Annotated in this window: 98 protein-coding genes, 3 tRNA genes and 1 pseudogene (2 of these 102 running past the window's edge); 43 read left to right on the forward strand and 59 right to left on the reverse strand. The window is 72.2% G+C overall.

All coding sequences use genetic code 11. The annotated features are described in order from the left end of the window. Both ZF1_RS20835 and ZF1_RS20840 read left to right on the forward strand, forming a co-directional pair. A protein-coding gene (locus tag ZF1_RS20835; protein WP_465878260.1) for a DUF429 domain-containing protein crosses the window boundary here: on the forward strand, positions 1 to 521 show its 3' portion. It extends 154 nt beyond the left edge of the window; 521 of the gene's 675 nt are visible here — the last part of the coding sequence; the start codon falls outside the window, past its left edge; it ends in the stop codon at positions 519 to 521. A 16-nt stretch (positions 522 to 537) separates the two neighbouring features. Further along, on the forward strand, positions 538 to 1,398 hold the full coding sequence (locus tag ZF1_RS20840) for an MBL fold metallo-hydrolase (protein ID WP_482638126.1): 861 nt from the start codon (positions 538 to 540) through the stop codon (positions 1,396 to 1,398). Positions 1,399 to 1,809: 411 nt separating this feature from the next. Here the strand turns inward: ZF1_RS20840 and ZF1_RS20845 are convergent, their stop codons facing one another. Continuing rightward, on the reverse strand, positions 1,810 to 3,327 hold the full coding sequence (locus ZF1_RS20845; RefSeq protein WP_482638127.1) for an MFS transporter: 1,518 nt from the start codon (positions 3,325 to 3,327) through the stop codon (positions 1,810 to 1,812). A 170-nt stretch (positions 3,328 to 3,497) separates the two neighbouring features. Between ZF1_RS20845 and ZF1_RS20850 the strand changes: the two genes are divergently transcribed. Further along, positions 3,498 to 6,083: a glutamate--cysteine ligase gene (locus tag ZF1_RS20850; protein WP_357440562.1), complete on the forward strand. Its 2,586-nt coding sequence runs from the start codon at positions 3,498 to 3,500 to the stop codon at positions 6,081 to 6,083. Positions 6,084 to 6,090: 7 nt separating this feature from the next. On the opposite strand, the gene ZF1_RS20855 is transcribed toward ZF1_RS20850, so the two are convergent. Further along, on the reverse strand, positions 6,091 to 7,260 hold the full coding sequence (locus ZF1_RS20855; protein ID WP_482638128.1) for an ROK family protein: 1,170 nt from the start codon (positions 7,258 to 7,260) through the stop codon (positions 6,091 to 6,093). A gap of 4 nt (positions 7,261 to 7,264) precedes the next feature. Further along, positions 7,265 to 8,434 (reverse strand): xylose isomerase, encoded by a 1,170-nt coding sequence (gene xylA, locus ZF1_RS20860; RefSeq protein ID WP_476652306.1) that lies wholly within the window; start codon positions 8,432 to 8,434, stop codon positions 7,265 to 7,267. Positions 8,435 to 8,692: 258 nt separating this feature from the next. Between xylA and ZF1_RS20865 the strand changes: the two genes are divergently transcribed. Next, entirely contained in the window at positions 8,693 to 10,552 is a 1,860-nt protein-coding gene (locus tag ZF1_RS20865; RefSeq protein ID WP_482638129.1) for a prolyl oligopeptidase family serine peptidase, read from the forward strand. Further along, positions 10,545 to 11,474: an alpha/beta hydrolase gene (locus tag ZF1_RS20870; RefSeq protein ID WP_482638130.1), complete on the forward strand. Its 930-nt coding sequence runs from the start codon at positions 10,545 to 10,547 to the stop codon at positions 11,472 to 11,474. The genes ZF1_RS20865 and ZF1_RS20870 overlap by 8 nt, the downstream gene beginning before the upstream one ends. Before the next feature lie 13 nt (positions 11,475 to 11,487). On the opposite strand, the gene ZF1_RS20875 is transcribed toward ZF1_RS20870, so the two are convergent. The 3 genes from ZF1_RS20875 to ZF1_RS20885 form a co-directional block, all read right to left on the reverse strand. Then, entirely contained in the window at positions 11,488 to 13,038 is a 1,551-nt protein-coding gene (locus ZF1_RS20875; RefSeq protein WP_482638131.1) for a serine/threonine-protein kinase, read from the reverse strand. Between the two features lie 139 nt (positions 13,039 to 13,177). Beyond that, positions 13,178 to 14,638 (reverse strand): transglycosylase family protein, encoded by a 1,461-nt coding sequence (locus ZF1_RS20880; RefSeq protein ID WP_482638132.1) that lies wholly within the window; start codon positions 14,636 to 14,638, stop codon positions 13,178 to 13,180. 157 nt (positions 14,639 to 14,795) lie between these two features. Then, complete coding sequence (locus tag ZF1_RS20885; RefSeq protein ID WP_073575559.1) at positions 14,796 to 15,422, reverse strand: mycothiol-dependent nitroreductase Rv2466c family protein; 627 nt, start codon at positions 15,420 to 15,422, stop codon at positions 14,796 to 14,798. A 104-nt stretch (positions 15,423 to 15,526) separates the two neighbouring features. On the opposite strand from ZF1_RS20885, the gene pepN reads away from it, so the two are divergent. Beyond that, positions 15,527 to 18,133, forward strand: a complete 2,607-nt coding sequence (pepN, locus tag ZF1_RS20890) for an aminopeptidase N (RefSeq protein WP_482638133.1) — start codon at positions 15,527 to 15,529, stop codon at positions 18,131 to 18,133. Positions 18,134 to 18,197: 64 nt separating this feature from the next. Here the strand turns inward: pepN and ZF1_RS20895 are convergent, their stop codons facing one another. The 7 genes from ZF1_RS20895 to ZF1_RS20925 form a co-directional block, all read right to left on the reverse strand. Then, a complete protein-coding gene (locus tag ZF1_RS20895; protein WP_482638134.1) occupies positions 18,198 to 18,572 on the reverse strand; it encodes a hypothetical protein in 375 nt (124 codons plus the stop codon). Between the two features lie 118 nt (positions 18,573 to 18,690). Beyond that, the gene (locus ZF1_RS20900) at positions 18,691 to 20,247 is read right to left on the reverse strand and encodes a sensor histidine kinase (RefSeq protein ID WP_476652314.1); all 1,557 of its coding nucleotides are present in this window, start codon (positions 20,245 to 20,247) and stop codon (positions 18,691 to 18,693) included. Positions 20,248 to 20,346: 99 nt separating this feature from the next. Continuing rightward, positions 20,347 to 21,018, reverse strand: a complete 672-nt coding sequence (locus ZF1_RS20905) for a response regulator transcription factor (protein ID WP_405415678.1) — start codon at positions 21,016 to 21,018, stop codon at positions 20,347 to 20,349. A 153-nt stretch (positions 21,019 to 21,171) separates the two neighbouring features. Further along, the gene (locus ZF1_RS20910; protein ID WP_208819790.1) at positions 21,172 to 21,651 is read right to left on the reverse strand and encodes a DUF5130 family protein; all 480 of its coding nucleotides are present in this window, start codon (positions 21,649 to 21,651) and stop codon (positions 21,172 to 21,174) included. Next, entirely contained in the window at positions 21,638 to 21,892 is a 255-nt protein-coding gene (gene ctaJ, locus ZF1_RS20915; RefSeq protein WP_062397046.1) for an aa3-type cytochrome oxidase subunit CtaJ, read from the reverse strand. Before ctaJ ends, ZF1_RS20910 begins: the two co-directional genes overlap by 14 nt. 11 nt (positions 21,893 to 21,903) lie before the next feature. Next, positions 21,904 to 23,334 (reverse strand): DUF2252 domain-containing protein, encoded by a 1,431-nt coding sequence (locus ZF1_RS20920; protein ID WP_251783882.1) that lies wholly within the window; start codon positions 23,332 to 23,334, stop codon positions 21,904 to 21,906. Positions 23,335 to 23,385: 51 nt separating this feature from the next. Further along, positions 23,386 to 24,735 carry a UDP-glucose dehydrogenase family protein gene (locus ZF1_RS20925; RefSeq protein WP_208622966.1) on the reverse strand — a complete coding sequence of 450 codons (1,350 nt, stop codon included), beginning with the start codon at positions 24,733 to 24,735 and terminating at the stop codon, positions 23,386 to 23,388. A 101-nt stretch (positions 24,736 to 24,836) separates the two neighbouring features. Between ZF1_RS20925 and ZF1_RS20930 the strand changes: the two genes are divergently transcribed. Then, positions 24,837 to 25,505, forward strand: a complete 669-nt coding sequence (locus ZF1_RS20930; protein WP_073575552.1) for a GPP34 family phosphoprotein — start codon at positions 24,837 to 24,839, stop codon at positions 25,503 to 25,505. A 4-nt stretch (positions 25,506 to 25,509) separates the two neighbouring features. Here the strand turns inward: ZF1_RS20930 and ZF1_RS20935 are convergent, their stop codons facing one another. Together ZF1_RS20935 and rfbB are read right to left on the reverse strand one after the other, a co-directional pair. Beyond that, complete coding sequence (locus ZF1_RS20935; protein ID WP_357440809.1) at positions 25,510 to 26,109, reverse strand: dTDP-4-dehydrorhamnose 3,5-epimerase family protein; 600 nt, start codon at positions 26,107 to 26,109, stop codon at positions 25,510 to 25,512. Next, positions 26,106 to 27,068, reverse strand: coding sequence for a dTDP-glucose 4,6-dehydratase (rfbB, locus tag ZF1_RS20940; protein ID WP_482638135.1), 963 nt, complete (start codon positions 27,066 to 27,068; stop codon positions 26,106 to 26,108). Before rfbB ends, ZF1_RS20935 begins: the two co-directional genes overlap by 4 nt. Before the next feature lie 71 nt (positions 27,069 to 27,139). On the opposite strand from rfbB, the gene rfbD reads away from it, so the two are divergent. The 3 genes from rfbD to ZF1_RS20955 all read left to right on the forward strand — a co-directional run bounded on the left by rfbD (position 27,140) and on the right by ZF1_RS20955 (position 30,802). Next, the gene (rfbD, locus tag ZF1_RS20945) at positions 27,140 to 27,982 is read left to right on the forward strand and encodes a dTDP-4-dehydrorhamnose reductase (protein ID WP_357440814.1); all 843 of its coding nucleotides are present in this window, start codon (positions 27,140 to 27,142) and stop codon (positions 27,980 to 27,982) included. Next, positions 27,979 to 28,866, forward strand: a complete 888-nt coding sequence (gene rfbA / locus ZF1_RS20950) for a glucose-1-phosphate thymidylyltransferase RfbA (RefSeq protein WP_208819772.1) — start codon at positions 27,979 to 27,981, stop codon at positions 28,864 to 28,866. The genes rfbD and rfbA overlap by 4 nt, the downstream gene beginning before the upstream one ends. Positions 28,867 to 29,449: 583 nt before the next feature. Then, positions 29,450 to 30,802 (forward strand): exopolysaccharide biosynthesis polyprenyl glycosylphosphotransferase, encoded by a 1,353-nt coding sequence (locus ZF1_RS20955; protein WP_482638136.1) that lies wholly within the window; start codon positions 29,450 to 29,452, stop codon positions 30,800 to 30,802. An 18-nt stretch (positions 30,803 to 30,820) separates the two neighbouring features. Here ZF1_RS20955 and ZF1_RS20960 read toward each other — a convergent pair whose 3' ends face one another. The 4 genes from ZF1_RS20960 to ZF1_RS20975 all read right to left on the reverse strand — a co-directional run bounded on the left by ZF1_RS20960 (position 30,821) and on the right by ZF1_RS20975 (position 36,465). Beyond that, the gene (locus ZF1_RS20960) at positions 30,821 to 31,834 is read right to left on the reverse strand and encodes a glycoside hydrolase family 6 protein (protein WP_482638137.1); all 1,014 of its coding nucleotides are present in this window, start codon (positions 31,832 to 31,834) and stop codon (positions 30,821 to 30,823) included. Between the two features lie 14 nt (positions 31,835 to 31,848). After that, positions 31,849 to 33,798, reverse strand: coding sequence for a radical copper oxidase GlxA (gene glxA, locus ZF1_RS20965; protein WP_482638138.1), 1,950 nt, complete (start codon positions 33,796 to 33,798; stop codon positions 31,849 to 31,851). Next, the gene (locus tag ZF1_RS20970) at positions 33,795 to 35,600 is read right to left on the reverse strand and encodes a glycosyltransferase family 2 protein (RefSeq protein ID WP_482638139.1); all 1,806 of its coding nucleotides are present in this window, start codon (positions 35,598 to 35,600) and stop codon (positions 33,795 to 33,797) included. Before ZF1_RS20970 ends, glxA begins: the two co-directional genes overlap by 4 nt. Positions 35,601 to 35,985: 385 nt before the next feature. Continuing rightward, positions 35,986 to 36,465 carry a hypothetical protein gene (locus ZF1_RS20975; RefSeq protein ID WP_482638140.1) on the reverse strand — a complete coding sequence of 160 codons (480 nt, stop codon included), beginning with the start codon at positions 36,463 to 36,465 and terminating at the stop codon, positions 35,986 to 35,988. 291 nt (positions 36,466 to 36,756) lie between these two features. Between ZF1_RS20975 and ZF1_RS20980 the strand changes: the two genes are divergently transcribed. Beyond that, entirely contained in the window at positions 36,757 to 38,256 is a 1,500-nt protein-coding gene (locus tag ZF1_RS20980; protein WP_482638141.1) for a sugar transferase, read from the forward strand. A gap of 25 nt (positions 38,257 to 38,281) precedes the next feature. Here the strand turns inward: ZF1_RS20980 and ZF1_RS20985 are convergent, their stop codons facing one another. The 4 genes from ZF1_RS20985 to ZF1_RS21000 form a co-directional block, all read right to left on the reverse strand. Next, the gene (locus ZF1_RS20985) at positions 38,282 to 39,565 is read right to left on the reverse strand and encodes an NAD(P)H-dependent oxidoreductase (protein WP_482638142.1); all 1,284 of its coding nucleotides are present in this window, start codon (positions 39,563 to 39,565) and stop codon (positions 38,282 to 38,284) included. Continuing rightward, positions 39,565 to 40,128 carry a dTDP-4-dehydrorhamnose 3,5-epimerase gene (rfbC, locus tag ZF1_RS20990; RefSeq protein ID WP_345644287.1) on the reverse strand — a complete coding sequence of 188 codons (564 nt, stop codon included), beginning with the start codon at positions 40,126 to 40,128 and terminating at the stop codon, positions 39,565 to 39,567. The genes ZF1_RS20985 and rfbC overlap by 1 nt, the downstream gene beginning before the upstream one ends. 120 nt (positions 40,129 to 40,248) lie before the next feature. Continuing rightward, the gene (locus ZF1_RS20995; RefSeq protein WP_482638143.1) at positions 40,249 to 40,833 is read right to left on the reverse strand and encodes a DUF4232 domain-containing protein; all 585 of its coding nucleotides are present in this window, start codon (positions 40,831 to 40,833) and stop codon (positions 40,249 to 40,251) included. Between the two features lie 67 nt (positions 40,834 to 40,900). Further along, positions 40,901 to 42,208: a sugar transferase gene (locus ZF1_RS21000; RefSeq protein ID WP_476652337.1), complete on the reverse strand. Its 1,308-nt coding sequence runs from the start codon at positions 42,206 to 42,208 to the stop codon at positions 40,901 to 40,903. Positions 42,209 to 42,552: 344 nt separating this feature from the next. On the opposite strand from ZF1_RS21000, the gene ZF1_RS21005 reads away from it, so the two are divergent. The 7 genes from ZF1_RS21005 to ZF1_RS21035 all read left to right on the forward strand — a co-directional run bounded on the left by ZF1_RS21005 (position 42,553) and on the right by ZF1_RS21035 (position 51,396). Next, a complete protein-coding gene (locus ZF1_RS21005; protein WP_482638144.1) occupies positions 42,553 to 43,482 on the forward strand; it encodes a hypothetical protein in 930 nt (309 codons plus the stop codon). A 65-nt stretch (positions 43,483 to 43,547) separates the two neighbouring features. Next, a complete protein-coding gene (locus ZF1_RS21010; RefSeq protein ID WP_482638145.1) occupies positions 43,548 to 46,448 on the forward strand; it encodes a lipid II flippase MurJ in 2,901 nt (966 codons plus the stop codon). After that, the gene (locus ZF1_RS21015; protein ID WP_482638146.1) at positions 46,445 to 47,170 is read left to right on the forward strand and encodes a polysaccharide deacetylase family protein; all 726 of its coding nucleotides are present in this window, start codon (positions 46,445 to 46,447) and stop codon (positions 47,168 to 47,170) included. Before ZF1_RS21010 ends, ZF1_RS21015 begins: the two co-directional genes overlap by 4 nt. Further along, positions 47,167 to 48,270, forward strand: coding sequence for a glycosyltransferase (locus ZF1_RS21020; RefSeq protein ID WP_482638147.1), 1,104 nt, complete (start codon positions 47,167 to 47,169; stop codon positions 48,268 to 48,270). The genes ZF1_RS21015 and ZF1_RS21020 overlap by 4 nt, the downstream gene beginning before the upstream one ends. Positions 48,271 to 48,335: 65 nt before the next feature. Then, positions 48,336 to 49,067: a hypothetical protein gene (locus tag ZF1_RS21025; RefSeq protein WP_482638148.1), complete on the forward strand. Its 732-nt coding sequence runs from the start codon at positions 48,336 to 48,338 to the stop codon at positions 49,065 to 49,067. Then, the gene (locus ZF1_RS21030) at positions 49,064 to 50,284 is read left to right on the forward strand and encodes a GNAT family N-acetyltransferase (RefSeq protein ID WP_482638149.1); all 1,221 of its coding nucleotides are present in this window, start codon (positions 49,064 to 49,066) and stop codon (positions 50,282 to 50,284) included. The genes ZF1_RS21025 and ZF1_RS21030 overlap by 4 nt, the downstream gene beginning before the upstream one ends. Then, on the forward strand, positions 50,281 to 51,396 hold the full coding sequence (locus ZF1_RS21035; protein WP_482638150.1) for a glycosyltransferase: 1,116 nt from the start codon (positions 50,281 to 50,283) through the stop codon (positions 51,394 to 51,396). The genes ZF1_RS21030 and ZF1_RS21035 overlap by 4 nt, the downstream gene beginning before the upstream one ends. On the opposite strand, the gene ZF1_RS21040 is transcribed toward ZF1_RS21035, so the two are convergent. The 9 genes from ZF1_RS21040 to ZF1_RS21080 all read right to left on the reverse strand — a co-directional run bounded on the left by ZF1_RS21040 (position 51,374) and on the right by ZF1_RS21080 (position 59,718). Continuing rightward, positions 51,374 to 52,312 (reverse strand): glycoside hydrolase family 26 protein, encoded by a 939-nt coding sequence (locus ZF1_RS21040; RefSeq protein ID WP_482638151.1) that lies wholly within the window; start codon positions 52,310 to 52,312, stop codon positions 51,374 to 51,376. The genes ZF1_RS21035 and ZF1_RS21040 overlap by 23 nt on opposite strands. A gap of 46 nt (positions 52,313 to 52,358) precedes the next feature. Further along, the gene (locus ZF1_RS21045) at positions 52,359 to 53,039 is read right to left on the reverse strand and encodes an arsenate reductase/protein-tyrosine-phosphatase family protein (RefSeq protein ID WP_482638152.1); all 681 of its coding nucleotides are present in this window, start codon (positions 53,037 to 53,039) and stop codon (positions 52,359 to 52,361) included. A 121-nt stretch (positions 53,040 to 53,160) separates the two neighbouring features. After that, positions 53,161 to 54,483, reverse strand: a complete 1,323-nt coding sequence (locus ZF1_RS21050; protein ID WP_482638153.1) for an HNH endonuclease signature motif containing protein — start codon at positions 54,481 to 54,483, stop codon at positions 53,161 to 53,163. 74 nt (positions 54,484 to 54,557) lie between these two features. Beyond that, positions 54,558 to 55,070: a hypothetical protein gene (locus ZF1_RS21055; RefSeq protein ID WP_482638154.1), complete on the reverse strand. Its 513-nt coding sequence runs from the start codon at positions 55,068 to 55,070 to the stop codon at positions 54,558 to 54,560. Between the two features lie 127 nt (positions 55,071 to 55,197). Further along, positions 55,198 to 55,539 (reverse strand): hypothetical protein, encoded by a 342-nt coding sequence (locus ZF1_RS21060; RefSeq protein WP_345644302.1) that lies wholly within the window; start codon positions 55,537 to 55,539, stop codon positions 55,198 to 55,200. After that, positions 55,536 to 57,275 (reverse strand): zinc ribbon domain-containing protein, encoded by a 1,740-nt coding sequence (locus tag ZF1_RS21065; protein ID WP_482638155.1) that lies wholly within the window; start codon positions 57,273 to 57,275, stop codon positions 55,536 to 55,538. Before ZF1_RS21065 ends, ZF1_RS21060 begins: the two co-directional genes overlap by 4 nt. A 42-nt stretch (positions 57,276 to 57,317) precedes the next feature. Then, the gene (locus ZF1_RS21070; RefSeq protein WP_482638156.1) at positions 57,318 to 57,701 is read right to left on the reverse strand and encodes a hypothetical protein; all 384 of its coding nucleotides are present in this window, start codon (positions 57,699 to 57,701) and stop codon (positions 57,318 to 57,320) included. Between the two features lie 604 nt (positions 57,702 to 58,305). Next, a complete protein-coding gene (locus ZF1_RS21075) occupies positions 58,306 to 58,515 on the reverse strand; it encodes a hypothetical protein (protein WP_482638157.1) in 210 nt (69 codons plus the stop codon). A gap of 336 nt (positions 58,516 to 58,851) precedes the next feature. Further along, on the reverse strand, positions 58,852 to 59,718 hold the full coding sequence (locus ZF1_RS21080) for a hypothetical protein (RefSeq protein WP_482638158.1): 867 nt from the start codon (positions 59,716 to 59,718) through the stop codon (positions 58,852 to 58,854). 344 nt (positions 59,719 to 60,062) lie between these two features. Between ZF1_RS21080 and ZF1_RS21085 the strand changes: the two genes are divergently transcribed. From ZF1_RS21085 to gmd, 4 genes are all read left to right on the forward strand, one after another. Next, complete coding sequence (locus tag ZF1_RS21085; RefSeq protein ID WP_482638159.1) at positions 60,063 to 61,013, forward strand: GDP-L-fucose synthase family protein; 951 nt, start codon at positions 60,063 to 60,065, stop codon at positions 61,011 to 61,013. An 80-nt stretch (positions 61,014 to 61,093) separates the two neighbouring features. Beyond that, positions 61,094 to 61,657: an LbetaH domain-containing protein gene (locus tag ZF1_RS21090; RefSeq protein ID WP_482638160.1), complete on the forward strand. Its 564-nt coding sequence runs from the start codon at positions 61,094 to 61,096 to the stop codon at positions 61,655 to 61,657. 116 nt (positions 61,658 to 61,773) lie between these two features. Continuing rightward, positions 61,774 to 63,012: a glycosyltransferase gene (locus tag ZF1_RS21095; protein WP_482638161.1), complete on the forward strand. Its 1,239-nt coding sequence runs from the start codon at positions 61,774 to 61,776 to the stop codon at positions 63,010 to 63,012. A gap of 243 nt (positions 63,013 to 63,255) precedes the next feature. Then, entirely contained in the window at positions 63,256 to 64,296 is a 1,041-nt protein-coding gene (gene gmd, locus ZF1_RS21100) for a GDP-mannose 4,6-dehydratase (protein ID WP_482638162.1), read from the forward strand. A 586-nt stretch (positions 64,297 to 64,882) separates the two neighbouring features. Here gmd and ZF1_RS21105 read toward each other — a convergent pair. The 7 genes and pseudogenes from ZF1_RS21105 to ZF1_RS21135 all read right to left on the reverse strand — a co-directional run. Beyond that, positions 64,883 to 64,970 (reverse strand): annotated as a pseudogene (locus tag ZF1_RS21105) (IS5/IS1182 family transposase); the annotation flags it as partial. A gap of 800 nt (positions 64,971 to 65,770) precedes the next feature. Further along, positions 65,771 to 66,607, reverse strand: a complete 837-nt coding sequence (locus ZF1_RS21110; RefSeq protein WP_482638163.1) for a glycosyltransferase — start codon at positions 66,605 to 66,607, stop codon at positions 65,771 to 65,773. 271 nt (positions 66,608 to 66,878) lie between these two features. Beyond that, complete coding sequence (locus ZF1_RS21115; protein ID WP_482638164.1) at positions 66,879 to 68,354, reverse strand: O-antigen polymerase; 1,476 nt, start codon at positions 68,352 to 68,354, stop codon at positions 66,879 to 66,881. 1,215 nt (positions 68,355 to 69,569) lie between these two features. Beyond that, positions 69,570 to 70,460, reverse strand: a complete 891-nt coding sequence (locus ZF1_RS21120) for a glycosyltransferase family 4 protein (protein WP_482638165.1) — start codon at positions 70,458 to 70,460, stop codon at positions 69,570 to 69,572. A gap of 320 nt (positions 70,461 to 70,780) precedes the next feature. After that, positions 70,781 to 71,905 (reverse strand): glycosyltransferase, encoded by a 1,125-nt coding sequence (locus ZF1_RS21125; RefSeq protein ID WP_482638166.1) that lies wholly within the window; start codon positions 71,903 to 71,905, stop codon positions 70,781 to 70,783. Continuing rightward, a complete protein-coding gene (locus ZF1_RS21130; RefSeq protein ID WP_482638167.1) occupies positions 71,905 to 73,284 on the reverse strand; it encodes a tyrosine-protein kinase domain-containing protein in 1,380 nt (459 codons plus the stop codon). Before ZF1_RS21130 ends, ZF1_RS21125 begins: the two co-directional genes overlap by 1 nt. Before the next feature lie 704 nt (positions 73,285 to 73,988). Continuing rightward, the gene (locus ZF1_RS21135) at positions 73,989 to 74,255 is read right to left on the reverse strand and encodes a hypothetical protein (protein WP_482638168.1); all 267 of its coding nucleotides are present in this window, start codon (positions 74,253 to 74,255) and stop codon (positions 73,989 to 73,991) included. 46 nt (positions 74,256 to 74,301) lie between these two features. On the opposite strand from ZF1_RS21135, the gene ZF1_RS21140 reads away from it, so the two are divergent. The 7 genes from ZF1_RS21140 to ZF1_RS21170 all read left to right on the forward strand — a co-directional run bounded on the left by ZF1_RS21140 (position 74,302) and on the right by ZF1_RS21170 (position 81,123). Next, the gene (locus ZF1_RS21140; protein ID WP_482638169.1) at positions 74,302 to 74,526 is read left to right on the forward strand and encodes a JmjC domain-containing protein; all 225 of its coding nucleotides are present in this window, start codon (positions 74,302 to 74,304) and stop codon (positions 74,524 to 74,526) included. 752 nt (positions 74,527 to 75,278) lie between these two features. Further along, the gene (locus tag ZF1_RS21145; RefSeq protein ID WP_482638170.1) at positions 75,279 to 76,043 is read left to right on the forward strand and encodes a sugar transferase; all 765 of its coding nucleotides are present in this window, start codon (positions 75,279 to 75,281) and stop codon (positions 76,041 to 76,043) included. 154 nt (positions 76,044 to 76,197) lie between these two features. Next, positions 76,198 to 76,503, forward strand: a complete 306-nt coding sequence (locus ZF1_RS21150) for a hypothetical protein (RefSeq protein WP_482638171.1) — start codon at positions 76,198 to 76,200, stop codon at positions 76,501 to 76,503. Next, on the forward strand, positions 76,493 to 77,791 hold the full coding sequence (locus ZF1_RS21155; protein ID WP_482638172.1) for a cupin domain-containing protein: 1,299 nt from the start codon (positions 76,493 to 76,495) through the stop codon (positions 77,789 to 77,791). Before ZF1_RS21150 ends, ZF1_RS21155 begins: the two co-directional genes overlap by 11 nt. After that, positions 77,788 to 78,678, forward strand: coding sequence for a sucrase ferredoxin (locus ZF1_RS21160; RefSeq protein WP_482638173.1), 891 nt, complete (start codon positions 77,788 to 77,790; stop codon positions 78,676 to 78,678). The genes ZF1_RS21155 and ZF1_RS21160 overlap by 4 nt, the downstream gene beginning before the upstream one ends. A 239-nt stretch (positions 78,679 to 78,917) precedes the next feature. Then, positions 78,918 to 79,715 carry a glucose-1-phosphate cytidylyltransferase gene (locus ZF1_RS21165; RefSeq protein WP_482638174.1) on the forward strand — a complete coding sequence of 266 codons (798 nt, stop codon included), beginning with the start codon at positions 78,918 to 78,920 and terminating at the stop codon, positions 79,713 to 79,715. A gap of 187 nt (positions 79,716 to 79,902) precedes the next feature. Next, positions 79,903 to 81,123, forward strand: coding sequence for a GNAT family N-acetyltransferase (locus ZF1_RS21170; RefSeq protein ID WP_482638175.1), 1,221 nt, complete (start codon positions 79,903 to 79,905; stop codon positions 81,121 to 81,123). On the opposite strand, the gene ZF1_RS21175 is transcribed toward ZF1_RS21170, so the two are convergent. Continuing rightward, on the reverse strand, positions 81,086 to 82,150 hold the full coding sequence (locus ZF1_RS21175) for an LCP family protein (RefSeq protein WP_482638176.1): 1,065 nt from the start codon (positions 82,148 to 82,150) through the stop codon (positions 81,086 to 81,088). The two genes, ZF1_RS21170 and ZF1_RS21175, sit on opposite strands and share 38 nt — an antisense overlap. A gap of 272 nt (positions 82,151 to 82,422) precedes the next feature. Here ZF1_RS21175 and ZF1_RS21180 point away from each other — a divergent pair, with 272 nt between their 5' ends. Beyond that, a complete protein-coding gene (locus ZF1_RS21180) occupies positions 82,423 to 82,707 on the forward strand; it encodes a hypothetical protein (RefSeq protein WP_482638177.1) in 285 nt (94 codons plus the stop codon). A 115-nt stretch (positions 82,708 to 82,822) separates the two neighbouring features. On the opposite strand, the gene ZF1_RS21185 is transcribed toward ZF1_RS21180, so the two are convergent. The 6 genes from ZF1_RS21185 to ZF1_RS21210 form a co-directional block, all read right to left on the reverse strand. Further along, positions 82,823 to 83,653 (reverse strand): class F sortase, encoded by an 831-nt coding sequence (locus ZF1_RS21185; protein ID WP_476652378.1) that lies wholly within the window; start codon positions 83,651 to 83,653, stop codon positions 82,823 to 82,825. A 3-nt stretch (positions 83,654 to 83,656) separates the two neighbouring features. Continuing rightward, a complete protein-coding gene (locus tag ZF1_RS21190) occupies positions 83,657 to 84,514 on the reverse strand; it encodes a DUF4397 domain-containing protein (RefSeq protein ID WP_482638178.1) in 858 nt (285 codons plus the stop codon). A 176-nt stretch (positions 84,515 to 84,690) separates the two neighbouring features. Next, positions 84,691 to 85,272 (reverse strand): HNH endonuclease, encoded by a 582-nt coding sequence (locus tag ZF1_RS21195; RefSeq protein ID WP_476652381.1) that lies wholly within the window; start codon positions 85,270 to 85,272, stop codon positions 84,691 to 84,693. 175 nt (positions 85,273 to 85,447) lie between these two features. Then, positions 85,448 to 86,560, reverse strand: coding sequence for a cystathionine gamma-lyase (locus ZF1_RS21200; RefSeq protein WP_482638179.1), 1,113 nt, complete (start codon positions 86,558 to 86,560; stop codon positions 85,448 to 85,450). 5 nt (positions 86,561 to 86,565) lie between these two features. Further along, positions 86,566 to 87,624, reverse strand: a complete 1,059-nt coding sequence (locus tag ZF1_RS21205; RefSeq protein WP_073578417.1) for an NAD(P)H-dependent glycerol-3-phosphate dehydrogenase — start codon at positions 87,622 to 87,624, stop codon at positions 86,566 to 86,568. Beyond that, positions 87,621 to 88,340, reverse strand: coding sequence for a lysophospholipid acyltransferase family protein (locus ZF1_RS21210; RefSeq protein WP_073578418.1), 720 nt, complete (start codon positions 88,338 to 88,340; stop codon positions 87,621 to 87,623). Before ZF1_RS21210 ends, ZF1_RS21205 begins: the two co-directional genes overlap by 4 nt. 135 nt (positions 88,341 to 88,475) lie before the next feature. Here ZF1_RS21210 and cofC point away from each other — a divergent pair, with 135 nt between their 5' ends. The 4 genes from cofC to ZF1_RS21230 all read left to right on the forward strand — a co-directional run bounded on the left by cofC (position 88,476) and on the right by ZF1_RS21230 (position 93,916). Continuing rightward, positions 88,476 to 89,207, forward strand: a complete 732-nt coding sequence (gene cofC / locus ZF1_RS21215) for a 2-phospho-L-lactate guanylyltransferase (protein WP_062403655.1) — start codon at positions 88,476 to 88,478, stop codon at positions 89,205 to 89,207. 61 nt (positions 89,208 to 89,268) lie between these two features. Beyond that, positions 89,269 to 91,650 (forward strand): RNA degradosome polyphosphate kinase, encoded by a 2,382-nt coding sequence (locus tag ZF1_RS21220; protein ID WP_482638180.1) that lies wholly within the window; start codon positions 89,269 to 89,271, stop codon positions 91,648 to 91,650. Next, positions 91,650 to 92,597 carry an NUDIX hydrolase gene (locus tag ZF1_RS21225; RefSeq protein ID WP_482638181.1) on the forward strand — a complete coding sequence of 316 codons (948 nt, stop codon included), beginning with the start codon at positions 91,650 to 91,652 and terminating at the stop codon, positions 92,595 to 92,597. The genes ZF1_RS21220 and ZF1_RS21225 overlap by 1 nt, the downstream gene beginning before the upstream one ends. Before the next feature lie 386 nt (positions 92,598 to 92,983). Continuing rightward, a complete protein-coding gene (locus ZF1_RS21230; RefSeq protein WP_482638182.1) occupies positions 92,984 to 93,916 on the forward strand; it encodes an endonuclease domain-containing protein in 933 nt (310 codons plus the stop codon). Positions 93,917 to 94,102: 186 nt separating this feature from the next. Here the strand turns inward: ZF1_RS21230 and ZF1_RS21235 are convergent, their stop codons facing one another. The 3 genes from ZF1_RS21235 to leuC form a co-directional block, all read right to left on the reverse strand. After that, a complete protein-coding gene (locus ZF1_RS21235; RefSeq protein WP_482638183.1) occupies positions 94,103 to 94,591 on the reverse strand; it encodes an HU family DNA-binding protein in 489 nt (162 codons plus the stop codon). Positions 94,592 to 94,730: 139 nt separating this feature from the next. After that, positions 94,731 to 95,321 (reverse strand): 3-isopropylmalate dehydratase small subunit, encoded by a 591-nt coding sequence (gene leuD, locus ZF1_RS21240; RefSeq protein ID WP_482638184.1) that lies wholly within the window; start codon positions 95,319 to 95,321, stop codon positions 94,731 to 94,733. After that, on the reverse strand, positions 95,321 to 96,748 hold the full coding sequence (leuC, locus tag ZF1_RS21245; RefSeq protein ID WP_482638185.1) for a 3-isopropylmalate dehydratase large subunit: 1,428 nt from the start codon (positions 96,746 to 96,748) through the stop codon (positions 95,321 to 95,323). Before leuC ends, leuD begins: the two co-directional genes overlap by 1 nt. A gap of 64 nt (positions 96,749 to 96,812) precedes the next feature. Here leuC and ZF1_RS21250 point away from each other — a divergent pair, with 64 nt between their 5' ends. The 3 genes from ZF1_RS21250 (at position 96,813) to ZF1_RS21260 (ending at position 99,555) form a co-directional block, all read left to right on the forward strand. Next, on the forward strand, positions 96,813 to 97,517 hold the full coding sequence (locus tag ZF1_RS21250) for an IclR family transcriptional regulator (RefSeq protein WP_062397135.1): 705 nt from the start codon (positions 96,813 to 96,815) through the stop codon (positions 97,515 to 97,517). 116 nt (positions 97,518 to 97,633) lie between these two features. After that, positions 97,634 to 99,409 (forward strand): Hsp70 family protein, encoded by a 1,776-nt coding sequence (locus ZF1_RS21255; protein WP_482638186.1) that lies wholly within the window; start codon positions 97,634 to 97,636, stop codon positions 99,407 to 99,409. A 23-nt stretch (positions 99,410 to 99,432) separates the two neighbouring features. Beyond that, the gene (locus ZF1_RS21260; protein WP_482638187.1) at positions 99,433 to 99,555 is read left to right on the forward strand and encodes a hypothetical protein; all 123 of its coding nucleotides are present in this window, start codon (positions 99,433 to 99,435) and stop codon (positions 99,553 to 99,555) included. A gap of 148 nt (positions 99,556 to 99,703) precedes the next feature. Here the strand turns inward: ZF1_RS21260 and ZF1_RS21265 are convergent. The 4 genes from ZF1_RS21265 to gltX form a co-directional block, all read right to left on the reverse strand. Next, positions 99,704 to 99,776: transfer RNA gene (locus tag ZF1_RS21265), tRNA-Glu, on the reverse strand. A gap of 48 nt (positions 99,777 to 99,824) precedes the next feature. Then, positions 99,825 to 99,900 (reverse strand) — tRNA-Glu (locus ZF1_RS21270). 58 nt (positions 99,901 to 99,958) lie between these two features. After that, positions 99,959 to 100,030, reverse strand: a tRNA-Gln gene (locus ZF1_RS21275). A gap of 55 nt (positions 100,031 to 100,085) precedes the next feature. Further along, the gene (gene gltX / locus ZF1_RS21280; RefSeq protein WP_482638188.1) at positions 100,086 to 101,564 is read right to left on the reverse strand and encodes a glutamate--tRNA ligase; all 1,479 of its coding nucleotides are present in this window, start codon (positions 101,562 to 101,564) and stop codon (positions 100,086 to 100,088) included. A gap of 119 nt (positions 101,565 to 101,683) precedes the next feature. On the opposite strand from gltX, the gene ZF1_RS21285 reads away from it, so the two are divergent. Beyond that, entirely contained in the window at positions 101,684 to 101,992 is a 309-nt protein-coding gene (locus ZF1_RS21285) for an EthD family reductase (protein ID WP_062397145.1), read from the forward strand. 66 nt (positions 101,993 to 102,058) lie between these two features. Here the strand turns inward: ZF1_RS21285 and ZF1_RS21290 are convergent, their stop codons facing one another. After that, complete coding sequence (locus ZF1_RS21290; protein WP_062397147.1) at positions 102,059 to 103,099, reverse strand: 3-isopropylmalate dehydrogenase; 1,041 nt, start codon at positions 103,097 to 103,099, stop codon at positions 102,059 to 102,061. A 245-nt stretch (positions 103,100 to 103,344) separates the two neighbouring features. Between ZF1_RS21290 and ZF1_RS21295 the strand changes: the two genes are divergently transcribed. Next, the gene (locus tag ZF1_RS21295) at positions 103,345 to 104,355 is read left to right on the forward strand and encodes an LLM class flavin-dependent oxidoreductase (protein ID WP_482638736.1); all 1,011 of its coding nucleotides are present in this window, start codon (positions 103,345 to 103,347) and stop codon (positions 104,353 to 104,355) included. Between the two features lie 78 nt (positions 104,356 to 104,433). Here ZF1_RS21295 and ZF1_RS21300 read toward each other — a convergent pair whose 3' ends face one another. From ZF1_RS21300 to ZF1_RS21320, 5 genes are all read right to left on the reverse strand, one after another. Continuing rightward, positions 104,434 to 104,694, reverse strand: a complete 261-nt coding sequence (locus ZF1_RS21300) for a hypothetical protein (RefSeq protein WP_062397151.1) — start codon at positions 104,692 to 104,694, stop codon at positions 104,434 to 104,436. A gap of 93 nt (positions 104,695 to 104,787) precedes the next feature. Next, complete coding sequence (gene serA / locus ZF1_RS21305) at positions 104,788 to 106,398, reverse strand: phosphoglycerate dehydrogenase (RefSeq protein WP_308816744.1); 1,611 nt, start codon at positions 106,396 to 106,398, stop codon at positions 104,788 to 104,790. Positions 106,399 to 106,647: 249 nt separating this feature from the next. Next, positions 106,648 to 107,652 (reverse strand): ketol-acid reductoisomerase, encoded by a 1,005-nt coding sequence (ilvC, locus tag ZF1_RS21310; RefSeq protein WP_062397153.1) that lies wholly within the window; start codon positions 107,650 to 107,652, stop codon positions 106,648 to 106,650. A 44-nt stretch (positions 107,653 to 107,696) separates the two neighbouring features. Beyond that, complete coding sequence (gene ilvN / locus ZF1_RS21315) at positions 107,697 to 108,206, reverse strand: acetolactate synthase small subunit (RefSeq protein ID WP_062397155.1); 510 nt, start codon at positions 108,204 to 108,206, stop codon at positions 107,697 to 107,699. Further along, positions 108,203 to 109,999 (reverse strand): acetolactate synthase large subunit, encoded by a 1,797-nt coding sequence (locus tag ZF1_RS21320; protein WP_482638737.1) that lies wholly within the window; start codon positions 109,997 to 109,999, stop codon positions 108,203 to 108,205. Before ZF1_RS21320 ends, ilvN begins: the two co-directional genes overlap by 4 nt. Positions 110,000 to 110,426: 427 nt before the next feature. On the opposite strand from ZF1_RS21320, the gene ZF1_RS21325 reads away from it, so the two are divergent. The 4 genes from ZF1_RS21325 to ZF1_RS21340 form a co-directional block, all read left to right on the forward strand. Continuing rightward, positions 110,427 to 110,972 (forward strand): PH domain-containing protein, encoded by a 546-nt coding sequence (locus tag ZF1_RS21325; protein WP_062397157.1) that lies wholly within the window; start codon positions 110,427 to 110,429, stop codon positions 110,970 to 110,972. Positions 110,973 to 111,142: 170 nt separating this feature from the next. After that, positions 111,143 to 112,984: a dihydroxy-acid dehydratase gene (gene ilvD / locus ZF1_RS21330; RefSeq protein WP_062397159.1), complete on the forward strand. Its 1,842-nt coding sequence runs from the start codon at positions 111,143 to 111,145 to the stop codon at positions 112,982 to 112,984. Between the two features lie 69 nt (positions 112,985 to 113,053). Further along, entirely contained in the window at positions 113,054 to 114,052 is a 999-nt protein-coding gene (locus ZF1_RS21335; RefSeq protein WP_482638189.1) for an aldo/keto reductase, read from the forward strand. Between the two features lie 161 nt (positions 114,053 to 114,213). Next, positions 114,214 to 115,343: the 5' portion of an NAD-dependent succinate-semialdehyde dehydrogenase gene (locus tag ZF1_RS21340; protein WP_073578435.1), read on the forward strand. It continues 253 nt past the right edge of the window; 1,130 of the gene's 1,383 nt are visible here — the first part of the coding sequence; it begins with the start codon at positions 114,214 to 114,216; the stop codon falls past the right edge of the window.

The raw sequence follows: 115,343 nt of genomic DNA on the forward strand, positions 1-115,343 counted from the left end.
TCCCGCTGTCGGTCCCGGCCGGTGCGCAGCGCCGCGAGGCCGAGATCCTCGCGTCGGCGCGGCTGGGCCGGGCGCGGTCCTCCCTGTTCCCGACCCCGCCCGCCCCGGTGCTCGACGCGGGCTCCTACGACGAGGCCTGCGCCGCCGCCCAGGCCGTCACGGGGAAGAAGATCAGCCTGCAGACCTGGTACATCGTCGGGAAGATCCGCGAGTTCCAGCAGGTGCGGCTGCCGTCGTCGGTGGTCGAGGCGCACCCGGAGCTGACGTTCCGCACCATGGCACCGTCGCGTGCGTTCGCGTCGAAGAAGACCGCGCGCGGGGCGGGCCAGCGGGTCGCGGCGCTGTCGGAGTGGGTCCCCTCCGCCGCGTCGCTCGGTGACCTGCCCACCGCCGCCCGGCTCGACGACGTCCTCGACGCGCTGGCCTGCGCCTGGACCGCGGAGCGCGTGGCCCACGGGACCGCGGAGCTGCTCGGCCCGGGAACCGACGCCCTGGGCCGGTCCACCGCGATCGCGGTCTGAGCGCGAGGATCACCGGATGGACGGGCAGCGGTCGGACGGGCAGCGGCCGGACGGGCAGCGGCCGGACGGGCGCTGGCTCGAGCTCGCCGACGGGGTACTCGCCCGCCGCCACGACGAGCTCGACCTGACCACCGGCCTCGTGCTCGGCACGTCCGCCGCCCTGGTCATCGACACCCGTGGCGACACCGCCCAGGGCGCCGAGCTCGCCGCCGCGGTGCGCGCGGTGACCGCCCTGCCCGTCGTCGTGGCACTCACCCACGCCCACTTCGACCACTGCTTCGGCACCGCCGCGTTCCCGGGCGCCCCGGTGTACGCCCAGGCCGGCTGCGCGGGCGCGCTCCTGGCGACGGCCGCCGCCCAGCGCGCCCACTGGACCCGGCACTACCGCGACGCCGGGAGCGCCGGCAGCTCCGGGGGATCCGGCAGCTCCGCCGCCGCGACGGCCGATGCGCTCGCCGCCACGGTCCCGGTCCTCCCCGACCACCCGGTCTGCGCCCGCCCGGCCTCCGTGCACCCGCTCGACCTGGGCGGACGCGTCGTGCAGCTCGTGCACCCCGGCCCCGGGCACACCGGACACGACCTGGTGGTGCACGTCCCGGACGCGGGCGTGCTCTTCGCCGGGGACCTGCTGGAGAACGGGGCACCGCCGTCGTTCGGGCCGGACTCCTACCGCCGCGACTGGGCGGCCGCCGTGGGGCTGCTGCTCGAGGTCGGCGCAGCACCCGCCGCCATCGGGACACGGGTGTTCGTCCCGGGGCACGGCGATCCCCTGTCGCCCGACGAGGTGGCGGCACAGCACGCGGACCTGCTGCGGATCGCCCGGACCTCCGACGCCGTGGTTCCGAGGGCTCCCTCTGCGAAGTCGCTTACCCGGTGAGTGAATCCACGCACCAAGGGTCTGTCGACCCCCGTGTGTCGACCGCGCAAGCCACGAGTGATGGCGCAGATCGTCGTGCGTCGGTGTCGCAGATGCCAAGCGGCGAGTGCTCTCTCTCTCTCTCTCTGCGAATTCGCTTACCGGGTAAGCGATTCCGTACACAGAGGGTCTGTCGACCACACCGCATCGACCGCGCAAGCCGCGAGCGATGGTGCAGATCGTCCTGCTTCGGTGTCCCCCGATGCCGCGGGGCGACGGTTCCTTCCGGGAATTCGCTTACCCGGTAAGCGAATTCCCGGATCCCCCACCGGCAGCCGCGGTGGTCCGTCGGGAGTGGTCAGGTGCACCGGTCTGCCGCACGGCTTCGTCGACGGTGGTCAACGCGAAGACCGTCCGCGCGTCGCGGCACGGTCATCCGCCCGGTCGAGCCCGCCGCCGCGGAGCCGCGGCAGCGCCGGAGCCCGGTGGGGCGGCTGTCGGCGTGGCGGCGTTCGACAGGGCTGCGGCCGGTGGGGCCGTGGGCGGCGGGGCGGCAGCCCGGGACCGGTCGGACAGCACCCGCGCGAGGCGGTCGGCGAAGCCGGAGGGGTCCGGACCCGCCCCCCGGCGCAGGCGGTACAGCTCCACGGTCGGCGGCCCGTCCACGACGCGGGACAGCGGCGCCGTCGGACGGTCGTCCATCGCGATCCGTGGGAGCTCGACGGTCGGAGCGTCCGCGGGGGCGGCCGAGAGGAACGGGGCCGCGGGGGACGGGGCCGGGAGCGCGGTGGGCAGGTACCGACGCAGTGCGAGCACCGCGGGCAGGCCCAGCGCCGGCCCGACGGCGAGCACGACGAGCGCCGTCTGCCATCCGACCGCCGCCGCGACCACCGGGACCGTCGCGATCCCCGCGACGGTGAGCAGGAAGCCCAGTGCGGTCTGCACGGTCAGGGCGGTGCCGGTGTAGCGGGGGTCGGCGACCTCGATCGTCGCCGTCGTCAGGACCGCGGAGTCGGCGACGGCGGCCGCGCCCCACAGCACGCAGAACGCGCCCACCAGCAGGGGCGCGGCGCCGAGCACGAGTGGGGACACCGCACAGCAGACCCCGCTGACCAGCAACGACGTCGCGATCACCGGGACGCGGCCGTAGCGGTCCGCGGCGCGGCCGCCCAGCACACAGCCGGCGGCGCCGCCCAGCCCGGCCGCCACGAACACCAGCAGGTGCTCCGACGGGCCGGGGTCCCCGCCGGCGAGTGCGGCGCCCAGCCAGGTCCACAGCGCGTACAGCTCCCACATGTGCCCGAGGTAGCCGAGCACGACCAGCCGCGGTCCGGGCTCGCGGAGGAGCCGGAGCGCGTAGCCGGTGTCCGGGGGCGGGGCCGGGGCGAGCGCCGGGCCGGGGCGCAGGCACCAGCGGGCCAGCGCGGCGGCCACGACACCGCACAGCGCGGCGCCGGCGAGCACCCCGCGCCACGGCAGCCCCGGCAGCCCGCCGATCAGGTGCGGCAGCGCTGACCCGACGGTCAGCGCCCCGACCAGCACCCCGAGGTCGCGGGCCCGGCGCGACCGGTCCGACCAGGAGGTCATGATCTTCATGCCGACCGGGTAGACGAGCGCGAGGCACACCCCGGTCAGGGTCCGCAGCACCAGCGCGGCCACCGGACCGTCGACGACGGCGGCGAGCAGCAGCGTGCAGGACGCCGCCGCGGCCGCACCGCCCGCGAGCAGCAGCTGCGGCGGGACCCGGTCGGCGAGGGTCAGGACCGCCGAGACGACCGCGCCGGCCGCGAAGCCGAGCTGCACCGACGTCGTCAGCCACACCCCGGCCGCCGCGGACAGGTCCCACTCGGCGCGCAGCTCGGGCAGTACCGCGGACGCGGAGAACCACACGGCGAGCCCGAGCACCTGGACGAGCGCGACCAGGGCCCGCGCGCGGCGACCGGCGGTCATGGGCGGCTCCGTGGGGTCGGCGGATCCGGACACGCTAGCGAGAACAGCAGGTGGGAACTGGTCCGGACAGACGTCCGGATACCGCCGTACGGACCAGCGGACGGAGTGGCGTCGGGCGAGATCGCCGCGGGACACACGGACGTAACAGCGGACACCTAGCGTCACCGGCCGTGGGGAACGTGCCGCTGGTGGGGGTCGAGGAGGAGTTCCACGTGGTCGGCCTGGCCGACCGCCGGGCCGCGCCCGACGCGGAACGGTTGCTGGAGCACCTGGACGGGGCGGAGTTCTTCCCCGAGCTGCAACGGTCGCTGGTCGAGACCAACTCGCCCGCGACGCCGTCGCTGGACGAGCTGCGCACCCACGTGCGACGCCTGCGTACCCGGCTGCGTGAGGCGGCCGAACCGCTGGGGCTGGGTGTGGTCGCGGCCGGGACGGTGCCGCTGGTGGACCTGTCCGGCGACGACATCTCCGCCGGAGCACGGTACGAGCGGATGCAGCACGAGTACCAGATGCTGGTGCGCGAGCAGCACATCTGCGGGGTGCAGGTGCACGTCGACGTCCCCGACCGCGACACCGCCGTGCAGGTCTCGCGCCGGGTCTCCCCCGCCCTGCCGACCCTGCTCGCCATCACCGCCAGCTCGCCGTACTGGCGCGGCCACGACACCGGTTACGCCAGCTACCGCAGCATGATCTGGCAGCGCTGGCCCACCGCCGGGCCGCCCGGCGACGTCACCACCGCCGCCGAGTACGACACGATGATCGACGAGCTCATCGCGTCCGGGACGATCAGCGACGCCGGGATGCTCTACTTCGACGTCCGCCCCAGCGCGCACCTGCCGACCGTCGAGCTGCGGCTGTGCGACGCCTGCCCCGACGTCGACGACGTCGTGCTGGTGGCGGGGCTGTTCCGCGCCCTGGTCGCTCGTGCCCGCGCCGACACCGAGGCGGGCAGGCCGCTGCCCCGCGCCCGGCACGAGCTGCTGCGTGCGGCCGGGTGGCGGGCCGCGCGGTCCGGGCTGGAGGGCGACCTCGTCGAGATCGGCCGGGCCCCCGGCGGTCCCCCGACGCTGAGCTCCCCGTCGGTACAGCTGCGCGCGCTGGTCGAGGAGCTGCGGCCGTGGCTGGAGGAGGTCGGCGACCACGAGCAGGTCGCCGAGCTGGCCGAGGGCGTCCTGGCCCGCGGGTCGGGCGCGGCGGCGCAGCGGCGCGCGTTCGGGCGTCGCGGGTCGCTGACCGACGTCGTCGACGACCTGCTGGCCCGCACGTACGGCGAGCGGCCGCCGTCCGCGCCCGCGGAGACCGTGCCGTCCGCGCCGGAGCTGCTGCACGGCTACGTCCCACCCCGCTACGACGAGGCCGTCGACGCGTCCGGCGCCGTCCGGCCCGGCTACGGCTGGCTGTTCCGGTCGCTGGAGCGGCTCGGCCCGCGCGGGCTGGCCGCGGCGGAGAACGCCCTGCGCACCGAGCAGCGCGCCCGCGGGGTCACCTTCCCGGTGCCCGGCATCGAGCCCGGCGACGACGGCGAGCGGCTGTTCCCGCTGGACCTGGTGCCGCGGATCATCGAGTCGCAGGACTGGGCGCACCTGGCCTCCGGGCTGGAGCAGCGGATCCGGGCCCTGGAGTGCTTCGTCCGCGACGTCTACGGCCGCCGCGAGATCGTGCGCGACCGGGTCGTCCCGGCGTCGGTGGTCGAGCAGGCGCCCGGCCGCACCCGCGCCGGCGCGCTGGTGCCGCCGGACGCGGTGCGGATCGCCGTGGGCGGCATCGACCTGGTCCGCGACGACGCCGACGGCTGGGTCGTGCTGGAGGACAACCTGCGTGTCCCCTCGGGCATCGGCTTCTCGATGATGAGCCGGCGCCTGATCCGCAGCGTGCTGCCCGACCTGGAGTCGCCCTCGGAGGTGCGCCACCTCGACGACGTGCCGGACCGGCTGCGGGCGGCGCTCGCGGCCGGCGACCCCGACGGACCCGACGGGGAGGCCGCGCTGCTGACCGCGGGCGAGGTGGACCCGGCGTTCTTCGAGCACCGGCTGCTCGCCGAGGCGATGGACGTCCCGCTGGTGACCCCGGCCCGGTTGCAGGTCACCGACGGCGCGCTGTTCCTCGTCGGCGGCGGGCGGCGGCGCCGGATCACCACCCTCTACCGTCGGATGGACGAGAACGAGCTCGCGACCGCCCGCGGAGCCGACCACCGGCCGCTCGGCCGCGCGCTGTGGGCGGCGATGGCCCGCGGGCGGGTCGCGCTGCGCAACGCGCCCGGCAACGGCGTCGCCGACGACAAGCTCGTCTACGCCTACGTGCCGGAGATGATCCGCTACTACCTCGGCGAGAAGCCGGTGCTGGCCTCGGTGCCGACGCTGCCCTGCGTCGACCCGCTCGCCCGTGAGCAGGTCCTGGACCGGCTCGACCGGCTGGTGCTCAAGCCCGTCGACGGCTACGGCGGCGCCGGGATCGTGATCGGCCCGCACGCCGGGCGCGCCGAGCTGGACCGGGTGGCCGCGGCGATCCGGGACACCCCGGCCGGCTGGGTCGCCCAGGACCTCGTCGGGATCTCCACCCATCCCACCTTCACCGACGGCGCCCTCCGGCCCCAGGCCGTCGACCTGCGGGTCTTCGCGGTGCAGTCCCACGGCGCCGGCGGGGTGCCCGAGGTCGACGTGCTGCCCGCGGCGCTGTCGCGGGTCGCCCCGCCCGGCGGGATGATCGTGAACTCCTCGCGCGGCGGCGGGGCGAAGGACACCTGGGTGCTGGCCTGAGGCGGGCTCAGCCGGCGAGCAGCAGGTCCGGCTCGCCCAGCACCCGGTCGGCGACGGCGCGGGCGGTCCCGGTGACGGTGGCCGCCCGGCCGTGCGGGGACACGAGCACGGCGACGTCCGGCCCGGTCGCGACCCCGCGGCGCACCAGCTCCGCGTGCACCGCGGGGACCAGCCAGCTGCCCAGCTCGGCGTAGCTGCCACCGAGGACGACGGTGCCGACGTCGACGACGTGGAGCACCGACGTCAGCGCCGTCCCGAGCGCGGCGCCGGCCCGGGCCAGCGCCCCCGTCGCGGCCGGGTCCCCCGCGCGGGCGGCGGTCCGCAGCGCCGCGACGTCGGCGGCGCCCGCGTCGCCGAGCAGGGCGGGCAGGCCCGCGTAGACCTCGACGCAGCCGGTGCCGCCGCAGCCGCAGCGCCGCCCGTCGCGCTCGATCACGACGTGTCCGATCTCCCCGGCGACGCCGCGGGCGCCGGGCAGCACCCGCCCATCGACGACGATCCCGCCACCGATCCCCACGTCGGCGGAGACGTAGACGAAGTCGTCGGCCTGCCCCAGGTGCGCGAGCGCCCCGAGCGAGGCCTCGTTGCCGACGAGCAGCGGCACCTCACCGAGCGCACCGGCGTGCTCGGCGGGGCGGCAGCCGTCGAGCCGGGGCAGGTTCGGGGCCCGCAGCAGCACCGCCGCGTGGTCCGAGCCGCGCACCGGTCCGGGGACGGCGATCCCGGCCCCGGCGACCGTGCGGCCGGTGCGCGCGGCAAGGTTCGCCGCGGTCCGCGCGGCCCGCCCGAACACCGCATCCGGGTCGAGGCCGCGGTGGTCGCGGCGCCGGCGCGACCGGTGCACCACCTGCCCGTCCAGACCGGTGACCAGCGCGTCGACGCCGTCGACCTCGACCGACACGGCCAGTACGACGGGCCCGGTACCGGCGAACGCCAGCGGCGTCCCGGGCCGCCCGACCCCGCTGCGGTCCGGCTCCCCCTCCGCGAGCACGCCCGCGGCGACCAGCGGGTCCAGCAGCCCCGCGACGGTGCCGCGGGTCAGCCCGGTCGCCGCGGCGAGCGACGCCCGCGACGACGGCGCCGCCCGCAGCGCCCCCAGCAGCAGGCCGAGGTTGTGCCGGCGCACCGCCGGTGGACGCGCGGGTGGGGCCTGCGGGCGGGGAGATCGGTCGTGCACGGGGTCAGCGTGCCCCGGTGAGGTGCTCGCACGCGAGCTGGTGGAGCCGGACGAAGCCGTAGCCGCGACGGCCCAGCGCGTCCGGGTCGGCGGCGTCCAGCGCCGGGTCGGCCAGCAGGTCGGCCACGGTCTCCCCGGCCCCCAGCGTCGGCTCGGACAGTGCGGGCACCCCGGCCTCGGCGAGCGCGGCGACGACCTCGGGGTCGGCCCGGAACGCGGCCGCCCGCTCGCGCAGCAGCAGGTAGGTGCGCATGTTCGCCGCGGCGCTGTCCCACACCCCGCGCCGGTCCTCGGTGCGCGAGGGCTTGTAGTCGAAGTGCCGCGGCCCGTCGTAGCCCGCGGACTCGAGCAGGTCGACCAGCGAGAACGCGTTCAGCAGGTCACCGTGGCCGAACACCAGGTCCTGGTCGTACTTGATGCCGCGCTGTCCGTTCAGGTCGATGTGGAACAGCTTCCCGGCCCACAGCGCCTGGGCGACGCCGTGGGTCATGTTCAGCCCGGCCATCTGCTCGTGCCCGACCTCGGGGTTGACGCCCACGAGCTCGGGGTGGGCGAGGCGCTCGACGAAGGCCAGCGCGTGCCCGACGGTGGGCAGCAGGATGTCCCCGCGGGGCTCGTTGGGCTTGGGCTCGATCGCGAACCGGATGTCGTACCCCTGCTCCAGGACGTGCCCGCAGAGCAGGTCCATGGCCTCGCGGTAGCGGTCCAGGGCGGCACGGACGTCCTTGGCGGAGTCGTACTCCGAGCCCTCCCGTCCGCCCCACAGCACGAAGGTGCGGGCACCGAGTTCGGCGGCCAGCTCGACGTTGTGCAGCACCTTGCGCAGCGCGAGGCGCCGCACGGTCCGGTCGTTGGAGGTGAACCCGCCGTCCTTGAACACCGGGTGCGAGAACAGGTTCGTCGTGATCATCGGAACGGTCATCCCGGTCGCCTCGCAGGCCGTGCGCAGGCGTGCGATCTGCCGGTCCCGGTGGGCCGGGTCCGGCGCGAAGCCGAACAGGTCGTCGTCGTGGAAGGTGAGGCCCCACGCGCCGCGCTCGGCGAGCTCCTCGACGGCCTCGACGACGTCGAGCTCGGGGCGGGTGGGCGAGCCGAACGGGTCGGCCGCGGTCCAGCCGACGGTCCACAGTCCGAAGGAGAACTTGTCGGCGGGGGTCGGGGCGGGGACGGCCATCGTCTGCTCCTGGAGGTGTGGGGGCGGCTCCGGCGAGCATGCTCCCGGCAGCGATCCAGGTCCAGGATTTGTTCGTGTTCCGCACGAACAAATCCCTCGTTCGCCGTAGCGCTTGTCACCACCGGCGAAACGCAGTGGGTCTTGCGGGCGGGGCCCCGGCGCACGTGAGGTGGAACCCGGTGCGGACCCACCGGGTAGTTTCGGCGTCCGGCCGCGCGGAACCGCAGGACACGACAGCAGGAACGGGGGATGTGATCGGTGGAGGCCGGGCAGACCGTGCAGATCACCCAGACCGCCCCCGACCGTGCCGTCGCCGGGGCCGAACCCGGGCACCACTCGCCCGCGGTGTCCCCCGACGGCACCCGCATCGCCTGGATCTCCGACCGCACGGGGCGCCCGCGGGTGCACGTCGCGGCGCTGCCGGCGGACGGACCGGTCGACCCGGACGGGGCGCGGGTACTGGAGGCCCCCGGACCGCACGCCGACGTGACCGCGCTGTCCTGGTCCCCCGACGGCAGCCGGATCGCGGTGCAGGTCGCCCCGTGCGGCGGCGACCGCACCCGGGTGGCGCTGCTGGACCCCGACGGCGGGCCCGCCGTCGGGATCGCGACCCATGCCACCGCCGTCGTGCTGGGCGCGTGGGCGCCGAGCGGACGGTCGCTGGGCGTCACCGTGCTGTCCGACGCGACCCCGCGCGGCGCCCGACCGGGCGACGGCACCGCCTGCCTGGTCGACGTGCGCGACGGCTCCTCCACCGTGCTCGGGTCCGGGCAGGCTGCCGTCGTCCAGGCGGTGTCGGCCGACGGACGACGGGTCGTGCTGCGCACCGGCCGCCGCGGGGAGCGCGCCCTGGAGCTGGTCGACCTGCACCGCGGCACGCGGGACCGGGTGATCGGCGGGCCCGGCGGGGCGCTCACCGCGGCCGCCCGCTTCGGCAGCGCCCCCGGCACGCTCTGGGTGCACACCGACGCCGACCGCGAGCACACCGCGCTGCTCGCCGTCGCGCTCGGCCCCGCGGGCGAGCACCGCCTGTCCCCCGCCCGCCCGGTCGCCGTCCGGCCCGGCGCCGACCTGGAGGTCGTGGCACTGGACCCGGGTGGTCCGCGGGCCGCGCTGGTGTGGAACGTCGGGGGGCGCAGCCAGATCGAGATCGCCGACCTGCGTGGCGGCAGGCCGGAGCGGCTGCCCGCGCCGTGCGACGTCGTCACCGGGGTGGCCTTCGCCCGCGACGGCGTGTCGCTGCTGGTGGCGGGGCACGCGCCGGGGGTGGCGCCGTACGTGGTGCGGATGCCGCTGGACGCGAGCCCGGCCACACCGCTGCTCGGCGGCACCCCGGTGACGCCGCGGCCCCCGCGCCCGGAGGCGGTCGGCTTCCCGGCCGAGGACGGGCTGCGGCTGGCCGGATGGCTGCACCGGCCGTCGTCGCCGACGGGGGTGGGGTTCGTGTGGCTGCACGGCGGGCCCGAGTCCGAGGAGCGGCCCGGCTGGGCGCCGCTGCTGCACGGTCTGGTCGCCGCCGGGGTCACCGTGCTCACGCCGAACGTGCGCGGGTCCTCCGGGCGCGGGCGGTCCTTCGCCCGGCTCGACGACGGCCCGCTGCGGCCGGGCTCGATCGCCGACGTGCGGGCCGCGACCCGGCTGCTGGCGGGGGTGCCCGACGTCGACCCGCGCCGGATCGTCGTCGGCGGCCGGTCCTACGGCGGGTTCCTCACCCTGGCCGCGCTGACCCGGTTCCCGGAGTTGTTCGCGGCCGGCGTCGACGTGTGCGGCATGTCCGACATGACCGCCTTCTACGCCGACTCCGAGCCGTGGATCAGCGGGCCGGCGACCACCGAGTACGGGCACCCGCACCGTGACCGCGCGCTGCTGGAGGAGCTGTCCCCGCTGCGCGCCGCGGACCGCATCGCCGCACCGCTGCTGGTCGTGCACGGCGAGCACGACACGAACGTCCCGCTGGCGCAGGCACTCGCGATCCACGCGGCACTGGCCGCGCGCGGTGCGCCGGTCGAGCTGCTGCGCATCCCCGACGAGGGCCACGAGGTGCACGACCGGCACACCCGGGCCGCGGCGAACGCCCGCATCGTGGAGTTCGTGACCGCGACGGTGGCCCGTGGCTGACCGGGCGCCCCGGCCCGGGTGGGCGGTCGCGGTGCGGGCGCTGGTCGGGATCGTGGCCGTGGTCGTCGTGATGGGGATCGTCGTCGTCGCGGGCCCGGTGCTGCTCGCCGGGCACCCGGCCTACCCGGTGCTGCTCGCCGTCGTCGCCCTGGTGGGGCTGGTCCTGGTGGCGCGTTCGGGGCGCCCGGCGCGGCCCGGACGGCTGCGGACGGCCGGGCGGGCCGCCGGTGCGGTGCTGCTGGTCGCGCTGGTCGCCGCCGTGCTGTGGCTGCGTCCCTACGCGGCCGACGAGACCGCGCTCGCCGCGACCACGCCGTCGGACCGGGTCGCGGTGGTGCACACCGCGACGACGTGGGAGCTGCGCCCGACCGCGCCGTCCGGCCGGGGCCTGGTGTTCGTCCCCGGGGCGCTGGTCGACCCGCGGGCCTACCTGGCGCTGCTGCGCCCGCTGGCCGAGCAGGGGGTGCGCGTGATCGTGACCACACCGCCGCTGGGCGTCGCACTGACCGATCCGGGGGCCGTCGGCCGGGCGGTCGATTCGGCGCCCGAGGTCCGTACCTGGGCGGTCGGCGGGCACTCCCTGGGCGGCGTGGCGGCCGCGCGGGCACTGGACGTGCCCGGGGTGCGTGGGCTGGTGCTGTGGGCGTCCTACCCGGCCGCCGACGTGTCGGGGGCGCCGGTCGCGGCCCTGTCGGTGTCCGGCTCCCGCGACACGCTGGCCACCCCGGACGCGATCGCGGACTCCTGGACGCAGCTGCCCGCGGGGACCCGTTTCGTCGTCGTCGACGGAGGGGTGCACGCCTACTTCGGGGACTACGGCCCACAGACCGGCGACGGCGAGCCGGGCGTGGACCGGGCGACCGCACAACGGCAGATCGTCGCCGCGACCACGGACGTCGTGACGTCGCTGCGCCCCGGCTGACCGGTCGGGACGGTCAGGCCGTGCTGAACGACTGCAGGATCTCCTGGCCCTCGCTGTCGGTGCCGACGACGAACCGGTAGTTCTCCCGGGTCGTCGTGCCGTCGTTGCGCATGAACACGACGGTCGCGGTGACCGTGTTCGGGCCGGCGTTGCGCAGGTTCTCGGCGTAGACGTTCCGCACGGTGCTGTAGAAGGTCCGGAAACCCTGGATGCCCTGGCTCTGGGCCTGCGCCTGCGGGCTGAGCATCGCGAACGCGCCGTCGATGTCGCCGGGCAGCATCCGGTAGTAGTTCTGCACGAACGACACCGGATCCTGGACCTCGCCGGTCGCGGTGGTCGGTGTCGGCGTGGTCGTCGGCGCGGGCGTGGTCGTCGGGGCCGCGCTCGGGGTCGGCGACCCGCTCGTCGGCGGGGCGGCGATCACCGGCGGAGCGTCCTGCTGCCGGCTGGTCGAGTAGACGCCGAACGCGACACCGCCACCGACGACGAGCAGCACGGCCACCGCGCCCAGCACGACCGGGGTGCGACGACCCCGCCCGTCCCGGGAGCGGGTGGCACCGCCTCGTCGGCCGCCACGGCCGCCGGGACCGGGGATGACCTGCGGTGCGGGCACGGCCGGCGCGTCGATCACGGTCCCGCCGCCCTGCGCCTCGAGCCCGTCGGGCGCGCCCGCACCGTCGCCGGTGTCCATCACCGCGGTCGCCGTCGACGGCGTCGCGAGACCGGCGACGGACTGGCCCGCGGCGATCCGGGCGAGCGCCTCGCGGGCCTGGGCGGAGCTGGGCCGCTCGGCGGGGTCGTTGGCGAGCAGGCGCATCAGCAGCGCGGTCAGCGGGCCCGCCTCCTGCGGCGGGGTGATCGCGCCGGTGGCGACCTTGTGCAGCAGGGCGTAGGCGTTGTCGTCGAGGCCGAACGGCGGCTCGCCCTCGACCGAGGCGTAGAGCATCGCACCGAGCGCGAAGACGTCCGAGGCGGCCGTCGGCTCCTGGCCGCGGGCGACCTCCGGGGCCAGGAAGGCCGGGGTGCCGGCGATGACGCCGGTACGGGTGAGCTGCACGTCGTCGACGGCGCGGGACACGCCGAAGTCGGTGATCTTGGCCCGGCCGTCCTCGGCGATCAGGACGTTGCCCGGCTTGATGTCCCGGTGCACGACGCCCGCGGTGTGCGCGGCGGCCAGCCCGTCGGCGACCTGGCGGCCGATCGCGGCGGCCTCCCGCGGCGGGATCGGCCCCTTCTCGGCGAGCACCGCGGCCAGCGAGCGCGACGGCAGGTACTCCATGACCAGCCACGGACGGTCGTCGTGGACGACGACGTCGAACATGCTGATCACGTGCGCGTGCTGCAGGCGGGCGCCGATCCGGCCCTCGCGCAGGATCCGCTGGCGGGACTCCTCCAGCTGCTCGTCGGACGGCAGGGCCGCCGCGAGCAGTTCCTTGACGGCCACCGTGCGGTTCAGCAGCTCGTCCGTCCCCCGCCACACGGCACCCATCGCACCGGCACCGATCCGCTCGTCGAGCCGGTAGCGGTTCCCGATCCGGTGGGCGTCGGGGATGGGCGAACTCATGAGGTCCAAGGGTAGGGAATCGAGGCCGGGCCGCCGTCGGCAGGGCAGGTGCTGCGAACGACCGGGAGAGGGACCACGGACCCTACGCGACCACCGGTCGCGCAGCCAGCGACCGTACGCCACACCACAGGACCATCGATCACCTCGGAAGGCCCAACTTGTTGGCACATGCCGGCCACGATCCGTAACCGCCGCGGGCGTCGCGGACCTTGGTCGCGATCTCGATCTGCTGCTCCTTCGTGGCGCCGTCGGCGGTGGGGGCGTATCTCGTGCCGCCGAAGTCGCTCCAGGTGCCCTTGTCGAACTGCAGACCACCGTGGTAGCCGTTCCCGGTCGAGATGGACCAGTCGCCGGAGGACTCGCACTGCGCCAGCTCGTCCCAGGTGCCGTCGGCCGCCTTCGCCGACGACGACGGCGCCGGCTCCTTCTTCGCCTCCGGCTCCGGGGCGGGGGCCGGGGCGTCGGCGTCGCCCCCGCCGCTCCCGTTCCCGCGGTCCTCGTCCGGCTCGTCCCCGCGGTCCCTGTCCCCCTTGTCGCCCTTGTCGCCCTCGTCGCCCTTGTCGCCCTTGTCGCCGCGGCCCTCGTCGCTGCCGGACCCGCCGCTGCCGCCCTCGGCGGAGTCGTCGCCATCGGACGATCCACCGTTCCCGCCGGACGGGGCGCCGTCGCCGCCGGACCCGCGGAAGTCGCGGTCCTCCGGCTCCGATCCCGAGGCCGGGCCGTCACCTGCGCTGCCGCCGGAGGGGTGGCCGGAACCGCCGGAGCCCGACGGGGAGCCGCTGCGGGAGCCGTCGTCGCCCCCGCCACCGGTGCCGCCGTCCCCGCCGGTCGGACCGTCGCCGTCCGAGCCGTCGTCGTCCGAGGCGTCGCCGTCCGCGCCGCTGTCCGGCCCGGCGCTGTCCGGGGCGTCGTCGGCTCCGCTGCCCGTGCCGTCCCGGCCCCCACCGTCCGCCGTGTCACCCGCGCCCCGGCCGTCGCCGGAACCCTCGCCGTCGCCGGACCCGCCGGAGGGGCCCGCCGGGCCCGGTCCCCCGGCCGAGCCGTCCGAACCGGAACCCTCCGCCGCGGAGCCCCGGCCGGACCCCGCCCGTGCCACCGCGGACCGCACCCGCTCCCCCACCGCCCGTGCGACGGCGTCCGCGTCGGGCGCGCCGTACCCGGCGGCGACGTCGTCGACGACCAGGACCCAGTCGCGGCTGCCGCCCGGGCCCTGCGGGGCCGGGAACCGGGCGATCCCCGAGCTCGCGAGCTGGGCCAGCTCCAGCGTCGTCCCGGTCGCGGGCTGCACCCACCACGGGCGCGCGGTGTCGCCGGAGAGCAGGTCGAGGTCGAGGACCACGTCGCTGCCCGCCGGGGTGTGGCCGAGCACGTAGGACCCGTCCTCCGCCCCGGCGATGTCGACCCGGCTGTCCACCGCCGCGGCCCGCACGGTGAACGCGCCGTCGGAGTACGGGCTCAGCGCCGTCCGGGGCACCGCGTCGGCGAGCGCGCCCAGGTCCAGCACGGCGCCGACCGCGAGCTGCCCGCCCACGAGCGTCCCGGCGACCAGCGCCACCGCTCCGAGCACCAACGTCGTCCGCCGCGAGAACCAGGTGTCCACGGCCGGGCACTGTGCGCCCCCGCGGCGCCCGCCACGGCCGAACGGGCGATCCCGTTCGCGATCGCGAGCGGCGCCGCCGGGTGACCGTCACGGGCGAGGGGCCGGTGCCCCATCCGGCACCGGCCCCCTCGATCGCGGCGATCACGCCGTCACCGGCTCAGTAGTCGAAGGACGGGTCCTCGGTGCGGGTGCGCTTGAGCTCGAAGAAGTGCGGGTTCTCGGCCAGCAGCCGGGCGCCGTCGAACAGGCGGCCGGCGTCCTCGCCCTTCGGGACCCGGGAGATGACCGGCCCGAAGAACGCCACGCCGTCGACGTGGATGGTCGGGGTGCCCACGTCGAGGCCCACCGGGTCCATGCCCTCGTGGTGGCTGGCGCGCAGCTTCTCGTCGTACTCGGTGGAGTGCGCGGCCTCGGCCAGCGACTCCGGCAGGCCGAGCTCCTTCAGCGCGCCCGCGATGACGTCGTCGAAGTCCTTGTTGCCCTGGTTGTGGATGCGCTCGCCGAGCGCGGTGTAGAGCGGCGCCAGGATCTCCGGGCCCTTCAGCTCGGCGGCGGCGATGCACACGCGCACCGGGCCCCAGCCCTTCGACATGAGCTCGACATACTGCTCGGGCAGCTCACGGCCCTCGTTCAGCACGGACAGGCTCATGACGTGCCAGGTGACGTCGACGTCGCGCACCTTCTCCACCTCGAGCACCCAGCGGGAGGTCAGCCACGCCCAGGGGCACAGCGGGTCGAACCAGATGTCGATGCGGGCACGGCCGTCGGCAGCAGGAGTCGTCATACCCGGCGCAACGCCGGGCACCGGCCGCGGATTCCACGGGCCGCGCCCCGGGCACCGTGATTGGATGCCGACGACACCACTCCCCCGAGAGGACCCCGAACGACGTGACCCCGCCCAACCTCACCCGTGCCCAGGCCGAGGAGCGCGCGGCGCTGCTCGACGTCTCCACCTACGACGTCACGATCGACCTGACCGACGGCGCCGGAGCCCCCTCCGAGCGGACGTTCGCGGTGACGACCACGGTGCGCTTCACCGCCGCCGAGCCCGGCGGGAGCACGTGGATCGAGTGGGTGGGCGACGGCATCACCTCGGCGACGCTGAACGGCACCGAGCTCGATGCCGCCGTGTGGACCGAGGAGGACGGCCTCGCGCTGCCCGGTCTCGCCGCGGAGAACGAGCTGACGATCGTCGCGACCGGGCTCTACACCAACACCGGTGAGGGCCTGCACCGCTTCGTCGACCCCGTCGACCAGGCCGTCTACCTGTACTCGCAGTTCGAGACGGCCGACTGCAAGCGGCTGTTCCCCTGCTTCGACCAGCCCGACCTCAAGGCCCGCTACACCCTCACCGTGACCGCGCCGGAGGACTGGAAGGTCATCTCCAACTCCCCGGCGACGGTCGAGGGCGGCGTGCACCGCTTCGAGCGGACCGAGATCCTCTCGACCTACCTGGTCGCGCTGATCGCCGGGCCGTACGCGAGCTGGCACGACACCTACCGCGACGAGCACGCCGAGATCCCGCTGGGAATCTTCTGCCGCGCCTCGCTGGCCCCGCACATGGACCACGAGCGGATCTTCACCGAGACCCGGCAGGGCTTCGACTTCTACCACCGCAACTTCGGCGTGACCTACCCGTTCGGCAAGTACGACCAGCTGTTCGTGCCCGAGTTCAACGCGGGCGCGATGGAGAACGCCGGCGCGATCACGTTCCTGGAGGACTACGTCTTCCGGTCGCGGGTGACCCGCACGCTCTACGAGCGGCGCGCCGAGACGATCCTGCACGAGATGGCGCACATGTGGTTCGGCGACCTCGTGACCATGCGCTGGTGGGACGACCTGTGGCTCAACGAGTCGTTCGCGACCTGGGCGTCGGTGCTGTGCCAGGCCGAGGCGACCGAGTACACGGGCGCCTGGACGACGTTCGCGAACCTCGAGAAGTCCTGGGCCTACCGGCAGGACCAGCTGCCCTCGACGCACCCGATCGCCGCGGACATCCCGGACCTGCAGGCCGTCGAGGTCAACTTCGACGGCATCACCTACGCCAAGGGCGCGTCGGTGCTCAAGCAGCTCGTCGCCTACGTCGGGCTGGAGCCGTTCCTGGCCGGGCTGCGCGACTACTTCGCCGCGCACGCCTGGGGCAACGCCACCTTCGACGACCTGCTGGGCTCGCTGGAGAAGGCGTCCGGCCGGGACCTGTCGGACTGGGGGGCGCAATGGCTGCGCACCACCGGCCTGAACCTGCTGCGCCCGTCGTTCCAGGTCGACGAGGCCGGGACGTTCACCTCCTTCGACGTCGTGCAGGGCGGTGCCCGGCCGGGTGCCGGTGAGCTGCGCACGCACCGGATCGCCGTCGGCGTCTACGACGACGACCCGGAGACCGGCAAGCTCGTCCGCACCCACCGCGTCGAGCTCGACATCTCCGGCGAGCGAACGGCCGTCCCGGAGCTGGTCGGGCTGTCCCGCGGCAAGCTCGTCCTGGTCAACGACGACGACCTCACCTACTGCGCGCTGCGCCTGGACCCGGGCTCGCTCGCGACCCTGGTGGACCGGATCGGCGACATCGCCGAGTCGCTGCCGCGCACGCTGTGCTGGTCCTCGGCGTGGGAGATGACGCGTGAGGCCGAGCTGAAGGCCCGTGACTTCGTCACGCTGGTCGCCGGCGGGTTCGACACCGAGTCCGAGATCGGCGTCGCGGCGCGGCTGCTGCTGCAGGCCCAGACCGCGACGGCGTCGTACTGCACCCCGGAGTGGGCGCAGGGCCGCGGCTGGCCGCTGCTGACCGACGCGCTGCGGTTCCGCCTGGACACCGCCCCGCCCGGGTCGGACGTCCAGCTGGCCGTGGTCAACGCGCTGACCGCCTCGGTGCTGCCGGAGAACACCCTGGACCGGATGAAGGGCTGGCTGCTCGACGTCGACGTGCCGAAGGGGCTGACCGTCGACGCCGACCTGCGCTGGCGGCTGCTGCACGCGCTCGTCGCGCACGGGAAGGCCGGCGAGACCGAGATCGCCGAGGAGGCCGAGCGTGACGCCACCTCCACCGGGGCGCGGCAGGCCGAGCGGGCCCGCGCGCTGATCCCGACCGCGGAGGCCAAGGAGCGGGCGTGGCAGCGCGCCGTGCACGACGACTCCCTGCCGAACGCGATCAACGAGTCGGCGATCTCCGGGTTCTCCCACCCCGCACTGTCGACGGTGAGCCCCGGGCTGCTCGACGGCTACGTCCAGCGCTACTTCGACGAGATCGACGGCGTGTGGGCGCGCCGGACCTCGGAGCTGGCGCAGAACGTCGTCGTCGGGCTGTTCCCGTCCTGGGCGGTCGCGGAGCCGACCGTCGCGGCGGCGGACGCCTGGCTCGCCGACCAGTCCAAGCCGGCGTCGCTGCGCCGGCTCGTGTCCGAGGGGCGCGCCGGGATCGTGCGCGCGCTGGCCGCCCGTGAGTTCGACGGCCAGGCCACCCCTGACCCGGAGCGGACCACCGCGGTCGAGCAGCCCTGACCCACGCACGACGGCGCCCCGGGAGTCGTGCTCCCGGGGCGCCGTTCGTGTGTCGGGGGTGTGGTCAGCGGCGGCGCAGCCACCGCCGCAGCGGGTTCGTCGAGGCCGGTTCGTCGGCCGGGCGGTAGCCCGCGCAGACACGCGTTCCGCAGCTGCCGCAGTCGGTGCCCGGGCGGTAGTGGTCGTGCAGGTCCTCCGGGTGACCGCAGGTGCACAGTCCCACCTGCGGGACGACGGGCGCGGGCGGGCCGGCCGGGGTCTTCGGCTCGGACGGTGTGCGCGGCCGGGGCAGCGCCGGGACGGGCTCCAGGCCCGTCGGCGGTGTCAGTACCGCGGCCGTGGGGGTGGCGGGGGTCCTGCGGTCGGTGCCGTCGTTCTCGTACGCCATGGTGACCTCCTTCGTGCCGGCGAACGGCAGCGCGGACGACCATCGCGTCATCGCACCGTGCCGTTGCGTCACCCAGTATGAGATCGGGTGGGGCGCGTGGGAATGGCTCGCGGCGACGAAAAGACCGTCCGTGGACGGAACGGCTGGTCGTGGACACGTCGCCACCCGATCAGCGGGCCACCGGAAGTGTGAGTACGGCAAGACAGCCGCGGGGTTCGTCCACCGTACGGAGCACCAGGGTGCCGCCGTGCTCCCGAGCGAGCTGGGCGCTGATGTGCAGCCCGAGCCCGGAGCCGCCGGCGGCCTCGTCGTGCCGCCCGCGGACGATCTCGAGCTGCTCCTGCCCGTCGGGCAGGCCGGGGCCGTGGTCGCGGACCTCGACGGCGACCAGACCCGGCTCGTCGGCGAGGCGGGCCCGCACCACCACCGGGGTCCGGGGCGCGTGCCGGTCGCAGTTGGCCAGCAGGTTCGTCACGACCTGGCGGGTGAGCGACTCGGGCGCGGCGACCGGGGGCAGGTCGTCCTGGGTGTCGAGGGTGATGCAGCGGCCGTCGCGCAGGTCCACCAGGGTGCGCAGGGCCTCCCCGACGTCGTGCTCGGCGGTGTCCCCGCCCGGCGACGGGACGACCGGGGCGTAGGCCGGGCCGTAGTCGAGCAGGGCGGCGTCGCGTTCGTCGACCATCGGGTCGGTCACCGTGTCCTCGACGGTGATCGGCGTCTGCAGCATCTGGCGGAGCCGGTTCAGCTCGGCCAGCACCGCCTCCCGCATCCGGGCGACCTGGGGGTCGTCGCCGGGGCGGGTCGTCAGCAGCTGCGCGGCCCCGGCCAGGCCCGCCAGGCCGTTGCGCAGCTCGTGGTCGCGCTCGGCGGTCTGGCCGGTGGCCCGTTCGAGCAGCGCCGACGCCTCGCCGAGGGTGTCCTGGAGCTGGTCGTAGTCGTCCTGCATCCGGGTCACCGCCCGCAGTGCCATGGTCAGCAGCGCGGTGAGCACCACGGCCATCCCGAGCACCCGCAGCGACGGGTAGACCAGGCCGGCCGTCGGCTCCCGGCCGGGCACGATCGCCCGGTACAGCTGGGACACCGCGACGATCAGCAGGCCGAGCCCCATCCGGGCCCGGATCCGGCTCGGGCGCCAGTAGCCGTCGAGCAGGAACAGCACCGCGACCAGCGCCCAGCCGCTCTGCACCACGATCGAGTAGAGGGGCGAGGTCGCCAGCATCCGGGTGAACGGGCTCTCCGCCTGCGAGGCGATGACCCCGCCGATGACGAGGGCGAGCGCGGCCAGCGCCCAGCCGCCCCAGGCCCCGAGCGCCCGTGGCGGCCGCAGTGCCGCGACCAGGATGCACAGGCTGATCACGAACATGGTCAGCACCGCCAGCCGCGGGGTGCCCGCCGGGTACTGCGGCAGGACCAGCGCGGACAGCGGGAGGAGCACGACGCCGTAGAGCAGGAGGGCCGCCCCGAACCACGACGGACGGGGGTCCCCGGACAGCCGCCCCGTCACCAGCGCGACGATCGCCGCCGCCGAGCCGACCGCGGCGGCGACGAGGGTGAGCACCGCCGTCGCGTCGGAGAGGTCGACCCGGCCGTCGACGACCGCGGGGCGGCTCACGGCGACCACGAGGACGGCCAGGACCGCGACGACCAGCATGTCGGTCAGATGTCCCACCAGGAACCGGGCCCGCCGCTGCGGGCCCAGGAGCACGCCGAGGAAACCGGACGCCACGTCCCCTCCGCTCCGAGATGTCGCCGGACTGATGAGAAAGCGATAATAGGACTCGTCATTCTCGGTGACGTTCGGTGGGCCGTGTTGTGGGCCGAACGGTCAGATACCCGCGGCCTTGCGGTAGAGGGCGACGGCCTCCAGCTGGGAACCGACCTCCAGCTTGGTCAGCACCGCGCGGATCTGCGTCCGGACCGTCGCCAGGGAGACGACGAAGTGGTCGGCCACCGACTGTGCACGCTTGCCGCCCGCCAGCAGGGCGAGGACCTCGCGCTCGCGCTGGGTCAGCCTGCCCAGCTTCTCGTGCAGGTCGCGACGCTCGTGCTCCCGGTCGCGGTGCAGCCGGATCAACTGCTCGCGGCGGCCCGGCGGCATGATCGAGCGCCCCGCGTGGGCCTCACGGATGGCGCTGAGCAGCGCCGGGAACGGCGCGTTCTTGGGGACGAACACGAACCCACCCGCGTCCAGGGCGGCGCCGACCCGGCCGGCGTCGGAGCTGCCGGACAGCACCACCACCCGCCAGCCCGCCTCGCAGAGCGGGCCGACGAGCCGCACCCCGTCGATGCGGTTGCCCTCCGGGTCACGCCCCAGGTCGAGGTCGAGCACGATCAGCCCGGGTGTGACGCGCCGGGCGTGCTCCAGCACCGCCGCGGCGGAGCGGACCGGCTGGAAGGTCGCGTCCTCGCCCTCGGCGCGCAGGTTGAGGGCGAGGGCGGACCCGACCAGCTCGTGGTCGTCGACGATCAGGATCGGACTGCCGGTGGGCCCGGTCACAGCTCCGTCCTCCCGCTGCACACCATGGGGGACACCTTAGAGCCGTTGGGCCGACCGTGGTGGCCCGCGAGTGGCGGACACGCGGGCGCCGTGGTGTCCACGGACGCGCCCGGGTGTCCGCCGGTGGTGTCCACCGGGTGGGGAAACCCCAGCTCAGGGTCGGCTGCCGGCCTGGTCCGCCAGCATCCTCAGTCCGGACAGGATTCCGCCGAACAGATCCCCCTCCTTGAAGGAGGCGACCATGCTCATGAGAGCGAGCTTGGCGCCGCGGTCCGGGAGCCGGACCTTCGCGTCGGCGCCGGTCACGATCTCCAGCAGCCGCTGCTCGGGGCTCACGGCGACGAGCACCGCGTCCTCGTGGTCGTCGACGCGTCCGTGCAGGTCGACCGCGGTGGCCCGCGCGTCGGCACCCAGGTCGCCCAGGTACAGCGCGAACCGCAGGCCGGTCTCGCGGCTGGCCAGGTACAGGGCCTCGTCCAGACGGGTCAGCTGCACCGGGGTGAACGGGTGCGCGGCCGCGGACGGCTCGACGAAGTTCTCGGCCACCGACAGGCGACCGGAGTTCGTGACGACCGACCCCTCGGGCAGGTCCTCCTCGTTGCCGGTGAAGACGGCGAGGTCACCACTTGCCACCGGTACCTCCTCGGGTGTCGCCGCCCTCGGACGGGGCGGTGTCGCCGTGTCCGGCGTGCGCGGCGTGGTGCCCCGCGGCGGACGGCTCGGCGATCCAGAACAGCGGCTCGTACGGCCAGGGGTCACCCGCGTTGTAGCGGGGGCGGTTGCTCCGGTTCCGCACCGCGATCCAGCCCCAGATCGCGAAGTACAGGACAGCCGGCGCGACCACGAAGACCAGCAGGGTTTCGACGACGGTCACGGGGCCAGAACCTAGCCGATCGCCGTGCCCGGCACCTGCTCAGGTGTCCGATCCGACAGCCGCCCGGACCGCACCGCGCGGACCAGCGCGTCATGATCGGCTTCGGTCTGGTCGGCGTAGGCCCTGGCGAACGTCGCGAGCGCCGCGGCCACCTTCCCGCCCTTCCCCAGGTAGCCGGCGATCATCGACGCCCCCGAGGTGCGGGCGTGCCCCTTGGCGAGCAGTCTGCCGCAGACGTCGGCGTAGTCGGCCAGCGCGGGGGCGTCGAGGGTGTCCGGGACGATCGCGCCCTTCATGTCACGGAACTGGCGGACGTAGTACTGGCGGCCGTTGATCGTCGTCCAGCCCAGGAGCGGGTCGGAGACGGTCTGCAGGGCCTGCTGGTACTCCACGACCCGCTGGCCCTGGTGGGCGTGCCAGGCCTCGCCGCCGTGCACGAACGGCGCGACGACCGACCGGCGCGCCTGCTTGAGCTGCAGGAACAGCACGTCGTCGGGGCTGGAGCCCTCGCAGAGCACGAGGTAGGCGCGCAGCCCGACCGAGCCGACCCCGACGACCTTGTGGGCGACGTCGACGGCGTGGTACCCGCCGAGGATCCGGCTCCAGTGCGGCGGCAGCGTCGCGAGGTACTCGTCGAGGGCGGCCAGGATGCGCGCGGTGTGCTCGTCGTCGGGGTGGGTGATCAGCGGCGGCTCGGTGACGATCCGCCGCGCCCCGCCCTCCTCGGTCACGAACCGGGGCAGCGCGCGGTCGCTGGTGCGCCGGCGCGCCCGTTCGGCGGCCTTGTCGATGACCCGGCGCGAGGTCTTGTGGTCGGCGTCCGAGCGCAGGGTGTCGATGTCCATGATGTCGAACGAGCGGGCGAGCAGCGGCTCGTCGGCGAGGTGGCGCAGGTGCTCGGCGTAGGAGGTCACGCAGCGGGCTACGGCCTCGCCGCACTGCTCCTCGGTCGCGCCGGAGTCCCGGCCGGCCACCCAGGTGGAGGACACCAGGCGTCGCAGGTCCCACTCCCAGGCGCCGGGGTGGGCCTCGTCGAAGTCGTTGAGGTCGAAGACCAGGTCACGCTCGGGCGAGGCGTAGAAGCCGAAGTTGCCCAAGTGGGCGTCGCCGCAGATGACGGGGTGCACGCCGGTCTCGGGCAGCACCGCGAAGTCCGCGGCGTGCAGGGCGGCGGCGCCGCGCAGGAACGCGTGCGGGGATGCGGTCATCCGCTGGATCCGCAGCGGGACGAGCTCGTGCACACGCCCGGCGTTCTGTGCCTCGACGACGTCGACCGGGTCGGCCCGGCGCAGCTGCGCGGACCACTCGGCGAGCCCGGACCGGGGCGCGACCTTCCGCAGCCCCTTGCCGATGCGGTAGCGCTCGGCGCGGGGCGTGGAGGCGCGCTGCAGCGAGCCGAACGCCGCGCGGTCCGATCCGGCGAGGACGGGGTGCGAGGTCACGCCTGCGTTCTACCGCACAGCGGGCCCCGGAGCCCGCGCGGCGGGCCGGCCTCAGACGTTGCGCCTGCCCAGCGCGCGGTAGGTCCAGCCCGCGGACTCCCACGCCTCGCGGTCCAGGGCGTTGCGGCCGTCGAGCACCCGGCGGGTCTTCACGACCTTCCCGAACGAGCCCGGGTCGAGCTCGCGGTACTGCTTCCACTCGGTCAGCAGCAGGACGGCGTCGGCGCCCTCGGCGGCCTCCTCCGGGGTGTCGACGCAGTCCAGCTGCGACCAGTGCCGCCGCACGTTGGGCAGCGCCTGCGGGTCGGTCACCCGGACGTTCGCGCCCTGCAGCTGCAGCTGCGCGGCCACGTTCAGCGCCGGGGAGTCGCGGATGTCGTCGGAGTCGGGCTTGAACGCCGCGCCCAGCACCGCGATCCGCTTGCCGAGCAGGGAGTCGTCGCACACCTGGCGGGCGAGCTCCACCATCCGGATCCGGCGCCGCATGTTGATGTTGTCGACCTCGCGCAGGAAGGTCAGCGCCTGATCGGCGCCCAGCTCGCCGGCGCGAGCCATGAACGCCCGGATGTCCTTGGGCAGGCAGCCGCCGCCGAAGCCGAGCCCGGCGTTGAGGAACTTGCGGCCGATCCGGTCGTCGTGGCCGATCGCGTCGGCGAGCTGCTTCACGTCGGCGCCGGTGGCCTCGCACAGCTCGGCCATCGCGTTGATGAAGGAGATCTTGGTGGCGAGGAAGGAGTTCGCGGCGGTCTTGACCATCTCCGCGGTGGCGTAGTCGGTGACGACCTTCGGCGTGCCGTCGGCGACGATCCGCGCGTAGACGGTGTCCAGGACCTTCTCCGCGTCCACCGCGGTGTCCGCGCCGGACAGCGACGGGACGCCGTAGACGAGCCGGTCCGGGTGCAGGGTGTCCTGCACCGCGTAGCCCTCGCGCAGGAACTCGGGGTTCCACGCCAGCGCGGCACCCGGCACGCGGGCGGCGACCTGCTCGGCCAGCCGGGCGGCCGTGCCCACCGGCACCGTGGACTTGCCGACGACCAGCTCGCCGGGCCCCAGCACCTCGATCAGCGACGCCGTCGCCGCCTCGACGTAGGTCAGGTCCGCGGCGTACTCGCCGCGCCGCTGCGGGGTGCCGACGCACACGAAGTGCACCGCGGCGCCCCGGGCGTCGGCCATGTCCGAGGAGAACGACAGCCGCCCCGAGTCCAGCGACCGGCGCAGCAGCTCCTCGAAGCCCGGCTCGAAGAACGGGACCCGGCCCGCGGCCAGCGACTCCGCCTTCGCGACGTCGACCTCGATACCGACGACCTCGTGGCCCAGCTCCGCCATCGAGGCCGCGTGCACGGCTCCGAGGTAGCCGCACCCGATGACCGACAGCTTCAGCGGGGTGGTGTTCTCCGACATGGCCGGAGGTTAGCTGCCGCCCCGGACGGGCCGTCGCAGACGTCGGGCAGTGTGCGTCCCGGTGACGCCGAGGTGTCGCGCCGGCACTAACGTCCTCGGCCGTGCGGACCCTGCTGCTGGCCGAGGAACTGCTCCTGCTGGGGCTCGACCGCTCGACCGGTCGGATCGGTGACCGGTTCGACGGGCGGGTCCTGCCCGTCGCGCTGGTGCGCGACCTGGTCGACGCCGGTGCACTGCACCTCGACGGCGGGGACGGCCCCGACGGCGGCGACACCGTGACGCCGTCGGGCGGGGAGCCCGACCACCCCGCGCTGGCCGCGGCGCTGGCCGCGGTGACCCGGGACGGCACCGACACCGGCTCGCACGCCGTCGCCGCCACCGCGGCACACCTCGCGCGGACCCCCGCGGGCTCGGCGGGCGGCGCCGTGGGGCAGCTGGTCGCCGACGGGGTCCTCGCCGCGCAGGAGTACCGCCGGTTCGGGCTGTTCCGCCGGGTGCTGCTCACCGAGCAGGACCCGGAGCCGGCCCGGGCGCTGCGCACCCGGCTGGCGTCGCTGCTTGTCACCGAGACGGCGCCGGGCGGGCACGACGGCCTGCTGCTCGCGCTGCTGGGGCTCACCGACCTCGCCGGTGACGTCCTGCCGCCGGAGATCGACGCGGAGACGCGCGGGGTCGCGCAGCACCGCGCGGCGCTCGTCGCGGAAGGGGCGGCGCGGGACCCGTTCGTCCGGGCCTACTTCGCGGTGCGGTCCGGGTGGGCCGGGAACTGAGCCGCTACCCGCGCAGCTCCGCCAGGCGGGCGCGGCAGCTCTCCCAGGTCGGCAGGGCGCCCGCGGCGAGGGCCTCGTCCAGGGTCGGCGCGCCGCGGTCCTTGTCGGACAGCACCGGCTCGACCCCCTCGGCCCAGGGCAGCGCGAGGGCCGGGTCCAGCGGGCTGATCCCGTGCTCGGCCGCCGGGGTGTACGACGTCGAGCACAGGTACCCGACGACGGTGGTGTCGGCGAGCGCCTGGAAGGCGTGCCCGAGCCCCTCGGACAGGTAGACCGCCCGCATCGAGGCGGCGTCGAGGTCGACGGCCTCGGCCCGCCCGAACGTCGGCGACCCGACCCGCAGGTCCACCACGACGTCGCGGACGGCGCCGGCGGCCACGTACAGGTACTTGGCCTGCCCGGGCGGCACGTCGGCGTAGTGCACGCCGCGCACGACCCCGCGCGCCGACACCGACTGGTTGGTCTGGGCGACGGTCAGGTCGAACCCGAGCGCGTCGCGGAACCCCGGCCCCTGGAAGGGCGCGGTGAACGAGCCGCGGTGGTCGGCGAAGGTGGTCGGCTCGAACAGCCAGGCGCCCTCGATCGACAGCGGGGTCGCCTTCACGCCCACCAGCTCCGGTGGTCGCGGTACCAGGCCACGGTGGCGGCCAGGCCCTCGTCGAAGGGCACCCGGGGGGCGTAGCCGAGCTCGTCGCGGATCTTCGACCAGTCCACGGAGTAGCGGCGGTCGTGCCCCTTGCGGTCGGCGACCCGCTCGATGCGGTCCTCCCCCACGCCGACGGCGGCGAGCAGCGCGCGGGTCAGGTCCAGGTTGGTCAGCTCGGTGCCGCCGCCGATGTTGTAGACCTCCCCGGCGCGGCCCGCCGTGGCGGCCAGGGCGATCCCGCGGCAGTGGTCGGAGACGTGCAGCCAGTCACGGACGTTGAGACCGTCGCCGTAGAGCGGGACGGTGCCGCCGTCGAGCAGCCGGGTGGTGAACAGCGGGACCACCTTCTCCGGGAACTGGTACGGCCCGTAGTTGTTCGAGCAGCGCGTGACCACCACGTCGAGGTCGTGGGTGCGGTGGTAGCTGCGCGCCAGCAGGTCGCTGCCCGCCTTCGCCGCGCTGTAGGGCGAGTTCGGCTCCAGCGGGTGGGTCTCGGGCCACGAGCCCGACGCGATCGAGCCGTACACCTCGTCGGTGGAGACGTGCACGAACCGGCCGACGCCCGCGTCCAGCGCGGCCTGCAGCAGGACCTGGGTGCCGACGACGTTGGTCGTCACGAAGTCCGCGGCGCCGGTGATGGAGCGGTCCACGTGGGTCTCGGCGGCGAAGTGCACGAGCAGGTCGGCACCGCCGTCGAGCACCTCGGCCACGCGCCCGGGGTCACGGATGTCGCCGCGCTCGACCGTCAGCCGCGGGTCGTCGGCGACGGGCGCGAGGTTCTCGGTCCGGCCGGCGTAGGTGAACGCGTCGAGCACGGTCACCCCGGCCCCGGCCAGCTCGGGGTGCTCCCCGCCCAGCACCTCCCGGACGAAACAGGACCCGATGAACCCGGCCCCGCCGGTCACCACGATGCGCACGTGCCCTCCCCGCTCACTCTCCGGCCCCGCCAGCGTGTCAGAGTCGGCCCCGACGATCGGGAGGTGGGCGCGTGCGCGCGTGCGTGCTGGGGGCGAACGGGCAGCTCGGGCGGGCGCTGGTCGCCGCACTGCCCGGCGCGGTGGCACTCGACCGTGCGGCGCTGGACATCGGCGACGCCGACGCCGTCGCCGCGTACGACTTCACCGGCGTCGACGTGCTGGTCAACGCGGCCGCCTACACCGCCGTCGACCGTGCGGAGACCGAACCGGGCGCGGCGTGGCGGGCGAACGCGGCGGGCCCCGCGCACCTGGCCGCGGCGGCCCGCGAGCACGGTTGCCTGCTGGTCCACGTCTCCACCGAGTACGTCTTCGACGGCACCGCGCCCGGCCCGGTGCCCGAGGACGCCCCGCCGTCCCCGCTCGGGGTGTACGGCGCGTCGAAGGCAGCCGGGGAGCTGGCGGTGCGGGCGGCGCTGCCGGAGCGGCACGTGATCGTGCGGACCAGCTGGGTCGTCGGCGACGGCGGCAACTTCGTCGCCACCATGGTGCGGCTGGCCCGCGACGGGGTCTGTCCCGCCGTCGTCGACGACCAGGTGGGGCGGCCGACGTTCGCCCCCGACCTGGCCGCGGCGCTGCTCGTGCTGGCCGGGTCCGGGCGGCACGGCACGTTCCACGTGACCGGCGACGGCGAGCCGGTCAGCTGGCACGGACTGGCCCGGGAGGTGTTCGCCCGCTGCGGCCGCGACCCCGGCGACGTCCGCCCGGTGTCGACCGCCGAGTACGGCGCGGACAGGCCGCACCTGGCACGCCGGCCGGCGAACTCGGTGCTCGACCTGTCCCGCGCGACCCGCGCCGGGGTGACGATGCCGCCGTGGCGCGACGGGCTCGGCGCCCACCTCGGGACCGTCCGGTGAAGGGCGTCATCCTGGCCGGTGGCACCGGCAGCCGGCTGTTCCCGCTGACCGCGGCGGTGTCCAAGCAGCTGCTGCCGGTCTACGACAAGCCGATGATCTACCACCCGCTGACCACGCTGATGCTGGCCGGGATCCGGGAGATCCTGCTCATCTCCACCCCGCACGACCTGCCCGGGTTCCAGCGCCTGCTCGGCGACGGCGGCCGGCTCGGCCTGCAGATCACCTACGCCGCCCAGGAGCACCCCAACGGCCTGGCCGAGGCGTTCGTCATCGGCGCCGACCACGTCCGCGGCGGGCCGTCGGCGCTCGTGCTGGGCGACAACATCTTCCACGGCGCCGGGTTCGGCGACCTGCTGCGCCGCCGCGCCGCCGAGGTCGCCTCCGGCGACGCGGGCTGCGTGCTGTTCGGCTACCCGGTGCGCGACCCGCGGCGCTACGGCGTGGGCGAGGCCGCCCCCGACGGCACCCTGCTCTCGATCGAGGAGAAGCCCGAGCACCCCCGCTCGGACCGCGCCATCACCGGTCTCTACTTCTACGACGACCGCGTCGTCGACATCGCCGCGCGCATCACCCCCTCGGCCCGCGGCGAGCTCGAGATCACCGACGTCAACCGCGCCTACCTCGAACAGGGCCGCGCCCGCCTGCAGGACCTCGGACGCGGCTTCGCCTGGCTCGACACCGGCACCCACGAGTCCCTGATGGAGGCCGGCCAGTACGTCCGCGTCCTGGAGAACCGCCAGGGCATCCGTATCGCCTGCGTCGAGGAGGTCGCCCTGCGGATGGGCTTCATCGACGCCGCCGCCTGCCACGCCCTCGGGGCGCAGCAGGCGGGCTCGGGCTACGGCGAGTACGTCATGGCCGTCGCGGATCAGTTCAGGTCGTAGCCCGGTACGGCGCCGCCGTCCTCGCCGCGGTGACAGCGACGGCGGGCCTCGTGGTCACCACCGACGGCGTGTCCGGGTCCTGACTCTCCGTGGTCGATCGACGGCATCGACCCGGGTTCCGTTGTGGCACTTGTCGTCACGCAGCGCTCGTCTTCTTGAGAAGACAACCAGGGCAAACGAGTGATGCGAATCCCACGTTCGCTGCTGTAACGCACGTAGCGTGCACGACGACCTCGCCACGTGTGCGGCCAGTTCTCAGGCAATACCTCTGAATGGGTTAATGCCGTGCGCCGTTCCGGCCCGCGCCTCGCGATTGGTGGTTACTCATCGTGACATCGCTCGCACCATCCACCGCAACGCTCCGTCGCACGAACGGGCGGCGCATCATGTGGATCTTCTTGTCGCAGTACACCTTCCGCGCGGCCGGCCGACTGTGAGCGCCGGACCGACGCAGGCCCGTCGCCCCGCACGCGCCACACCCCGTACCCATCACCGGCCCCTGCTCCGGCGGCCGGTCACGCCCCGGGGCCCCGGCCCGGTCGGACCACCCGCCCGGGCCGACACCTCCTCCGCCCCCGCGCCGGTGCGCAGGCTGGCCGCCCGGGTCAGCCTCGTCCGGACGGTGCTGGTGCTGACCGACGTCGTCGCCGTCGGGACCGCCGCGGTCGTGGTCGCGCCGACCGGGCACGACGGCGTCGTCGCCGCCTCCGCGCTGCTGCTCGCGGTGCGCTCGGCGGCGCGTCTGCACCGCTCCCGGCTGCGTCTGTCCTGGTTCGACGACCTGCCCCGCGAGCTGGCCGCCCTCGTCGTGACGATGGGGCTCGTGCTGGCCGGGGCGATGGCCCTGCAGCAGAACCTGGACACCCGCATCGACGTCGCCGGGCCGGTCGAGGTCGTGTTGCTGGCCACCCTCGTCGCCCTGACCCTGCGCGCCGCGGTGCTGTTCGCCGCCCGGCTGCTGCGGGTCCGGTGGGCCGTCGGCGAGCCCACGCTGATCGTCGGCACCGGATCGCGGGCGGTGGAGCTCGACGAGACCATGCGCGCCCACCCCGAGTACGGCCTGCGCCCACTCGGCCACGTCCTCTCCGAGGACCTCGACCTCCTGGTGGCGCGCGAGCGGGCGGCGCTGTCCGCGCGGATCCGGGACGCCGCCGCCCGGCACCGGGTGCGCGTCGTCGTGTTCGCCTGCCACGGCGTCGACGACGCCGCCGTCCTCGACGCTGCGATCGAGGCCCGCCGCGACGGGCTCGGCGTCCTGCTGCTGCCGTGGCTCTCGGAGCTGGTGCACGACCACTCCGGCGTCGAACGGCTGCGCAGCATCCCGCTGCTGCGGCTGCCCGCGGACCCGAGGAACCGGCTGTCCTGGCGGCTCAAGCGCCTGGGCGACGTCGTGGTGTCCGCGCTGGCCCTGGCGCTGGCCTCACCGCTGCTGGTCGCGGTCGCCCTCGCCGTGCTCGTCGAGAGCGGGCGGCCGGTCATCTTCCGTCAGGAACGCATCGGCCTGGACAACCGGCCCTTCACCGTCCTGAAGTTCCGCAGCATGCGCCCGGCCGACGAGCGCGAGCAGCAGACCCGGTGGTCCATCGCGGGCGACTCCCGGGTCGGCCCGGTCGGCAGGCTCATCCGCCGCACCTCGCTCGACGAGCTGCCCCAGCTCTGGAACATCCTGCGCGGGGACATGAGCCTGGTCGGGCCGCGCCCGGAGCGGCCGTCGTTCGTCGAACGCTTCTCCGCCGAGCACGAGCGCTACACCGCCCGCCACCGCGTCCCGGTCGGGCTCACCGGGCTCGCCCAGATCTCCGGGCTGCGCGGCGACACCTCGATCGCCGACCGGGTCCGGCACGACAACTACTACATCGCGAACTGGTCGCTCTGGCTCGACGCGCAGATCGTCGTGCGCACGGCGCGGGAGCTGGTCCGGCGCGGCCGGCACTGAGCGGCCGCGCCGGGCGGGTCAGCCGGCCTGGCGCTGCGCGAGCCCGAGGGCGTACTCGGGGTACCACTGCCCGGCGGCCGGCTCCCCCGGACGGCAGGCCCCGTCGGACTCGCCGGGGCGCTTGACCCACAGCAGTGCGTCGACGCGGTCGTCGCCGGTCTCGGTGGTCGGGTCCGCCCCGAGCCCGCGACCGGGCGGGTTGCAGAACGCGGGCACCCCGCCCAGCGACGCCTCGTCGGCGACCCCCCGGCCGTTGCGGCTGGTGTCGACGACGAAGTGCGCCCCGCCGAGGCGGTCGGAGAGCTGCCGCCCGAACGCGACGACCTCGGGGGTGGGGTAGAAGTTCGCGACGTTGAGGGCGAACCCGTCGGCGGCCCGGACCCCGGAGCGCTCCAGCGCGCCGGCGAGGGCGTCGACGTCGCTGATGAAGCCGGGGTTGCCCGCGTCGACGTAGACCCGGGCACCCGCGGTCTTGAACGCCGCGACCGCCTCGGACAGCAGCTGGTAGCGCTCGTCGCGCAGGTCGCCGTCGACGCAGCCGGACAGCTCGTGCGGCACCGCGTCGGGCTCCAGGACGACCGTGGCCGTCGTGCCGCCCAGCCCGCGGACGATCTCGGTGACCCAGTTTCGGTAGTAGCCGCCGTCCGGGGCGCCACCGCCGGAGAAGCTGCCGCAGTCGCGGTGCGGGATGTTGTAGGCGACCAGCAGCGGGCGCGCACCCGCCGCGGTGGCCCGGTCGACGTAGTCCTTCGTGTCGGCCTGGGCCGCGGCGACGTCGCCGCTCACCCAGTGCGGGAACGGCTGCGAGGCGATCTTCTCGATCTGGTCGGCGTCGGCGTCGCGGCCCTCGTCGCGCCACCGGACGACCTGGTCGGCCGCGGCGCTGCGCGGGTCCACGAACAGCCCTGTCGCGCTCGGCGGGGCGGACGCCGGGTCGCCCGGTGCGGGCGCGGTGGGCGCGCCCGCACCGCACGAGACGAGCGTCAGGGCGGCGGCCAGGGCACCGGAGGAGACTGCCAGCAGCGAGCGCACGATGCTGGAGTGTGTCACCTGAGGTGCACCCATGACGCCACGGACGGCACCCCGGCGTCGTCGACGAGGAAGAGCATGTACCAGCCGGGCGGCACCAGGGTCGGCTCGGCGGGTACGGCGAGGCGGAGCGAGCCGTCCGGGCCGCGGGCGATGTCGAGACGCACCGAGCGCTGGTCGACGTCGGTCGCGTGGGTGACGGCGCTGGGCCGGATCAGCCGGGCCTGGGTGACCCGGGCCGCGTCCGGGCTGGTCACGGTCATGGTGGTGCCGAGACCGGCCTCTTGCGGGGCCGCCGCGATCACCGGCTGCGGGCCGTGGAACAGGTACGGCGGGGTGTAGATCTCCAGCCGCTGCTCGAACGGGGCGGGCTTGGTGTTGTCCACGTTCTTGAACAGGGAGTTCCCGCCCGCGGTGAGCACCTGGCCGTTGGGCAGCAGCAGCGCCTCGGCGTGGTAGTCGCGCCCGACCGCGGGGTCGGCGACGGCGGAGAGCGTGTTCGTGCCCGGGTGGTACAGGTTGGCCTGCAGGATGTCGCTCGCGCCCTTGCCGCGGTAGTCCGCGGAGCCGCCGGTGATCAGCAGGTCGTCGGTGGGCAGCTGCACGACGCTCGGGTAGCGGGTGGGGGTGCGCAGGTCCGGGCCGGGGGTGAACGCGGGCGCCGGGGCGCGCAGGTCGATGGTGTCGATCCGCGCCGAGGACACCGGGGACTCCCCGACCCCGCCGCCTCCGACGACGACCATCCGCTGGTCCTGCACCGGCCCGGCCCAGGACGACCCGGAGGTCTCCATCAGCTCCGGCTCGCGCAGCCCCGGGACGGGGGCGAACGAGTTGTCCGCCAGGTTCCAGAACCCGGGGACGCGTCCGGCGTCGGCCGGGCCGTAGCCGGCGTTGGAGCCGGAGTAGAACAGCCGTCCCTCCTGCCGGGTCTGGAAGATCGCCGGGTAGGTCGGGAAGTAGCGGAACAGGTCGGGCCGGTCGGTCCAGCGCTTCGTCGCCGGGTCGTAGACCTCGTTCTGGCCGGGCAGGATCTGCCCGGTGCCGTCGAGACCGGAGATCGCGAGCACCCGGCCGTCGGGCAGCCCGGTGAGCGTGGGGTACCAGCGCTTCTGGGTCATGTCCCCGACGCGCACGTACTTCTCGGCGAACGGGTCGAACTCGTAGGAGTCGGCGATGCCCTGGAAGTCCTGCTTGTCCAGGGTCATCCGGTCGCCCATGCCGTAGACGTCCGCGGCGTCCGCGGGGTCCAGCGACGGGATCGCGTACTGGGCGGGCCGGTCGGTGACCCCGGCGGCGCCCTCCTCGGTGGACTCGACGAAGCCGATGGTCTCGCTGGCGGTGACGACGGTCCCGTCGCCCTCGCCGGTCTTGGTCGCGGCCATGACGTGGGCCGGACTGGTGAGGGTGTAGTCGCGTCCGTCGGGGTCGCGGAACACGGTGCCGGAGTCCAGGTGCAGCTCGCGGTCGGGGTTCTCGTTGCGGATCCGCATCGCGCCGGCGGCGCGGGTGACGAAGCCGTCGAGGACCTCGTAGCGCTGGGTGCCGCCGGCGACGAGGAGCTTCCCGTCGGGCAGGAAGGTGTGGCCGCCGCAGAACAGGTCCGACGGGGTGTCGATCTCCGTCGCGTCGCCGGTGGCCGGGTCGTAGACCAGGGTGCGGAAGGTGCCGGCGTCGAACTGCTTCTGGTCGTTGCCCGAGCCGGCGACGAGCAGGACCTTGCCGGTCGGCAGCATCGCGGCGTGGATGGCGTTGATCCGGACGTCCGCGGGCAGCTCGACGACGTCCCAGCGGCCGTTCGCGGCGGTGTACTCGGCGCTGTGCAGCCACGCCTCGTGGCGCACCTCGGCGATCCAGGCGAACGCGGGCGGGGCGTTCACCGCCAGCAGCACGGTGGGCACGCCGATCATCGCGATCAGCCTGCGGCGGCCGAGGACGGCGCGCGCCGCCCGGGAGAGCAGGCGCCTCACGCCACGGCTCCGATCTTCTCGTCACGGGGTTCGGGGATCACGGGCACGAGCTCGACGAGCTCGGCCGCGGACGCGATCCGGCCACGGGTGCGCAGCAGGCCACCCAGCCAGATCGCCATCGGGACCAGGGAGACGACCAGCGCGAGCGCCGGCCACATGAGGACGTCGAGGTTGGCGTAGCCGAACGCGAACGACGCCGCGATCGCCGCCGCCAGGAACCCCGACCAGCGCAGGTGCCGGGCGAAGGTGACGACGCGGTCCGGGCTCGCCGCCTCCGCCTTCGGGGTGACGACGAACGTCGCCGGGCGCCGGAGCACCGTCGCGACCAGCGAGGACGCGTAGATCGGCGCGGAGAGCACCGACATCGCCATCCCCGTCAGCCCGGTCGAGTTCTCGTGCTCGTAGGGGCTGACGTTGTAGCGGCGGTTGCGGATGTAGACCCACAGCTGGAACGCGGTCGCGTCGACGTAGAGCGCGAGCCACAGCGCGGGCGGGACGACGATGCCCGACACCCCGGACGCCAGGTAGAGCGAGGCGTTGACGGCGCCGAGGATCCAGCCGATCGCCATCGACGGGTAGAACGCGGTGATCAGCAGGTAGTGCAGCGCCCGCGGCGGGGACAGCCGGCGCAGCCGCTTCAGGAAGATGCCCTGCAGGATCACGAAGGTGCCGCGCGACCAGCGTAGCTGCTGGGAGAAGAAGTCCGTCCAGGACGACGGCCCCTCCCCCACCGCGACGACGTCCGGTGTGTACACCGAGCGCCAGCGCTGCCCGGTCCACGGGTTGCGCCGGGCGTGCAGAGCCAGCCCGGTCGCCATGTCCTCGGTGATCGAGTCGTGCAGCCCGCCGACGGCGAGCAGCGCGTCGATCCGCACGGCGTTGTTGGTGCCGACGAGCATCGGGATGCCGTAGGCGTTCGCGGCCCGCTGGATCAGCGAGTGGAACGGGAACTGCTGGGACTCCGCGGCGGTGGTGACGAAGTTGTCGCAGTTGGCGTAGCACTGCGGCCCGACGACGAACGCGACGTCGGGGTCGCGGAAGTAGCCGAGCATCCGCTCGGCGTAGTTCGCGAGCGGCACGTGGTCGGGGTCGACGGACAGGAACACGTCGTAGCGGTGGCCCTCCGCGTGCACCCAGGCGTTGTAGTTGCCGTGCTTGGTGCGCGCCTTGAAGAAGCCCGACGGCTCGTTGTAGGCGGCGACGCCCTTGCGGGAGAAGTGCCGGACACCGATCTCGGCGCACATCCGCCGGACCTCGCGGTCGTCGCCCTCGTCGAGCAGCCAGACGTCGAAGGTGCCCTCGTGCCGGATCCGCCGCGCGGCCTCCAGCGTCGCGCGGACCATCTCGATCGGCTCCGAGCCGGGGACGATCGTGGTCAGGAACGCGACGCGCAGCGCCGGGTCCGGCCGGACCGGGACCGGGTCGCGGGCGAGCACCGAGGCCAGCGACAGCGAGAACACGTTGACCAGCCGCATCGTCTCGACCAGCGCGATGGAGCCGATGACGAAGACGTTCGCGGCCTGGATCCACCAGCGCTCGTCGACGTCGGGATGGTGGGAGGGCTGGAGCAGCCAGACCACGAACAGCACCTCGAAGGCGACGTTCGCGCCGATGATGGCCAGGGTGCCCGCCCAGCGGCGGCCCTGACCGTCGTGCAGGTTGCGGTACCGCACCCGGTACGTCTCGCCTGCCGGCGGCGGCTCGGTGACCTCGCCGGAGATGCGGCTGAAGTCGTGCAGCGACCGGGCCCCCACGGCGGGCGCCCGGTTCTGCGGGGTGCCGGACGCGACGCTCGCGGTCACCGGCGTACCTCCCAGATCTCGGTCGGGAACGTGCGATGGGCACGCCGGAGGGAGGGCTCGGCGCGTGTCCCGGCCGGCCCCCTGGAGGCGTGATCGTTCCCGTGTGGAGCGTCCATCGACGCGTCTCGACACCCTGTTACGACGCGTGGCGGCCGGACTGGGCCGTCCGCGCCGGCCGCCCGGGACCCGCCGTGATCGTGTCGTGATCGAGAGATGCGGTGAGCAGGGGAAACCCCGCCGTGGATGATCTTTTCGGCCGCACGGCCCTGGGCCGAACAGCCTAGTTCATCGTTACGCGATGTGTCGGATCATCGATTCTGATGATCCATCGCGAACTCCGCCGAGGTCCCCAGTTCTGATGACGGGAGGGACCGGCCGGGGGGGGTCAGAAGGGCAGGTGCCCGGACAGCACGACGGCCGTCGCGACCGCCGCGGTGAGCACGAGCAGGAGCGCGGCGACCGCGGTCCGGCGGGTGCCCGTCGTCGCGGGACCGGCCGCCGGAGCGACGCCCGGTGGCGACCAGAGCGGCCGGCCCGTCCGGCGCCCGGCGGGCCAGGGTCCGGCGCCGTCGCGTTCCCGGCGGGCCGCGACCGTGAGGGCCTCGGCCCGGTCCGCCGTCGCCGGGTCGATCCGGTCCGGTGCGGTGAGTGCGGCGACCAGGTCCCGGATCCCGACGGCGTCGCCGGGCAGGGCACGGCCGCGGACGACGTCGCGGACCCGCGCGGTCGAGGTCCGCAGCCGGCGCGCGAGCACACGCTCCGACGGGCAGCCGTGGTGCACGTGGACGTCGTCGAGCAGGTCGAGCAGGTCCCGGTGCGGGCCGTGCTCGGGCCAGGACGTCCGGTCGAAGCGGCGCAACGGCACCCGTTGCCTCCTCACGCAGGATGATCGTTCGATCACCTGTCGCATCCGGCGGCGTCGGCGTTACTCAATTCTGATGAGACGCCGCGATCGTCACTCCTGATGACAACCCTTCGCATGGATTACGGCGAACGGCGCAACTTGCGCGCCGGTGAGGGAGCGGTCGCTAACGGTAGGCGTCCGCCTGTCGAATGCAGGAGCAGCGAACGGTGCACTCCGGGCACCGAGCGGGCGACGACGCCGACCCCAGCGGTCCGTGGCCCCTTCTCCCCGTCCCTAGGAGCACGTAGCCCTGTGAGCACCGACCACGACGTCTCCCGCCTGCCCGAGCGGACCGTCCCGAGCCCGCGGGTCGCCACACCGGCCGGGGGCGGGCGTGACCCGTTGCCCGGCACCCCGCGGTGGCAGCGCCGGTTCACCGCACTCGTGGTCCTCGGTGACCTCGCGACGGTCGCGCTCCTGACGGCGGTCGCGGTGCTGGTCGGGCTGACCGGCCTCGAGGCGGCCGACCGGGCGCGCATCGGCTCGGGTCTGATCGCCGCCGGCCTGCTGGCGGTGGCCCTGCCGGTCTCGCGGGCCTGGGACGGCCGGGTGCTGGGGACCGGGTCCGCGGAGTTCGTCCGTCTCGGGCGGGCCGTGGTCCTCACCGACGTCGTGCTGGCCCTGGGCGGTCTGGCGCTGATGGTCGACTCGTCGCGGGAGTGGGTCTTCCTGCTCGTCCCGGGCACCGGCGTGGCGCTGCTGGGGGTGCGGTTCGCGCTGCGCAAGATGCTGCACGTGCAGCGCGGCCGGGGCCGGGGTCTGGCCCCGGTGCTGGCGGTCGGCGAGGAGGCGTGCGTGGCGGACCTGATCCGCCGCACCCGTCGCGACCCGTACTTCGGCTGGCGGGTCACCGGGGTGTGCACCCCGACCGGCACCGGCACCGGCGGCGGCTACGTCGTCGACGGCGTCCCCGTGCTGGGCGACCTCGACGCGGTGACCGGTCTGGCCCGCGACGGCGGGCACCGGGTCGTCGCGATCTGCCGCTCGCCCGGCTGGGGCCCGACGCGGCTGCACCGCCTCGCCTGGGACCTCGAGGGCTCCGAGACCGAGCTCGCCGTCGACCCGGGCCTCATGGAGATCGCCGGGCCGCGCATGCACATCACGCCGGTCGACGGGATGCCGCTGCTGCGGCTGTCCGAGCCGCGGTTCTCCGGCGCGTCGAAGATCGTGAAGTACGTCGCGGACCGCGCGGTCGCCGCGCTGCTGATGCTTCTGGTGGGGCCGTTGTTCCTGGTCCTGGCGGCCGCGGTGAAGCTCGGCGACGGCGGCCCGGTGTTCTTCCGCCAGGAGCGCGTCGGCACGCACGGGCGCACCTTCGGGATGCTGAAGTTCCGGTCGATGTGCGTCGACGCCGAGGCGCGGCTGGCGTCGCTGGCCAACGACCACGGCGACGGCCCGCTGTTCAAGATGCGTCGCGACCCGCGCGTCACCCGGGTGGGGGCGTTCCTGCGGAAGTACTCGCTCGACGAGCTGCCGCAGCTCCTCAACGTGCTCGGCGGGTCGATGAGCCTGGTCGGGCCGCGCCCGCCGCTGCCCCGCGAGGTCGCCACCTACGGCGACGACGCGCGCCGCCGCCTGCTCGTCAAGCCCGGCATGACCGGCCTGTGGCAGGTCAGCGGACGCAGCTCGCTGACCTGGGAGGAGTCGGTCCGCCTCGACCTGCGCTACGTCGAGAACTGGACCCCCGCACTGGACCTGCTGATTCTGTGGAAGACCGTCGGCGCGGTGCTCCGCAGCCGCGGCGCCTACTGACCCGGCGCCGCGGCCCGCGGGCCGCTCAGGCGAACAGCTTCTCCTGCTCCTCGCGGAGCGCGTCGACGAGCCGGCCCGGGGGCAGGGTGACGTCGTCGTAGGTGAGCACGGCGTCCTTCGCGACGTCGCGCACCAGCGTGCACCCCTCGGCCACGCCCATCGGCAGCAGCCGCTCCGCGCGCGTGACCGGCGAGGACTCGGCGACGCCGTAGGTGTCGTAGCCGCCCAGCCCGTCGACCGTGTGTCCTGCCTTCAGGTCCTGCTTGGCGGTGGCGACGACGTCGACCCGCTGCCCGGCGGGTGGGCTCAGCGCGGCGTCGGCGAAGTCGACGGCCCGCACGATGGTGTTCGGGACCTCGAAGTGGCACAGGTGGTACGGGGTGTAGAAGCTGTACAGCGGGCCCTCGCCGAGCTTGTACAGGTTCAGGTAGTGGCGCTGCTTCGGGTCGTCGTGGGTGCCGAGCACGTAGATGCCCGGGCCCGGCTTGGCGCCGACCACGTAGTCGACGACGCCGCCCAGCTCGCGCAGCTCGTCGACGTCGTAGGTCTGCGTCAGCTCGTCGACGTGCCCGGCGTGGTCGCGGCCGTACATGCCGCGCTGGCCGACGGTGAAGCCGAACGCGTTGGCCACGATCGCCTGCTCGAACGACACCTTGGTGCCGTCGGCGAAGCTGGTGACCATGTAGGGGTCCTGCCCCCACTTCTCCGCGAACGCCTGCTGGGTGGTGGGGGTGCGATACTCGTCCTGCAGGCCCTTGATGTTGCCGGCGACGAGCGGGGTGACCCCGATGCCGCGCACGAAGCGCAGCAGGTTGGCCTGGACGCCGGGCTGGTCGCCGTCGGCACCGGTCAGGACGACCCCGGCGGCGCGGGCGCGGTGCGCGAGCAGCGGGCCGACGGTGCCGTCGAGCTCGGCGTTCATCGTGACGACGGGCAGCCCGCGCTCGATCGCGGCGACGGTGACCCGGGCGCCGAACTCGACGGCGCCGGTGACGTCGACGAGCACGTCGATGTTCTCCGCGGCGAGCAGCGCGAACGCGTCCCCGAGCACGGCCGGGACGCCCTTCGCGACCATCGCCTCGACCTGCGCGGTCGTCGACACCTCGACCGGCTCCAGACCGGCCTCGGTGTAGGCGCGCACGGCGGTGGCGACGGTGCGGTTGGCGATCGCGACGACGTCCATCCCGGGGGTGGAGTTCACGATCTGGTTGACCAGGCCGCGGCCCATGAACCCGGCGCCGACCAGGCCGACCCGGATCGGGCGGTTCTCGGCGGCGCGCTTCGCGAGGGCGGTGTCGAGGATCAGCATCAGCGGGCTCCGGTGACCGACGGGAAGTCGGCGTTGTCGGCCAGCAGCGGCCAGTTCGCGTCCTTGTCCGAGACGTGGTCGACCGCGTGCGGCCACTCGACGTCCAGGGCCGGGTCGTTCCAGCGCAGGCCGCGCTCGGCGCCCGGGGTGTAGGGCGTCGAGACCTGGTAGATCGTCGTCGCGTCGGGGGTGAGGGTGAGGTAGGCGTGCGCGAAGTTCCGCGGCACGTACATCGCCCGGTAGTTGTCCTGGGACAGCTCGGCACCGAACCACTGCAGGTAGGTGTCGGAGTCCGGGCGCAGGTCGACGATCACGTCGAAGATCGCGCCGCGGACGCAGCGGATGACCTTGACCTCGGCGTTGGGCTCCAGCTGGTAGTGGAAGCCGCGCAGGGTGCCCGCCTCGTGGTTGTACGAGAGGTTGCACTGGGTGATCGTCGGGTCCAGCCCGGCGTCGCGGAACTCCTGCTCGCAGAAGGCACGGGCGAAGAAGCCGCGGTCGTCCTCGAGTCGCTTCAGGTCGATGAGAGCCGATCCGGGGAGCGGGGTCTGGTGAATCTCCACGCCCGGCATCATCGGCCAGAGCTGATCGACCGTTATCGGGTACCCCCGCGCGGGTGGCGCACACGACTCCGGCTGTGACGGGGTGTGTGCCACTCGCGGCACGGGGTGACCGAGACGGGGTCAGACGGAGCCGGGCGCCACCGGGTGGATGTAGGTGCCGGGGCGGGTCGCGCCGTCCTGACGGGAGACCGGGCCCTGGTCCCACTTCAGCGTCGTCGACGTCGTCTCGTCCGGCGCGGTCACGACGATGTCGGTCGGCGTCCAGCTGTCCCCGGGCAGCCAGGTGATCACGGTGTGCGCGGTCCCGCCCGGCTTGACGACGACCGCGGTGGGCTCCTCCCCCGCCCGGGGCAGCGAGTAGGACGGCCCGAACTGCGGGTCGTCCGGGCCGCGCAGGTCGACGCCGCCGAACCCGGTCATCGTGCAGGGCGCGTCGGAGGTGTTGCGCCAGACGACCGTCGTGTCTTTCTGGTTGTCGCCGAGGGTGGTGCCGAGGCTCGCCCGGAGCGACGCCGAGGTGCAGCGGTCGACGCGCGCGGCATCGGGCCGGCCCGTATCCGGGCCCGCGGCCTGCGCGGACGTGGTGGTGGTGGGCGCGGCGGCCGGCGCCGTGGACAGCGCGGCGGGCGTGCTGCCGCCACCGCCGCAGCCGGCGCAGAGCAGAAGGATAAGACCGGCGGCGAGCGTGATACGGCGCGACGTCATGCGCGACACCGTGCTCCGGCCCGCCGCATCCTGCTGTGTGGCACAGGAACGACCACCCGACAGGGGGTCAGCGACCCCGGGCGAAGAGCACCTCGGCGAACGTCCGCACCATGATCTTGAAGTCGAGCCAGAGCGACCAGTTCTCGATGTAGTAGTTGTCGTAGCGGGCGCGGTCGGAGATCGAGGTGTCCCCGCGCAACCCGTTCACCTGGGCCAGCCCCGTGAGCCCGACCTCGACACGGTGCCGGTAGGCGTACCGGTCGTACTCACCCGAGAACCGGGACACGAAGTGCGGTCGCTCGGGTCGCGGCCCGACCAGGCTCATGTCACCGCGCAGGATGTTCCACAGCTGTGGGAGCTCGTCGAGGGAGGTGCGGCGCAGCAGCCTGCCGACGGGCCCCACCCGGTCGTCCGCCGCGATCGACCACTGCGTCGCGGACTCGCGGTCGTCGACCGGGCGCATGGAGCGGAACTTCAGGCAGTCGAAGGTGCGTCCGTTACGGCCGACCCGCGGCTGCCGGAAGATCACACCCGGACCGCCCTCCAGCCGGACCGCGAGCGCGCACAGGGCCAGGACCGGCGACAGCACCACCAGCGTGACGGCGGCGACCGCGATGTCGAAGGCGCGCTTGATCCACCGGCCGGGCCCGTTGACCGGCGGGGCCAGCACCCGCATGATCGGGATCGACCCGATGTGGTCGGGCAACACCGTCCGGGTCTGGAAGTGGTGCAGCCGCGGCACCACCAGCAGGTCGCACGACACGCATGCGGGCCGGCGCACCGCCTCCACCAGATGGCTCTCGGAGATGTCGCCGTCCGCGACGAGCACCACGCTGATCCGCTGTTCTCGGACGACCTGCTCCAGATCGTCCACGTCACCGAGGCGCGGCACCCACGAGCCGGCGGGACCGCGCCCACCGTCGTCGACGAACCCGACGACGTCCAGGCCGTAGCGGGGCTCGGCGCCGAGCACACGGCACAGGTCCGCCGCCACGCTGCCCGCGCCGACCACCACGGTGCGGTGCCGCGTCCGGCCCACCGCCCGCGACCACCGGATGACCGTCGTCACGGTGATCCGGCCGAGGACGACGAGGCCGATCACCACGGCCGAGTTCAGGAGGAACGTGGACACCACGTCGGCGGAGTCGTAGCGCGGGGCGATCAGGGTCGCGACGATCGCCGTGGCGATCAGCAGCTTCCCGAGCACCGCCGGCAGCTCGTCGAGGACGCTCAGGTGCAGCCGGGCGCGGTAACGGCGTCCACCGACCAGCAGATACAAGGCGATGGCCGCCATCGCGACCGTCGCCTTCACCTGCGCGCCGTGCCACACGATCGGCGACAGGAGCGAGACGGCGTCGAGGGGACCGACGACCATCCACGCACGGATACGGCCGACTGCGGACGGCCGACCGACCTGGGCCGGACGGAGCATCTCGCGCTCCACGGGGTTCGCCTCCGGCGCCGCGACGCTAGGGTCGACAGGCCTCTCGGTGATGCTCACGAGCGATCGACCTCGACTTCTCTGAGTGATCTGGCGTCGAGGAAGTCGTCGGCCACACCCTTTGCGTTTCGCTCGGACGGCTCACAACTCTCCTGATTATCTCGCTCACGGTGAGTTGTGTGACCAAGCATCCCGCTGAACGGCGTAACGCCGGTCCGATCGTGGGCGACCGTTGTGACGTAGTGCGATCAACGGCCGGCGCGGAAGCGGGAGCAGCGATGATCTTCGAGGACTTCGACGGACGGGCCGCCGAGCTGTGGGGGACACAGCCGCTGCGACTGCGCCACGGACTGTCCGAACTCGACCTCTTCTCCGACGAGTCACTCGCGGACCTCGTCGAGCACCTCCCCACGAGCCATCTGCAGATCAATACGGCGGACGCGGTCGCCGCCAACACCTGGTCGGCGTGCACCCGCGGCGGACGGACCGGGGCCGAGGTGCTCGAGGCGGTCCGCGGCGGCCGCCTGTGGATCAACATGATGGGCCTGCAGGAGATCGACCCGCGGTTCGCCGAGCTGGTGGCCGGGATCTACGCCGAGATCGAGGAGGGCGTCCCGGGGCTGCGGACGTCCAAGCACCGGATCGGTGTCCTCGTCTCCTCCCCCGGCGCCCAGGTCCACTACCACACCGACGTGCCCTGCCAGACCCTCTGGCAGCTGCGCGGCCGCAAGCGCATCTGGATCTACCCGCCCACCGCCCCCTTCCTGCGCGAGCCCGAGATCGAGGACGTCGTGCGTCGCGTCTCGGAGGAGGGCATCTCCTACGAACCGTGGTTCGACGACTACGCCCGCGTCCACGACCTCGAGGCGGGCGACATGCTGCACTGGCCGCTCAACGCGCCGCACCGCATCGTCAACGACGACGTCGTCAACGTCTCGCTGACCACCGAGCACTGGACCGCTCCGAGCCGGCGGGCCTACCTGGTCAACTTCGGCAACGGTGTCCTCCGCTCCGACCTCGGTTGGCGGCCGCGATCCCGGGCGACCGCCGGTCCGGGGCTCGTCGTGAAGGCCGGGCTCGCCACGGCGTACCGGCTCAGCGGCCTGCGCAGCCGACGGACCGCGGTCCGCACGGCGACCCACGTCGTGGACCCGCAAGCCGGAGGCGGCGCGCGCCTGCTTGTGGCCGGACCCCAGCCGGTCGCCTGACACCGGTCCGCAACCGGCCAGAGAGGACTGTCCCGCAGATGCGTGGAGGAGCCGCCACGACACCGGTGGCCGAGCCACCGCCGACGGCGACGATGCCGTCGTCCCCGGGCCGGGCGCGTCCCGGGGTCGGATGGTCGACCTGGTCGGTCGCAGCGATCGTGCTCCTCGTCAACCTGCCATGGCCGCACGTCGAGGCCGGTGGGTCCACGGTCACCGCCGCGGACCTCGCGTCGCTGGCCCTGGTGACGGTCGTCGTCGCCGGCCTGGTCGCCGGCCGGTTCGACCTGCCCCGGCCCGCCGCCGTCGTGCTCGGCGCACTGGCCGCGGCCGCCACCGTGTCGGCCCTCGTGGCCACCGACACCGGTGCGGCGCTGTCGGGGCTGGTTCGCTACCTACAGGTGTTCGTGCTCGTGCCGGCCGCCGTGGCCGCGGTCGTCCGGACCCCGCAGCGGATCGCCGTCGTCGCGGGCGCCTTCGTCGTGTCCGGACTCGTGCAGGGCGCCGTGGGTGTCGTCCAGTACCTGAGCGGGACCGGCGCCTCCATCGGCGGCGAGACCGTGCGTGCCGTCGGCACCTTCGGCGCCCAGGAGATCATGGCCATGTCGGCCGTGGTGAGCTTCGCCCTCGCCGTGTGCGTCGCGGGCGCCGTCGCGCTGACCGATCTTCGTCACCGGATCGTTCTGACCGGCCTGGCCGTCGCGCTCCTGGTCCCGCTCGCCTTCTCCCTGAGCCGCGGCAGCTGGCTCGCCAGCGCCGTGGTGCTGGTGCTGCTACTCGCCCACCTCGGACCGGCCGGGCTGCTCCGGGCGGCCGGTGTCGTGACGGCCCTGACCGTCGTGCTCGTCGGCGGGTTCGGGCTGGGCGGCGGCGAGATCGGCACCCGGCTGGGCAGCGCCGTGTCCTCCGTCGGCTCCCCCGACTCCTCGGTCGGCGACCGCTACCACCTCTGGGACACCGCGACCTCGATCTGGTCGGAGCACCCCGTCACCGGGGCCGGGCTGCGCAGTTTCCCCGAGCTGCGTGACGGGCACGCGCCGCTGGGGCTCAACTCGAGCAGCGACACCGACCAGCCGGGGGCCGGCTACGTCAAGCAGGAGCTGCTGTCCCCGCACAACCAGTACCTGCTCGTGCTCTCCGAGCAGGGGCTGCTGGGCGCGACCGCCCTGGTCGGCCTGCTCACGACGGTGGCACTGGGCACCCTGCAGCGGGTCCGGCGCAGCACGACGCCCACCGAGCGGGCGGTGGGGCTCGCCGTGCTCGGCATGGTGCTGTGGCAGGCGATCGAGTTCCTGTACGCCGACACCGGCGGGCCCACCAGCGTCCTGGTCGGCGTGGTCGTCGGGCTCGCCGCCTCCTACGGCCTGCGCAACCGCCCGGGATCCGGCGCGCCCGGCGTCACCGGTCGCCCGGGGACCCGGAGCGGGCGCGGCTCCGGGGAGTCGCGCATGGTCCTCACGGCGACCGTCGTGTCGGCGGTACTCATCGCGCTCGGGTCGCTGGGCGGCGTCGTGCGCGACCTGATGCTGGCGTCGTACTTCGGCGCGGACGGCACCACCGACGCGTTCCTCGTCGCGTGGACGATCGCCGAGTCCGCCGTGCCGCTGCTCATCGACGGTGCGATGGCGCTGCTCCTGGTGCCGGCCTTCACCCGCGCGCTGGCGGTCGCCGGGCCCGGGACCTCGACATCGGATCCGCGGGCGGCGGTCGCGGGCGTGGTCTCCTACGCCCTCCCCCGCCTCGCACTCGGGCTCGTCGTCGTCGCCGGCATCGTCGCGGTGACGGCACCGTGGCTGGTCGGCGCCCTGGCCCCCGGCCTGGCCCAGCCGGAGCTCGGGGTGCAGGCGATGCGCGTCGTCGCCGCCAGCCTCGTGTTCATCGGTCTGGCCGGCTTCGCCGCGGGTGCCCTGCGGGCCCACCTCGTGTTCGGGCCGCCCGCGGCCATCTCGCTGGCGTTCAACGTGGGGATCGTCGGCTCGATCGTGCTGTTCCACGAGCGGCTCGGCGTGCTGTCCGCGGCCATCGGGGTGACGGCGGGAGCCGTGCTGATGGTCGCGGTGCAGCTGCCGTCCTACCTGCGGCGCATCCCGGTCCCGCGGGCCGTCCTGGTGAAGTCCTCGCTGATCAGCGTCGGGGCCTTCCTGCCGATCGCCGTCTACACGCTGACCCGCCAGGCCCAGGTCTACGTCGAGCGGTTCGTCGGCTCGACACTCGCGGAGGGGACCATCTCCCACCTCAACTACGCACAGAAGATCGGCCAGCTGCCCTCGACACTCGCCCTGATCATCGCCGTGGTCACCTTCCCGCTGCTCGCCCGCAGTCTGGTCGCCGGTGACGCCGGCGACGCGCGGCGCCGGCTGGAGGCCGACGTCCGCATCGTCGGCGCCGTGGTGCTGCTGTCGACCACCTTCCTGTTCGTCTTCGCCCCGCGGGTGGTGCAGCTGCTGTTCGAGCGGGGCGCGTTCACCGCGGCCGACTCCGCGGACACCGCCGCGATCCTGCGAATCTACGTCTTCGGTCTGCTCGGTCAGGCTCTGGTCGAACTGGTCTGCCGGGCGCTGTTCACCGGACGGTCGACGTTCCTGCCGGCCGCCACGATGGGGGTCGGGCTCGTGGTGACCGCGGTCGTGGCCGGCATCGGCGCGAGCGTCTGGGGTGCTCCCGGCATCGCAGCGGGCAACGCGGCCGGGATCTCGGTGACCGCGGTGGGACTCCTGCTCGCCCGCCGCTCGAGGGCTCAGGCGATCGACCCGCGGGCGATCGGTGTCATCCTGCTCCGGCTGCTGCCCGCCGTCGCGGTGACGGCAGCGATCGGTGTCGGGATCGCGTCGCTGGTCCGGGGCCTGCCCGGGATCGTGGCGGTGCCGGTGGGGGGAACGGCCATGATGGTCGTCTTCGCCGCCGTGGCGATGGCGACCGGCGGGCTGCCGTCGGTGCGTGCCGTGCTCGGGACGGGGAGCGCGTCGTGACCGCCACCCGCTGGCCCTGGATCTGGATGTACCACTCGGTGGACCACTACGCCGAGGACCCGTACCAGGTGACCGTGACCCCCGACCGGTTCGCTCGGCAGATGGCCTGGCTCGCGGCCCGCCGGCTGCGTGGGGTGGCGGTGTCCGAGCTCCTGGAGGCCCGCCGGCACGGGCCCGCCCGTGACCTGGTCGGTCTCACCTTCGACGACGGCTACCGGGACTTCCTGCACCGGGCCGTACCGGTCCTGCGCCGTCACGGCTTCACCGCCACCGTCTACGTGCTCAGCGGACGCCTCGGCGGGACCAACGAGTGGGACGTACCGGGACCGGTGAAGCAGCTGATGACTGCCGAGGAGGTCCGCGCCGCGGCGGCGGAGGGAATGGAGATCGCCTCCCACGGGGTCTCCCACGTCTCGCTCACGACCACCGGCGTCGGCGACCTGCGCGACGAGGTCGAGCGCAGCCGCGCCGAGCTGAGCGACCTCGTCGGGCGGCCGGTCACCGGTTTCGCCTACCCGTACGGACACGTCGAGCGTCGCGAGATCGAGGCCGTGCGGTCCGCCGGCTACGCCCACGCCGTCGGGATCGCGCCGCACGAGCGGGCCGGCCGCCACGCGCTGCCGCGCACCTTCGTCGGCGAGCGCGACGGCGGGGTGCGGCTGCGCGCGAAGGACGTCCGCAGCCAGATGCGGGCCCCGGACGGGGAGGCGACGTTCGTATGAGGGTTCTGCACGTCATCACCGGTCTCGACGCGGGTGGTGCGGAACAGCAGCTGCGGCTCCTGCTGCGCCACCGACAGGTCGAGACCGAGGTCGTCGCACTCTGCAACCCGGGGGTCGTCGCCGACGGACTGCGCGCGGACGGTGTCCCGGTCCACCTCGTCCCGATGTCGGGTAACACCGACGTGGCCGCCGTGCTGGTGCTGGCCCGGCTCATCCGGCGGGGCCGTTTCGACGTGGTCCACACCCATCTCTACCGCGCCTGCGTGTACGGCCGGCTCGCCGCCCGGCTCGCCGGGGTGCGCACGATCGTGGCGACCGAACACTCCCTGAACGGCGAGCTGATCGAGGGCCGTCCGGTGGACCGGCCGGGGGTGCGCGCGCTCTACGTGGCCACCGAGAGGCTGGGGCGCGCGACGGTCGCCGTGTCCGCCGATGTCGCCGGGCGGCTCCGCGAGTGGGGAATCCCGGATCAGCGGATCACCGTGCTGCGCAACGGGACCGACGTGGAGGGCCACCGCTTCGACAGCTCCGACCGCGAACGCGTGCGTCGCCGGTACGCACTGCCCGCCGACCGTCCGGTCGTCGGTGTGGTCGGGCGGCTGGAAGCGCCGAAGCGGGTCGATGTGCTGCTCGACGCGCTCCCACGGCTGCCCGGTGTCACCGCCCTGGTCGTCGGACGGGGCGGCGAGCGGGCGGCGCTGGAGCGGCGCGCCCGTGAGGCGGGTGTGGCGGACCGGGTCGTCTTCACCGGTGAGGTCGACGACGTCGCCGCCCACCTGAGCGCGATGGACGTGCTCGCGTCGCCCTCCCCGGAGGAGACCTTCGGTCTGGCGCTGCTCGAGGCCGCGGCGTCCGGGCTGCCCGTCGCCTACGCCTCCGGGCCCGTCCTCGACGAGCTCGCCGACCCTCGCCACGTTCGCGTCGCTCCCGACGGCGACGCCGTCGCCACCGCGGTCGCGACGCTGCTCGACCGGCCGCCGGACCGTCGTCCGGCCGCGGGCCTGGACCGGTTCGACGTGTCCCGGGTCGCCGCGGAGCTCCACGCCCTCTACCTACGGCTCACCGACCGCGAACCGACACCACGAAAGGCCCTGTCATGAGCGAGCCCAGCACGTCCGGCGGATCACATCCCGGCACGGGCGCCTCCGGGAACGGGTCGGGCCCGGTGGACGATCCGACCGCGGAGACCAGCCGGTTCGCGGCGACGCCGCCCTCCCCCGCCACGGGGCCGCCCTGGTACCGGCGGCGTGCGGCGCTGCGCGCGGTCGTCGTGGCGCTCGCGGTCCTGGCCGGGGCGGGCGGCGGGGCGGTGTACGGGCTGGTGAGCGGTCCGACGTTCCGCACGGCCGCCTACGTGGCGGTGACCGCGCAGGACGCCGACGGCCAGCAGCGCGCGACCAGCTTCGCCCAGGCGTTCGGACGGATCGCCGGGGAGCCCGCCGTCGCGGCGACCGCCGCGGCGGAGCTGCGCACCCCGGTCGAGCAGCTCCTGCGCCGGGCCGAGGTACAGACCTCCCCCGACGCCCCCCTGGTGGAGATCGCCGGGCTCTCCGGTGACCCCAGGGAGGCGACGGCGATCGCGAACGCCCTTGCCGGCAGCCTCGTCGCCTACGGCAACGAGCGCAGCGTCGAGACCAGCGTGACGCTGGCCGTGTTCGCGCCGGCCGTGGAACCGGTGGAGCCGGTCTCCGCCTCGCCGGCGCTGCTCGCACTGGTCGGCGGTGCCGCGGGTGCGCTGCTCGCCGGTCTGGGCCTGTTCGCTGCCGCGAGCCGGGCGCCCCGGTGGACCGGCCCCGTCCCGGACGCGCCGCCGCAGCCCGACCCGGCACCGGCGGCTCCGCAGCTGCCGGCCCGGCGCAACGGTGCGAACCCGTCGTCGACGGCGGTTCGGCGGTGACTGCGGCCGTCGGGATCGGGGGCGGCTGGGCCATCGCCTCGGTGCGGGACGCCGGGGAGTTCCGGGCGCTCGCCGCCGAGTGGGACGATCTCGCGGACCGCTGCGCGACCGCGACCCCGTTCCAGCGTTCGGGGTGGCTGCAGGCATGGTGGGACCACTACGGCCACGGTGCCTCCCTGCACGTGGTGACGGTGCGCCGCGACGGACGCCTGGTCGCCGGCGCCGCCCTGGCGGTGCGCCGGGTCGCCGGCGTCCGTGTCCTCGGCCCGGTCGGTGGCGGGCTCTCGGACATCACCGAGTTCCTGGCGGACGAGTCGGTGCGGCCCGAGGCCGTGCGCCACCTCGCCCGGTCGGTGTTGCTCGAACCGGGCTGGCAGGTCGTCGAGTTGCCCGAGGTACGCGGGGACGGGGTCGCCGCGGCGGTGGCCGGGCACTGGCGCGGGGCGGTGTCGGTGGCGTCCTCGGTGTGCCTGGAGGTGCCGTTCGGTTCGGTGGAGGCACTGCTCGCCGGTACCGAGGGACGATCGCGCAAGCGCCTGCGTACCCGGATCCGCAAGGTCCGGGCCACCGGTGTGGAGTACGTCCCGGCCGGTCCGGGGACCACGGTCACCACCGCGGCCGGGGTCGCGACGCTCCTCGACCTGCACGCCCGGCAGTGGGAGGGGCGCGGCGGCAACCCCGAACACCTCACCCCCCGCTACGCCGCCATGCTGACCGAGGCCCTCGACGTCCTGGTGCCGGCGGGCGCAGCGCATCTGGACCTGTACCGCGTCGACGGTGTCGACGTGGCCGCCATGCTGCTGCTCGTCGGCCCGCGCGCGGTGTACGCGTACCTCCTGGGCATCTCGCCCACCCTGCGGGACGGAGGCGACGGGGCGGCGATGACCCTGTCCCGTAGCCTCGACGTGGTGGAGCAGCGCGAGCGGGTGGCCCTCGACATGCTGCGGGGCGCCGAGTCCTACAAGCGGCGGTGGCAGACCGTGGACGTCCCGCACCGGCGGGTGCTGCTGTCCCGGCGCCGCTCCCCGGCCGGCGCCTCCTACGTCGCGGCGGTACGTGTCCGGGCCGCGCTGCGCGACCGCGTCCGCGACCGCGCCCCGGAGCTGCACGCACGCCTGGGTGCGACCGTCCGGGCGCTGCGCGCCGACGGTGCCGGCTCCGCGGCACGGACCCTGCTGGACCGACGGCCCCCCGGATCCGGGGCCCCGACGACGTGAGGGTCCTGCACGTCGCCCAGCCCACCGTGGCCGGGGTGCACAGCTACGTCCTGGGCGCTGCAGTGGACCAGCTCGGACGGGGATGGGACGTTCGCGTCGCCTGCCCGTCGGACGGTCTGCTCGGCCATGACGTGGCCGCCGCCGGGGTGCCGCACGCCGTCTGGGAGGCGGGCCGGTCCCCCGGCCCCTCGGTGCCTCGCGAGGTGCACTCGCTGGGGCGGCTGGTCGCGGAGATCGCGCCGGACGTGCTGCACCTGCACTCGGCGAAGGCCGGGCTCGCCGGGCGGCTGGCGGTGCGCGGCGCCGTTCCGACGCTCTACCAGCCGCACGGATGGTCCTGGCTGGCCGCGGACGGCCTCCAGGCCAGGGCCGCTCTGCTCTGGGAGCGGTCGGCGACGCGCTGGAGCGCCTGCGTGGTGGCCTGCGGCGAGGGCGAGGCGGCACAGGGCCGCGCGGCCGGTGTGCCCGGCCCGATCACGGTCGTGCGCAACGGCGTGGACCTGGGCCGATTCCGCCCGGCCGGCCCGGCCGGGCGGCGCGACGCCCGCAGAGCCCTGGGTCTGCCCCACGCCGCGCCGATCGCGGTCTGTCCCGGGCGGCTGACCCGTCAGAAGGGGCAGGACGTCCTGCTCGCCGCGTGGGGTGCGGTGCGGGAGCGGGTGCCGGACGCCCGGCTGGTGCTGGTCGGTGGCGGCGACGACGCGCAGATCGGCGCCGCAGCGAACGGGACGCCCGGCGTCGAGCGGTTCGGCCCGACGGCGGAGATCTCCCGTTTCTACGCCGCGGCGGACGTGGTCGTGCTGCCCTCCCGCTGGGAGGGGCTGTCGCTGTCCGCCATCGAGGCCCTGGCGGCCGGCCGCTCGCTCGTGGCCTCCGACGTGCCCGGCCTGACCGAGCTCGTGCCGCACGCGGTGGGTGCCCTCGTCGCTGCGAACGCCCCCGGTGAACTGGCGGAGGCGGTGGCCGACCGGCTCCTCGACCCCGGGCTCGCAGGCCGTGAGGGCCTGGCCGCGGCGGAGTGGGCGCGCGGCTTCGACATCACCCGCACCTGGGCCGTGCTCGCCGAGCTGACCGGGCGGACCGCACGTGTCAACGCCCGTAGAGCTCCCTGACGACCGGCGCGGACCGCGGGTTCTCGCCACACCAGAACACGCCGTGCGGGCAGTAGTCGGTCATCGTGCTGTAGACGGTGTCCTGCCTCGCCATCCAGTCGTGCATGCGCCGGAAGTACTGCGGGTCGTCGCCGTGGCGGAACAGGCCCCACTCCGGGAAGGAGACGGGCTTGCCGCGGGCGGCCGCGAACGCGGCGTGCTCCGCCAGCCCCAGGGGCTGGGAGACGAAGTCGTCGAACCGGCGGCCCGGGCTCTGGTCGTAGGAGTCCATCCCGATGATGTCGACGACGTCGTCGCCGGGATAGCAGTCGGTCCAGTCGATGTCGTCACGGCCGCGGTTGACGGTGAAGTCGAAGCGGAACTGCTGGCCGGGCACCGCCCGGAGGGTGCTGACGACGTTGCGGAAGTACGCCTTCCACGCCTGCGGGTCCGGCCGGCAGCGGTGGGAGTAGGTCTCGCCGTTCATCTCCCAGCCGGGCACGATGATCGCGCGCTGCAGTCCCCGCTCCACGAGGCGCTCGCCGAGCGTACGGAAGTGGTGGTCGAACTCGCCTGCCGCGCCGCGGCGCAGGATGTCCGCGACCTCGTCGTCGGGCAGGCCGGCCTCGTTGGGGGCGGCCATCGGCACGTTGAGCACGAAGAGCCGGCCGGGATTCTCCCGCTGCCACTGCGCCCACGGGTCGAGGATGTAGGCGGGGCCGTCGAGGTCGTCCCACCCCTCGCCCGGCAGGTAGGTGTGCCCCACGTCGACGGGGCGGCCGAGCCACTGTTCGAACTCGGCGAGCCGCGCGACGCCCTCGGCGTCGGATCCGGTGAAGGCCCCGAAGGGGAAGGGGCGCGCGGGGCCGCCGTCGACCGGTCCGGCGGAGCAGGACAGCAGCAGCGCGAGCGCAGCGGCGAGCAGCAGGGCGGTCATCGGCTTCCGGCGGCGGGGACTTCGTGGCGGGGAGACGATGATCAGCCTAGCGCCGAACCGCCGTGCGGGGTGCGAGCTCGTCGACGATCCCGCGCACGGCGGCGAAGACGCGGTGCACGGCATCGCGGTGCGCGGCGTCCGGTCCGCCCATCGGGTCGGGCACGGTGTCGTCGGCCGGGGGGATGGTGCCGCGGGTGGCGCGGGCGAGATCGACCAGCGCCCGGCCGCGTTTGACCAGGTCCGGCGGGAGGAGGGTGGTGTCGGCGGCCGCGGCGAGCCGGGCGAACTCGCGCAGCGCGAACGTGCGGTCCAGCAGGTGCGGGTGGCGCTCGAGCACCGCGGAGCGGTGGCGGACGTTGGCGCCGAGGACGAGGTCGACCCCGTCGACCGCGGCATCGTCGAGCGGGCGGGCCCGGAAGCCCTCGGCGCGGTCGCCGTCGAGCCCCCAGGGCGCGAGCTGGGCCCGCGACTGCGGGTGCATCCCGGCCCCGACGACAGCGGCGACCCCGGCGCTCGACACCTCGACCCGGGCCGCCTCCCGGCCTCCGAGCCGCCCCACCAGCAGGTGGCGCAGCAAGAGCTCCGCGGCGGGCGAGCGGCAGATGTTGCCCGTGCACACGATCAGCACCCGGAACCGGTCGTCCGGTCCCGGCTGCGTGGTGGTCTGCGGCGGGCGCGCCATCGCCCCAGTGTGCGGCGCGGCAGCACGCTCGGCCAGCGTGGTCATGGTGGGCCCTCCCCCGACGGTCCGTCCTCCGTTCAGTCGTGTGCGACGGGCCGTCCATTTCCGCCGATCGGCCGCGGACCGCGGAGATCAGCACGATTGATGACGACATGTGGCGTGGACCTCACGACACGGCGGCTGTTCTCGCCACCGTCGACAACGGCGGCGCGCCGGCGGGGTGGTCCCGCGGCGGGCCATCGCCGTCGATCGACCTCCCGATCAGGTCGGGCCGGTGCAACGGGTTGCATCGCGGGCCGCCCGGCACCCAGGGCGGTGGGTGGAAGACCGGGAACCCACCGTCCATCGTGATGCTCCAGTCCCCGTGGTGGACCAACCGGTGGTGGTGCCCGCAGAGCAGAACCAGGTTGTCCAGATCGGTGGTGCCCCCGTCGGCCCAGTGCCGGACGTGGTGGGCGACGCACCACTGCGGCGGCGCCTCGCAGCCGGGATGCGCGCACCCGCCGTCGCGCTGGGCGAGGGCGCGGCGCTGCCCGCGGGTCGCGAGCCGGGCCTCCCGCCCGACGAACAGCGGCTCCCCGGCCGTGCCGAGCACGACCGGGACGACCCGCGCGTCGCAGGCCAGGCGCAGTGCGTCCCCGGCGGCGAGGGCGGCGGACAGCCCGCCGGCGCCGAACCCGAGCAGTCCGGCGCCGGTGCCGGTGGTGAGGGTGTCGAGCGGGACGGTCACGGTCACCGTGACGGGCTGCCCGTTCTCCACGCCCAGGTCTCCCGTCGCGAGCATCCGCCGCGCGAGCTCCACCAGCCCGTCGCCGGAGCGCTCGGCGGTGGACCGCTCGTCCCTCGCCCCGGTGGGCCCGTCCGGCGGGACCGGCGCGGTCAGCGGGGACAGTGCGGTGCGCAGCATCGCCGCGGACTCGGTGTCGAACCAGCCGCGCGCCTCGAAACCGGCGCCCTGCGGGCGCAGTGTGAGCCGGTTGCGCGACGGCTTCGGTTCCCGCGGGCGCGGCCCGTCGGGGTCCAGCAGGGCGATCGCCCGCCGGCCGAGTTTCTCGACGGCGTCGGGATCCAGGGTGCGGGCGTGGTGGACGAGGTCGGCCTCCAGCACCGGTCGGTGCTCGTGCAGGTGCGGCGGCAGCATCGTCAGCACGCGCTGGACCACCCGCACATGCTCGGCGCCGACCGCGCCCTCGGCGAACGCCGCGGCCAGCTCGGGCAGCTCCGCGTCCACCCGCTCCCCCGTGATCAGGTACAGCGGGGACAGCGCCCGTGCCGCGTCGACCCGGGCGCGGGCGGTGGCGCGCGAGACGTTCTGCACGGTGCGCAGCAGGTCCGCGGTGTCGCGGAATCCCCTGTCCCCGGCCAGTCCGCGGGTGGCGATCTCGGCGACCAGCGCGACGAGTGAGGCGGACTCGCGGTTGATCCGCTCCTGGACGTCGGCGACCGCGAGGAGGAGCTCCTCGTCACCGGCCTGCCAGACGTCGTCCACGCAGTCGATTTTACTCGACCATACGTTCGAAAACAGCTCGTTGAGCTGGGTGGACGCCGGGCGGCGGCGAGCGGTCAGCCGGTGAATCCGTCCATGATCCCGTCGCCGTCCAGGTCGGACCCGCAGGCCGCGGTCCCGTAGTAGCTGCTGGTGGGGTCCGAGCAAGCGGACTCCAGCCCGTCCCCACTCACCTCGTGCTCCTCTGCCTGCAACTGCTCCAGGTACTCCCGCTGCGCCTGCTCCTTCGCCGCGATCAGGTCGGGGCAGTTCTTATTGGTGATGTAGTGCGGGTGGGCCGGGTCCTCGAACTCCGGGGCCGCCGTCGGCTCGCAGGTGTAGAGCACCGGCTCCGGCTCGTCCGCCACGAACGACGCGAGCGGCGCGTCCGGCACCACCACCGGCGCGGGCGGCGCCGGGAACTCCCGCGCGACCACGCCGGGACCCGTCGGAGCCGGGGCCGCGACCGCGATCACCGGCTCGGCGGAGGCGACGGACGCGACGCAGAGCGCGGCGGCCGTCGTCGCCGGCACCAGCCCGGCCAGCAGGGCGCGGGAGAGGGAACGGCGTGGGCGGCGGTGCGTCGTCATCGTGCGGTCTCCCCGGTCGGCCGGGCCGCCGGCGCGACCCTCACCTCCGCTGGATCGCTCCGGACGGACCAGGCCGTTATCGGCCGTTCGGCGGCTTCATCGGAACTGACGAGACGGCGGGCCGCGATCAGGGTCCGAAGAGCGTCATGACCAGGTCGGTGATCTGCGCGATGTTCGCCCCCGTCCCCAGCACGGCGGCCGCGCGTGTCCGCACAGACGCCCACCGGCTCCGGACCGCCGGCCGGTCGGGCTCGGCGAGCACGATCTCGGCGGTGAGCCCGTCGAGCTCCCGTACCGCGGCCCGGGCCTCATCGCCGTCGACCTCCAGGAGCCGGCCACGCAGCGCGGACAGTTCGTCGGTCAGTCGGCCGACTGTCACCGCCGTCGAGTGACGGGCGTCGACGTGGGCGTCCGGGCCGACGGCGGAGCGGTCGAAGTGCGCTCCCTGGAAGTTCCAGTTGGTGCTCATCGGTTCCCCTTCGTCGCCGTGGCGGCTGCCGGACCGGTGGTGATCTTCGCGTCCGGTCCGACGGCGGAGTTCGAGAAGTGCGATCCGCGGAAGTCGTTGATGGTCTGGGTGAACGCCTCCTGGAACTCGACGGCGGAGTAGCCGAGCCGTTCCAGGTGGGCGCCGACCGACCGGAGCAGTACGCGGTCGATGATCTCGCCGTACCGCAGCACGTCGGTGCTCTGGAAGTAGCTGCGGAACTCGTCGCCGACCGCCAGCTCGCGCAGGCTCGGGCCTACGCCGTAGCGGTCGGGAACGAGGGTGCCCTCGGGCTGCGGAATCCGGCGCGCCGACCAGCACTGGCGGATCCGGTCCGGGATCGTCGCCGGGAACCGGGCCAGCTCAGCGCACGCCCGTCCGAATCGGCGCAGACCGCTCACCGGTTGGTCGATCTCGCGGAAGCTCTCGGGCAGCGGGGGCAGGACGCAGTGGACGCGCTCGACGTAGAGGTTCTTGTCGTCGGCGCCGACGTGGACGAACGTGGACAGGACCAGCTGCCGGTCCCAGGTCTCGACCCGGTACCGGCGGTAGTAGCGGGCCCACTCCTCGGGGGCGACGGCGAGGGTGCGCGCCTCCCGCTCGTCGAGCGTCGTGTACGGCGGGCCGTCGGTGAAGGGTTCGTGCAGGACCGGCAGGACACGGGCGGCCAGCGGACCGTCGGCGTGCTCGGCGACGTCCTCGGCCGAGGTCATCACGACCTCGTCGAACCGCAGCGCGCCGAGGCGTCCGCCCGGCCCGAGCGAGGACGCGCGACGCAGGTCCGACAACGCCTCCTCGATGGTCGCGTGGACGCCGAGGACGTCGACCGGAGCGGGCTCGTCGACCGTCTTGTCCCGCGCGACGAGCGAGATCGCGAGTGCCTCCTGGGCCCGGACGAGGCCGGCACCGACGAACGGATCGAACCCGCGGTGCACGACGAGCGGGACGCGGCCGGGCTGGTCGCCCGGCTCGACACCGGCGTCGATCCGTGCGATCCGCGCGCCGTGCTGGTCGTGTCCGAAGGTCCGCAACGTCCGCTCGGTGTCACTGCCAGGTAGGACCCGCGGGTCGGGCCGGAAACGGGTCCGCCGGAACCGGCGGCGGGTCAGCCAGCCCACCCAGTACGCGTCCGTTCCGAACACGGCCACGATCACCGCGAACAACACGGCTGCCACGTACCCGCTGCGCAGCGCCAGGATCAGCTCCGCGAACCCGCTGCCGAGCTGCCCGCCGAACACCGTGACGAGCTGGGCGATGCCGTAGACGACCTCGTAGACGAGTGCGCCGGAGGCGACGCCCGCGACGAGACCCGCGACCACGGCGCCGGTCACGACGACCGGGGAGCGGCCGAAGCCGAAGCGCTGCACGATTACCAGCGCGGCGGCGAGCACCAGCCACGCGGCGAAGAACCCCGGGCTCACGAACAGCAGCAGCACGAACAGGACGGTCAGGGTGCCGTCACGGACACGGCGCCGGGATCGGGACGCGAGCGCGTCGCGCAGCACGGCCGGCACGTTCACCCCCGGCGACGGCGGCAGCGCCCGGACGGGCTCGACGGTGTACTCGTCCAGGACGCGCCGGCAGAAGTCCGCGTCGCGGTGGACCGCCGCACACAGCAGACGGGTGGAGTCGTCGCGCAGGAACGCGCCGCAGGAGCCGCAGAAGCGGGCGGTCTGCTGATGGGCGACGCCGCACTCCGGGCAGTGGACAGGGGACACGGGTCTCCTCGGTGATGGTGGTGGGGGCGGACGGGATCGAGGTCAGCGCGGCGCGGTGTTGCCGTCGGGCCCGTCCTGGGCGATCCGCTTGGCGAAGCAGTCGTCGGCACCGATGCCCTGCTGGTCGCACCAGGCGTTCGCCGCGTCGGACGTCGTGAAGCCCTGCCCCTCCACGAGCACCCACAGCCCGCCGGTGCGGAAGGACGAGTAGTCCGACGAGTTCAGCAGCAGCACGTCCGGGTAGCTGCCGGCCATGGAGCGCACGTGGTCGAGGACCATGTCGTCGTCCCACGTCGTACCCTCGATGACCATTCCGGCCCGCTTCGAAGACAGCTGCGGCACCCAGTAGCCCTGCAGCGACGCGACGGTGCTCCGGTCGGTGTCGGCGAGCGCCTGCAGAGCGGCCGAGGAGTCGACCGGCTCCATGCTCCATGTCGTTGTGGGCGGGGCGGCCGTCGACGTCGTCGTCGGGACCGGCGGGGGCACAGGTCCCCCTCCGGCGGAGCGCGTGTACAAGTAGCCGCCGCTGGCGGTCGCGACGACGACCGCCAGCACAGCCGCCACGGCCAGCACGACGTTGCGCGGACCGCGATCGGTGGCGATGGTTCGACCGTGCCCCGTCTGCGGCTGCCACTGCTCCTGCGGCCGGGCCGGAGCCGGACGGGTCGCAGGCTCCGGTACCGCGCTCCCGGGCTCCGGGACGGGTCGCGCCCCGGTCGGTGTGCCGCAGCCGTTGCAGAACCGCACACCGGCACCGACGTGCTCCCCGCACTGGGTGCACACGCTCATGACTCCCCCGCCGCGTCGTCGATCACTTGTCACGAACGGTCGGCGGGCGTGAGCGGGGTGTTAGCGGTTGCGGGACCCGAAATGAGCTCTCGAAGGCGAAATCGTCAGCGTTGACGATGTGGGGTCACGATGTCGTCACGGCGATGACCTGGGACGTCCGGACCCGGCACCTCGCCGCATACCGAGGAACGGCACGGGCGGACGGCACGGATCCGCGGAACGGTTCGCATCCGCTCGCCCGTCAGCGACTCATCCGGCGCAGGTCGGCGAGGTGCTGCTCGAACACCCTCCGGTCGTCCTCGTACTTCTTCTTGAGGTCCGTGGTCCGCTTGGTCTCGTCGGCGGTCGCGACCTTCTCCCTGTCCGACGCCGGTCGCTGGCGCTTCAGACCGGACAGCCGCTTCGTGGCGTTCGCGATGTCCCGATCGAGGAGCTTGATCGCATCCGTCACCAGCCGGGTCTGGTCCCTCAGATTGCGTTCCAGCGTCAACGGGCACCTCCGTGTCGGGACCGACGGCGCCGAGCCCACGCCGCCGACGCCGGAGTGATCGAGTATCGGGACGGATCCGCAGGGTCACCAGCGGCCGTTCGGCCCATCCGGACACGCGCCACCGGCATTCGGGCCGGCCGAGGGCCCGATCCACCGGGCAGCCCCGGCTCACGTCCGGTCGCCTCCGGTCGTGGCCTGGAGCAGGTGCCGGCGCAGCGATCTGACCTGACGCCGCGACGTCGGTGCTGCCGGGCCTCGGCGCCCGGTACGTCCGCAGATGACCGGACCCGCCGGCGGTCACCCCGACTCGTCGAGGAACCGCACGTTGTCGACCTGCACGGTGAAGGCCGCTCCGACGTTGGTGGATGCGTAGAGGCGGACCTCACGGATCGCGGTCATGGGGGCGATCCGCACTGGCGGCTTCGCCCCCTGCACGTCGACGACGACGGCGTAGGGCTCTGCGGTCATCGTGACCGTGTAGGTGCGGCCCACATCCAGCGGCCCGTCGCCGGCATAGTCGACCTCGCGGTCGCACCGCGGAGTAGGGCAGCTCTCGACTGCGAACCCGAGCGGACCGGCCGGCCTGCTGTCGGGGCCGAACACCACCCGCCGCTGCTCACCGTTCTGCCCGATCAGGATGACGTAGAGGCCGCCCTCGCTCGGGCCGGATCCGTCGATCACACGCACGTCGAATGCGACACCGTTGGCTCCGACGACCGAGGTGGCGGTGAGGGTTCCGGCAGCCTGCTCGGACGAGGTCCGATTCACCTGCGCCTGGAGTGCTCCGTCGGCGATAGAGAAGTAGCCGGAGGGGTCGTCGATCTGCCACTTCGCCGTGTCGATGTCCGGGCCCGCCATGTCGTCGAAGAGCCGACTCCCCGGTGGCGACGTCGTCGGCTCCGGGCTCGCGGTCGCCGTGGTACTCGGCGGCGGATCCGGCGTCCCACGCTTCCCCGCATCGTCGAGATCGTTCCGATACGCCAGGACCGCGACCACGACACCGAGCACAGCTACCACCAGGCCTAGGACGGTCACAACGAGCCCCGCGATACCGACCCGGCTCTCGGTCCACCAACGGACCGAGTTCCACCACTCGTCCGGTGGTGGAACCGGACTCGGCGGACCTACCGGCCCCGGCGGTGGCCGCTCGTCGGTCGGCTCCACGTCCGCCCGGTCCGAATCGTCCCTGCGATCCGGCGATTCAGGAACGCCATCGCAGGGCTCGTCTTCCCCGGGATCGGGTGGGGTCACATCATCCTCCGCGAGCGGTCGATCTCACGGAGGGAACCGTGATCTCACTCCCGGTCGTTACGACGATAGCCACTTCTGATGATCGTCGGCGTTGCGGACGGCGATCGACCGGGTAGGGGCCACCGGCGACACTCTGCATACCGAACCCGGTCGCCCATCGGATACCCCACGCCGCGAAACGCGCCGGGTGGCACGATCGACCACACCGACAGGGCCCGGCGACATCGGGCACGCACAGCTCTCGGAGGACCCACGCCATGCTCGACCGCACCGCACGCCTGTACGTCGCAGGCCGCAGGGGGCTGGCCGGCTCCGCGGTCGTGCGCGCCGCCGAGGCCGCCGGGTTCACCGACGTCGTCGGCGCCACCAGCAGCGAGGTCGACCTGCGCGACCGCACCGCCGTGTTCGACCACCTGCTCGAGCAGCGCCCCGACGCCCTCGTCCTCGCCGCGGCCAAGGTCGGCGGCATCGTCGCCAACAACACCTACCCCGCCGACTTCCTGTCGGAGAACCTCCAGATCCAGACCAACGTCACCGACGCCGCCCGCGCCGCCGGCGTCGGGCGCCTGCTGTTCCTGGGCTCCTCCTGCATCTACCCCAAGTTCGCCGAGCAGCCCATCCGCGAGGACTCCCTGCTCACCGGCGCCCTCGAACCCACCAACGACGCCTACGCCGTCGCCAAGATCGCCGGCATCATGGCCGTCCAGTCCGTCCGCCGCCAGGACGGGCTGCCCTGGATCTCCGCCATGCCCACCAACCTCTACGGCCCCGGTGACAACTTCCACCCCGACCACAGCCACGTCCTGCCCGCGCTGATCCGCCGCTTCCACGAGGCTGTGCAGAGCGGCGCCCGCGAGGTCGTGCTGTGGGGCACCGGCACCCCGCGTCGCGAGTTCCTCCACGCCGACGACCTCGGCCGCGCCGTGATCCACCTGCTCGACCACTACGACGACCCGCAGACCATCAACGTCGGCGTCGGCACCGACATCACCATCCGCGAACTCGCCGGCATCGTCGCCGAGGTCACCGGCTATACCGGCGAGATCGCGCAGGACACCACCAAGCCCGACGGCACCCCCCGCAAGCTGCTCGACACCAGCCGCATCACCGCGCTCGGCTGGGAGCCGGCGATCGGTCTGCGCGAAGGGATCGAGCAGACCTACCGCTGGTTCGTCGAGCACCATGCAGAGGCGCGGCTAGCCGGATGAACGCCGACTCCCACAGGGTCGTGTGACGCCCGCTGGTCTCGATTCTCAGATCCAGGCAACAATGGGCTGATACGCCGTCCGTGCTCGGTAACGGCTCGCCACGGCACGACGAAAGCACGATCGTGACGACGCCTGCGCTGGACCTCACCGCCCATACCGGTCGCCGCTACGACAAGAAGCGCCCCATCGCCTGGCTCGTTCTGTGGCATGTTGTCAGCCACCTGGTGTTCCAGAAGTGGTGGTTTCCGGCGAGGCTCCGCCCGTCGGTGCTGCGGCTGTTCGGCGCGACGGTCGGAGCAGGAGTCGTGATCCGGCAGGACGTCCGCATCCACCTGCCCTGGCGGGTGCGCATCGACGGGCCTGCCTGGATCGGGCACGGCGCGTGGCTGCTCAACCTCGAGGACGTCGTCATCGGGCCGAACGCCTGCATCAGTCAGGAGGCGATGCTGTGCACCGGGTCCCATGACCGCAGGGATCCGGCGTTCGAGCACACCAATGCGCCCATCCGGATCGGGGCGGGCGCATGGATCTGCACCCGGGCGACCGTCCTCGCGGGGTGCACGGTGGGCGACAACGCCATCGTGACTGCGGGCGCCGTCGTCGGTGGCTCCGTGGACCCGTCCACCATCGTCCGATCCGCCTGAGCATTGATGCTCGGCACGACCACCCCGGCCGTCTGCCACCGGATCCGACGCGGGCGGGACACGGCCGAGCGGTCGAAGCCCGTCCTGCCGTACCGGACCTCTTCAAGGAGTTCCCGATGAGCCTCGACATCCTCGTGCTCGGACTCAACTACGCTCCGGAACACACCGGGATCGCTCCATACACACGCGACACCGCACGTGCTCTCGCCGAAGCCGGACACTCCGTCCATGTGGTCACCGGGCTCCCCCACTATCCGCAGTGGACCATCCACGACGGGTACGGACAGTCCCGCCGACATGAGGAAAAGGACGGAGCGGTGCGGGTGACCCGGCTCCGCCATCCCGTCCCGGCCGATCCGACGGGAGCCGGGCGGATTCTGATGGAGGCCCGGTTCGCCGCCGCCGCTGCCGCGGTCGGTCACCGGGATCCGGACGTCGTGCTGGCGGTCAGCCCCGCGCTGCTGACGGTGGCCGCAGCCATTCGCCACCGCGTCGGGCGTCGACGCCGGCCCGCTCTCGGCGTGATCGTGCAGGACCTCTACGGATCGGCGGTAGCGGAAGCCGGCGTTCTCGGCGGGCGCGCCGGAGGCGCTGTCGCACGGCTGGAACGGACGTTGCTGTCCCGGGCCGACGGCGTCGTCGCCGTGCACGAGGCGTTCCGGCCGACGCTGGAACGCTACGGGATCCCTGCCGACCGCACGACGATCATCCGCAACTGGACCCACATCCGGCCCGGTGCGGCGGGCGACACCGCCGTCCTGCGCGACCGCCTCGACTGGCCCACGAACCGGACCGTGGCGCTGCACGCCGGGAACATGGGGGCCAAGCAGGGGCTGGAGAACGTGATCGCCGCGGCACGGCATGCCGAGAGTCACGACCTTCCCGTCGAGTTCGTGCTCCTCGGCGACGGCAACCAGCGGTCACACCTGCAGGCGTCCGCTGCCGGATGCAGTCGGATCCGGTTCGTCGACCCGCTGCCCGAGGGCGAGTTCGTCACTGCACTCGCCGCTGCCGATGTGCTGCTGCTCAACGAGCGGGGCACGGTCCGCGAGATGTGCGTACCGAGCAAGCTGACCTCGTACTTCGCGACCGGGCGCCCGGTCGTCGCCGCCACCTTCACCGACAGCCCGGCCGCCAGAGAGGTACGCGCTTCGGGTGCCGGGGTCGTCGTCGAACCCGATGCACCCACCCAACTGCTGGACGGCATCGCGCGCATGGCCGGTGACGCCGGCCGAGCGGCCGGCGGCCGCGGCCCCGGCTACGCGGACGAGATGTGTTCCTCGACGACGGCACTCGCCGAGTACGTGAACTGGGTCGAAGGTCTGGCCGCGCGCCACTGTTCCAAGCAGTCTTGAGAAGAACGGCTGGATTGAGACGTTCGACCGTCCTGCCATCGACCGGCCCCGACGACGAAACGCACCGGCACACGGTAACGACATGAGCGCGCCACGCGACACCGCTTGTGAACCGGACCGAAGCTACGCCGCTCGCAGACTCGGCAGCGACTTCGCGACACGCTATCGTTCCGGCACCGATCGGCCCGTCCTGCGACGACGCACCGGAAGGCCGCACGACACCGCTCCCTGGGGGGAAGACTGATGACCGAGGCGTCGAACGCCCCGAATGCCCGCACCAAGCGGGCTCTCATCACCGGTATCACCGGACAGGACGGCTCATACCTGGCAGAGCTGCTGCTGTCGAAGGGATACCAGGTCCACGGCCTCATCCGCCGCGCCTCGACGTTCAACACCGGTCGGATCGACCACCTCTACCAGGACCCGCACGACCCTGAGGCGCGACTGTTCCTGCACTACGGCGACCTCACCGACGCCTCCCGGCTGGTGACGCTGATCGAGAGGATCCACCCCGACGAGGTCTACCACCTCGGCGCCCAGTCCCACGTGCGCGTCTCGTTCGACGAGCCCGAGTACACCGGCAACACCACCGGGGTCGGCACCACCCGTCTGCTCGAGGCAATCCGGATGGTCGGGGTCGACTGCCGCTTCTACCAGGCCAGTTCCTCGGAGATGTTCGGAGCGACTCCCCCACCCCAGAACGAGGACACTCTCTTCTACCCACGTTCGCCCTACGGCGCCGCGAAGCTCTACGGCTACTGGATCGCCCGCAACTACCGGGAAGGCCACGGCCTTTACGCCGTCAACGGGATCCTGTTCAACCACGAGTCCCCCCGCCGCGGCGAGACCTTTGTGACCCGCAAGATCGCCCGCGCCGCCGCCCGCATCGCGATGGGCATCGATAAGGACGTTTACCTCGGCAACCTCGACGCCGTCCGCGACTGGGGCTACGCGCCGGAGTACGTCGAAGGCATGTGGCGGATGCTTCAGGCCGACGAACCGACCGACTACGTGCTCGCTACCGGAACCGCCTACACAGTGCGGGACTTCGCCCGGTTCTGCTTCGACCACGTGAACCTCAGCTGGGAGGACTACGTCCGGTTCGACGAGACATACCTGCGCCCCACTGAGGTCGACGCCCTGATCGGCGACGCGAGCAAGGCCGAGGGGATCCTAGGCTGGAAGGCCAAGGTCCTCCCACCCGAGCTGGCCACCATCATGGTGGACGCTGAGCTGGAGATGGAGAAGGTCGGCAAGTCTCTGGTGAGGAGTGCCGATGCTTAGTAGGGACGCCCGCCTTCACCTCGCCGGCTGCCTGGACACGCGGAGCTGAGCTTCGCGCAAGACCCGCTGGTAAGAGCGTGATCGGAGCTGGAGCAACTCAACCGGTCGATGAACACCGGCTATGCCGGTGGTCGTAAGCGCTCGGCGAAGGCTTCAGCGGGCGTGCGCCAGCCGAGGATCTTGCGGGGCCGTAAATCACCGCAGCGGCCACGGTGGGGGACTGCCCGGGGTCTGGTTGACGCGTCGGGGGTAGATGGTCAGATCGCGTGAGCGGTTGCTGTAGGAGTGAGCGCCTTATTCACTTGATGTCACCCGCTCTGGATCAGGCGGTGACAGCGGCGACGAGCGCGGTCGCCTGCTGTGGGCTGCACCGGATCCGGTGCAGGGCTGTCCAGACCTTGAGCTGAGCATTCGCGCGTTCCCCAGGGCTACGCTGGCGGGCGTGGGCGGCGTTGACGGTCTTCTGCCCGGCCAAGAGTCGGCGGTAGCGGCCGGTGTCGGGTCGAGCCGGCGACGGCCTTGGGGGATCCGGATGGCCAGCCCGCCGCCCCGATAGTGTCGGCGATGACCCGAGCCTCGACATGGTTGAGGCAGTCGATCAGGCCGTGTTTCCGGGCAACCCCCACGTCGTGACGGGCCCCAGGCAGTGCGGGTGACGCCCAAACCAGCCGACCGACTAAGACCGTGTTTGAGAAGGGTCGGCGTGTCTGCGCCGCGCGGGCCGCGCTCTGGTCCATCGTGGACGGGTGGCTCGGCGTCAGCGGCGGTATCCCTCGGACACCAGCGATGAGCAGTGGGCGTTGATCGAACCGCTGTCGCGGACGTAGCTGGAATCCTGGTGGTACCGATCCCGAACTCGTTGGCCAGTGCGGTGTAGGTCTCGCCCTTGTTCAGCAGGGCCAGTACCAGCAACGCCTGGCGGCCGGGCGTGGGCCGGTGCTACCGGCTCCGCCATCACGGTGCGACGGTGGCGCAGCGCTCAGTGTCGATCCTTTCAGCGAGGAGCACGTCCTCACAGGTCTGGAGTCGACCGGCCCTTGGGCAGCCCCTCACTCACGAGCTGTGCAAGTTAGAGGCGCGCTGGGTGGTGCGGATCTCCTTGCCGCTATTCGGGACGGGCACGACATGGCGCTGCCCGCGAGCACGGCATCATCGACGCCCAGAGCGAGCACCGAATCTGGGCGGCGGACACCGCTCACCAGCGCGCCGGACCAGCCTTCGCGGCCCCAGAACGGCGGCTGCGCCCGACCCCGACATCGACCGCTTTCGGCCCTTGTCCGCAACACAGAGAGCCGTCAACGCCACGCACGCTCGCCATCAAGCCCTGGAAGATCCTCCGCAAGATGCGCTCCAGCCCGAACCACGCCCCCTGATCGCCACAGTTCCGACCCTCATGATCGCCAGCTCATAGCCAGATTGGCAAACGATAATAGAAGCATCTCTCTTGCACTCATAAGCCGAACTAGCTCATCATCTATTTATCCAATGACCTTAGAACGCTTTCCGAGATGATCCGGGCAGCATCGCTCAGAAGCGGGACTCGTGAATTATCTTCCGGCAGCGAGGGCATCTCAAGCAATCGAAGCCAGGCCTCACTGAAACTTTCGACATCGTCAGCGGCCTCGAACATGTCCCGTCCCGCGATCAAATACTCAGCCTCGGGGGCATGCCTAGCGCCGACACAAGTTAGAACTCTCATACGTAAAGCAATAGCATCAACTGCCACTAGTCCTATTCTCCCTGGATTGATGAGGACACTCGAAAGTCCAACGAGCTCAGGGATCTCGTCGCGGCTCATATGACCAAGAACTGTAACCTTTGCAGAATCAGCCTCCAGGAGACGAATTTTCTGGATTTCGTCACCTGAGCCCGCAACAATAAGCCAAGCATCTGGTCGGCGTTCAAACACTCGCCGCGCTGCAGACACTATCAGGTCAATATTCTTATACGACTCAAGCGCTCCAAGCACCACGGCACACTTGGCGTTGTGTGGGATTCCGAGGCGTCGTCTTACCTGCTCAGCCAACTCAGGACCATGCTGCGCCCGCGATAAGATCTGTGAAGTGTCCACTGTATTTCCGAACGCCGTAACTTGCGACTCGTCGAGAGTAGATCGGCGAAGGACTTCTACTCTGCCTGACTCAACGTACGTTAGAACATGTCGAGCACTCGAACATAGAACCCCTTCAAGCCTCTTCGAAAGTGGGCCTTCCAGATCTGTGTACCCCATGCCGTGACCCAACAGAATATAAGGAACGCCAGAAAACTTGCTCATCCAAGCGTTTCCGTTACCAGCGGCAAGCTCTGTCAAGACTAGATCGTAGTCTCTCTCCAGCAAATCTCGTCGAAAGTAGATCGATCTACCTTTTATGGTCATGACGCACTCAGGAACGCATCTTGCCCAGTTTGGAAGCCTAGCGTCGCCCCTCCTGCCCCCTACTGCTAAGCCTTCCGCGCCATAGACAAAGTCTACTTCAACAGAACTCTCCCTTAGTAGCCGTTGAACATGCTCGAACAGGGCAATTCGATACCCAGGGAAGTACGGCTGAGTCACCAACACAGAACCGCGACGGATCACTTGTTTACCTCATCTCTAGAGAAGGAGCGCGATCTCTGAAAAAAAGCCCCGAATACCCGCGATATTTAGAAGAAATCAGAAGCAATGGCACTACAGTAAACAGAAGTCTTTCGAAATCGACACTTATCCCGCCACGCACGAAAACGGCAAGCATCGGAAGTGACGCGGCATATATGGCAAGCGATCTGACAGAACCCTGCTGACGTTTATACCAACAATAACATTGCGAACTCACGAAACCCATTAAGCTGAGCTGAAGAATCACACCCATAAGTCCGAAATTGTACAATGGCTCACTCACAATCGAGTAAGAGTATCCAGTCTGCAAACCCGTCTGGTTGACAATAATTGCTTCGTTAATGATTTCGTCCCCTGAACGAGGCTTGGGAACATCGCCAAAGAACTGTCGTGGAATCGGTCGCGTTACAATCGAGAGATAGCTATCGCCAAAACCATAATCTAGCACGTTCGACGTGCCTGCAATCTGTAGAGCTAAGTTCCGCGCCATAGCTGTGTCGTCACCTTGCCATACAGTCGCAAGCGGATCGTCGGTTGCCGTAGCCGCAGCGTCGCTCAGACTGCCTCGATCGTCTGTATTTGACCGGTACTCTTGCGGCAGAATTATCACAAGACCTACAAAGAGCGGGATCAACGGCAACGTATACCGAAGCTTTGGTCCAGAGTTTTTGAGCAGCCAACGAGCAATTAAGAAGCTCAATAGGACCGGAACAAAAAAACTTCTATTTCCGGAAACAATAGCAATAGTTTGCGAGAGAGCTGCGATTAATAGACCGCCATACTTCATTCGCTTTGACGTGACCACCGTACCTCGAACGTACATATAGATACCTGGGCCGGCTAGCCATAGAGGAGCCGTGTACAGATATCCGCTGCTGTTGCGTAACGCATCAGCTGTCGTTTGGGATCGTCCCTCGAAAAAGATCAAGAAGCTCGATAGGCCACCTACCTGAGCAATGAATGTACTGTAGAGCGCCATTACAACCGCCGTGAGCACTAGCACCCGACGGTTCAGGACTTGCGCATCTGGATCGTTCATTCGCGAGTAGCCAATGAACGATTGCGAGATTGCGGGCAACCTGGCCAGCAGTACTGGGATCAGAAACGCAACGAGTCCCACTGCGCCTAAGTACAATGCTTGAGCATAAGTTGCCCCGATAAATAATCCTTGGTGGTAGCTCAAATCGCCACTTATAGCGTCACTCCATGGGCGACCGACGAAAATAATCGACCAGGCTGCGCAAAACCAGGTGCCAGGATGGAACCAGAAGTCCCGCTGAAAACGAAGTTTCAGCACTAAAAAAGCTGTTGAAGCTAAGACGGAGTTGACAGTTGCTGCCGCTCCTACGGTCAACAAGTTCTCAGCGTACTTCAAGACGATATACCATGCGAAACCCACAGTTGTACAGAGCAAGCCAATAGCCAAGCTAACTCTGATTCTCGGTTCATTCACGTACTTCATCGTGCCCGCCTCCTCTTCTAACGTCAGAATAAGCGAGCAGAAGAACACTCGAAGTGAACCCCGCGCCGGAGTAAATCAGCAGCAGTATGACTATGCCAGTTGGATTCCAAGCTGCCGCTAGCGGAACCCACAGCAGACACGCCGCGATAGCAGAAAAATTTGACACTAGAGCATAAGTGGGATACCCGTTCGCCCGTAAGACCAAATGGACCAACTTCCAGAGGCCTGTCAGGATGCCAAAGATTGAGACTAACGACCCCATCGTTGCCAACTCGGCATACTGGCGTCCGAAAACACTTTCGATCAGCACCGGCATCACTGGAAGAGAAACTAGCCCGATAGCTAGCACCAATGCTGCAGTAAGGATGGTGTATGGATTCTTGAAACTTGATGATTCTCTTTTTCGACTGAGAAGAGCCGGAGTAAATGCTTGCACTGGGAGAGAAATCGGAGATCCAGCGCTCTGACTAATACTCGTAGTGGCCGTTGCAGCTAGCCCACCGAATGTTGATATGAATGTCACACCTCGATCAGAGAATGCCATCCCGACTTGTGACAACGCGTGTCTACTACCGCTCGTCAGAACCTCTCTAGGCCCCACACGGTTTTCCCGCGTCTGCCGATCTACCGAACCCTTGGACACCCTATTTAAAACAGTTATGCAGCAGCTGAGTACAGTCAACTCCGACAGCAGCCAGACGACTAGGACTGCATCGATACCAATCGTATTGGCCGACATTCGAGATGAGAAAGCTAGCCCCAGCAGAGTAACTGACGGTAGAATCAACCCGGCAAGACTTACTGACGTTAACCCACGCCAACTGAACAAGAGGGCCAAGAGAACAACATTAGAGGAAGATCCAATGCATACTGCAGTGAACAAGCTTGCTGAGAGCAGCGATAGATCGAGAATTACATACATTAGAGCACTGGCCAGAAGTGCCAAAACTGTTGCAGTCGACGCAATCAGTATCAGCGCACCGTTGGACACTGACGCTTGACGACCTCGTTTCAGAATACGCTCACCTGCACCTAGCACTCCCACGAGACCAACCAAGCTAGAAACTACGTTCAGCACCGCAAGTGCTCCACGAACTTCGATCACCGTCGCCCGTGCGAGTATTACTCCTGCGGCTAAGTTTGCAGACATAACGAAGCTTTGAGTCGCCAGCGCTGCGACTTTTGACCCATGCTTAGAGAATCTGTCGAGGAAGCTCAAGTCAAACTCAATGCAGAGAAGAACTTGGTGTATAACTCGACAACATTACTGTGACTTAACTTGCGAGCCTCCAACGTGCCTTTGCGACGTATATATTGATCTTGATCTGTGCCCTCTTGGCCCAAGACTGCTTCGATCCTGTCGGCCCAAACTTCTGGATCGCGGCCAGATACAACTTCACACTGAGATGTATCAAGGAACTCAGCAACTCCTGTTGTTTCTCGACACAATACTCGAACACCTCGCATCGAGGCCTCAAGAACTGCAAGCCCATACGACTCGATTGAAGGGCTAAGCAACAATGAACTGGTGCGGTAAAGTCGATCGATCGATTCAGGATCAAGGATCCCCACATAGTCTACGTGATCGAACTTGAGGAGCCACTCCCGAACATCCTGTGGAGCGGCACCCGCAACAACTAGCCGAGTACGAGGCGCTGTCAACTTAGTAGCAGCAACAGCTAGATCTAGTCCCTTGAACGCATCGCCACGCCCGACATAGATCACCGATCGGTTCTTTCGAACGATACTGTAGTCGACCTCTTTCGGAATCGTTGAGGCGAGTGGAAGTACTTGGATTCTATCGCTACTGAATCCTCGGGATATAAACGATTCTCGAGCTACTGAGCTATAGACAACAATTCTATCCGACCTCTCGTACTCGAAATCTAGAGTATCTCTGAGTCGATTCTTCACTCGCTTAAAAGGGAAGCCCAGGAAGCACTCTATATCCTGTTCGAACACCTCATGATGAAAGTTTCTGCGCTCACAAATTGAGAATCGGTACTCGCCGCCGCTGCTACGAAGGAGACGGCTTCCAAGTCCCTCAACGAACATAAAGAGATCAATCGGCTTCTCTTTTGCAACTCTTTTTGCCATCTGTCTCATCGCAAACCGACTGATGGTAGGTGGAAGCTTGACACCAGCTCGAGCGAATATCGGATGGACTAAATCCATTGCCCCCAGGCTCTTATACTGGACGCCACTACGATCTATTTCTTGCGTTGGCACCCGCGTAGCTAAAGGCAGTACGAGTCGCCCCATTGCTGTGCTGTTTAGAAGTTCGCCCGCGCGGCTCGGCAGTCCCGCTCTGCCCACTAGCGTCGTCATATAGCCAGCCTGGGTTAGGCCGGCAAGAACGCTACCAACATGTGAAACATTTGAAGCGTACAGCGCAGTGGGCGGTAAAGTTTTCGCTGAGTGGTAGCTCAATTTAGCTTCCTTATCGAGGTTTGATAAGCGTGCGCCAAGGGTAATCCTAGTGCGTCAATAGACAGCTTTGATTTTATCGCACTCGCGCCGTTGATACCCATCTCGTACCGTAGTGCCGAGTCATTCAACAGCGCTTCGACCGCTCGTGCTAGTGATTCCGCGTCAGGTCTACATACAATTCCGCAGTTCGATTCAGAAACAATTTGTTTTAGACCGCAGGAATCGGTAATGACAACTGGAACGCCAGTCGCCATTGCTTCAAGAACGCACATTGGAAAGGGTTCGTTCACGCTCGGAAGCAGAAGAATGTCCGCCCGGGATATTCGCTCTGCAGCCATAGAGTAGTTTAACGGTCCTTCATAGATGACAGTCCGCACACCTAAACGATCAACTGTACTCTGCAGACCTGAAAGAGAGCCTTCGTCGTTGCCAACGATAGAGAACCGTACTTGATCCAAGTAGTCAAGTCGTGCTGCCACTTCAGCCACAGTTTCTGGACGCTTCCGTGGATGCAGTCGGCTACAGAATAGAACGTCTAGTTGTCTCCGATCTTTCTCAGGCATATTGTACTTCGAAATGGGTTTAACTTGCACGGCATTGAAGATCTTCCGGATTTGCTTATGCTGGAAGATGGCGGCAAGTTCTGCCTCTTCGAAGCTAGTCAGAGCTAGAATTGTTTCTGCTCGCCCAAGAAGCGGTTTGATTATAAGAGAATCAAGGAGCCGTACGGTCAGTCGCTGGCACCGAGAGATCATGCCATGCGGTTGCATGAGGAACGGAGTTGAGGTCAGAACACAGATGAGAGCTGTTCCCAAAGCTACGATGTCTCGACCCGCATGTATATGCACAATATCGAACTGGCGTACTCGTCGAAAAACTTGTAAGAAGAGCCTCAAACTCACTACGGAGGCAAACGATCGACCGAGCTTGCGGCCCGCGTAAGCTGTCACACTAATGCCGTCAATTGTATGGCTCTCGTCGGACTTTCGCGTAGATCCGCCAATGACTTCAACTTGATATCCACGCGGTCCCAACGCTTGCGCCTGAACCACGCTTACCCTGAGCGGACCGCCGTAAGACCCGTCGGAGGCGGCGACGGTCAGGACATGCAGAGCACGCATCACGAGCTCCTAGGAAGAGGGTTGCGGTAGTGGCTCTGGTAGTACTGGGAGTACTCACTCGCAGCGAACTCGCCTTTGAGCGGCACGCCATTCAGGACGCAACCTCCGACAGCGAGCCTTGCTGTTTCGATCATTTCTTTGCAAAGAGTGAGATCACTAATAGAGCTCTTCCCGTAGCGAGCAACGACCAACAGCTGGTCGGCGACTGCGGCGCAGCTTAACGCGTCGGCCACGGCCAACATAGGAGGGGTATCAATCAAGACAAAATCGTACCGTGATTTCAGATGCTGAACTAGATTTTTCATTTGGCTAGATGCGACTAGCTCATTTGGGTTCGGAGGCAATTTGCCACTGGCGAGCACATCGAAACCCAAAGCGGAGGATTGAACTGCTTGATGCGGACTGATGGAGGTCACGAATGTCGTACTCAAGCCAACACTGCCCTCGAGACCTAATCGTTGTGCGACCATCGGCCGGCGCAAATCTGCGTCGATTACAAGCACTTTGCTGCCGGCGGCGGAAAGCACCCGAGCCAAACTGATTACAACGGTAGTCTTTCCTTCCCCGGCCAAGCAGCTTGAAACTGCGAATATGCGGGGTTTCGTATCGACCGCTATGAACTGAACATTAGTACGTACTCGGCGGAACGCTTCGAGCACCCGAGAATCGCCGTCTGTCGAGATCGTATTCTCGTCTCCGGAATCTGGAATCACTCCCAGGACAGGAGCATCCACAGCTCTGCTCAACTGCTCACGACCTCGAACTTTGGTATCAAGGCGCTGATGCATCATAGCTGCGAGAAGACCCGCAACTGTCGAAGACAAGACCGCAATTGGAAGGGCGACGGATAGGCCGATTGAAGAAGGCACAGTTGGAGCCTGTGCCGGTTGAACCAGTTTGAGCACGACTGGAAGCGGAGAACTTGTGGGAGCTATAGGCGAATCCAGCTCCTGGGCAAGTGCGATGACAGAGTTGGCTGCTTGATCTGCGATACTGGCCGCGGCGCCTGGATTACTGTCAACTGCGGATATTTCTATCAGGACCGTATTGAGTGGGTTCGATGCCTTTAATTTTGCGCAGACCTCGGCGCTCGAGTAACTGTCCTGAGCCCCGTCTTGTACGACCGCTTCGCACACCCGTTGACTCGTTGCTAGTTCGGTGTACGAGCGAACACGTTCCGCCGAGAGCTGAGCCGACTGCAGGTAAGCTGTGCTCGTCGTATCGACCGTTTGAGCTGAAACATACAAGACGCTCGTCGCCGTATAGCTGGCTGGACTGACGACCCACACACCTAGAATTACCGCGGCAACTAGCACGAATGCGGCTACCGCGGTTTTCCAGCGACTACGCAGAAGCTTAGCGATAGAATCGATATCCATGGTGGTGAGTACTCCATTAAGATAGAATCGGGAAGCTACTAGATTCGTAGACGAAACAGCCTTTTAAGGTTCAGCACTGGCTCGAGCTTGCGCGGCTCCGACTCCGCACTTTTGACCAACTGGCAGTACGTCAAGCGCTACGACTCCCGCTTGGTGGCCGAGGAGAACCGACTGGTTTCGGGGTACGGCCAGATCGCAAGATCGCTTGGCCAATCTCCGCGCACAAATGAGACTCAAGCTGTGGGCGGTGACGACACCGCCATCTCGATCTCCAGTAGCCCCGAAGGCCCCACCGACTCCAGCGTGGGCCCGGACCAGCCGATAAGGGATCCGACAGCAGTGTCGACTCGAGCACCGAGAGCTCGGTCGACTTGTGCGCCGGGAGAGAACCGTGCCTGCCCAGTCCGATGGCTCCGCCGAGAGGCTGGCGGAGCCGAGGCTGGCAGGTACACCCTTGGAACTGCAGAACTGTAGCGCCAACGTCGGTGCGGACTAAGCGCACTGAGCCACCGGCCGGCGCCGGGTCTCTGGGTACGGGGGTTCGGCGCCGGGGTCTCACCTGTGCGGGCGCGTACGAGGGCACTGGGGCGTCTCCTCGGCTCGGACGTCCATGCCTTCGTTGGGGAGCACTGGGGCACCGCGCCACTGTTCCACGCAACAGCCGATTGCAAAAGGTCTGCCAATCTGCTCGATCTCGACGGAGTCTACGAGCTGTTGTCCTGCAGGGGACTGTGGACTCTGTTTCTGAGGCTCACGCGTAACGGGTCAGTGATCGACTCCACAGCTTCACCGGCCCCGGTGGTGTCGGGTCGGAGATCGCCGACCAGGTCCGCGACGACCGCGTCGCCGCGCTGTTTGCCGACCGCAAGCACCGTCGTCCTGCAGGCCTGCAGCGCACGTGGCCCGCGGTCGTCGACTTCTGCACCGCGCTCGCCGAGGACCTCGGCCACCCCGTGCGTACTGGCCAGCACCTACATCACTCCCCCGCAGTCGCGGGGCTTCTCCGCGCACCACGACGTGCACGACGTCGTCGTCCTGCGGCTCGCCGGGCGCAAGCGCTGGCGCGTTGACGAGCCCGTCCACGTCGACCCGCTGCGGTCCCAGCCGGGAGCGCAGCACGGCGCCACCGTCGCGGCGCGCGCCCGGGACGACGAGCCGGTCATTGAGCGTGGCCTCGAGCCGGGCGACGTGAAGTACCTTTCGCGCGGGCGACGGCACTCGGGGACGTATCGGCACATCTGACAATCGGTTTTCACGTCGTCACCCGTTACGCCCTGGCGGGATCGGTCCTGAACCTCATCGCTTCTGATGAGCGTCTGCGCACCAGCCTGCCGCTCGGCCTCGACCTCGCCGACCCCGCGCAGCTCGCCCCGCACCTCGACGCCGTGCGCGGCGCGCTGACCGATGCCGTCGCCGCCACTCGCTAACCGCCGCGCGCGTCGCCGACGACCCCGACGACACCTGGGGGTGCAGCCACATCGGCGGCTACCGCTGCGCCCCCTCCGTGGTGCTCCCCCGCTGCCTCACCTATGGCGGCCTCGGCCCGTGCGAGGCGCCCACGATCGTCCGCCACCACGCGCGGGCTCCGTCGTCCACGGGAAGCTGCGCGGCCGTTCCTCGCTGCCGCCCGCGGTCCAGTCCTCCCAGCACCACGCACGGCTCGCCATCGGCGCGACCGGTCCGGACGACCTGCGCGTCGGCGAGGTGACCTCCGACGGTGCTCCCGCCGAGAGGTCACGTTCACCCGCGCCGGAGTGTGGATGCAGATGCAGGAACGGTCCGTTCCGGTCGACCGGCCCCTGACCTGCGCCGCGAGGCCGGCCGGGCGGATCGGGGTGTTCGACCTCGTCGACGCCCGCTGCTGACCGGCGGTCACGGCACGTAGTCAAGATTGTCGATCTGCCCCCGAGATCGTTAATGAGGGGGTATTCGATCTCGACAGCCTGATCGAGAACAGGGCCGAAGGGCCCGGATCGCACAGGGGGATCGACGCGATGACCGCACCGGCGCACCGCACCACCATCCGGCAGGCCCGCACCACGGCCGACCCGGTCGGCGAGGCCACCCGGGCCACCGAGGCCGCGGCCGCCGCCGTCGACGAGGCCACCCGGACCGTCGAGCTCGCCGTCGTCACCGCGGTTCCGGCCGCCGCACCGCGCCGCACCGCCGGCCGCGCCTACACGGTGCTCAACGCCGTCGTCGCCCTGCTGCTGATCCTGCTGCTCGCCCCGGTCATGCTCGCCGTCGCGATCGCCGTGAAGCTCGACGGCGGCCCGGTGTTCTTCCGCCAGACCCGCGTCGGCCGCGGCGGCAGCGACTTCGAGATGCTGAAGTTCCGGTCCATGGTCGTCGACGCCGAGGCCCGCCTCGCCGCGCTCGCCGCCCGCAACGAGGGCGCCGGCCCGCTGTTCAAGATGTGCTTCGACCCCCGCGTCACCCGCGTCGGCTGCGTCCTCCGCCGCTACTCCCTCGACGAGCTGCCCCAGCTGTTCAACGTCGTCGCCGGGACCATGCACCTCGTCGGCCCCCGCCCCGCCCTGCGCCGCGAGGTCGACGCCTACTGCCCGCTGGCCGCACGCCGCCTCGCAGTCAAGCCCGGCCTGACCGGCCTGTGGCAGGTGTCCGGCCGCAGCGACCTGTCCTGGGACGAGTCCATCCGCCTCGACGCCGAGTACGTCGAGCGCTGGTCCCCGATGCTCGACCTGCAGATCCTCGCCCGCACCGCCGGTGCGGTCACCCGCGGCGGGGGCGCCTACTGACCACCCGACTCCCGGGTCCTCCGCGACGGCGGGGGCGGACACCGCACCGGTGACCGCCCCCGCCGTCGTTGTTCTCCGGCGCAAGCACGTGCATGACCGGGCTCCCGGTGGGGTAGCCGCCCCCCGACCGTCCCGACCGACTCTGGAGACCACCATGGCTCTGAACGACGACGACATCACCACGAGCGGCGACTCGGGCCCCGAGGGCCCCGCGGACTCCGGCGCTGGCCAGGGCACCCCCGGCCAGCACGACGGCGGCGCCGACGGCGGCGCCGACTCCGGCGCCGAGGGCCCGGCCGACTCCGGCGCCGGCCAGGGCACCCCCGGCCAGCACGACGGCGGCGCCGACGGCGGCGCGGACTCCGGCGCCGAGGGCCCCGCGGACTCCGGTGCCGGCGAGGGCACCCCGGGCCAGCACGACGGCGGCGCCGACGGTGGCGCCGACAGCGGTGCGAACTGAGCTGAGCGAGCCGACGGCCGGTGCCGGATCGCCCCCCGCGGGCACCCCGGCGCCGGCCGGCGCGCGCGCGGCGTCCGGGAACGGCGCCCTCGCGCGGCTGGTCGGCTCGGACACCGACACGTTCGGCGCCCGGCACTGGGGCACCACCGCGCTGCTGCGCACCGGCGCGGACACCGGCGCGTTCGGCGACCTGCTCGACCTCGACGGCGTCGACGAGCTGCTGTCCCGTCGCGGGCTGCGCACCCCGTTCCTGCGGCTGGCCCGCAACGGGTCCGTCGTCGGCTCGGGTGACTTCACCGGCCCGGGCGGGGTGGGCGCCGAGATCGGCGACCAGGTCCGCGACGACAGGGTCGCCGCGCTGTTCGGCGACGGCAGCACCGTCGTCCTGCAGGCGCTGCACCGCGTCTGGCCCGGCGTCATCGACTTCTGCACCGCGCTCGCCGAGGACCTCGGCCACCCCGTGCAGGCGAACGCCTACATCACCCCGCCCCAGTCGCAGGGCTTCTCCGCCCACTACGACGTGCACGACGTGTTCGTGCTGCAGCTGGCCGGGCAGAAGCACTGGCGCGTCCACGCACCGGTCCACACCGACCCGCTGCGCAGCCAGCCCTGGAGCGACCACGGCGACGCCGTCGCCGCCCGCGCCCGCGACGACGAGCCCGTGATCGACCGGGTCCTCGAACCCGGTGACGTGCTCTACCTCCCCCGCGGCTGGCTGCACTCCGCCACCGCACTCGGCGACGTCTCGGCGCACCTGACCGTCGGCGTCCACGTGGTGACCCGGTACGCGCTGGTCGAGTCGCTGCTGGGCCTGGTCGCCTCCGACGAGCGGCTGCGCGCGAGCCTGCCGCTGGGCGTCGACCTCGCCGACCCTGAGCAGCTCGCCCCGCACCTCGACGCGGTCCGCGCCGCGCTGACCGGTGCCCTCGCCGCCGTCCCCGCCGAGGACGTGTCACGCCGGGTCCGGGGCCGGTTGTGGTCCGGCGGGCGCCCGGAGCCGGTCCGGCCGGTCGCCGCCGCTGCGTTCGCCCGCGATCTCGCGCCCGGGGACACCGTGCGCCGGCGTCTCGGGGTGCACCACCGCCTCGTCCCGGGTGATGATCGGGTCGTGCTGGAACTGGCGGAGAAGACGCTGACGCTGCCCGCCGTCGTCGCACCCGCTCTGGCGGCCCTGCTCGGCGGCGGAACGCACACCGTCGGGGACCTGCCCGGGCTGGACGCCGACGACCAGATCGTCCTCGTCCGGCGGCTGCTGCGCGAGGGCGTGCTCGTCCCGGCCTCGGCGTGACCGCGGCCCGGGAGTACCAGCGCTGCGCCGAGCTCGCCGAGGCGGCCGGTGACCCGGCGGAGGGCACTGCGCCGCCCGCGCGGCACTGGTTCCTCGTCGAGCATCCCGGGCCGTGGCCGCGTCAGGCCCTGGCCGGGCTCGACCCCGCCGCCGCGGCGGCGCTCGGGTCCTGGGCCGGGGAGGTGGGCGCGCGGGTCGTGCTCGTGCGCCGGCCCGGGCGCCGGGACCGCGACACCGTCGAGCCGGGGCGGCGCTGGTTCCGCGTCGACGCCCGGCCCGGGCACGAGGACGTCCGCACCGGCATCTGGTCCTCCCCCGCCGAGCTGGCCGCCGCCGTCCACGCCGACGGCGACCCGCACCGCGACCCGCTGGTGCTGGTCTGCGCGCACGGCCGCCACGACGCCTGCTGCGCCGTCCGCGGTCGGCCGCTCGCCGCCGCGCTCGTCGCCGACGACCCCGAGGGCACCTGGGAGTGCAGCCACATCGGCGGCTGCCGGTTCGCCCCCGCCCTGGTGCTGCTCCCCCACGGCCTGACCTACGGCGGCGTGACCCCGGCCGACGGGCCCGCCGTCGTGCGGGAGTACGGACGCGGGCTCGTCGTCCCCGGTCTGCTGCGGGGGCGCTCCGCGCTGCCGCCCGCCGTGCAGGCCGCCCAGCACCACGCGCGTGCCGTCACCGGCGCGACCGGGGTGGACGACCTGCGCGTCGCGGACGTCGACTCCGACGGGCGGCCCCCCGGGCACACGTCCTGGCGGGTCACGTTCCACCACCCGGACTGCGTGGTGCAGGTGCGGGAACGGTTCGTGGAGGTGGACCGGCCGCTGACGTGTGCGGCGCGGCCGGCGGGCCGGATCCGGGTCTTCGACCTCGTCGACACCCGCACCTGACCTCCGGCGGGGCGGCCGTCGTTTCCGAAACGGAAACGACGGGGCCGATCATCCCGTCCCCACCGGAGCCCTGGATGACCTGCGGACAGGTCGTGGCGAGGCGACCCGCGCTGTCCGGTGTCGCCCGATGTGAGGCGGGAGACAGCCCGACGGCGATAACAGTGCGGTAGTGGTGTTCGGTTGCACCACTACGACGCCGTCGCCCCACCACGCTCCCCACGAAGGAACGGAACACCCCCATGGACCCCCAGACCCCCGTCGTCATCCTCTGCGGAGGCAAGGGCACCCGCATCCGCGAGGCATCGGAGAGCCTGCCCAAGGCGATGGTCGAGATCGGTGACCGGCCGATCGTCTGGCACATCATGAAGACCTACCGGGAGCACGGCTTCCGGCGCTTCATCCTGTGCCTGGGGTACAAGAGCTGGGCGATCAAGGAGTACTTCCTCGACTACCGGGCACGCTCGGCGGACTTCACGCTGTCCATGTCCGACCGGCACCGCATCGACTTCCACAACGGCGTCGACGAGGACTGGGAGATCACCTTCGCCGAGACCGGGCTGGAGGCCGCCACCGGCTCCCGGGTGCGCACCATCGCCCCCTACGTCGACACCGACAACTTCTTCCTGACCTACGGCGACGGCGTCGGCACCGTCGACATCACCGCGCTGGCCAAGGAGCACGAGCAGTCCGGGAAGATCGGCACCGTCACCGGGGTGCACCCGACGTCGAAGTTCGGCGAGATGAACGTCGAGGGCGACCGGGTCGTGGAGTTCAACGAGAAGCCCACCCAGGTCACCGGCTTCGTCTCCGGCGGGTACTTCGCCTTCCGCCGCGAGTTCCTCGACACCTACCTCGGCGAGCCCGGCGACGACGGCGTGTGGCTCGAGCACGAGCCGCTGCAGCGCCTGGCCCGCGACGGGCAGCTCAACGTGCACCGCCACGAGGACTTCTGGTCGGCGATGGACACCTTCAAGGACTTCGAGTACCTCAACAGCCTGTGGGCGCGCGGCGAGGCGCCCTGGAAGATCTGGGCCTGACCGGTCCCGAAACGGACGAAGTAACAGTTTCCACCCACTCGACGAGGTCGTCGGCGTAACCCTGCGCCGACGGACGGACGACCGTGACCGACACACCCAGCGCGTACGGGAACCGGATGCACATGGGCATCCGGTCCCGGCGTCCGCGCCACCACCCGGCCGACGACGCCCCCGTCCTGGCGGCGCCGTGACCGGCCCGTCGCGGCCCACGGCCGCACGCGGCGCCGCTCCCCGGTGGGTCATCGGTCATCTCACCGGGCTCGACGGGCTCGACTCCGTCGCCGCCGAGTGGGACGACCTCGTCGACCGCTGCGCCACCGCCACCCCGTTCCAGCGCAGTGCCTGGCTGAGGGCGTGGTGGCAGCACTACGGCCCGGCCGGCGAACCCTGCCTGGTCACGGTGCGGCGCGACGGTCTGCTCGTCGCGGGCGCCGCGGTCTTCACCGAACGGCGGGGCGGTGTACGGCGGCTCGCTCCCGTGGGCCGCGGTCTGTCCGACGTCACGGAGTTCCTCGCCGACGACACCCACCGCGGGCCGGCCGTGCCGTACCTCGCCGACGCACTGCTCGCCGTGCGCGACTGGCACGTGATGGACCTACCCGAGATCCGGGAGGGCAGCGTCGCGTCCGTGCTCGCCGCGGTGTGGCCGGGACGGACGGTCCGTACCCCCGCCTCGGTGTGCCCGGAGATCCCCCACCGGACCGTCGACGACATGCTCGCCGCCGGTCCCGCCCCGAAGTACCTGCGCCGCCGGCTGCGTACCGCGGAACGGTCCGGCATCACCTGCGCCGCCGCACCGGCCGAGGACCTTCCCCGCGCCGTGGACACCCTCCTCGAGCTCCACCACCGCCAGTGGGCCGGGCGTGCGATCAACCCGGAGCACCACGCGCACCGCTTCCGCGGGCTGCTCACCGACGCCGTGCCCGGCCTCGCCCGAGCGGGCGCCGCCCAGATCGACCTGTACCACCGCGACGGGCGTCCGGTAGCGGCCGAGCTTCTCCTGCTCGGCGGCCGATCCGTGCACAGCTACCTCGTCGGGGCCGATCCGGCCCTGCGCGCCGACGTCGACGTCGCGGCGCTCACCATCCGGCGCGGGATCGAGGTGGTGGCCGAGCGGGACCTCGCGTCACTGGACATGCTCCGCGGGGACGAGCCGTACAAGCGGCGCTGGCGGGCCGTACCCATCCACCAGGAACGGGCGCTGCTCATCGCACGCCGGTCCGTGCCGGTCCTGGCCCTGGTGACCGCGGCCCGCGCCCGTGCCGCACTGCGACGGCGTATCGCCGGGGGGACCCTGCACCGAGTGCTCGGCGAGGCGGTCCGCCGGTGGCGCGGTGACGGGCCGGTGGGCCTCGTCCGGGCCGTGCGCGCTAGGACGGGGTCCCGCCGAGTGCCTCGGTCGGGTTGAGGTCCGCGTACTGCGCCACCGTTCCGTTGCGCACCGCATCCCACAGATCCGCGGCACGCCCGTCGAGGTAGACGACCGACTGCGCGCCCTCCCGACCCAGACCGGCGACCGGCGCCGTCACGAAGGCCACCCCCGACCCGCGCAGGTTCCGGTTCTCCAGTGCCAGCTGCACCAGCCCCGTGTTCGACAACGAGTCGTCGACGCTCACCGCATCGCCGACGCTGGTGGCGAAAGCGTAGAGCGCGGCCGGGTCCGTGCTCGCCTTCTCCTGGACCTTCTCCAGCAGCGCCCTGATCGCGTTCTGCTGGCGCGCCGCACGGTCGATGTCGCCGTTCGGCAGGCCGTAGCGCTGCCGGACGTAGGCCAGGGCCTCGCCCCCGTCGAGGTGGTTCTCCCCCGCGGTGAAGTCCACCCCGGCGTTGCTCGTGGCCCGCGCGACCGTCACGTCGATCCCGCCGACCGAGTCGACCAGCGAGGTGAACCCGGCGAAGTCGATGACGCCGAAGTGGTCGACCCGCACCCCGGTCAGGTTCTCGACGGTCTCGATGAGCAGCGGTGCACCACCGAACGCGTACGCGGCGTTGATCTTGTTCGTGCCGCGGCCCGGGATCTCGACCCAGGAGTCGCGCGGGATGGACACGACGCTGCCGTGCTCCCCGTCCGGAGCCAGGGTGCCGAGCATGATGACGTCGGAGCGCTGCGATCCCGCGTCGACCCCCGGAGTGGCGTCGACGCCGGTGGTGGGCTCCGAGGAGCGCGAGTCCGTCCCGACGAGCAGGAACGTCGTGCCGCCGAACGACGCCGGGCGGCTTCCCGCGTCGATGCCGCGGAACGCGTCGGGGATGCGGGAGATGCCTCCGCCGATGCTGGAGGTCAGGTACGCGACGGCGCCCGCCACGGCGAGCAGCAGTACCAGTACGACGGCGAGCAACGCCACGAGCACGCGACGGCCCCGGCGGCCGGGTCGCCCCGTCTGCAGGCCGGGCACGACGTCGTCGTGCCGGGTCGGGGGTACGGCGTCGCGCATCAGGTCTCCTGGATGATCCGGATCGGTTCACCCGGTTCGTCGTCCGGCGGCGACCGGCGTTACCGCGGAACCCGCGGCCACCCCGTCGGTTGTACGCAACGTGATGAATCGCTGCAGATCAAGGCCCCGGAAGGCACTCAGCGCAACGTCGGATACGCCAGACCTCATCACATCTGTGGAACCGGTGGCCCTCACGCTAATGGTCCGCACGGCCCAGGCGAATCCAGGGACAGAACGGCCGCACGGCCGTCGCGGACCGAACAGGAGACCCGATGAGCGTCACGCCCGACATCCCGGCCGCCACCGTCGCGGCGATCCCGGCGCCCCGCGCCGCCGCCGAGGACGCCGGGCCGCCGCCCGTCGCCACCGTCCCGGCCGGCGCCGGGCTCTGCCGCTGCGGCCACGAGCGCGACGCGCACGAGCACTATCGCGCCGGCACCGACTGCGGAGTCTGCGGCGTCAGCTGCCGGGCCTTCCGCGCACGCACCGGTGCCGGTGCCGGGCGTGCTGCCGGCCGGGCCGCCCGCCTCACCTCGGCGCTGCTGCGTCGCCGCTGACCCGTGGCCGCCGTCCCGCGGACGGTCCGCCCGCGGGACGCACACGGGAGCCCCTGCCGTTCGGAACGGCAGGGGCTCCTGTACGTCCGGGTGCGCCGGCCGGTGCGGATACCGGTCAGTGCACCGACGCGAAGACCACGACGTTCTCCCGGTAGGAACGCGCGGCCCGGTCGAACGATCCGCCACAGGTGATGAGACGCAGCTGCGCGTTCGCCGTCGGTCCGTACACCTCGTCGGACGGGAACCGGTCCTTCGGGTAGACCTCGATCCGGTCGACCGTGAACGTCGTCGACCGCCCGTCGGTCCGGGGAACGGTGACCGTCGCGCCGACCGGGATCTCCTGCAGCCGCCAGAACACCGCGGGCCCGCGGAACGAGTCGACGTGGCCGACGATCACCGCCGGTCCCGCCTGCCCCGGGGTCGGCCCACCGGTCCAGAAACCGATGCGGTCGAAATCGGCGGGCGCACCGAGCGCACCGTCCGGTCCGATCGTCAACTGCTCCGGAGACCCCGCGCGCAGCCCGATCGCGGGCACCACGAGCCCGGACGGCGGCGCGACCGGGCGGGCGCGCGGCGCGGACGACGGCGGCGACGACGCCGCGACCCGGCCGACCGGGGCGGCCGGCGGGCCGGCGACACGCACCGCCTCCCCGGCCGGGGCGACGGGCGGATCGGGATCTCCGAGCAGGACGGGCAGCAGCGGGAGGGCGAGCAGGGCAGCCACGGCCGCCGCGCGCGCCGCGGGGCCGGACGGCACCGGTTCGGGACGGACCACGGCCACGAGCCGGCGCGCGCGCTCGACGGGGCCGGGCCGCGTGACCAGTGGCGGACTCCACGCAGGTCCGACCGGGGTCCGCATCGGGGCGCGCCACGGCGCACCGTCGGCGTCGAGGTGGACCGGGTCGGCCGGCGGCGGACCGGCCGGACGGGAGTGCTCGGGGGACACCGGTCACCTCCGGCGGCGGGCCGCACCCAGGACGGTCATCCCGTAGGCCAGCACCGGGGCCGCCGGCAGGGCCAGGAGCAGCGGGAGGACACCCGGCCCGTCCGACGCGCCGCCGGCACCCGCGGGCACACCGCCCCGCGGGATCACCGGCGCCGCCGCGCTCCCTCCGGTGGCCGCGGTGACACCTGGCCGGTCGACGAGCGACTGCACCGTCAGGGCGCCGTCGGCGGCGGACGTCACGACCACGGTGCTCACCGAGCCCGGCCCGACGGGGAGCGTGGCGTCCTCGGTCCTGCCATCGCTGGCCAGACGCACGTCCCAGGTCCGCGCGTCGACGGTCGCGTACCCGGTCACCGTCCCGTAGCCGAGATCGGTGGCGAGACGGGGACCACCCACCGCCTGCGCCTCCAGCAGGGACCCGGCGTGGGCGGCCTGGACGAGCCTCACCCGGCCGAGACCCGCACCCGGGGCCGCCACGTCGTCGTCGACGACCCGCCCCTTCGGCCGTCCCTCCGGCGCACTGTCGAAGAAGAACAACGACCGCGAGGCTCCGGTGTCGACGCGGACCGGTGCCGAGATCAGGGCCGGAGAGTCCGGACCGCTCCCGACCGCGTGCATCGACACCGTGTACTGCCCGGCGGCGAGGTCGAGGTAGCCCGAGACGGTCCCGTAGCGCACGTCCGGCGCCGCCAGGCGCGGCGACGATGCGGCACCGTCCGGGCCCTCGATCCGGGCCTCGACGGCGCCGACCGACGGCGCGAGGTGGCCGAGCCGCAGCCGACCGGCCGGTGGCGACGCGTTCGCCACCGGCACGACGGACAGCGCCACGGCCGTCGCGAACAGCAGGGATCCGACCAACACGGCGATCCGTGCGCGCCGCCTCCGCCCGTCCATCGAGGGCTCCTCCGTCCAGGCCGGTATCCGGGCCCCGGCTGCTTCGCTCCTGAGATCAACGATCTTGGCGATGGCAGGTTACCCAGAATGGTGAACGGATCCCCAGGGGCGTGACAGCCCGTATTCAGTTGTGCGCGGTCATGTCATGCGACCGAGGCCAACCACGGCTCCCACGCGGGCAACGGCTCCACCGCCAGCACCAGCACCCCGGCACCCGTACGGGGCGGTGGCGCCGGTGTCGTCCCCAGTGTCCAGCCGATCTCCTCGATCAGCCGGTCCGCCTTGCGCGAGTTGCAGGCCTTGCAGGCGGCGACGCAGTTCTCCCAGGTGTGCGCGCCGCCGCGGCTGCGCGGGACCACGTGGTCGATCGTGTCGGCCCGCTTGCCGCAGTAGGCGCAGCGGCGGCAGTCGCGCCGCAGCACCCCGGCCCGGGTCATCGGGACCGAACGGCGGTAGGGCACCCGGACGTAGCGCGACAGGCGCAGGACCGAGGGTGCGGGGAGCGCGAGGTTCTCCGAGCGGAACTCGGCACCCTCCAGAGCTTCCTGGAGGCATTCCGCCTTGCCGGAGAGCAGCAGGCAGATGGCACGTTTGGACGTCACCACGGCCAGCGGTTCGAAGCTGGCGTTGAGGAGCAGGACCCGGGACCCCACCGGGACGTGAGCCGTGGTCGGCGGCTCGGTCCCGGGTGCCGGGACGGGATCGTCGGGGAGCGGATCGACCATCCGCAGATCTCCACCCGAGATCATCTCGGCACCACCGGGGACGGGTTGTCGGTACGGCACGCGACCACCTCCGCGAACGCTCGAGGTCCGGATGTAGTCGACCATACGGAAGCCGGGTTACGCGAGTGTGATAGACGGACCGACGCCGGGTGTCCCGTCGGTTCCGCGGCGCGGATCAGCCCCCGAGTGCGCCGATCACGTCGGCGAGGAGGTCGTCGGTGTCCTCGACCCCGCAGGACAGCCGCACCAGACCGTCCGGCACCGCGTCGCCCCAGCGCGCCCGCCGGTCCGCGGCGGTGCGCAGCCCACCGAAGCTCGTCGCCGAGTCGACCAGCGTCGTGGCGGCCAGGAAGTCCGAGACGGCGTGGGTGTCGGCGAGGGTGAACCGCAGGATCCCGTTCCAGCGCCGCATCTGGGTCCGGGCGAGCACGTGCGACGGGTCGTCGGCCAGCCCGGGCCAGCGCACGTCGTGCACGCCCGGGGTCTCCCGCAGCGCGACGGCGAGCGCGCGGGCGTTCTCGGCCTGCCGGGCCAGCCGCAGGTCCAGGGTGCCGAGCCCGCGCAGCGCCAGCCAGGTCTCCATCGGCCCGGCGATCGCGCCGCCGCGGGTGCGGAAGGCGCGGACCCGCTCGTGGTGCACCGGGTCGGCCGCGGACACGTGCCCGAGCAGCAGGTCCCCGTGCCCGGACAGCGCCTTGGTGTCGCTGGCGACGACGAGGTCCGCCCCGAGCGCGAGCGGCTGCTGCCCGAGCGGGGTGCACGTGGTGTTGTCGACGGCGACGACCGCACCGGCCGCGTGCGCGGCGGCGGCGACCGCGGCGACGTCGCAGACCTCCAGGCCGGGGTTCGACGGCGTCTCCAGCATCACCAGTGCGGGCCGGTGCCGGGCGATCGCCGAGGCCCAGTCGCCCGCGGTCGCGCAGTAGGCGACCGGCACCCCGAGCGGGGCGAGCTCCTCGTCGGCGAGCAGGCGCGCGACGTAGTAGCCGTCGCTGGGCAGCAGCACGCCGCGCCCGGTACCGGTGAAGGCGCGCAGGACCGCGGCGATCGCGGCCATCCCGGACGGGAACACCGTGCACGGCCCGCCGTCGAGCTCGCCGACGGCGGCCTCGAACTGCCGCCACGTCGGGTTGTCCGCGCGGGCGTAGAAGTCCGCGCCCGGGTCGGCCTCCTCCGGGCGCCCGAGGTGGTACGTGCTGGTCAGCACCGGCCCGCGGTGCACCGGATCGCCGACGGCGTGGGCGTCGTGCTCCCCGCCGCGCACGCAGCGGGTGCCGTCTCCGAGCATGGGGTTCACTCCGGCTTCGGGGCCCGGGAGATCAGCTCCTTGGCCATCTGGTGGGCGGTCATGCCCTCGTGGCAGACCCGGCGCACCGCGTCGGCGATGGGCAGCTCCACCCCGGCGCGCTCACCGAGCTCGCAGATCGACAGGCAGGACTTCACGCCCTCGGCGACCTGACCGTGGTTGGCCTTCTCCGCCTCGGCGAGACTCGCGCCGCGGCCGAGCTGCTCGCCGAAGGTGCGGTTGCGCGACAGCGGGGAGCTGCACGTCGCCACCAGGTCGCCCATGCCGGCCAGGCCGGCGAAGGTCAGCGGCGAGGCACCGAGCGCCATCCCGAGCCGGGACATCTCGGCCAGCCCGCGGGTGATCAGCGACGCCCGCGAGTTGTCGCCCAGACCCATCCCGGACGCGACGCCGACGGCCAGCGCGATGACGTTCTTGCCCGCCCCGCCCAGCTCCGCCCCGACGACGTCGGTGTTGGTGTAGGCGCGGAAGTAACCGGTCGCACAGGCGGTCTGCAGCGCCACCGCACGGTCGTGGTCCTCGCACGCGATGACGGTGGCCGTCGGCTGCTCGTGGGCGATCTCCGCGGCCAGGTTCGGCCCGGACACCACGGCGAGCCGGTCCACCCCGACGCCGGTGACGTCGTCGATGACCTCGGTCATCCGCTTGAGCGTCCCCAGCTCGACGCCCTTGGCCAGGCTGGTGAGGGTGACCCCGGCCGGGACCAGGTCCCGCCAGCGCTCCAGGTTGTCGCGCAGCGACTGCGACGGCACCGCGAGGATCACCGCGTCGGCCCCGTCGAGGGCCTCGGCCGCGTCGTGGGTGGCCCGCAGCGTGTCCGGCAGCGCGACGTCGGACAGGTAGTCGGGGTTGCGCCGGTCGGCGTTGATCGCCTCGGCCACCTCCGCCCGGCGGGCCCACAGCCGCACGTCGCGGCCGGCGTCGCCGAGGACCTTCGCGAACGCGGTGCCCCAGCTGCCCGCGCCGAGCACGGCGACGCGGTGGATCGAGTGCACGGGTTCGTTGACCGGACGCTCCCCGAACGACGGGGCCGGGGGGACGCTCATCGGCCCGCCTCGCTCTCCGGGCGGCGGCGGTAGAACTCCTCCGGCGCGTCCTCGTCGCGGACCTCGGCGAGCAGCTCCCGCACCCGTCCCATGATCAGGTCGGTGACCTCGCGCAGGATGTGGGCGTCCAGCGGGCGCCCGCGGTAGGCGCTCAGGTCCACCGGGTCCCCCGCGCGCAGCACGACGTCGGTGCGCGGCAGCGGGCGGAACTTCTTCTCGTAGCCGTTCAGGACCTCGCGGGTCCCCCAGTGCACCATCGGGATGACCGGCACGTCCGAGGCCAGCGCCATCCGCGCGACGCCGGTGCGCGAGCGCATCGGCCACCCGTCGGGGTCGCGGGTGATGGTGCCCTCCGGGTAGATGATGACGATCTTGCCGTCGGCCAGGGCCTGCGTCCCGGCGGCCAGGCTCTGCTGGGCGTCGGCCGAGTCGCGGTAGACCGGGATCTGCCCCGAGCCGCGCAGCACCTGCCCGAGCACCGGCACCTGCCACAGGCTGCTCTTGGCCAGGAACCGGGGCACCCGCCCCGCGCTGTGCACGTAGGTCCCGGTGTGGATCGGGTCCAGGTGCGAGATGTGGTTGCCGACCAGCAGCGCGCCGCCCCGGGCCGGGAGGTGCTCACGGCCCTGGTAGCGCGGCCGGCCGGTGAGCCAGCCGATCGAGTAGAAGAACGGGACGGCGAAACCGACCCAGAATCCGCCCTTCTCGCGTGCCACCGGCGGCCTCCTCCTGCCCGCCTCGGTGGCGGGTCGTGGGGTCGTCGCGGATCGGGATGATCCGGATCTCGTCCGTGGAGTCTCCCCACAGAGGCCCCACGGTGTCACGCGGGGTGCCAGACTGGGGCCGTGACCCTGCGGGTGGACCTGGTCGTACCGGTGAAACCGCTGCCCCGCGCCAAGACCCGGCTGCGCGGCGCCGCCGACGGCGGGGTGGGTGATCTCGACGCGCACCAGCGGCTCGCGCTGGCCCTGGCCCGCGACACGGTGGCCGCCGCCGTCGCCGCGACGGCGGTCCGGCACGTGCTGGTGATCTCCTCGGACCCGGCGGTGGCGATGGAGGTCGGCGCGCTCGGCGCGGAGGTCGTCACCGACCCCGGCCGCCGGCTCAACGGCGCGCTGCGCCACGGTGCCGCGCTGCTGCGCTCGCGCGACCCGCACGCCGCGCTGGGGGCGCTGCAGGCCGACCTGCCCGCGCTGCGCCCGGCCGAGCTCGACGACGCCGTCGCCGCGGCCGCCGTGCTGTTCGCCGCCGGCGCGACCCGCGCCTTCCAGCCCGACGCCCCCGGCGAGGGCACCACGCTGCTGCTCGTCGCGCCGGGCCACGACCTCGACCCGCACTTCGGCCGCGGCTCGGCCGCCCGGCACAGCGCCTCCGGGGCACGCCCGCTGCCCGGTGTCCGTCCCGGTCTGCGGCGCGACGTCGACACCGCCGCCGACCTCGACGACGCCGTCGCCCTCGGGGTGGGGGTGTGGACCCGGGCCGTGGTCGACGCCCGGCACGGGCCGCCCGCCGCACCTCACCCACCCGGATGTCCCCCGCCCGGTGACGCCGTCGCCCGACGGTGTGGCACACCACGTACGTGACATCGCCGGACGGGGCCGTGTCCGCGTGGACGGTTGCGGAGCGGTACGAAACAATTGCGACGTGAGTGACGACTCGGCGACCCTGGACGGACGGAACGGCACCTCCGCGCACCCGGGGGGCCGTCCCCGGACGGCGTCGCGCCGTGCCCCGCGTCCGGCGTCGCGGCGGCTGCACACCGCGAGCCGCAGCGTCGCCGAGCAGGCACCGGCCGCGGAGATCCCGTCCCAGCAGCACGTGCCGTCGGGACCCGCGACGCCGCCCGCGCCGCCGGCCGCCGCGCCGTCGCAGGTCCAGGGGGCCGCCCCGATCGCGCCGCCCGCGGGGGCGACCACCCCGGCGTCGACGATGGCCGAGCTGCTCCCCGAGGACCGCTACCTCAACCGCGAGCTGTCCTGGCTCGACTTCAACGCCCGGGTGCTGGCCCTGGCCGAGGACTCCAGCCAGCCGCTGCTGGAGCGCGCGAAGTTCCTCGCGATCTTCGCCTCCAACCTCGACGAGTTCTACATGGTCCGGGTCGCGGGTCTGAAGCGCCGCGACGAGACCGGCCTGTCCGTGCGCAGCGCCGACGGGCTGACCCCGCGCCAGCAGCTGGCCCGGATCACCGAGCGGAGCCGCGCGCTGTCGCGGGCGCACGCCGAGGTGTTCATGGATGAGCTGCTCCCCGAGCTCGACGCGGCCGGCGTCCACCTGCGCAGCTGGGAGGACCTGACCGACGCCGAGCGCCTGCGGCTGTCGGACTACTTCACCGAGACGGTGTTCCCGGTGCTCACCCCGCTCGCGGTGGACCCGGCGCACCCGTTCCCCTACATCTCCGGGCTGTCGCTCAACCTCGCGGTGACCGTCCGCGACCCCGAGGGCCGGACCGAGCGGTTCGCCCGGGTCAAGGTGCCGAACAACGTGCCGCGGCTGGTGTCGGTCGACCCGCCGGACACCGACACCCGCGCCGGGAACCGGCAGTGCACGTTCCTGCCGATCGAGGACCTCATCTCCGCGCACCTCGGCGACCTGTTCAACGGCATGGAGGTCACCGAGGTCCACCCGTTCCGCGTCACCCGCAACGCCGACCTCGAGGTCGAGGAGGACCGCGACGAGGACCTCCTGCAGGCCCTGGAGCGCGAGCTGGCCCGGCGCCGGTTCGGTCCGCCGGTCCGCCTCGAGGTGCTCGACACGATGTCCGAGCACGTGCTGGAGCTGCTGCTGCGCGAGCTCGACGTCGACCCGAACGACGTCGTCACCGTCCCCGGGCTGCTCGACCTCACCGGCCTGTGGCAGGTGCACGGGGTCAACCGTCCCGACCTGAAGGACGAGCCGTTCCGCCCCGCCACGCACCCGGCCTTCGCCGAGCGGGAGACCCCGCGCAGTGTGTTCGCGACCCTGCGCGAGGGCGACGTGCTGGTGCACCACCCCTACGACTCGTTCTCGACGTCGGTGCAGCGCTTCATCGAGCAGGCCGCCGCCGACCCGAACGTGCTCGCGATCAAGCAGACCCTCTACCGCACCTCCGGCGACTCCCCGATCGTCAACGCCCTGATCGACGCCGCCGAGGCGGGCAAGCAGGTCGTCGCCCTGGTCGAGATCAAGGCCCGGTTCGACGAGCAGGCCAACATCCGCTGGGCACGCGAGCTGGAGAAGGCCGGCGTGCACGTCGTCTACGGCCTGGTGGGGCTCAAGACGCACTGCAAGACCTGCCTGGTCGTGCGCCAGGAGGGGTCGGAGATCCGCCGCTACTGCCACATCGGCACCGGCAACTACAACCCGAAGACCGCGCGGCTCTACGAGGACGTCGGCGTGCTCACCGCCGACCCGACCATCGGCGCGGACCTCACCGACCTGTTCAACTCCCTCACCGGCTACTCGCGGCAGACCTCCTACCGGAGCCTGCTCGTCGCGCCGTATGGGATCCGCCGCGGCATCGTCCGCCGCATCGACGACGAGATCGAGGCGCACCTGTCCGGCGAGTCCGGCGCGCGGGTGCAGATCAAGGCGAACTCGCTGGTCGACGAGGCCATCATCGACGCCTGCTACCGGGCGTCGCAGGCGGGCGTGCCGGTCGACATCGTGGTGCGCGGCATCTGCGCGATCGTGCCCGGCCGCCCCGGGCTGAGCGAGAACATCACCGTCCGGTCGATCCTCGGGCCGTTCCTGGAGCACTCCCGGGTGCTGCACTTCGGCTCGGCCGACGAGTACTGGATCGGCTCGGCGGACATGATGCACCGCAACCTGGACCGCCGGGTCGAGGTCATGCTGCGGGTCGCCGACCCGAAGCTGGCCGACCAGCTCGGCGCGATGTTCGACTCCTGCCTGGACCCGGCGACGCGCTGCTGGACGCTCGGGCCGGACGGGACCTGGTCGCCGTCGCCCGCGCCGGGCTCGGAGAACATCCGGGTCCGCGACCACCAGGTCGAGATGATGAACTCCCGTCGCGGCAGCAGCGAGGACTGATGCTGTCCGCACAGCTCCGGACCGACGGCGCCGAGGTCGATCCGGCGGGCATCGCCGACGTCGTCGCGGCCGGGACGGTGCCGTGGCGCCGCGCGGACGACGGCACCGTCGAGGTGGCCCTGGTCCACCGCCCCCGCTACGACGACTGGTCCTGGCCCAAGGGGCACCAGGACCCGGGCGAGGCGCTGACCCTGACGGCGCTGCGCGAGACCGCCGAGGAGGCGCACCTGGGGTGCCGCCTCGGCGCCCGGCTCGGCCACACCGCGTACGCCGTGCCCGGCAAGGGCCAGAAGGTCGTGCACTACTGGGCCGCCGAGGCCGTCCGCGACCACGGCTTCTCCGGCACCGACGAGACCGACGACCTGCGCTGGCTGCCCCGCGACGAGGCCGCCGCGCTCCTCACCCGCCCGACCGACGCCGACCTGCTGGACCGGCTCGACCGGGTGGGGCCGCCGTCGTCGACGGTGGTGCTCGTGCGGCACGCCAAGGCGGGGAGCCGGACCGCCTGGGAGGGCGACGACGACCTGCGCCCCCTGTCCGGTACCGGGTTCACCCAGGCCGACCGGCTCGCGGACTTCCTCGACCGCTTCGGCCCGGACCGGCTCGCGACCGCCCCGCCGTTGCGCTGCGGCCAGACGATCGAGCCGTACGCCCATGCGTCCGGCGCGGGCGAACCGGACGTGGAGCCGCTGCTCGGTGAGCACGGCTACTGGGTCTCCCCCGCCGACGGCCTGGCCCGCTTCCGCACCCTCGCGGCGCAGCCCGGTGTGACGCTGCTGTGCAGCCAGGGCGGGGTCATCCCGGACGTCGTCGGGCACCTGCTCGCCGCCGCGGGCCGGTCCCCCGAGCCCGAGCTGCCCTCGCACAAGGCCAGCACCTGGGTCCTGGGCTTCGGCGACGACGGCGCCCTGCTGTCGGCCGACTACTACCGCCGTCCGCCCTCCTGACCCGCGCCACCATCCCGCGCCTACCGCCCCGCTCGCTGTCGCGCCTCCCGCCGCGCCTCGCACTCCGTGCGACCGCCACTCACCGCCCGCCACTCCGTGCGGCCGCGGTTCCGCACGCCCGTCGGTCGCGCGCCCGTCGGTCGCGCGCCCGTCACTCCGCGCGCCCGACCCCCGCGCTGAGCCGATCGCCCCACCCCGCCGTTCCGCCTGCCCTTCCCCAGCGTGACCGGGCCGCGCGTCGATCAGTACCTGAGTGCTCGTCGGCCCCGGGTCGGCAGCACTGGTGCACTGATCGAACGGTCTCGGAGGCGCCGTCCCGTGTGCGATCGCGAACGGGCGCGCCGGTTCCGGCCCGCCGGGCGAGGGCCGGGGTGCAGGGTGCGCGGGTGGAGGAGCCGTTCCGGGGGTCGGAGGCCGTCGCGCGCGGGATCGTCACGCCGGCGCGGCTGCGCGGGCCACGGTTCGTGCGTCTGTTCCCCGACGTGTACGTGTCTGCGGCGGTCCCCATGACCCCGGTGATCCGGGCCCGGGCCGCATCGGTCTACGCCGGGCCCCTCGGCGCGGCGTCGGCCTTCTCGGCGGCCGAGATCCTGCGCGCGTCCTGCGGGCCGTGGACGGCGCCCGCCGAGCTCGTCGCGCCACGGCGGATCCGGCCCCGCCCGGACCTGCTCGCGCACCAGGGCGTCCCCCTCGAACCCGGTCTCTGCGACGGCGTCCGGGTCACCTCACCCCGCGCCACGGCGTGGGAGCTGTGCCGGCGGCTCGAGCTCGTCGACGCCGTCGTCGCCCTCGACGCGCTCGCCGCCCGCAGACGGGATCGGCCGGTGTTCGTACCGGTACAGGGCACACCGGCACCCGACCAGCCGAGACTGTCCAGGATGACGGCGCCGTGCCCCGGCTTCGACCCCGCCGACCTCCTGGTCCTGCGGTCGCTGTACCCGCACGTGCGGGGCTCGGCCCGGCTGGACCGGGTCGTCGCACTCGCCGACCCCCGGGCGGAATCGCCACCCGAGACCCGGCTACGGCTGTTGCTCGTTCTCTCCGGGCTCCCCGTCCCGCAGGTCCAGTTCCCGTTGTGCGACGCCCGCGGCCGCCCCTGGGCGCGTTTCGACCTCGCCTACCCCGACGCCCTGCTCGCCATCGAGTACGACGGCGCCCACCACGACGACCCGCTCGACCGCGTACGCGACACCCGCACCGCGGCGCTGGGATGGCAGACCCTCCGGATCACCGCCGACGGCCTCACCCGCAACGCCCGCCGCACCGTCGGGACGGTCCGCGCCCTGCTCGCCCAACGCACCCACCTCACCTCGCCCTGACCCGCACCGGCGCGGTGTCCCGGACCCCACTCGACGCCCCCCGCTCTCCTGCACGGACCCCCGTCGATCAGTACGTGAGCGTCGCTGCGTTCCGGTCGGACAGCACTCACGTACTGATCGACGCACTCGTGGACGGCGAGCACAGGACGGCGTGGCAGGGCAGACCACGGCGGCGCGGTGGCGCGGCTACTTCTCCGCAGCGGCCTTCCGTCGGGCCGGCTTCTTCGCCGAGGCGGCCGCCTTCTTCGGGGCAGCCGCCTTCTTCGCCGGAGCGGTCGCGGCGGCCGGAGCGCCCGCGGTGTCCGGCGGGATCGTCTTGCGGGTCGCGGTGCTGCGACCGGTGCCCGTCGCGGCTCGCTCGGTACGGCGGGGGGCGCTGGTCGCGTTCGCGGCGGCGGCCTCGCTGGCGGCCACCCGCTCCTTGAAGGCGGCGCCGGGCCGGAACGACGGCACCACGGTCTCCCCGACGGGCACCGTCTCCCCGGTGCGCGGGTTGCGGGCGGTGCGCGGCGCGCGTCGTCGCGGCTCGAACACCCCGAACCCGGTCAGGGTGACGGTCTCACCACGGCCGACGGCGTCCACGATCACCTCGACCATCGCGTCGACGGCCGACGTGGCGGCACGACGGTCTCCGAGCCGGGCGGTCAGCGCATCGACGAGCTGAGCCTTGTTCATGGTCACGAAAGGTAAGGCTGCGGCCCTGCCGCGCACCAGATCCCGACGCGAGTCCAGGTCGCATACCGTCCGTCAGCACAGGTCCGAACGGGTGATCACCACGACATCTGTCGGAGCATGGTGACCACCCGTGTTCGGATCAGGCCAGAGTGCGTGGCATCCGGGCGGGCCGGGTTCCCTCGAACGCGGTGATGTCGCCCTCGTGCCGCAGGGTCAGTCCGATGTCGTCGAGACCCTCGAGCAGCCGCCACCGGGCGTAGTCGTCGATCTCGAACGGCACGGTCAGGTCGCCGGCCTGCACGGTCTTCTCACCCAGGTCCACGGTGATCTCCGTGCCGGGCTCGGTCTCGAGCTTCTTCCAGATCAGCTCGACGTCGGGCTGGGCGACCTCGGCGGCCACCAGCCCCGCCTTCGCCGAGTTGCCGCGGAAGATGTCGGCGAACCGCGACGAGATGACGACCCGGAAGCCGTAGTCCATCAGCGCCCAGACCGCGTGCTCACGCGAGGAGCCGGTGCCGAAGTCCGGACCCGCGACGAGCACCGACCCCCGGTCGAAGGGCTCGTTGTTGAGCACGAAGGACGGGTCGTCGCGCCAGGCGGAGAACAGGCCGTCCTCGAAGCCGGTGCGGGTGACCCGCTTGAGGTAGACGGCCGGGATGATCTGGTCGGTGTCCACGTTGGACCAGCGCAGCGGCACGCCGATCCCGGTGTGGGTGTCGAACTTCTCCATCAGTCCAGGTCCTCCGGGCTGCTCAGCGTGCCGCGCACGGCGGTCGCGGCGGCGACCAGCGGCGACACCAGGTGGGTACGGCCGCCCTTGCCCTGCCGCCCCTCGAAGTTGCGGTTCGAGGTGGACGCGCAGCGCTCACCGGGCGCGAGCTGGTCGGGGTTCATTCCCAGGCACATCGAACAGCCCGCGGAGCGCCACTCGGCGCCCGCGGAGGTGAAGACCTTGTCCAGGCCCTCCTCCTCGGCCTGGAAGCGCACCCGCATCGACCCCGGGACGACGAGCATCCGCACGCCCTTCGCGACCGAGCGTCCGTCGAGCACCTCCGCGACCGAGCGCAGGTCCTCGATCCGGCCGTTGGTGCAGGAGCCGACGAACACCGCGTCGACGGGCACCTCCCGCAGCGGGGTCCCACCGGTGAGGCCCATGTAGGCCAGCGCCTTCTCCACGGCGGCGCGCTCGCCGTCGTCGGAAATGGCGGCCGGGTCGGGCACGGATTCGCCCAGCGGCAGGCCCTGACCGGGGTTGGTGCCCCAGGTGACGAACGGGGTGAGCTCGTCGGCGTCGATCCGCACGACCCGGTCGAACTCGGCACCGTCGTCGGTGCGCAGGGACCGCCAGTCGGCGACGGCGGAGTCCCAGTCGTCGCCGGCCGGGGCGTGGTCGCGGCCCTCGAGGTAGGCGAAGGTCGTCTCGTCCGGGGCGATCATGCCCGCACGGGCACCGGCCTCGATCGACATGTTGCAGATCGTCATCCGGGCCTCCATCGAGAGGTTGTCGATGACGTTGCCCCGGTACTCCAGCACGTGGCCCTGCCCGCCGCCGGTCCCGATCCGGGCGATCACGGCGAGGATGACGTCCTTGGAGGTGACGCCCGGGCGCAGCGTGCCGTCGGCGCTGGTCACCTCGATCGCCATCGTCCGGAACGGCTTGAGCGGCAGGGTCTGCGTGGCGAGCACGTGCTCGACCTCGGAGGTTCCGATGCCGAACGCCATCGCGCCGAACGCGCCGTGGGTGGAGGTGTGGGAGTCCCCGCAGACCACCGTGGTGCCCGGCTGGGTCAGCCCCAGCTGCGGCCCGACCACGTGCACGATCCCCTGCTCGGGGTCGTTCATCGGGTGCAGGCGGACGCCGAACTCCTCGCAGTTGCGACGTAGGGTCTCCACCTGGGTCCGCGAGACCTCGTCCGCGATCGGGGCGAGGACGTCGAGGGTCGGGACGTTGTGGTCCTCGGTGGCGATGGTGAGGTCCGGACGGCGGACCGGGCGGCCCGCGAGCCGGAGCCCGTCGAACGCCTGCGGGCTCGTGACCTCGTGCACCAGGTGCAGGTCGATGTAGAGCAGGTCGGGCTCGTCGCCCTCGCCCTTGCGGACGAGGTGCCGGTCCCAGACCTTCTCGGCCAGCGTGCGCGGCTTCTCTGCGGTGGTCACGCCCGCCTCCTCTGTGATCTGATCGCGGTGGACTTCCCAGATCGTGGGAAGTTAGTATCGGAACGTGGGACAGTCTAGCGGGATCGGCGTGCTCGACAAGGCCGTGGGGGTTCTCCGGGCGACGGCGGAGGGGCCGTGCGGCCTGGCGGAGCTCTGTGAGCGCACCGGCCTGCCGCGGGCCACGGCCCACCGGCTCGCCGTCGGGCTCGAGGCGCACGGGATGCTGCTGCGCACACCGGACGGGCGCTGGCACCCGGGCCCGACCCTCGGCCAGCTCGCGGGCGGGCGGCCGGACCCGCTGCTCGACGCCGCGGCCGCCGTCCTGCCTCGGCTGCGCGACATCACCGGCGAGAGCGTCCAGCTCTACCGGCGCGACGGGATCCACCGGATCTGCATCGCGCACGCCGAGCCGCCGTCCGGCCTGCGGGACACCGTGCCCGTCGGGTCCCGGCTGCCGATGACCGCGGGCTCCGGGGCGAAGGTGCTCGCCGCCTGGTGCGACCCGGCCACGCAGCGGCTCGTCCTCGCCGACGCGAGCTTCTCCGAGCGCGTGCTCGTCGACGTCCGCCGCCGCGGCTGGGCACAGAGCGTCGCCGAACGTGAGGCCGGGGTGGCGTCGGTGTCGGCCCCGGTGCGCGACGCGGCGGGCCAGGTCGTCGCCGCCGTCTCGGTGTCCGGGCCGGTGGACCGGATCGGGCGCCGTCCGGGGGTCCGCTGGGCGGCCGACCTGCTCGCCGCGGCGGACGCGTTGCAGCACCGGCTCACCTGATCGGTTCCTGCCTGCGGTACCGACGCGACTGAGGGGACGGTTCCGGGCTCCACTACCGTGTGGAGGTCCGGCACCGGGCCGGATCCTTCGGACATGGTCGGCACACCGGGGAGACGATGGGTTACCTGCTGGGCATCGACGTCGGCACCACCCGCACCGCGGCTGCGGTCATCGGCTCCGGCACCGTCGAGATGGTCACCCTCGGTGACCACTCGGTCGACATCCCGTCCGTGGTCTACGTGGCACCCGACGGCGGTCTGCTGTTCGGCGAGGCCGCCGAGCGCCGCGCGCTGACCGAACCGGACCGGGTCGCCCGCGAGTTCAAGCGGCGCATCGGCGACCCGACGCCGATCCCGCTGGGCGAGCTGTCCTTCGCCCCCGAGCAGCTGTCCGCGCTGCTGGCCGAGCACGTCGTCGACGTCGTCGCGCGCACCGAGGGCGGCGCACCCGAGCGCATCGCGGTGACCCACCCGGCGTCCTGGGGCACGCACAAGTGCGACCTGTTCGCCGCGGCCCTCGCCGAGCGCGGCCTGACCGTCACGTTCCTCACCGAGCCGCAGGCCGCCGCGCTGCACTACGCGACGAACGAGCGGGTCGAGCCCGGCGCGACCGTCGCCGTCTACGACCTGGGCGGCGGGACCTTCGACGCCGCCGTCGTGCGCAAGGAGGCCGCGGGCGGCGGGTTCACGCTGCTCGGCAGGCCCGAGGGCGTCGAGCAGCTCGGTGGCGCCGACTTCGACCAGGCCGTCGTCGACCACGTGCGCGACGCCGTCCCGGCCGCCTTCGAGGGGCTCGACGAGACCGACCCGAACGTCCTGTCCGCGATGGCCCGGCTGCGCCGCGACTGCCGCGAGGCCAAGGAGGGTCTGTCGGCCGACACGGAGGTCTCGATCCCGGTGTGGCTCGGCGAGGTCCGCACGACGGTGCGCCTGCACCGCAGCGACTTCGAGGAGCGCATCCGGCCCCGGCTGGAGGAGTCGGTCGAGGCGCTGCAGCGGGCGATCGCCTCGGCCGGGCTGGCCGCGTCCGGACCGTCGGTCGTGCTGCTCGTGGGCGGGTCCTCGCGGGTCCCGCTGGTCGCCGAGCTCGTCTCCACCGGGCTCGGTCGTCCCGTGCAGGTCGACGCGGACCCGAAGAACACCATCGCGAAGGGCGCCGTCGTCGCGCTCGGGCCGGCCGACCCGGTCCCCGGCACCGGCTCGGGCGGGTTCGGCGCGGTGGCGGCGAGCAGCAGTCCCGCGCTCGCCCCCGACCCCGGCCCGTTGCCCTGGGAGAACCCGGACCCGGTCACCGATCGGATGCCGACCGGCGGCACGACCCAGCTCGACGGGGACCGCACCGTCTACCTCGAGGGCGCCCGCGCCGATCCGCCCACCGACCGCATCCCCGTCGTGCCGCCGATGGGCTACGACCAGACCGCCGTGCACGGCTACGGCGGGTACGGCGGCTACGACGACGGGGAGACCACCGTCGCCCCCGGGCCCGCACCCGTCCGCCGTTCTCCCGCGCTGCTCATCGGCGCCGGCGGGGTCGTCGCGGCGCTGGCCGTGCTGGGCACGGTGTTCTTCTGGCCACAGGACCGCACGATCAGCAATGCGACGCCCGAGCTGCCGGCAATCCCGACGACGACCCAGGCTCCGCCCCCGACGACCGTCGACCAGGAACCGGTGCGCGAGCCGGAACGGACCAGGGACCGGCCGACCGAGGTCGCCCCGACGACGACCGACGCCCCGGCCCCCGTGCCGCCGCCGGTCGTGACCACGACGACGACCGCCCCGCCGCCGCCGCAGAGCTCGACGTCCTCGTCATCCTCCTCGTCCTCGAAGCCGCCGGAACCCGATCCCGGCGGAGGCGAGGGCGGCCAGAACCCGCCGGTCCCTCCGGCCCAGTGACCAGGAATCGGCAGCTCGTACCCATGATCGGCGGGGCCGTGCCGAACCTGGTGAACTCGTCGCTGATCGCGGTCGCGCTGGTGTCCGGCCTCTACCTCGCGACGGCGGTCGGCCGGCCCGTCACCGGGCGCCTGGTCGAGTGGTAGAGGCCACGCCCGCTCTACCCGGCCGGCGCCGTGTTGGTCGGCGTCGGTGGGGCCCTGGTCACCACGACCGACCGGCTCCCCGGACCGCTCGGCAACCAGGCCCGGACACGACGAAGGCCCCGCTCCGTGGAGCGGGGCCTTCGTGGAGTAGTCCCGACGGGATTTGAACCCGCGCTACCGCCTTGAGAGGGCGGCGTCCTAGGCCGCTAGACGACGGGACCAGGACATTCGGCTCGATCTCGATTGCGGACCCCCGGTGAGGGAGTCCGTGGTAGTCCCGACGGGATTTGAACCCGCGCTACCGCCTTGAGAGGGCGGCGTCCTAGGCCGCTAGACGACGGGACCTTGGACGAGACCGTGCCGATTGTCAGAAATCATCATTCCGAAGAATTCGTGATCTCCGCTGGGGTACCAGGACTCGAACCTAGACTAACTGAACCAGAATCAGTCGTGCTGCCAATTACACCATACCCCATCGAAAAGCGGGCCCCGTTCCGGAGCGAGGCCCGCTCTCCGTTGATGTAGGTACTCTAACCCATGCCCTGGGAGCGTCTGACACCGGCCCCCAGGCGGGAGAGCGACCGCTCGCGGCCCAGCAGCTCCATGCTCTCGTAGAGCGGCGGGGACACCGTGCGGCCGCTGATGGCGACGCGGACGGGGGCGAACGCCTTCCGCGGCTTGAGCTCCAGACCGTCCACGAGCGAGGTCTTGAGCGACTCCTCGATCGCGGCGGCCGACCATTCCGGCAGGTCCGTGAGCCCGGCGACGGCGGCCTCCAGCACCGGGGCCGCGTCGGCGCCCAGGTTCTTCGCGGCGGCGTCGTCGTCGGGGGTGAAGGTGTCCTCGTCGCGGAAGAGGAAGGCCAGCATCCGGGCCGCGTCGGACAGCACCTGGCTGCGCTCCTGCACCAGCGGCGCGGCGGCGGCGAGCACCGAGCGGTCGGGGTCGGTGATCCCCTCGGCGGCGAGGTGGGGCACGACGCGCTCGGCGAAGTCCTCGGGGGCGAGCAGGCGCAGGTGTGCGGCGTTGATCGCCTCGGCCTTCTTCAGGTCGAAGCGGGCGGCGTTGCTCGACACCCGGGACACGTCGAAGGCGGCGACCATCTCGTCGAGGGAGAACACGTCGCGGTCCTCGGCGATCGACCAGCCGAGCAGCGCGAGGTAGTTGAGCAGTCCCTCCGGCACGAACCCGCGGTCGCGGTAGTGGAACAGGTTCGACTGCGGGTCCCGCTTGGACAGCTTGCGGTTGCCCTCACCGGTGACGAGCGGGAGGTGGGCGTAGGTGAAGGGGCCGTGACCGATACCGACCCGGGCCAGCGCCTCCAGCAGCGCGATCTGCCGCGGGGTGGAGGCCAGCAGGTCCTCCCCGCGCAGGACGTGCGTGATCTCCATCAGCGCGTCGTCGACCGGGTTGGTCAGCGGGTAGAGCGGGGTGCCGTCGCCGCGGGCCAGCACGAAGTCGGGCACCTGCCCGGCCCGGAACGTGATCTCGCCGCGGACGAGGTCGGTGAAGGTGATGTCGTGGTCGGGCATGCGCAGCCGGTAGACCGGGGCGCGACCCTCGGCCCGGAACGCGGCGCGCTGGTCCTCGGTGAGGTCGCGGTCGGCGTTGTCGTAGCCGAGCTTGGGGTCACGGCCCGCGGCGCGGTGCCGGGCCTCGATCTCCTCGGCGCTGGAGTACGACTCGTAGACCTCGCCGGCGTCGATCAGCCGGCGCAGGGCGTCGGCGTAGACCTCGCCGCGTTCGCTCTGCCGGTACGGCCCGTGCGGGCCGCCCTTCTCTACGCCCTCGTCCCAGTCGAGGCCGAGCCACTCCAGCGCGTCGAGCAGGGCCCGGTAGGACTCGTCGGAGTCGCGGGAGGCGTCGGTGTCCTCGATCCGGAACACCAGGGCCCCGCCGTGGTGGCGGGCGTGGGCCCAGTTGAACAGGGCGGTGCGGATGAGGCCGACGTGCGGGGTACCGGTGGGCGACGGGGAGAACCGCACCCGGACCTGGGCTGGAGTACTCATGGTCGGTCCAGCGTATCGACCCCGTACGGAGGGGTGGTGCACGCGGGCGCCGGATGGACCATGGTGGACGGCAGTCGCGGCGCACCGGAGCGTCGCGGGACGAGGCGAGGAGGAACCCCGTGTTCCAGCTGACCGCTCTGTACAACCACCCCGAGGACGCCGCCGCGTTCGACCGGCACTACGACACCGTGCACGCCCCGCTGGCGAAGAAGATCCCCGGTGTGCAGCGGTTCACCGTCTCCCGGCCCGCGCCGGGACCGGACGGGGCGCAGCCGCCGTACCACCTCGTGGCCGTGCTGGAGTTCCCCGACGCGGCGGCGTTCCAGTCCGGGATGGGCGGCGCCGAGGGACAGGCCGCCGTGGCCGACCTCGACAACTTCGCCGGCGCCGGGGTGACCCTGCTGACCGGTCCGTCGAACCAGGTCTGACCCGCCCGCACACGACGACGGGGTGGCCCCGGAGATCCGGTGCCACCCCGTCGGTGTGTGCGTGGGTCAGTTGGTGGCGACCTCACGGCTCGACACGAGCGCGGCGAGCCGGTCCCCGATCGACGAGGTGTTGCCCGTCGCCGCGTGGTCCCGGGTGGCCAGGTCGAACGCGACCGCGGCCTCGATCCGGCGGGCCGAGTCACGCTGGCCCATGTGGTCGAGCAGCAGCGCGACCGAGAGCACGGCGGCCGTCGGGTCGGCGATGCCCTGGCCCGCGATGTCCGGGGCGGAGCCGTGCACCGGCTCGAACATCGACGGGTTGGTACGGCTGGCGTCGATGTTGCCGCTGGCCGCCAGGCCGATGCCGCCGGTGACCGCCGCCGCGAGGTCGGTGAGGATGTCGCCGAACAGGTTGTCGGTGACGATCACGTCGTACCGGCCCGGGTCGGTGACCAGGTGGATCGTGGTCGAGTCGACGTGCTGGTAGGCCACCGAGACCTCGGGGTACTCCAGCGACACCTCCTCGACGATCCGCGACCACAGCGCACCGGCGAAGGTCAGGACGTTGGTCTTGTGGACCAGCGTCAGGTGCTTCTTCGGCCGCCGCTGGGCACGGGCGAACGCGTCGCGCACGACACGGTCGATGCCGAACGCGGTGTTCTGGCTGACCTCGGTCGCGATCTCGTGCGGGGTGTCCTTGCGGAGCAGGCCGCCGGTGCCGACGTACGGCCCCTCGGTCCCCTCGCGCACGACCACCAGGTCGATCTCCGGGTTGCCCGCCAGCGGGCCGCGCACCCCCGGGTAGAGCCGCGCGGGGCGCAGGTTCACGTGGTGGTCCAGCTCGAAGCGCAGACGCAGGAGCAGGCCGCGCTCGAGGATGCCGCTGGGCACCGACGGGTCGCCGACCGCGCCCAGCAGGATCGCGTCGTGCTGCTTGATCTCGGTCAGCACCGTCTCCGGGAGCAGCTCGCCCGTGGAGTGCCAGCGGGCGGCACCGAGGTCGTACTCGGTCGTCTCCACGTCGCGGGCGACCTCGCCCAGGACCTTGAGTGCCTCGTTGATCACTTCCGGGCCGATGCCGTCACCGGGGATGACCGCAAGGCGCATGACCTCGTCCTCTCGTCGTACTGCTGGCCGCACGCTACCGCCTGCCGACGCAGGGTCATCGTTCGGCCACCCGGTGGGGTGGTCCCGTCCGGGTGACGCGTGCGCCGCACGCGGTCGGAGTACCCGCGACACGCGGCCGTTCCGGGGACTCCGGCCCGTTCCGAGGGGTGGGACGGCCGCCGCGGCCGTCACCCGTCCGGATGGTGGTGGGGAAGAAGCGCGACGACGGCGTCGTTGCCCCGGACGTGCCCACGCCCGACCGCCCGCTGCGTCGCCTCGGCTTCCTCACCATCGGTTCGTTCGACGGCGACGACCCCCGCCCCGGACACGAGACGACCCTGGACATGATCGCCCTCGGCGAGCGTCTGGGCTTCGACTCGGCCTTCGTCCGGCACCGTCACCTGCAGTTCGGCATCTCCTCGCCGGTCGCGGTGCTCGCCGCGGCGACCCAGCGGACCACGCGGATCGAGCTCGGGACGGCCGTGGTCCCGCTGGGCTGGGAGAACCCGCTGCGCCTCGCCGAGGACCTCGCGACGGTCGACGTGCTCTCCGGCGGCCGGCTGAACCCGGGCGTCTCGGTCGGGCCGCCGATGCAGTGGGAGCACGTGCGGGACGCGCTCTACCCGGACACCGCCGACCTCGAGGACTTCGGCCGCGAGCGGGTGTCGCGGCTGCTGCGCCTGGTGCGCGGGGAGCGGGCGAGCACCTTCTCCGGGACGGTCGGGATCGAGTCGTTCTCCGAGCGGGTGCAGCCGCACTCCCCCGGTCTGGCCGGGCGCATGTGGTACGGCGCGGGCAGCGACTCCTCCGCCGTCTGGGCCGCGGGGCAGGGCCTGAACCTGCTGACGAGCAACGTGGTGCGCTCCGGCGGGGAGACCGACTTCGCCGCGATCCAGTCCCGGCAGATCCGGGCGTACCGCGAGGCGAACCCCGCGGGGCGCGTGTCGCAGGGCCTGGTCGTCGTCCCGACCGACTCGGCGACACCCGCCCAGCGCGAGCGCTACGCCGCCTACGCCCGCGAGCGCGACGCCCGGGTCGGCGTCCCGCAGGGCCCGGCCGGTCTGCTGTTCGCCCGCGATCTGGTCGGCACCTCCGCCGAGATCGCCGAACGGCTGTGGGCCGACGCCGGGTTCCGCGAGGTCGACGAGGCGGTGTTCGCGCTGCCGTTCGGCTTCCCGCACGACGACTACGTCCAGATCGTCACCGACATCGCCGGCGCGCTCGGACCCGCGCTGGGCTGGACGCCGCGCGACTGAGCCCGGCGCCCGGCCGGCCCACGCGCGGCGGAGCCGGTGCCGCCGGGACCGGCGCGGGCGCCCCGCGGGGCACCGGGCTCAGTGGCCGGCGCGGGGCAGCGCCCGGCGGGCCCGCACCCGGCCCGGGGCCTCGATCATCGCGACGAGCGCGGCGAGGACCACGAGCATGCCGGGGCCGATCGTCATCGTCGCCGACGGCGGCCCGGTCACGATCGCCATCACCGACACGACGTAGGGCACGGTCAGCGACAGCCCGGTGACGAAGCCGACGCCGAGCAGCACCAGGCACCCCACACCGACCGTCGTGCCCGCCAGTACCAGTGCCCGCAGCCAGCTCACCGGGTCCCCCTCCGCTCGTGGCGAGCAGACACGATCCCACGACCGGCCGGGTCCGCGCAGCCGTTTCCCGCAGGGCGGGACGGGCCCGGTCGCTCAGTCGTCGAAGGAGATGAGCCGGATCGTCCGGGCGCCGACCGAGGCGCCGATCGGCTCCAGCACCGCCGGGTCGATCTGGCGGTCCACCCGCAGGAGCATGACGGCGTCGGTGCCGTCGGTGGTCTGCGAGATCTGGGCGGCCTCGATGTTGACCGCGGCCTCCCCCAGCAGCGACCCGACCCGGCCCATCACGCCGGGGCGGTCGGCGTACTCCAGCAGGACGACCTCGCCCTCGGCACGCAGGTCGAAGTGCCGTCCGTTGATCTCGACGAGCTTCTCGACCTCGGCGCGGCCGGTCAGGGTGCCGGACACGGTGACCTTCTCCCCGTCGGGCATGGCGCCGCGCAGCTGCACCACGCTGCGGTGGTTGGCGCTCTCCGGGCTGGTGGTGATCTCCACGGTGACCCCGCGCTCCTCGGCGAGCTGCGGCACGTTCACGAACGTCACCTGGTCCTCGACGACGTGGGTGAACACCCCGCGCAGCGCGGCCAGGCCGAGGACCTGGACGTCCTCGGTGGCCAGCTCGCCCGCGACGTCGACGGTGACCGAGGTCGGGGTGCGCCCGGCGACGGCGTGCAGGGTGGTGCCGAGCTTCTGCACCAGCGGCAGCCAGGGCCGGACCTCCTCGCCGACGGCGCCGTGGATCTGCACGTTGACCGCGTCCGGCACGAACTCCCCGGCCAGGGCCAGCTGCACCGAGCGGGCCACGTCGGTCCCGGCCCGGTCCTGCGCCTCGGCGGTGGAGGCGCCCAGGTGCGGGGTGACGACGACGTTCTCCAGTTCGAACAGCGGGCTCGACGTGGTCGGCTCGGTGACGTAGACGTCGATCCCGGCGCCGCCGACGTGCCCGGAGCGGACCGCCTCGGCCAGGGCGTCCTCGTCGATCAGGCCGCCGCGGGCGGCGTTGACGACGAGCACCCCCGGCTTCGTGAGCGCGAGCTGGTCCTTGCCGATGAGGCCGAGGGTCTCCGGGGTCTTCGGCAGGTGCACGGTGATCATGTCCGCGGTGCGGAGCAGGTCGTCGAGGCCCATCAGCTCGATGCCGAGCTGCGCGGCGCGCGACGGCGCGATGTAGGGGTCGTAGGCGACCAGCGTCATGCCGAACGCGGCGAGGCGCTGCGCGACGAGCTGCCCGATCTTGCCGAGCCCGACGATGCCGACGGTCTTGCCGCCCAGCTCGACGCCGCCGTAGGACGAGCGCTTCCACGCCCCGGAGCGCAGCGCGGCGTCCGCGGCCGGGATGTGGCGCGCGGTCGCGAGCAGCAGCGCGATGGCGTGCTCGGCGGCGGAGACGATGTTCGAGGTCGGGGCGTTGACGACCATCACCCCGCGCGCGGTCGCGGCGGGGACGTCGACGTTGTCCAGACCGACCCCGGCGCGCGCGACGACCTTGAGGCGGCCGGCCGCGGCGAGCGCCTCGGCGTCGACCCGGGTGGCGGACCGGACCAGCAGCGCGTCGGCGTCGGCGAGCGCCGCCAGCAGGGCGGGGCGGTCGGTGCCGTCGACGTGGCGGATCTCGACGCCGTCCCCGAGCAGCTCGACGGCGGAGGGCGCGAGCGTCTCCGCGAGCAGGACGACGGGACGGTGGTCGGTGGCTGCGGTGCTCACGGTGTGCGAGTGCTCCCCGAGGTCGGTGCGCGAACGTCGACCATCCTAGGACCGCGGGGGCCCTCGTGGACCCGGACGGGCGGACGGGTCGTTGCGCGGCACCCCCACCGGACGCGCGAAACCCCCGCCCGGTGTCGCCGGTACGGGGGTTCCACGTCGCCTGGTCCGGATGGGTGCGTCCGGGCCCGGGCATCCGCGGGCCGTCTGGGGCCCGCGCGATTCATCCTGCCGGACGCGTCCGGCAGTGGATCACTTGGCCTTCTCGCCGACCCAGCTCATCAGGCCGCGGAGCTTCTCGCCGACCTGCTCGATCGGGTGCTCGGCGCCCTGCTGCTGCAGCTTGGTGTAGTTGCCGCGGCCGGCCTCGTCCTCGGCCACCCACTCGCGGGCGAAGGTGCCGTCCTGGATCTCGCCCAGGATCTTCTGCATCTCGGCCTTGACCGCGGGCGTGATGACGCGCGGGCCACGGGTGAGGTCGCCGTACTCGGCGGTGTCGGAGATGGAGAAGCGCTCGTTGGCGATGCCGCCCTCGTACATGAGGTCGACGATCAGCTTGAGCTCGTGCAGGCACTCGAAGTAGGCGATCTCCGGGGCGTAGCCCGCCTCGGTCAGCACCTCGAAGCCGGTCTGGACGAGCGCGGCGGCACCGCCGCAGAGGACGGCCTGCTCACCGAACAGGTCGGTCTCGGTCTCCTCCTTGAAGGTGGTCTCGATGACGCCCGCACGGGCGCCGCCGATCCCGGCCGCGTAGGAGAGCGCGAGCGCCTTGGCGTTGCCCGAGGCGTCCTGCTCGACGGCGATCAGGGCGGGGACGCCCTTGCCGTCGACGAACTGGCGGCGGACCAGGTGGCCCGGGCCCTTCGGCGCGACCATGGCCACGTCGACGTTCGCCGGGGGCTTGATCAGCTCGTAGCGGATGTTGAAGCCGTGGCCGAAGAACAGCGCGTCGCCGTCCTTGAGGTTCGGCTCGATGTCCTGGGTGTAGATGAAGCGCTGCTTGGTGTCGGGCGCCAGGACCATGATCACGTCGGCCCAGGCGGAGACCTCGGCCGGCGTGCCGACCTCGAGGCCCTCGTCGGCGGCCTTCTGCCGGGACTTGGAGCCCTCGGGCAGACCGATCTTCACCTCGACCCCGGAGTCACGCAGGGACAGCGAGTGCGCGTGCCCCTGGGAGCCGTAGCCGATCACGGCGACCTTGCGGCCCTGGATGATCGACAGGTCGGCGTCGGCGTCGTAGTAGATGTTGACACTCATGGCTCTGGGACGGTTCCTCTCGGAGGTTGTGTAGCGACGACTGTCTAGCGGACGGCCGCGGCGGTGATGGACCGGGGGCCGCGGCCGACGGCCACCATCCCGGACTTCACCATCTCGCGGATCCCGTAGGGCTCCAGCATGCGCAGGAGCGCGTTGAGCTTGTCGGCCGACCCGGTGGCCTCGACCGTGACCGCCTCCGGGGAGACGTCGACGACCTTGGCGCGGAACAGCTGCACGGTCTCGACGACCTGGCTGCGCACCGTGGCGTCGGCCCGGACCTTGACCAGAAGCAGCTCGCGCTGCACCGAGGCGTCCGGCTCCAGCTCGACGATCTTGATGACGTGCACCAGCTTGTTGAGCTGCTTGGTGACTTGCTCCATCGGGAGCTCGTCCACCTCGACGACGATCGTCATGCGCGAGACGTCGGGGTGCTCGGTCGGGCCGACCGCGAGCGAGTTGATGTTGAACCCGCGCCGCGAGAACAGCCCGGAGACCCGGGCCAGGACACCCGGCTTGTCCTCGACCAGGACCGAGAGGGTGTGGAGCTCGCTCACTTCTCGCCCTCCAGGGCCTGCTCGGTGACGTCGGCGACCGCGTCGACCGACGCGGCCAGCTCGTCGTGCTCGAACTCCGGCCGGATGTCGCGCCGGACGTTGATCTCGTCGTTGCTCGTGCCCGCGGCGACCATCGGCCACACCTGGGCGTCGGCACCGACGACGAACTCCACGACGACCGGCCGGTCGTTGATCTCCATCGCCTGGTGGATGACCCGGTCGACGTCCTCCTTGGACTCGACCCGCAGTCCCTCACAGCCCATCGCCTGCGCGAGCATCGGGAAGTCCGGGATGCGCAGCTTGTGGGTGTTGAGGTCGGTGTTGGAGTACCGCTCGCCGTAGAACAGGTTCTGCCACTGGCGGACCATGCCGAGGTTGCCGTTGTTGATGACGGCGACCTTGATCGGGATGCCCTCGATCGCGCAGGTGGCGAGCTCCTGGTTGGTCATCTGGAAACAGCCGTCGCCGTCGATGCACCAGACGACGGCATCCGGCTCGCCGACCTTGGCGCCCATCGCGGCCGGGACCGCGTAGCCCATGGTCCCGAGCCCACCGGAGTTCAGCCAGGTCCGCGGCTTCTCGTACTTGACGAACTGCGCGGCCCACATCTGGTGCTGGCCGACGCCCGCGGCGTAGATCGCGTCCGGCCCGGCGATCGCGCCGATCCGCTCGATCACGTACTGCGGCGAGAGCGCGCCGTCGGTCGGCTCGTCGTAGCCGAGCGGGTAGCGGTCGCGCAGGCCGCCGACCTGCTTCCACCAGGACGACAGGTCCGGCTCACCGTGCTCGGCCCGGTCCGCACGCACGGCCTCGACCAGGTCGGCCAGGACCTCCTTGCAGTCCCCGACGATCGGCACGTCGGCGCGCCGGTTCTTGGAGATCTCGGCCGGGTCGATGTCGGCGTGGATGATCTTCGCCCCGGGGGCGAAGCTCTCCAGCTTGCCGGTGACCCGGTCGTCGAACCGGGAGCCGAGCGCGACCAGCAGGTCGGACCGCTGCATCGCCGCGACCGCGGCGACGGTGCCGTGCATCCCGGGCATGCCCAGGTGCAGCGGGTGGCTGTCGGGGAACACACCGCGCGCCATCAGGGTGGTGACGACGGGCGCCCCGGTCAGCTCGGCCAGCTCCCTGAGCTCCTCGGCGGCCTCGGCCTTGAGGACACCGCCGCCGACGTAGAGCACCGGCTTGGCCGACTCGCGGATGAGCCGGGCGGCCTCGCGGATCTGCTTGCCGTGCGGCCGGGTCGTCGGCCGGTAGCCGGGCAGCTGCAGCTCCGGGGGCCAGGAGAACGTGGTCTGCTCCTGCAGCACGTCCTTCGGGATGTCCACCAGGACCGGGCCGGGCCGGCCGGTGGACGCCAGATGGAAGGCCTCGGCGATCGCGCGCGGGATCTCCGTCGCGTCGGTCACCAGCATGTTGTGCTTGGTCACCGGCATGGTGATGCCGGTGATGTCGGCCTCCTGGAAGGCGTCGGTACCGATCAGCGGCCGGGTCTGCTGCCCCGTGATGGCCACCAGCGGCACCGAGTCCATGTGCGCGTCCGCGATCGGGGTGACCAGGTTCGTGGCCCCCGGCCCGGACGTCGCCATGCAGACCCCGACCCTGCCGGTGGCCTGCGCGTAGCCGGTCGCCGCGTGTCCGGCGCCCTGCTCGTGGCGGACGAGGATGTGGCGCACCCTCGTCGAGTCCAGGAGCGGGTCGTAGGCGGGCAGGATCGTCCCGCCGGGAAGCCCGAAGACGACCTCGCAGCCGATCTCCTCGAGCGAACGCACCAGGGACTGGGCGCCGGTCATGGGCTCGTCCACGATGCGCGGACCGGGCACGGTGGTCTCACCGGCTGCCGGGGCCGCGCTGCGGGACGTGCCGGAGGCCGCGGACCGGCCGGGCGGCGGGCCCGGCTTCGGGCCGGACGAGCCGGGCTTGGCGGGGACGGTGGTCATCTGGGTCTGCCTCGCTGGAGATCGTGTCGATCAGATGCCGGACATGGGCTGAACTCGGAGCTGGACATGAAAAAACCCCCGCCGCCCGGTACTCCGGGCGCTGCGAGGGTGAGCGCGTCGTCGTTCGAGAAGGTCGAACTCAGGCGACGACGCGCCCAAGAAGTACGAGAATTCGAACGGCGAACATGCATCGACGCTAGCACGCGTCCCACGGACGGAGTCAAACGACCCCACCCGTCCGGGCCGTGGGGTCACGGTCCGGATTTGTCACACTGGGGTCGTGAGCAGCACCGACGACCGCGCCGTCCCCGCCGACCCCACCTCTGCCGACCCGCAGTCGGCCCCGGGGGCGTCCCAGCAGGTGGACGGCGAGCTGGCGTGGACCCCCCGGGTCCGCGACGAGGGCCGCAAGCTCCGCGTGGGCTCGCGCGCGCTGGTGTTCAAGCCGAGCCGGCTGACCATCTTCGCCATCCTGGTCGCGGTCGTCGGATCGACGCCGCTGGTGTTCAGCCTGCCGTGGTTCTGGGTCGTGCTGGTGGCCCCGGTCGCGGCGATCGCCTGGATCCTGCGGGTCCGCACCACCGTGGACCCGGACACGCTCACCGTCCGCGGCGCGTTCTCCTCCCGCACCGTGGACTGGGACGACGTGCGCGGTCTGCGGATCGGCTCGCGCTCGCGGGTCAGCGCGGTGCTGGGCGAGGACGACGACCTCGTCCTGCCCGCGGTGCACGCGCGCGACCTGCCCGCGCTCTCGGTCGCCAGCGGTGGCCGGTTCGCCGACCCGGCCGCGGTGAGCGACCCGGAGGATCCGGCCGAGGGTCACTGACGCCCGTCGCGGGGCGTACGGTTGCGGGCGATCGGCCCGCCGGCCGGCGGGACGCGACCCGCCCCGCCGCCGTCGCGCCGCACCCCCCGGGCGGCTCGTGCCCACGCTCCGCGACGCGCCCACCGGGGTCCCTCACGAACCACCACGGAAGACCCGGCTGGAGAAGACCGATGCCCGCCCTGCGTTCCCGCGTCACCACCCACGGTCGCAACGCCGCCGGAGCGCGTTCGCTCTGGCGCGCGACCGGCATGGGCGACGACGACTTCGGCAAGCCGATCGTCGCGATCGCCAACTCCTACACCCAGTTCGTGCCCGGCCACGTGCACCTCAAGGACATGGGTGACCTCGTCGCGGGCGCGATCAAGGAGGCGGGCGGGGTCGCCAAGGAGTTCAACACGATCGCCGTCGACGACGGCATCGCGATGGGCCACGGCGGGATGCTCTACTCGCTGCCCAGCCGGGAGATCATCGCGGACGCGGTGGAGTACATGGTCAACGGCCACGCGGCCGACGCCCTGGTGTGCATCTCCAACTGCGACAAGATCACGCCGGGCATGCTGAACGCCGCGATGCGGCTGAACATCCCGACCGTGTTCGTCTCCGGCGGGCCGATGGAGGCCGGCAAGGCGGTCGTCGTCGGCGGGGTCGCGCAGGCACCCACCGACCTGATCACCGCGATCTCGGCGTCGGCGTCGTCCGAGGTGGACGACGCGGGTCTCGCCGAGGTCGAGCGTTCGGCCTGCCCGACCTGCGGGTCCTGCTCCGGGATGTTCACCGCGAACTCGATGAACTGCCTCACCGAGGCGCTCGGGCTGTCCCTGCCGGGCAACGGCTCCACCCTGGCCACGCACGCCGCGCGCCGCGAGCTGTTCCTGAACGCCGGGCGCACCGTGATGGACCTGGCCACCCGCTGGTACCGCGACGACGACGCGTCCGCGCTGCCCCGCAACATCGCCACCCGCGAGGCGTTCGAGAACGCGATGGCGCTCGACGTCGCGATGGGCGGCTCCACCAACACGGTGCTGCACATCCTGGCCGCCGCGCAGGAGGGCGAGATCGACTTCGACCTCGCAGCCATCGACGCGGTCTCCCGCCGGGTGCCGTGCCTGAGCAAGGTCGCGCCGAACTCGGACTACCACATGGAGGACGTCCACCGGGCCGGTGGCATCCCCGCACTGCTGGGCGAGCTGTGGCGGGCCGGGCTGCTCAACACCGGGGTGCACACGGTGCACTCGCCGTCGCTGGAGCAGTGGCTCACCGAGTGGGACATCCGGTCGTCGGCACCGTCGGAGACCGCGGTCGAGCTCTACCACGCCGCCCCGGGCGGGGTCCGGACCACGCAGGCGTTCTCGACGGAGAACCGCTGGTCGAGCCTGGACACCGACGCCGCAGGCGGCTGCATCCGCGACCTGGAGCACGCCTACTCCGCCGACGGCGGACTCGCCGTGCTGCGCGGCAACCTGTCGATCGACGGCGCCGTGATCAAGACCGCCGGCATCCCGGAGGACATCTGGGAGTTCGAGGGCCCGGCCGTCGTCCTGGAGAGCCAGGAGGACGCCGTCTCGGCGATCCTGAAGAAGGAGATCAAGCCCGGCGACGTGCTGGTCATCCGCTACGAGGGCCCCTCGGGCGGGCCGGGCATGCAGGAGATGCTGCACCCGACCGCGTTCCTCAAGGGCGCCGGGCTGGGCAAGGTCTGCGCCCTGATCACCGACGGCCGCTTCTCCGGCGGCTCGTCGGGCATCTCGGTCGGCCACGTCTCCCCCGAGGCGGCCGCCGGCGGCACGATCGGCCTGGTGGAGAACGGCGACCGGATCCGGCTCGACGTCCGCGCCCGGTCGCTGGAGCTGCTCGTCGACGCCGAGACGCTCGCCGACCGGCGCGCCAAGATGGAGTCCTCGGAGCGGCCGTGGCAGCCCGTCGACCGGCAGCGCGTCGTGTCGAAGGCGCTGCGCGCCTACGCCCACATGGCGACCAGCGCCGACACCGGAGCGGTCCGCCGCATCCCCTGACCCGGCACGCACGACGGCCCCGGTCCGCCCTCCTGCGGACCGGGGCCGTTCGCGTCTAGGTTGGTTGTCATGGCTACCGGAACCGGCCTCGGAACCCGTCGACTCGGCGATCTCACCGTCTCCGCCCAGGGCCTGGGCTGCATGGGCATGAGCCAGGCCTACGGCGACACCTCCGATCGTGCCGAGTCGATCGCGACCATCCACCGCGCCCTCGACCTGGGCGTCACCCTGCTCGACACCGCGAACGTCTACGGCGACGGCGCCAACGAGGAGCTCGTGGGCGCCGCGATCGCCGACCGCCGCGACCGCGTGGTCCTGGCGACGAAGTTCGGCATCGTGCGCGACGCGCAGGGCAACCAGGGCGCGCAGGGCGACCCGGCCTACGTCCGGCGGTGCGCCGAGGAGTCGCTGCGCCGCCTGGGCGTCGACCACATCGACCTCTACTACCAGCACCGCGTCGACCCGGACACGCCGATCGAGGAGACCGTCGGCGCGCTCGCCGGGCTGATCGAGGAGGGGAAGATCCGCCACTACGGGCTCTCCGAGTGCGGAGCGGACACCGTCCGCCGCGCCCACGCCGTGCACCCGCCCGCCGCGGTGCAGTCGGAGTGGTCGCTGTGGACGCGCGGCATCGAGGAGTCGGTCGCTCCGACGTGCGCCGAGCTGGGCGTCGGCGTCGTGCCGTTCTCCCCGCTCGGGCGCGGTTTCCTGACCGGCGCGATCACCTCGACCGGGCAGCTCGGCGAGGGCGACATGCGCCGCGGCCTGCCCCGCTTCTCCGACGAGAACATGGCCGCGAACCTGGCCATCGTCGAGGCGCTCACCGCCATCGCGCAGCGCCGCGGGGTCACCGCCGGGCAGCTCGCGCTGGCCTGGGTGCAGAGCCGCGGTGAGCACGTCGTGCCGATCCCGGGGACCAAGCGGCGGACCTACCTGGAGCAGAACGTCGAGGCGGCCTCGCTGGAGCTGTCCGCCGACGAGCTCGCCGAGATCGAGGCGGCCGCCCCGTCGTCGGCGGTGGCCGGGGAGCGCTACCCGGCGCACCTGCAACGCAACGTCGGCCGCTGAGCCGGGCGCCCGGCCGCCGTCTCAGCCGGAGGCGGCGGCCGCGGCGCCGCCCCGCGGCCGGCGTGGGGTGACGAGACGGACCCGATGTTTGCCGGTCCCCCCGCGACGGACACCCGTCGGGCAGGAGCGCGACCCGCGCCACCCCGCGACGGAAGGACACCATGACCGCCTACGTGACCACGAACCCCGCCACCGGCAAGACCGAGAGGACGTTCCCCGAGCTCGACGACGCGGCGGTCTCCGACGTCCTGGGCCGCGTCACCGACGCCTATCCCGGGTGGCGCGCGACCCCGGCCGCCGACCGGGCACAGATCCTGGTCCGGGTGGCCGAGGCCTACGAGGCCCGCAGCGACGAGCTGGCCGCGCTGATCGCGACCGAGATGGGCAAGCCCGTCAAGGAGGCCGCGGGGGAGGTCGCACTGGCCGCGTCGATCTACCGCTGGTACGCCGAGCACGGCCCGGACCTGCTGACCCGGGAGACCCTGGACCCGCAGGGCGCGCAGGAGTCGGTGGTGCAGACCGAGCCGATCGGACCGCTGGTCGGGGTCATGCCCTGGAACTTCCCGTACTACCAGGTGGCGCGGTTCGTCGCGCCGAACCTGGTCGTCGGGAACACGATCGTCCTCAAGCACGCCCCGATCTGTGCCGCCTCGGCCGAGGTGATGGACGAGATCTTCCACACCGCAGGTGTTCCCGACGACGTCTACGTCAACGTCTACGCGACCAACGAGCAGATCGCCGACATGATCGCCGACCCGCGGATCCAGGGGATCTCGCTGACCGGCAGCGAGCGGGCCGGTGCCTCGGTCGCCGAGACGGCGGGGCGCAACCTGAAGAAGGCCGTCCTGGAGCTGGGCGGGTCGGACGCGTTCATCGTGCTCGACGACGCCGACGTCGCCCGCACCGCGAAGGTCGCCGCCCGGGCCCGCCTGATGAACGGCGGCCAGGCCTGCAACTCCCCGAAGCGGATGATCGTGCCGACCGACAAGGTCGAGGAGTTCGTGTCGGTGCTGGTCTCGACGTTCGAGGCGACCGAGCACGGCGACCCGACCGACTCCGGCACCCGGCTCGGCCCGCTGTCCTCGGTCGCGGCGCGCGACGGCGTCGCCGAGCAGGTGCGCCGCGCCGTCGAGCAGGGCGCCACCCTGCACACCGGCGGCGAGGTGCCCGACGGCGACGGCGCGTTCCTCCGCCCGGCCGTGCTGACCGGCGTCACGAAGGACATGGACGCCTACTCCGAGGAGATCTTCGGGCCGGTGGCCGTGGTGTACGGCGTCGACTCGGTCGACGA

This window comes from Pseudonocardia sp. ZF1, assembly GCF_056835605.1.

Bases quoted from the DNA above. Each gene is read 5' to 3' on its own strand.
- ZF1_RS21040 (WP_482638151.1), bottom strand. From the start codon at position 52,312: ATGACCGCCCTGCTGCTCGCCGCTGCGCTCGCGCTGCTGCTGTCCTGC.
- ZF1_RS20995 (WP_482638143.1), bottom strand. From the start codon at position 40,833: ATGACGTCGCGCCGTATCACGCTCGCCGCCGGTCTTATCCTTCTGCTC.
- ZF1_RS21095 (WP_482638161.1), top strand. From the start codon at position 61,774: ATGAGCCTCGACATCCTCGTGCTCGGACTCAACTACGCTCCGGAACAC.
- ZF1_RS21055 (WP_482638154.1), bottom strand. From the start codon at position 55,070: ATGACGACGCACCGCCGCCCACGCCGTTCCCTCTCCCGCGCCCTGCTG.
- leuD (WP_482638184.1), bottom strand. From the start codon at position 95,321: ATGGAGAAGTTCGACACCCACACCGGGATCGGCGTGCCGCTGCGCTGG.
- ZF1_RS21260 (WP_482638187.1), top strand. From the start codon at position 99,433: ATGATCGGCGGGGCCGTGCCGAACCTGGTGAACTCGTCGCTGATCGCG.
- ZF1_RS21000 (WP_476652337.1), bottom strand. From the start codon at position 42,208: ATGGTCGTCGGTCCCCTCGACGCCGTCTCGCTCCTGTCGCCGATCGTG.
- ZF1_RS21195 (WP_476652381.1), bottom strand. From the start codon at position 85,272: ATGGTCGATCCGCTCCCCGACGATCCCGTCCCGGCACCCGGGACCGAG.
- ZF1_RS21200 (WP_482638179.1), bottom strand. From the start codon at position 86,560: ATGCTCGGAGACGGCACCCGCTGCGTGCGCGGCGGGGAGCACGACGCC.
- ZF1_RS21290 (WP_062397147.1), bottom strand. From the start codon at position 103,099: ATGCGCCTTGCGGTCATCCCCGGTGACGGCATCGGCCCGGAAGTGATC.
- ZF1_RS21335 (WP_482638189.1), top strand. From the start codon at position 113,054: ATGGCTACCGGAACCGGCCTCGGAACCCGTCGACTCGGCGATCTCACC.
- ZF1_RS21045 (WP_482638152.1), bottom strand. From the start codon at position 53,039: ATGACCACGCTGGCCGAGCGTGCTGCCGCGCCGCACACTGGGGCGATG.
- ZF1_RS20840 (WP_482638126.1), top strand. From the start codon at position 538: ATGGACGGGCAGCGGTCGGACGGGCAGCGGCCGGACGGGCAGCGGCCG.
- ZF1_RS21235 (WP_482638183.1), bottom strand. From the start codon at position 94,591: ATGAACAAGGCTCAGCTCGTCGATGCGCTGACCGCCCGGCTCGGAGAC.
- ZF1_RS21145 (WP_482638170.1), top strand. From the start codon at position 75,279: ATGACCGCACCGGCGCACCGCACCACCATCCGGCAGGCCCGCACCACG.
- ZF1_RS21165 (WP_482638174.1), top strand. From the start codon at position 78,918: ATGGACCCCCAGACCCCCGTCGTCATCCTCTGCGGAGGCAAGGGCACC.
- ZF1_RS20895 (WP_482638134.1), bottom strand. From the start codon at position 18,572: ATGACGCGATGGTCGTCCGCGCTGCCGTTCGCCGGCACGAAGGAGGTC.
- ZF1_RS21205 (WP_073578417.1), bottom strand. From the start codon at position 87,624: ATGAGCGTCCCCCCGGCCCCGTCGTTCGGGGAGCGTCCGGTCAACGAA.
- ZF1_RS21225 (WP_482638181.1), top strand. From the start codon at position 91,650: ATGCTGTCCGCACAGCTCCGGACCGACGGCGCCGAGGTCGATCCGGCG.
- ZF1_RS20925 (WP_208622966.1), bottom strand. From the start codon at position 24,735: ATGTCGGAGAACACCACCCCGCTGAAGCTGTCGGTCATCGGGTGCGGC.
- ZF1_RS21255 (WP_482638186.1), top strand. From the start codon at position 97,634: ATGGGTTACCTGCTGGGCATCGACGTCGGCACCACCCGCACCGCGGCT.
- ZF1_RS21180 (WP_482638177.1), top strand. From the start codon at position 82,423: ATGAGCGTCACGCCCGACATCCCGGCCGCCACCGTCGCGGCGATCCCG.
- ZF1_RS21060 (WP_345644302.1), bottom strand. From the start codon at position 55,539: ATGAGCACCAACTGGAACTTCCAGGGAGCGCACTTCGACCGCTCCGCC.
- ZF1_RS21005 (WP_482638144.1), top strand. From the start codon at position 42,553: ATGATCTTCGAGGACTTCGACGGACGGGCCGCCGAGCTGTGGGGGACA.
- gltX (WP_482638188.1), bottom strand. From the start codon at position 101,564: ATGAGTACTCCAGCCCAGGTCCGGGTGCGGTTCTCCCCGTCGCCCACC.
- ZF1_RS21070 (WP_482638156.1), bottom strand. From the start codon at position 57,701: ATGGAGCCGGTCGACTCCTCGGCCGCTCTGCAGGCGCTCGCCGACACC.
- ZF1_RS21115 (WP_482638164.1), bottom strand. From the start codon at position 68,354: ATGAAGTACGTGAATGAACCGAGAATCAGAGTTAGCTTGGCTATTGGC.
- ilvD (WP_062397159.1), top strand. From the start codon at position 111,143: ATGCCCGCCCTGCGTTCCCGCGTCACCACCCACGGTCGCAACGCCGCC.
- gmd (WP_482638162.1), top strand. From the start codon at position 63,256: ATGACCGAGGCGTCGAACGCCCCGAATGCCCGCACCAAGCGGGCTCTC.
- ZF1_RS21120 (WP_482638165.1), bottom strand. From the start codon at position 70,460: ATGAGACAGATGGCAAAAAGAGTTGCAAAAGAGAAGCCGATTGATCTC.
- xylA (WP_476652306.1), bottom strand. From the start codon at position 8,434: ATGGCCGTCCCCGCCCCGACCCCCGCCGACAAGTTCTCCTTCGGACTG.
- ZF1_RS21175 (WP_482638176.1), bottom strand. From the start codon at position 82,150: ATGCGCGACGCCGTACCCCCGACCCGGCACGACGACGTCGTGCCCGGC.
- ilvC (WP_062397153.1), bottom strand. From the start codon at position 107,652: ATGAGTGTCAACATCTACTACGACGCCGACGCCGACCTGTCGATCATC.
- ZF1_RS20875 (WP_482638131.1), bottom strand. From the start codon at position 13,038: ATGAGTTCGCCCATCCCCGACGCCCACCGGATCGGGAACCGCTACCGG.
- ZF1_RS21020 (WP_482638147.1), top strand. From the start codon at position 47,167: ATGAGGGTTCTGCACGTCATCACCGGTCTCGACGCGGGTGGTGCGGAA.
- ZF1_RS21085 (WP_482638159.1), top strand. From the start codon at position 60,063: ATGCTCGACCGCACCGCACGCCTGTACGTCGCAGGCCGCAGGGGGCTG.
- ZF1_RS20845 (WP_482638127.1), bottom strand. From the start codon at position 3,327: ATGACCGCCGGTCGCCGCGCGCGGGCCCTGGTCGCGCTCGTCCAGGTG.
- ZF1_RS21150 (WP_482638171.1), top strand. From the start codon at position 76,198: ATGGCTCTGAACGACGACGACATCACCACGAGCGGCGACTCGGGCCCC.
- ZF1_RS21320 (WP_482638737.1), bottom strand. From the start codon at position 109,999: ATGACCGGCGCCCAGTCCCTGGTGCGTTCGCTCGAGGAGATCGGCTGC.
- ZF1_RS21125 (WP_482638166.1), bottom strand. From the start codon at position 71,905: ATGCGTGCTCTGCATGTCCTGACCGTCGCCGCCTCCGACGGGTCTTAC.
- ZF1_RS20985 (WP_482638142.1), bottom strand. From the start codon at position 39,565: ATGCTGATCCTCGACACCGCCCTCGCGAAGCGCGCCGCCGAGAACCGC.
- ZF1_RS21130 (WP_482638167.1), bottom strand. From the start codon at position 73,284: ATGGATATCGATTCTATCGCTAAGCTTCTGCGTAGTCGCTGGAAAACC.
- ZF1_RS20885 (WP_073575559.1), bottom strand. From the start codon at position 15,422: ATGACGACTCCTGCTGCCGACGGCCGTGCCCGCATCGACATCTGGTTC.